The sequence below is a fragment of the Variovorax sp. AB1(2024) genome (assembly GCF_037482385.2).
In the GTDB taxonomy this organism is placed as follows: domain Bacteria; phylum Pseudomonadota; class Gammaproteobacteria; order Burkholderiales; family Burkholderiaceae_C; genus Variovorax.
Genome location: NZ_JBBHKP020000002.1, coordinates 681889 through 794038, shown reverse-complemented (window position 1 = coordinate 794038; position 112150 = coordinate 681889). Strand labels below are relative to the sequence as shown.

Sequence of the window (112150 nt, the reverse complement as noted above, 5' to 3'; positions counted from 1 at the left end):
GCTCGACGAGCCGAGCCTGGGGCTCGCGCCGCTGGTGGTGCGTGACATCTTCGCGACCGTGCGGCGGCTCCAGGCGCAGGGCGTGGCGATTTTGCTGGTCGAGCAGAACGCGCGCGCCGCCTTCGAGGTGGCCGACCATGCTTACGTGCTCGAGATGGGCCGCGTGAGCCTGCAGGGGCCGGCCACCGATGTCGCGCGCGATGCGCGAGTCGTCGACAGCTACTTGGGGCGCGCCGCAGCGGCGTCGGCTCCCATCGAATTGATACCGCCCGTCGTGCTGGCGGCCTGAAGGACATACGCATGAATGAGAAATCCCTTGCGCTGCACGAGCGCCCAGTAGCCGCGGTGATTCGGCAATTGCGCGAATGTTTTGGCGATCGCTGCACGACCGGCCAGGCGGTGCGCGACCAGCACGGCAAGGACGTGTCCTTCCATCCGCTGCATGCCCCAGACGCGGTGGTGTTCGCCGAATCGACTGAGGAAGTGGCCACGGTCGCGCGGCTTTGCCACGCGGCCTCGGTGCCGATGATCCCCTTCGGCACCGGAACCTCGTGCGAAGGCGGCGTCGCGGCGCTGCACGGTGGCATCTGCATCGACCTTTCGCGCATGAATGCCGTGCTCGAGATCCACGAGGCTGACTTCGACTGCCGCGTGCAAGCCGGCGTGACGCGCAAGCAGCTCAACGCGGCGCTGCACGGCAGCGGTCTGCATTTCCCGATTGACCCCGGCGCCGATGCCTCGATCGGAGGCATGGTGTCGACGCGCGCCTCGGGCACCAACGCCGTCCGCTACGGGACCATGCGCGAGAGCGTGATGTCGCTCGAGGTGGTGCTGCCCGATGGAGAGGTGGTGCGCACCGGGGGGCGCGCCCGGAAGTCGGCCGCGGGTTACGACCTCACGCACCTGTTCACCGGCGCGGAGGGCACGCTAGGCATCGTCACCGAGGTGGGCCTGCGATTGCATCCGCTGCCCGAGCAGATCGCGGCCGCGCGTTGCGCTTTTCCTCATTTGCGCGCGGCCATCGACGCGGTCACTGCGATCATGCAGACCGGTGTGCCGGTGGGGCGCATCGAGTTCCTCGATGCGCAGCAGATCGAGGCCTGCAACCGCTACGCGAAACTCGGGCTGCCGGTCATGCCCACGCTGTTCCTCGAATTCCACGGTGCGCCCGAAAGCGTGGCACAGCAGGTGCGCGTGGCCGAGGAACTCGCAGGCGAGAATGGCGGCGTTGGCTTCGCGTGGGCCGACACGCCCGAGGAGCGCAGCCGCCTCTGGCAGGCACGCCACGACGTGTGGTGGGCAGCGCTAGCACTGCGCCCCGGCTGCCAGGGCATGCCCACCGATGCCTGCGTGCCGATCTCGCGCTTGAGCGAAGCGGTGCTGGCAGCGCGCGCCGACGTCGAAGAACTGGGGCTCACCGCCCCCATGTGCGGTCACGTGGGCGACGGCAACTTCCACCTGTGCGTGGTGGTTGACCCCGCGGATGCCGACGAGATGGCGCGTGCCGAGACGCTGAACGCGCGCTTGATGCGCCGCGCCATCGCGATGGGCGGCACCTGCACCGGCGAGCACGGCATCGGCTACGGCAAGCTCGACTTCCTCGAACTCGAGCGCGGCGCCTCGATGCGCGTGATGGCGGCGATCAAGCAGGCGCTCGATCCACGCGGAGTGATGAACCCGGGTAAGGTGCTGCGGCAACCCAGCGTGTGAACCGCTCCGTCAGAACGACACCCGCGTCAGGTCGAGCCGGGTGTCGTTCTTAACCTCGCGCAGCGCGACTGAGGTCTTGATCTGCCGGATGCCCTCGAGCTTCAGCATGAAGCGGTGAAGGAAGCGGTCGAAGGCCAGCGCGTCAGGTACCACGATCTTGAGGATGTAGTCGCTGTCGCCGGTGGTGACCCAGCACTCGAGGATTTCGGGCGTGGCCTGCACCGCGCGCTCGAAGGCCGCCACCACCGTTTCCGAATGCCGCTCCAGGCTGATCTGCGTGAACATGCAGCCATGCAGGCCGACCTTGTTGCGATCGACCAGTGCGACGAAGCGGCGGATGATGCCGCTGTCCTCGAGGTCGCGAAGCCGGCGCCAGCAGGGCGCTGAAGACAGGCCCACCTCGTCGGCCAGTGCCTGCACCGTCATGCGGCCGTCGGCCTGGAGCAGGTCGAGGATGCGGCGAGTAGGTGCGTCGGACAGCGGCGTCGAATCAGTCTTTCCCATGGTGGCAATCTCCGGAATGAAACATGCCGGGTTGTCACCAACACCGCACGGATCACAATTATATATGCTGTCCAGACGGATTAATATTTGATCTTCCCCCGATGGACGGATCCACACCATGCAGACACAAGAAGCAGCGCTCGCGCTGGAGACAGGCTACCGGCTCGAAGACAACCGCACCGCGCGCGCAGGCCGCGTGTTCCTTACCGGCACGCAAGCACTGGTGCGGCTGTTGTTCCGCCAGCAGCAAGAGGACAAGGCCCGCGGCTGGAACACCGCCGGCTATGTGAGCGGATACCGTGGCTCCCCGCTCGCGGGCGTTGACACTGAGTTGTGGCGAGCCAAGTCAGATCTGGCCGAACACGGCATCCGCTTTCTGCCGGCCATCAACGAGGACCTTGCCGCCACTGCGGTGATGGGCACGCAGCAGGTTGGCCTGGACCCCGAGCGCGAGGTCGACGGCGTGTTCGCCATGTGGTACGGCAAGGGGCCGGGCGTGGACCGCGCGGGCGATGCGATCCGCCACGGCAACGCGGCCGGCACGTCACGCCGCGGCGGCGTGCTGATGGTGGTGGGCGACGACCATGCCGCCACGTCTTCGTCGATCCCTAACGCCAGCGACCTGTCGCTGATGGGCTGGGGAATTCCGATCGTGCATCCGGCCTCGGTCGACGAGTACGAAGCCTTCGGCCTCTGGGGCTGGGCCGCGTCGCGCCATGCCAGCACCTGGGTCGCGTTCAAGGCGATCTCGGAGACGGTCGAGAGCGCGCGCTCGGTCGATGCTTCTATCGATGCGGCGTTCGCATTGCCCGAGCCCTCCGAATTGGCCGATACCTCAGCGCTCGAATACCGCACGAGCGACTTCCTCACGGCGGCCGTCGAAATACGGCTGGCCGCCAAGCTCGAAGCCTTCAGCGCTTTCGCGCGCGGCAACCCGCTCGACCGCCTGGTGGTGGCCGCGCCCGAGGCCACGACCGGCATCGTGGCGGTCGGCAAGTCCTTCCACGACCTGATGGAAGTGCTGCAGCGCTGCGGCTTCGGCGCCGACGACCTGCCGGCGCTCGGGCTGCGGCTTTACAAGCCCGGCCTGGTGTTCCCGCTCGATAACGAGGGCGCCGACCGCTTCTGCGAGGGGTTGTCTCATGTGCTGGTGATCGAGGAGAAGGCATCGGTGGTTGAGCAGCAACTCAAGGACCGCGTGTTCAACCGCGCGCGCCGGCCCACGGTCTGTGGCAAGCAGGACCTTGAAGGCCATCCGCTGCTGGCCTGGACCGGCCAGCTCTCGCCAGCGAGCATCGCTGCCGCGCTGCTGACGTGGCTGCGCGCCATCGGGCATCCGCTGGCTGCGCGCATCGACACCGCGCGTTTCGCCCCGCGCGCAGCGCTGTCGAACGAGGCCGACGGCATGCGGCGGCTACCGTACTTCTGCTCGGGCTGCCCGCACAACAGCTCGACCAAGGTGCCCGAGGGCAGCCAGGCACAAGCCGGCGTGGGCTGCCACTACATGGCGAGCTGGATGGACCGCGACACGGGCGGCCTCACGCAGATGGGCGGCGAGGGCGCCGACTGGCTCGGGCGCGGCGCCTTCACGCGCGTGCCGCACGTCTTCCAGAACATGGGGGAGGGCACCTACTTCCACTCGGGCTACCTCGCCATCCGTCAGGCGGTCGCAGGCGGCGCCAACATCACCTACAAGATCCTGTTCAACGACGCGGTGGCCATGACCGGCGGCCAACCCGTCGACGGCCAGACCAGCGTGCCGCAGATATGCACCCAGGTCGCAAGCGAGGGCGCGCGCAAGGTGGTCGTCGTGACCGACGAGCCACAGCGCTACCAGGGCGTGACCTTGGCCGCGGGCGTGCAGGTGCGGCATCGCCGCGAGCTCGACCTGGTGCAGCGCGAGTTGCGCGAGATCTCCGGCGTCACGGTTCTTGTCTACGACCAGACCTGCGCGGCCGAGAAGCGCCGCCGTCGCAAGCGCAAGAGCTATCCCGATCCGGCGCGGCGGGTACTTATCAACTCCGAGGTCTGCGAAGGCTGCGGCGACTGCGGCACGCAGTCGAACTGCCTGTCGGTCGCGCCGCTGGAGACCTCGTTCGGCCGCAAACGCCAGATCGACCAGTCGAGCTGCAACAAGGACTTTTCGTGTGCTGAAGGCTTCTGCCCCAGCTTCGTGAGCGTGCTCGGCGGCAGCTTGCGCAAGGGCACGGTGGCGGCGCCCGCTCAGGATCCCGAGGCGCTGGCTGCAGCGCTTGCGCTGCCTGCGCTGCCTTCGCTCGCGCACCCCTTCGACCTGATGATCGCGGGCGTCGGCGGTACCGGCGTCATCACGCTCGGCGCGCTGATCGCGATGGCTGCGCACCTCGAGGGCAAGGGCGTCTCGGTGCTCGACTTCACCGCGCTCGCGCAGAAAGGCGGCTCGGTCGTGAGCCACGTGCGCCTGGCCGACACGCCCCATCGCCTGCATGCGGTGCGCCTGCTGCCGGGCACCGCGCGCACCCTGATCGCCGCCGACTTGGTGGTGGGTGTACTGCCCGACGTGCTGGGCGTGATCGGCGAGGGCCGCACGCGCGTGGTGGTCAACACGCATCTGCAGACCCTGGCCGAGTTCACGCGCCAGCCCGACCTGCCCTACCGCGAGGACGCGCTGCTGGCGAAGATCGAGGCCGCCGCGGGTGTCGCGCAGGTCGAGCGCATCGACGCGAACGCCACCGCCAAGGCGCTGCTGGGCGACGCCATCGGCGCCAACATGCTGATGCTCGGCCATGCCTGGCAGCAGGGCGGCGTGCCGGTGAGCCTGGCGGCGCTGATGCGCGCGATCGAGCTCAACGGCGTGGCCGTGGCAGCCAACAAGCGTGCCTTCGCGGCTGGCCGCCTCACCGCCGCCGATCCGCAATGGCGCCAGACCCTGATGGGTGACCGGCGCAGCGTCGTCACACTGAACCTGCCACAGTCTTTCGAGAAGCTGCTTGAGGAACGCGTGCGCTTCCTCACCGACTATCAAAACGCGCGCTATGCGCGTCGCTACCTCGACACCGTGCGCCGCGTGGAGGCCGCTGAGCGAGGCATCGCACCTGGAGCGCGGCGGCCGCGGCTGGCGGACGCGGTGGCACGTTCGCTGTTCAGGCTGATGGCCTACAAAGACGAGTACGAGGTCGCGCGGCTGCATGCGCGGCCCGAGTTCCTTCAGAACCTGCGCAGTCAATTCGAGGGCAACTTCAAACTGCAATTCCACTTGGCGCCGCCGATCTTCGAGAAACGCGGCGCTGACGGCAAGGTGCTCAAGCGCAGCTTTGGCGCTTGGATGTTGCCGGTGTTCCGCGGGCTCGCGGCGATGCGCGGCCTGCGCGGCACGCCGATCGATCCCTTCGGCTGGCTGGCCGAGCGGCGCGAGGAACGCGCGCTGCTGGTCGAATACGAAGGGCTCGTCGAGCGCCTGCTTGACGGACTGACCAACGAGCGCATCGGAAGCGCGGTAGCGGTTGCCGCGCTGCCCGAGAAAATCCGTGGCTATGGGCATGTGAAGGCGCGCGCCATCGCTGAGTACCGCCGCAATCTGGCCACGCTGCTGGCTGCGCACGACGCACCTCCGCCTGCCGTGCAGTCGCCCGCGCTGAAGACTGCCTGATCGAGGAACGCCGCCATGCCCATCGCCCTCGATTGCCGTTACCGCCCCGGTGGCGCGCAGGACCGCCTGCCGATCCGCGCGGCCCACCTCGACTACATGATCGCTAACCAGGGGCGCGTGCTGCACGGCGGCCCGTCGCTGGTCGACGGGGAGCTGGTCGGCATGTACCTGCTGCTGGCCACCGACGACCCTGGGCAGGCTGACGACTTCCTGGCCGGCGAGCCCTATGCGCGAGCCGGGCTCTTCGCCGAAGTGCAGCGGACGCTCTTCACGGGCTACCTGCCCGAACCGCGACAGGGCTTCCTGGCGGAACTGCGGCGCGATGCATCGCGCTGCGTCGCGGCCGCGGACTGAGCAAGCGCGGCACCCACGGGGGCCTGCGCACAAAGTCCTCGGCCATGTCGTCCCAGGAAGACTGCCTCTTGACGCCAAGGGTGTCTATGAATATGCCGTCTAGACGGCTCAATATGTTATCGAACATGTCCCACTATCTAGACGCGCACTGCATTGACGACTTTCGCGAACTGCCACGACGCGCGCTGCCGCGCACGGTGTTCGATTTCATTGACGGTGGCGCGGGCTCTGAGTCGAGCGCGCTCGGCAGCAGCTTCGGCATTCCTTCCGTGATGGGAACGGGCGCAAACCTCGATTTCGCGGCGCTGGAGGTGACCGTGGGCGAACAAATTACACGCGTCCTGCGGCGCATCGACGCGCTGCTGGCGCAGGCGGGGTCGGACAAGTCGAGACTGCTGAACGCCACCATCTGGCTCGCCGAGATCGACGACTTTCCCGAGATGAACCGTGTGTGGACCGGCTGGCTCCCGCCGGCGTGCGCACCGGCGCCCGCGACCGTTGGCGCGCTGCTCGCGCTGCCCACGCTCCTGGTCGAGGTGGCCGTGATTGCTGCGACCGGTGCCCACTGACATTCTTGCCTACCTCGACGCTCATGAACCCCACCCCCGCGCACACCGCCATCAGCCGGCGACAGACCATCGTCGCCACGACCATTGGCAACGGCCTCGAGATCTTCGACTTCACCGTCTATGGTTTTCTCGCACTGGTAATCGGCAAGCTGTTCTTTCCAACCTTCAGCGGCTACGGCCAACTGCTGCTCACGGTAGCGACCTTTGGCGTCGGCTTCATCATGCGGCCACTGGGTGGCATTGTGATCGGTGCCTACGCCGACCGCGCGGGTCGCAAGAAGGCCATGACCCTGACCATCTTCTTGATGGCGCTTGGCTGCGCGGTGATCGCATTCACGCCCACCTACGCCACCATCGGCGTCGCGGCGCCGGTGCTGATCGTGCTGGCGCGGTTGATCCAGGGCTTCTCGGCCGGTGGCGAGGTCGGTGCGTCCACCACGCTGCTGGTGGAACATGCCACGCCGCAGAACCGTGGCTACATGGCGAGCTGGCAGTTCGCGAGTCAGGGCCTGGGCGTGATGCTCGGTGCGGTCGTGGTGGGCACGCTGACCTTCACGCTGTCGCCGCAATCCATGGAAAGTTGGGGCTGGCGCGTGCCCTTCTTCATCGGCATGCTGATCGCGCCGGTGGGCATCTACATCCGCCGCCACCTCCACGAGTCGCTGGAAATCACGCCCGATCAAGGCGCGAAGCCGCGCGAAAGCAGCTTGCGGATCGTGTGCACGCAGCATGGCGGCACAGTACTTGCGGCCATCCTCACCATGGTAGGCGGCACCACGGCTGCCTACGTGATCACCTTCTACATGCCGACCTACGCGGTGCGCGAGCTGCGGCTCGCCCCATCGGTCGCGCTGTTCGGCGCGGCGATCACAGGGCTGATCCTGTTTCTGGCTTCGCCGCTGGTCGGTGCATTGTCTGACCGCGTGGGGCGCAAGCCGCTGATCTTCTGGAGTCGCCTCTTCCTCGTGCTGCTGATCTACCCCGGCTTTTTCTGGCTCAATGCCTCGCCCACGCCCGTGGTGCTGTTCGTGGTGCTCGGCGTACTGAGTTTGGGATTGGTGGGTCAGACCGCGCCGAGCATCACAATGCTGCCCGAGATGTTCCCGAAGGCGGTGCGCGCCAGTGGCATGTCACTGGTATACAGCGTGGGCGTCGCGCTGTTCGGCGGCTTCGCGCCCTTCATCAGCACCTGGCTGCTCAATGCCACCGGCAGCAAGCTCGCGCCAGCCTGGTACCTGGTCGCGATGACCGCGGTCTCGTTACTGGGCTTGATCTGGTTGCGCGACCATACAGGCCGCGACATCGACGCGGCGGGTTCGCACGCCTGAAACGCTCGCCTCTACTTCGAAGCTTTCAATGACAACCTCCACCCACAGCAGCGCCGTTACGCGGCATTTCTCGGGCACGTACGCCGAGGCCCGCGCCAAGTTCCTCGAGGCCGCGAGCGGCCGCGGCGCTTTGATCGAGTCCTTCGTCAACAAGGGCCACCGGGGCGCGCTCGGCGAGGAACTCGCGACCGACGTCGCGTTGCTCGGCGCCGTCGATGCGAAGCTGCTGCTGCTCGTGACCTCGGGCACACACGGGCCCGAAGGCTTCTGCGGCTCGGGCGCGCAGGTCGCAACCCTGCATGACGAGGATCTGCTCTCGCGCCTGCAGCAGGCCGGCGTGGCGCTGCTTCTGGTGCATGGCGTCAACCCGTACGGGTTCTCGCATCTGCACCGCACCAACGAGGACAACATCGACCTCAACCGCAACCACATTGACTTTAGCGCTCCGCTGCCGGTGAATGCCGAGTACGCCAATGTCGAGCCGCTGGCGCTGCCCGCGAGTTGGCCGCCGACGCCAGCCGACCAAGCGGCCGCGGATGCTTACATCGAAAAGCATGGCATGCGCGCCTTCCGGACCGCCCTCACAAAAGGCCAGTACGGCTCGCCCGACGGCCTGTTCTACGGTGGCACCGAACCGACGTGGAGCAACAAGACCATCCGCGCCATCCTGCGCAAGTACGCGGCCTCGGCCACTCACCTGGGTTGGATCGACGTGCACACGGGGCTGGGCCCTTATGGACACGGCGAGAAGGTGTACCCGGGCCGCAATACGCCTGAAGATCTCGCGCTCGCCCGAGCTTGGTGGGGTGCCGACGTTTTCGCGCTGTTCAGTCAGGACTCCGTGTCCGCGCATGTGTCGGGGCCGGTTGTCTCGGCCGCCTACGACGAATGCCCGCAAGCACGGATCGCACTGATGGGCCTCGAGTTCGGAACCATTCCCGACCACGAGATGCTGTTTCGTCTGAGCGCCGACACGTGGCTGCGCCGTCATGGCGAGGCGCCCGAGTCGCAGCGAAGAGAGATTCGCCAGCAGTTGCGCGATGCTTTTTACTGTGACAACGACGAGTGGAAGGGCATGGTGCTGGGCCAGACGCGCGTGGTGCTTCTGCAGACGCTGTTGGGCTTGCGCGCGACTTAACGTTGCCACGCAGCTCCAACGGGACTGGTTTCGCTGCGGCTGACATCGGAGGTGAGTTGCTGCGCTGGACCATATGCTTGGTTATCCGACGGCGAAGCGCCGTCTCGATGTTGAAGCGCAGTGAATTGCTCCGGCGTGACGACCAGCCCACTCATCCCGACAGCGGATGAATCGAGAAATGAGCAGCGCAGATGCGCACAGCTATTGCAAGCGTGTGCAAATGGTGTTCCAGGATCCGTTCCGCTCGTTCAATCCGCGCCGCAGGGTGGGCCGCACGTTGGCAGAGGGACTGATGAATTTCGGCGTCATTGCGAGCGAGGTGCATGCCCGGATGCTGAAGATGCGACTGGCTACCAACCTTCGCTACCGGGTTCGCCTTTGAAGGGACCGACCAGATCAGGGGTGATCCAGCCCCCATAGAAGGGGCCCGCCTGTGGCTGGGCCTTCGATCCGCCGACACGGCAGTCAAGATTGTGGGCATAGAAGGCTACACAGCCGGCCAGCGGCTCGGCACCAGACAAGGGATGGGGGTAGCTCCAGGCGACCTGGTCCAAGCGGCGCGCGCCGTCGACCAGATTCCAATAGCGCGCCGGTCCCTTCCACTCACAGAACGAGCCATTGCCAGCTGGCTGCAACAGTCCAGTCCGTACGTCGGCCAGCGGCAGGTAGAAGGTAGGGGGGTGGGCCGTCTCGCGGACTGCCCAGGCGGCTCGGGTGCGCGCTACCTCGAGATTGCCCCAGAGCACGACGATCTCACGGGCTTCGCGTACGAGCTCTGGCGGCCTCGGGAAATCCCAAACCGAAACCTGCCCCGGCGCAGGGACATCGGCGAACGGGGGGCGCTTCTGCCCTCGCCAAAGCCACTGCGCGCGGGCGCTATCAAGCCAGTTGGAATCGCTGCTCATGATGGGCTGGAAGATACACGACGATGCCAAGTGCCGGGCGAATGCCGAGAACCAGGGCGGTTCGCAACAATGAGCTTTCGGCAGAGACCGTGATGCCGATGATGTGCACCTGCGGCCAGAACATTTTCCTTCAGCGCTTGGCCGGATGCCTGCTATTCAGGCGGGCGCAGTGGCGCTGCCGCTGCAAAGCTGACATGTGCTTCCCCGAGCCGTATGACTGCACTGGGTCCAAGGACTACACCGCTCGCGCGGTAGCCCGCCGCAATGGCCGCGGTGCGGATAGGCATTGCGCCCCTGTCTATGTTGAGAACTGAGGCAATCGGCCTCGTTCTTCGACAGGAGCACGATCATGATCCCTTCCACACCGGCGGTTTCACCGCTGCGCCAGCGCTTGCTCGACGACATGCGCATGCGCAAGCTCGGCCCCAAGACGCAATCTGCCTACATCCGTGCCGTGCGCTACCTCGCGAGCTTCCTTCAGCGCTCCCCCGACACAGCTACCGAGGAGGATCTGCGGCGTTTCCAGCTGCACTTGGTCGATCGGGGCGTCTCGCCGATCACGCTCAACGCCACCATCACCGGCCTGAAGTTCTTCTTCGACGTCACGCTCAATCGCGGCGAACTGGTCGAGAGGATGAGCTACGTGCGTGTGCCCCAGAAGCTGCCGGTGGTGCTCAGCCGCGACGAGGCCGCACGCCTGATCGCAGCAGCCACCAACCTCAAGTACCACACGGCACTGTCCATCGCCTACGGCACCGGCCTGCGGGTCAGTGAGATCGTTGCGCTGAAGGTCGGCGACATCGACAGCGAGCGCATGACCCTGCGCGTCGAGCAGGGCAAGGGTCGCAAGGATCGCTATGCGATGCTCTCGCCGGTTCTGCTGGAGCGGCTGCGGGCCTGGTGGCGATATGCAAATGCGATGGGCAAGATGCTGCCCAACGGTTGGCTGTTTCCCGGGCAGAACTCGGTCGATCCCTTGACCGCGCGCCAGCTCAACCGGGCAGTCCATGACGCTGCCGAAGCGGCCAAGATCGACAAGCGCGTCACCATGCATACGCTGCGCCACAGCTTCGCCACGCACCTGCTGGAGCAGAAGGTGGACATCCGCGTGATCCAGGTGATGCTCGGCCACAAGAAGCTGGAGACCACGTCGGTCTACACGCACGTGGCTACCGAAGTCCTGCGCGACGTCGTCAGCCCGCTGGAGAAGCTGTCTGCGTAGATCGTCTTCATGGCGCACTGCGCCCTGGAAGTCGCCGACATCTTCCGCACCCACGGTCCTGGCTGGCGCAACGCACAGCGTGGTCACCTGAGCCTGGGTCAACTCAAGGTCATGTCGGCCATCGAGCAGTGCCGCAGCGCGGCGCTGGGGGGCCACGTGTTGCGTTGCGAAGGCTGCGGGCAGGATCAGAGCGCCATGACGACGCAGCTGCTCAGCCAACCTTCGACCCTTCTTGCTATCGGGCCGATGAGAGGAAGTCTGGTCTTCGAGCCCGGTGATGCCCTTCGTCGACCGTCCTGGCGTCGAGCAATGCGAACGATGGCCTGGATTTACTGCGCTTCGGCAACGCCATCGGAGCCGTCTCTCGGGCTCTGCGTCGGAGCCAACTTGGGCCACGCGTTCCGAATCCCCATAGGCCCGTAGCCTTCCCCGTCCCCAGCAGAGCATTCCGCGGTTTCCTCCTTAGAGGCTTGTCCAACACCTGCCCTCAAGCCGTTGTCCTGCTCGGGCTTGTGGTGTTGCACGGGCAGGTATCGGACAACCCTTAACCGAAGCGGAAACTCCAGAATCAGCTTTGAACAAACAGCCCTTCGCAGCGGTTCATCTGCCGCGACAGCACCGCGGCCCACCTCCAGGAGGAATGGCTCCGACACAGAGTCGCCTAGCTTCAAGCAGCACTCGATTTCTAACGCTCTGTCAGGGACGCGGCACCGCCCGGAGCGCCGCCTCTCCCAAGAACAACTACAGAGTCAGACCTCCGTCGATGGTCAGGCTCGCGCCCGTCATGTACCCTGACTCTTCGCGCGCGAGGTAGGAGACCAGGGCCCCGATCTCCTGGGGCTTGCCGACGCGCTTCAAGGGGCTTCGCTGCGCCAGTGCTTCGGTCCAGTCCGCGGTCAGGTCGGTCTCGACCGGGCCCGGCTGGATGTTGTTGACCGTGATGCCTCGCGGCGCCAGGTCCAGCGCCGCGCCCTTGACCAGGCCGGCGACCGCGGTCTTCGTGAGCTGGTAGACGCTGGAGCCGGCCTGGCCGGTGCGCAGCGCCACGTTGCTGCCGATGGTGATGATTCGCCCGCCATCCAGCACATGCGGCACGCTCGCCTGCACTGCCAGGAACACGCCACGCACGTTGATCGCCAGCATCTGGTCCAGGTCGGCCAGCGGCACCGCGTCGATGCTGCCCGCCTTGTAGATGCCGGCATTGACGACCACGACCTGCAGGGCGCCGAAGCGCTCCACGGCCAGGGCGACTGCGCTGCGAATGGCCTGGGCATCGGCGCTGTCGGCCGCGATGGCGTGGGCACGGCCGCCGGCCTGCGCGATCTGCGCGACCAGTGCCTGTGCGCTGTCGGGCCGCGACACGTAGGTGAACGCGACGGCGTAACCGTCGGCCGCCAGTCGCCGCACGGCGGCGGCGCCGATGCCGCGTGATCCGCCGAACACCAAGGCGGCGCCGCGGGGCGTTGTTGCGTCTTTTCTCACTTCATTTTCCTTTCCGGGCGCCATGGTCCGTCACTCACCGAACACCTGCACGCAGGCAGGACCAGAAATCAGGGGGCGCGTGCTGCGGCATCAGCCGAACGTGAATGCGTAGCCGCGCGCCCCGGAATCAAGAAAGCGGATTTCCACTGTGCGGGCCTTCACCGCGCCGCTCTGGCGCACGAGCTGGTACAGGCGGGTGGCGTCCACCACGCCGTTGCCATCGGCATCCACGTCCGTGCCGTGGTGCCGCCCGGGGGGCTGGCCGTCCAGCGTCAGTCGAAAGCGCACCGGGCCGCTGGCGCCCGCGCCGAGCACCAGGTTGGCGTCGCGGGCCTCGAAGCGCATCGCAAGGCCGCCACCCGCATCGGCCCCTTCCACGAACTCGGGCTTCAGCGTCCAGGTGCCGGACAGCGACCAGCTGTTGGACTGCAGCGCGGCGGGCGTGTAGTACGCCGGCTTGTCGGGCACGACCTTGCCGGCGACGCGTGGGCTGCTCCCCTTCTCGTAGCCAAGATAGGTCTCCGGGCTGCGCAGGGTGTCGGCGTCGGCGGCCAGGCCGGGGCCGCGCAGGTCCGGCGCCACGTTCGGCGCCGGCACAGGCTGCGCATCTCCGGTGCCGGGCGCGCCGGCCTCACGCAGCAGCTCCTCGATCACGCGCTCGGAGGCCGCGTACCCGCCCTCGCCGAACTGGTGGTGCCGCACGCGGCCCTGTGCATCGACGAAGTACAGGGCCGGCCAGTAATGGTTGTCGAACCCGCGCCAGATGCGGAAGTCGTTGTCCTGCACAACCGGGTAGGCGATCTGCAGATCCTGCAATGCGCGCCTGACATTGCCGGGGTCTTTCTCGAAGGCGAACTCGGGCGTGTGCACGCCCACCACCACGAGACCACGGTTGGCGTATTTCTGCGCCCAGGCTTTCACATAGGGCAATGTGCGCAGGCAGTTGATGCAGGAATAGGTCCAGAAGTTGACCAGCACGACCTTCCCTTGCAATGCGGCGATCGACTGCGGAGCGGCGTTGAGCCACTGCGTGCCGCCTTCCAGGCTGGCCCGCGCTGATTCCACCGGCAGCCGGGCGGGCTGCGGTGAGGCAGCAAGCGCGGCGGGAATCAGGCGTTGCAGCAGGCCGGCTTCGAGCCCGCTGTCGCCCAGGCCGCCGAACCGGGCCAGCAGGCGCGTGTCGATGCCGGTGCCCACGGCCACCACGCCGGCCAGCATGGCGACGCCCGCGATGCGGCAGCCAGCGATGCCGGGCAGCAGCCTGGCCTTCAAGGCGGCCAGCGGCCCGGCGCCGACCCGCAGCGCCACCCACAGCGCCACGCCGGCACCGGCGCCGTACGACAGCAGCAACAGCAAGGTATGGGCACCCGGCCCCGTCAGCGCGGCCGTGGCGAGCACCAGGCCCAGCACCGGGCCTGCGCACGGTGTCCAGATCAGCCCCGTGGCCGCGCCCAGCAGCGCGGCGCTGCGCCAGCCGCCGCGCTGCTGCTTGTGCGCCAGGCGCTCACCGGCCCGCACCAGCGGGGCACTCCACCACGCGGCCAGGCGCGGCGACAGCAGCGATGCCCCGAACAGGGCCAGCGCCGCCAATGCGGCCCAGCGGCCGATCTGGTTCAGCTGCACGGCCCATGCGCCCGCCACGGCGCCGAGGGAGGCCACGGCCGCGAAACCAGCGACCATGCCGGCGAGCAGCGGCAGGTTGCCCTGCGCGAAGGGCCGGTCATGGCGCGCGAAAACGAAGGGCAGCACCGGCAGGATGCAAGGGCTGAGCACGGTCAGCATGCCGGCGACAAAAGCGGCGATGGCAAGGGTCATGGCGGATCCGAAGCGGTGGTGCGACTCAGAGCCGCGTGACGTCGATCACCGCCTGTGCGAACGCGGCGGGCGCCTCCTGCGGAAGGTTGTGGCCGATTCCGCCGTCCAGCTGGCGGTGCTGGTATTTGCCGCTGAACTTCTTCGCATAAGCGGCCGGATCGGGATGCGGCGCGCCGTTGGCATCGCCTTCCATCGTGATCGAGGGCACGGCGATGACGGGGGCCGTGGCCAGCCGTTGCTCCAGCGCGTCGAAGCGCGGCTCGCCGGCCGCCAGGCCGATGCGCCAGCGGTAGTTGTGGACCACGATGGCCACGTGGTCCGGGTTGTCGAAGGACTGCGCGCTGCGCTGGTAGGTGGCCTCGTCGAAGCGCCAGCGCGGCGAAGCCTGCTGCCAGATGAAGCGGTTGAATGCCGCCGGGTTGGCGGCATACCCGTCGCGGCCACGGTCGGTCGCGAAGTACGACTGGTACCACCAGGCGAACTCCGCGGCCGGCGGCAGCGGCTTGGCGTTGGCTTGCGGGTTGCCGATCAGGTAGCCGCTCACCGACACCAGCCCGGCCACGCGCTCGGGCCAGATCGCGGCCAGGATGCAGGCCGTGCGCGCGCCCCAGTCGAAGGCGCCCAGCACGGCCTGGCGGATGCCCAGCGCGTCCATCAGCGCCACGATGTCCTGCGCCACCGCGCCCTGCTGGCCGTTGCGGGGCGTGGCGTCGGACAGGAAGCGCGTGTCGCCGTAGCCGCGCAGGGAAGGCACGATCACGCGATAACCCGCCGCCGCCAGACGCGGCGCCACGTCGACGAAGGCATGGATGTCATACGGCCAGCCGTGCAGCAGGATGGCCACGGGGCCATCGGCCGGGCCGGCCTCGGCATAGGCCACGCGCAGGTCGCCGGCGGCGATGGTCTTGAGCGATGCGAAGCCGGTGGCGCCCGTGCCCGTGGCGGCCCGCGCCGGTGAGGCGAGCAGGTTGGCGATGGGCGCGGCGGCGAGGCCCAGGGCCGCGCTGGCGAGGAAGTCGCGGCGGCGGGTGGTCGTTGCGGTTGTCGTGTGGGCGGTGTGCATGGAATGGCCTTTGGCTGCGGTTGGGACGGTGCCGGCGCGGTCTGCGTCGGCTGGCCCCTAGTACATCGCCCAGATGTATGTGGCATGTGTCGTGGGCACTCCCCGATTGCATGGCCATGTCGCGGCAGCGGGGCCGGATACACAGCCATACAAACTCGCCATCGACTGGCGCATCGCGGATGGGGTGCCCTGAAACGACACCGCCACCCGGAGGTGGCGGCTGGAGGCAAACGGGTGGAGGCAGGCCTGCGCTCAGGAACGCCGCCGCCGCAGCGGCGGTGCAGCGCTGGCCGAAGGCATGGCACACGGCCGCCCCGCAGACTGGCTGATTTCGGACGCGAAACCGCCGAAGAGGAAGAACAGCGAGAACAGCAGCTTGCGCATGTCTCTATGCGTCTTGCGCTTCGACCTGCGCGGCGAACACGTAGCCCTCGCTACGCACGGTCTTGATGTAGCGCGGCTCGCGGGCGTCGTCGCCCAGGCACTTGCGCAGTCGGCTGATCATCAGGTCGATGGAGCGCTCGAACAGCTCGGCCTCGCGGCCCTGCGTGATCGAAAGGATCTGGTCGCGCGTGAGCACTTTCTGCGGATGGTCCACCAGCACGCGCAGGAGCCGGTATTCCGCGCCGCTGAGCGACACCACCGTGCCTTCGTGGTCCAGCAGCATGCGCTCCACCGTGTCCAGCCGCCAGTCGCCGAAGGCCAGGTAGCGCGCCTCGTCGGTGCTGCGCATGTTGGGCGGCAGCATGCGCGTGCGGCGCAGTACCGACTTGATGCGGGCCAGCAGCTCGCGCGCGGCGAAGGGCTTGGCGAGGTAATCGTCGGCGCCCATCTCAAGGCCCAGTATGCGGTCGGCCTCGTCGCCGCGCGCGGTGAGCATGAGGATGGGCAGCGCCTTGTGCTTGCCGCCGCGCAGGTCGCGGCACAGCGTCAGGCCGTCCTCGCCGGGCAGCATCAGGTCGAGGATCACGAGGTCGAAGGGTCCGGCGGTCTCCAGGGTCTGGCGCATGTGGCGGCCGGTGGGCGCGGTGGTCACGCGCAGACCGTTCTTCTGCAGGTAGGCGCCGACAAGCTCGCGGATCTCGCGGTCGTCGTCGACCAGAAGGATGTGGTCGGCGGCAGGCGTGGTGGTGTTCATCGGATGTCCTGATTCGTGGCGGCGGGCAGGCGCAGGCTCGCGCACAGGCCGCCTTCGGGCCGGTTGTGCAGGGCCAGCTCGCCACCGAGCGACAGTGCCAGCTGGTGCGCGATGGCCAGGCCCAGCCCAGTGCCGCCGGTCTCGCGGTTGCGTGAGCTTTCCAGCCGGTAGAAGGGCTGCAGCACGGCGGCGAGCTGGTCCTCGGGAATGCCGGGGCCATGGTCGCAGACCTCGACCAGCACGGCACCGTCCTGAAGCCGCACGCCGACCTCGGCGCGCTCGCCGTATTTGAGCGCGTTGTCGACGAGGTTGGTGAGGATGCGGCGCAACGCGTGCGGCCGGGTGCTGAGCGACACGTCGGCCTCGTGCACGAGCGTGACCGGGCGACCGGTGTCGGCGTAGTCGTTGACGATGCTGTGCACCAACGCGTCCAGCTTCACGCGGCGCGGCGTCTCGTCGGAGCCCTGCAAGGTCTTGGCGTAGCCCACGCCCTCGTGCACCAGCGTGCGCATGGATTCGAGGTCCTGGCGGAACTTGTCGGCCTCGGGCATGTTGTCCGCCAGGTCCACGCGCAGGCGCATTCGCGTGATGGGCGTCTGCAGGTCGTGCGAGATGGCGGCGAGGATCTGCATGCGCTCCTGCACGGTGCCTGCAATGCGCCGCTGCATCGCGTTGAAGGCGCGCGCGGCCTGCGCCACCTCGGCCGGCCCGCCCTCGGCCACGGGCGCGGGCCGCAGGTCGGGGCCGAGCCGGTCGGCGGCCCGGGCCAGCTGCGCCAGCGGCCGTGTGACCAGCCGCATGCCGGCCCAGGCGCAGGCCGCGAGCACCAGCAGCTGCGCGAGCAACAGCCAGGTCACCCAGTCGGCCACCGGCATCGGCACGCGGCGCGCCAGCACATACAGCGAGGAGCCGTCGTTCAGCCGCACCTGCATGCACGCCGTCTCGGGCTGCTGCGGAAGCTGGCCCACAGCGACCACGGGAAAGGGCCGCAGCGCGTTGGTCACGATATCGGCGAAGCGCGCCAGGGCGGGCGAGGAGGGCGGCGCCATGTCCCCCACGCCCTCCAGGGAGAAGCGGTAGTTGGGCCGCTCCAGGCGCTGGAACCATCCGGCGCGCTCGGCGGCGGGCAGGCGGTCGAGGATGGCCACGGAACTCGCGATGTCGCGCTCCACGCCGCTGACCATCAGGTTCATCAGCGTCTGCCCGCGTTCGTAGCGGATCGCCGTGTAGGTCAGCACCTGGGCCAGCGCCATACCCACCACCACCAGCAGCGTGACGCGCGCCAGCAGGGTGCTTGGCCACAGCCTTCGGAGGAATGCGGGCATGGGTGGGGGCCGGTGCGTGGGTCAGGCCACCGACAGCGCGACCTCGATGTTGCCGCGCGTGGCCTTGGAATAAGGGCACAGCTGGTGCGCGCCTTCGACGATGGCCAGGGCGGTGTCGTGCGGCACGCCGGGCACGAGGACCTGCAGCCGCGCCGCCAGCCTGAAGCCGTCGGCACCTTCGACCAGGTCGACCTCGGCATTGACGGCCAGCCCTTCCGGCAGGCGCACGCCCTGGGCCTGGGCCGCGCGGGCCATGGCGCCCATGAAGCAAGCCGACCATCCGGCTGCGAACAGCTGTTCGGGGTTGGTGCCAGGACCCACGGTACCGAAGCGCGTGAGCGTGACGTCGAGCCGGCCGTCGTCGCTGCGCGCGGCGCCGCCGCGTCCGCCGGTGGTCTGGGTACGGCCGGTGTAGAGAACCTTGTCTTGGGTGGTGGTGTTCATGGTCGTTGTCCGTCAGAGGGAGTTGTGGAAATGGAGGCGCGATTGTTAGGGCGCGCAGCGCTTTCTCCGAGGGTGTTCTTGACCTTGTGTAGGAGCCGCTCATGCGGGCTACAAAACTATACAAAAGTCGCCCATCCAGCAGCGCGAGGCGACTCCGCCGCCGTGCTTCATGGAAAGCCCGCCCGCTTGCTGGCTGTCCCGATTCGTGGCAAAAGCTGGCGTGTTCCCATCCTTATGAGGTAAATCAACCGTGTGTGATCTGAACGACCAGGAAGAACTCAAGAAGTACACCCGCCGCGACTTCGCTACGTGGGCCGCATCCGCCGGTGTACTGACGGCGTTGCCCAGCGTGGCCAACGCCGTCGCCGTTGCCGAGCGCGAGGTGACCATCGCCACTGCGGATGGCAACTGCGACGCTTACTTTGTCGCACCGACCTCGGGGCCTGCACCCGGCGTGCTGGTGTGGCCCGACGTGTTCGGTCTTCGCCCGGCCTTCAGGCAAATGGGTCGGCGGCTGGCCGAGTCGGGCTACAGCGTGCTGGTGGTGAATCCCTTCTACCGGCAGAAGAAGGCTCCCACTGCCGCGCAGGGCGGCCAGACGCCGATCGCCGAAGTGATGCCGCTGATGCAGGCGCTGACGCCGGCCATGCATCTGAGCGACGGCAAGGCCTTCGTGGCGTGGCTCGATGCCCAACGCGAGGTGGACAAGGCGCGCAAGCTGGGCACCACCGGCTATTGCATGGGCGGCCCGATCGCGGTGCGCACTGCCACCGTGGCCCCCGGCCGCGTAGGTGCTGTCGGAACCTTCCATGGCGCCGCCATGGTGACCGCGGCGCCCGACAGCCCCCATCGCCTGGTGGCCCAGACGCAGGCGCGCTACCTGATTGCAGTGGCCCAGAACGACGACGCCAAAGATCCCGAAGCCAAGGTCACGCTGCGCACTGCGCTCGAAAGCGCGAAGCTGCCAGCCGAGGTGGAGGTGTACCCGGCGGCCCACGGCTGGTGCCCGCCCGACACCCAGGTCTATGACGCCGCCCAGTCCGAGCGCGCCTGGACGCGCCTGCTGGCCACGTTCAGCACGGCACTGGCCTGATCATTTCGGCGTGAGCCGATACAGGCCGCCCTCGCGGTCGTCCTCGATCAGCCACAGCGCGCCATCGGGCGCCTGCTCGACGGCGCGGACGCGAAAGCCGACGGTCCAGTGCTCCGCCGGTTTCGCGATCGCGCCGTTGACCTCGATCCGGTGCAGGGCACGGCTGACGAGGCCGGGCGCGAACGCCGAGCCCTTCCATTTCGGAAACATCGCGCCGCTGTAGAACATCAGGTTGCCGGGCGCCAGCACAGGCGTCCAGTAGATCGCGGGCTTGGCGAGGTCGGCGCGCGTGTCGGGGCTGGCAATGGGCACGCCGTCGTAGTTCACCGCATAGGAAACGAGCGGCCAACCGTAGTTCTTGCCCGGTTCGATGAGGTTGAGTTCGTCGCCGCCGCGCGGGCCGTGCTCGAGCTCCCAAAGGCGGCCATCCGGCGCGAATGCGAGGCCGTAGGGCGTGCGATGCCCCGAACTCCATGTCTCGGACGGCGTCAGATTGGGGCCGTCGAAGACATGGGTGCGCACGACCGGCGCGGTCTTCGCGGCCTCCGTGTCTCTCGGCGGATCGATCACCGGGACCGACTGCGCACCCGTCTTGCCTTCCATGGGGTTGCCGGGTGCGGGCTTGCCGTCCAGGGTCAGTCGCAGGATCTTGCCGGCCGGTTGGTTCGGGTCTTGCGCAGGGGTGAAGCGCTGCCGATCGCCGACCGTGAGAAAGAGAAACTTCTGGTCCGGCGAAAAGGCCACGGCGGCGCCGACCTGGCCTCCCTTGCCCTTGATCGGGTCACGCCAGACGACCTTCAGGTCCTCCAGCGAGGCGGTGCCGGTGCCGATCCTGAGCGTCGCGCGGGCGAGCGCCAGGCTCGAGGTACCCGTGACTTGTCCGGGCTCCGAATAGGTCAGGTAGATCGCCGCATCGCTCGCAAAGGATGGGGCCAGGTACACGCCGAGCAGGCCGTTCTGGCTTTGGTAGAGCACTGGCGGCACGCCGGTGACTTCGAGCTTCTGCCCGGACTGGGTCGTGAGGTAGAGCTTGCCGATCTTCTCGGTGACCAGCATGCGCCCGTCCGGCAGGAAGGCGATGCGCCATGGCAGGTCGAACTGCGCGACCTTCGTGAGCTTGAACGGGGGCGACGGGGTGGGGGGCAGGGTGCCGGCGTTGATCTGCGCGAACACGGGCGTTGCACCGAAGAGCAACAAGGATAGGCTTAAGGACTTCATGGATGGCATGTCCCGCGTCAGGGCGCATTGCGGCGCAGGAACACATGCGTGGCGCGCTCGCCTGCCACCTGCCGCTCGCAGCTGTAGCCCAGGGCCGGCAGGTCCAGGCCGGCGAAAAGCGCCTCGCCCTTGCCCAGCAGCACCGGCCGCACGGCCAGGTGCAGTTCGTCGATCAGCCCGGCCTTCAGGTATTCGCGCACGGTGGCCACGCCGCCACCCACGCGCACGTCGCGCGTGCCTGCGGCCGCCCGTGCCAATGCCAGAGCCTCATGGATGCCGCCGGTGACGAAGTGGAAGGTGGTGCCGCCTTGCATCGTCAGTGGCGCGCGGGCATGGTGGGTCAGCACGAAGACCGGCACATGGTAGGGCGGCTCGTCGCCCCACCAGCCTTTCCAGCTCTCGTCGGGCCACGGACCGCGCACCGGTCCGAACATGTTTCGCCCCAGGATCCACGCGCCCATCTCGGCGAAGCCCTGCTCGGCGATCTCGTTGTCGATGCCGGTTTCGCCGTTGGCCTCGCCCGTGCTGTGCATCTGCTGCCAGACGCGCGTGGGAAAGAACCAGTTCATGAGTTCAGGGCCGCGAACGCCCAGCGGATGCTCCAGGCTCTGGTCCGGGCCGGCAGCGAAGCCGTCGAGCGAAACGCCGAAACTGCGTACTAGCAATCGGGTCATGGCGGTGTCTCCTGGAAGAACGAAGCGGCAGTCTAGCGTGGGCGGTGCCTCGCGGAGGTCCCGCTTCGGCCAGATGTTTCACTCTTGAAACGCATGCGCCCCGCCATCCGCCGCCGGGGCGTTTAAAGTTCGGTCCCCGGTAGCGCTTTCTCGCTACCGTTTTTTTCCAACCGCTTGATTGAAGAAAGAGCATCCCGTTTTGAACAAGACCGAACTCATCGCCGCCATCGCCACGGACACGAACCTCAGCAAGGCCGATGCCGGCCGCGCGCTCGACGCCGCGATCGAAAACCTGTCGCGCGCGCTGGCCGCCGGCGACACGGTGCAACTGATCGGCTTCGGCACCTTCGCCGTGGCAAGCCGCCCTGAGCGCACGGGCCGCAACCCGTCGACCGGCGAGCCGATGACCATCAAGGCCAGCAAGGCGCCCAAGTTCACCGCCGGCAAGGCGCTGAAGGACGCGGTCAACGCCGTCGTCGCCAAGTAAGCGGCACGCCTCGCGTCATTTTCTTTTCGCATCTTCTCCCTCCGCGGCGCCGGCGCAGCAGCGCAGACCCCGGAGGGCGTGGCCTCTTCTTCAGGAAGCGGACGCGTTCCGCGCTAGAGTGCGTGCACGTTCACAAGCTCAGCCATCCGACATGTCCGACGCACCTGTGTCAACGCCACGTTCCCGCATGCCCGCGCCACCGCGGCTGCTTCAGATTCTCGTCATCGCCGCCTGCCTCCTGATGGCGGGCTGCGCAAGCCCTCCGGGCCCGCGCCAGGGACGAGGCCCCGCACCGTCGATCACCAGCACGCCGCTCACGGACGAGCAGTCGAACAGCATCGCCATTCACGCGCTGGGGCTGGTCGGCACGCCATACCGCTATGGCGGCAACACGCCGGACGGCGGCTTCGACTGCAGCGGGCTCATCGGCTACGTCTATATCAACAGCGTGGGGCAATCGCCGCCGCGCACGGTGGCGCGCATGTCGGACTTCGGTCAAGCCGTGGCGATGTCGCAGCTTCGCACGGGCGACCTGGTGCTCTTCGGTTCGTCCACGCCCACGCATGCCGGCATCTATGTGGGCGGCGGCCGCTTCGTGCATGCGCCGTCCACGGGCGGCGAGGTGCGGCTCGACCGGCTCGACGGCGTGTACTGGTCGCGCCAGCCGACGCAGGCACGGCGGCCCTGAGCATCAGGCCCGGGGCGCATCGACCGGTCAGTCTTCCGCGTCGCGCTGTTTTCTTCGTCGCCAGCCGGCCCGCTCGTCCATGCGTGCCCAGGCGTTGAGCAGTGCGGCGCGCGTGATGTCGCCGGCCATGCGGATGGCGATGGCGTCGTCGGCGTTCAGCGGGCGCCAGTCGGTCGGATCTTCCGCGCGCGAGATGCTCATCCACCGGGCGCCGCAATGGCTGCACGATGCCACGAGGACGTTGCCCGTCTCGACGTGGCCGAGCATGGTCTGTTCGTCGAGTGCCGGCGTGCCGCAGCATGACCAGTAGAGCGTCATGTCGGGCCGTGCCTGTGCCTGCCGGGCCCAGGCGGCCGCGTGATACCAGAGCGTCGCGTGCAGTGCCATGTCACGCCCTCTCAGGCGGCAGGCGCGGCCTGCGCGGCTTGTCGAGCCGATAAAGCCTCACCAGCGTCTCTGCCGAGACGACCCACACGGCCGCGACGGCGGCCAACCAGACGATTTCCATTGCTCACTCTTGTTCGGGAGTGGATGGAGTATCGAAAGGCGCGCATAAAAACGGCATCGAATGCCGGTGGCCGCGCGTAAAAATTTCATAAAGACCGGTGCGGCGAGGTCACATGTTCCGGCCGCACGCCCAGTCCCACCGCCCGTGCCGGCAGCCTGCGAAGCACGGGCCAGCGCGAGAGCAGCCGCAGCGGCCACGGCACGTGGCCCGCCACCGCCGTCATCTTGCCGCCGAGCACCGGCACCAGCACGCGGTCTTGCACCATGCGCTGCGCCGCCTGCGTCACGCGCACCGGCCATTCCCTTCGCCGCTGCAGCTGCGGCAATATGTCGTCGATCTGCTTGTCGGTGGCCGTGCCGGCCAGCATCGGGGCCAGCAGGTTGGCCGCGGCCACCGCGTCCTGCACGGCCAGATTGATGCCGACGCCGCCCACAGGCGACATGGCATGCGCCGCATCGCCAATGCACAGCATGCCCTTGCACGACCACGACTCGAGCCGGTCGACCGTCACCTCGAGCAGCTTCACCGCGTTCCAGTCGGGCAGTGCCGTCGCGAGCCGGTCGGCGAAGAAGGGCGCGATCTTGCCGATCTCGGCGTGGAAGGCGTCGATGCCCCGGGCCTGCAGCGCGGCGTGCCCGCCCTTGGGAATCACGAATGCGCACTGCCAGTAGTCGCCGCGGTTCAGCGTCACCAGCAAGTGCCCGGCGGCGATGTGGCCCGCGGTGGCCTCCGGGTCGCCGCTTTCCCTGGGAATGCGCATCCACAGCACGTCGATCGGTGCGCCGTAGCTGATGTGCGGCAGTGCGGCGGCATCGCGCAGCGCCGAGTGGCGGCCGTCGCTCGCGACCACCAGCGAGGCGTGCAGCTCCACGTCCTGCGGCTTGCCGGCCCGGCGCCCGCGCCGCACCTTCACGCCGTTGACGCGCCCCTTGTCCTGCAGCAGGCCGACGGCCTCGGCGTCGGTCCACAGCTCGAAGCCCGGATAGCGCCGCGCCTCGTCGCACATGAAGTCCAGGAACTCCCACTGCGGCATCAGCACCAGGAACTTGCTGTGCGAAGGCAGGTGGGTGAAGTCGGCCACGGGAAAGTTCCGGCCCTCGAAGCTGGCGCACAGCTGCTCGATGCGGTCGTGCGGGCGCTGCAGGAAAGCCTCGAGCAGGCCCAGTTCGTGAAGTACCTCCAGCGTCGACGGGTGCACGGTGTCGCCGCGGAAGTCGCGCAGGAAGTCAACGTGCTTTTCCAGCACCACGACGGGGACGCCGGCCCGCGCGAGCAGCAATCCGAGCACCATGCCGGCGGGGCCGCCGCCCGCGATGCAGCAGCGCACCTGCGCCTGGCTTGCCTGGGTCGCCTGGGTTGAAGTAGGGGGAGCGGTGTCGGTCAATCGGCTGGCTCGCTTGTTGAAGACAGACCCCTATTGTTCCGGCTTGGTCCGGTTCGTGCGTGTAGGCCCGCAGGCATTGAACTGCGGGCCTCGGGCATGGGCATGCGGGTTTTCCATTACGCAAAGCCACGCGCCCGGCCCGCGCGGTCCGACGGATGCGCCGCGGCGCCCGCGCGGCAAAACTCCCGGGGTTCAATCCTGGAGACATCCCAATGCAAAGCATCCGACGCCACCTGGTGTGGCTGGTCGTGGCCGTGGCCGGCGCGTTTTCGCTCGCCACCGTGGCCCTGACCCGAGGTGAGAGCGTCAACGCCCTCTGGGTGGTGGCCGCCGCGATCTGCACCTACCTGATCGCCTACCGCTACTACAGCCTCTTCATCGCTGACAAGGTGCTGGGCCTGGACGGCAGCCGCAAGACGCCCGCGCACCGCCACAACGACGGCCTGGACTACGTGCCGACCGACAAGAACGTGCTGTTCGGCCACCACTTCGCGGCCATTGCCGGCGCGGGCCCGCTGGTGGGCCCGGTGCTCGCGGCGCAGATGGGCTACCTGCCCGGCCTGCTGTGGGTGCTGGCCGGCGTGGTGTTCGCCGGCGCGGTGCAGGACTTCATCATTCTCTTCATCTCCACGCGGCGCGACGGCCGCTCGCTGGGCGACCTCGTGAAGCAGGAGATGGGCGTGGTGCCCGGCATGATCGCCCTGTTCGGCACCTTCATGATCATGATCATCATCCTGGCGGTGCTGGCGCTGATCGTGGTGAAGGCGCTGGCCGAGTCGCCGTGGGGCACCTTCACGGTGGCGGCCACGGTGCCGGTGGCGCTCTTCATGGGCGTGTACCTGCGCTACCTGCGCCCGGGCCGCATCGGCGAGGTGTCGCTGATCGGCTTCGTGCTGCTGATGCTGGCCATCTTCGGCGGCCAGGCCGTGAGCCAGAGCCCCGAATGGGCGCCGCTCTTCACCTTCGACGGCAAGGCGCTCACCTGGATGCTGGTGGGCTACGGCTTCGTCGCCGCGAGCCTGCCGGTGTGGCTGCTGCTGGCGCCGCGCGACTACCTGTCGACCTTCCTGAAGATCGGCACCATCATCGCGCTGGCCATCGGCATCGTGTTCGTGATGCCCACGCTGCAGATGCCGGCCGTCACGCAGTTCGCGCAGGGCAACGGCCCGGTGTGGTCTGGCAGCCTGTTCCCGTTCCTGTTCATCACCATCGCCTGCGGGGCCGTCTCGGGCTTCCATGCGCTCATCTCCTCGGGCACCACGCCCAAGATGCTCGACAACGAGCGCCATGCGCGCTTCATCGGCTATGGCGGCATGCTGGCCGAATCCTTCGTCGCCGTGATGGCGCTGGTGGCGGCCTCGTGCATCGAGCCGGGCATCTACTTCGCGATGAACAGCCCGGCCGCGCTGGTGGGCAGCACCGCGCAGCAGGCGGCGCAGACCATCTCGAGCTGGGGCTTCGTGATCACGCCCGAGATGCTGGTGCAGACCGCCAGGGACGTGGGCGAGACCACCATCCTGGGCCGCGCAGGCGGCGCGCCGACGCTGGCGGTGGGCATGGCCCACATCCTGCACCAGGTGATCGGCGGCCAGGCCATGATGGCTTTCTGGTACCACTTCGCGATTCTGTTCGAGGCGCTTTTCATCCTCACGGCGGTGGACGCCGGCACCCGCGCCGGCCGCTTCATGCTGCAGGACCTGCTGGGCAGCTTCGTGCCGGCGCTCAAGCGCACCGACTCGCTGCCGGCCAACCTCGTGGCCACGGCACTGTGCGTGGCGGCCTGGGGCTACTTCCTGTACCAGGGCGTGGTCGATCCGCTGGGCGGCATCAACACGCTGTGGCCGCTGTTCGGCATCTCCAACCAGATGCTGGCCGCCGTGGCGCTGATGCTTGGCGTGGTGGTGCTGTTCCGCATGAAGCGCGAGCGCTACGCCTGGGTGGCCGCCGCGCCGGCCGCATGGCTGCTGGCCTGCACGCTCACCGCGGGCTGGCAGAAGATCTTCTCGGCCGACCCGAAGATCGGCTTCCTGTCGCATGCCGCCAGGTACACCGAGGGCATCGCCAACGGCGTGCTCGTGGCGCCGGCCAAGACGCCCGAGGCCATGTCGCGCATCGTCTTCAACGACCGGCTGGATGCGGCGCTGTGCGCGCTTTTCATGTTCGTGGTGCTCAGCGTGCTGGTCTACAGCATCAAGGCCTGCCTGGCGGCACGCGCGGCCAACCGGCCGACCACGCAGGAGACGCCGTTCGAGCCGCTGGCCGCATCGGCCGCGCGCTGAAGCCATGGGCCTCGCATTGCCCGAAGCCGGGCGCTACTTCGCGCGCTCGCTCAAGCAGTCGCTGCGGCTCATGGTCGGCATGCCCGACTACGACGCCTACCTGACCCACATGGCAGCCACCCACCCGGACCGCCCGCCCATGAGCTACGAAGCCTTCTTCCGCGAACGGCTGGAGGCGCGCTACGGAGCAGGCAAGGGGCGCTGCTGCTAGCCAGCGCTTCGTTAGCCGTTGTTCGTGTTCGCTTGACCCGCGCAGAATGCGGGTGATAGCCTGCCCTCGCCTCGCGAGGGGCAGGCTTTTCTTCGTCGAACACCAGCGAACAACACAACGCAACCCATGATTTCTTCCAAGCGCTCATCCCCCACCAAGCTCACCAACAAACCGGCGCCGCTGCGCTCCGTCTGCCACGGGGTGGTGCTTGCATGCGCGCTGCTGGCCGGCGGCAACGCCCTGGCCCAGAAGCCGCACCAGGGCGCGCTCGATGCGGCCACGCAATACAAGGACGAGGCGCTCCAGATGCTCGAGCGCATGGTCAACATCGACTCGGGGTCGGCCAACACCGAAGGGCTCGACAAGGTGCGCGAGATGGCCGTGGGCGAACTGCGCAAGCTCGGCGCGCGCATCGAGACCTTCCCCGCCGACCCGCACCCCGGCACCAACGTGGTGGCCACCTTCACGGGGCAGGGCAAGAAGAAGATCCTGATCCTCGCCCACATGGACACCGTGTTCAAGGACGGCACGGCCGCCGCCAAGCCCTTCTACGTCAAGGACGGCCGCGCTTACGGCCCCGGCGTGATGGACGACAAGGGCGGCGTGGTCGCGGGCCTCTATGCGCTGAAGATCCTGCAGCAGATCGGCTTCAAGGACTATGGGCAGATCACCTTCCTGCTCGACACCAACGAGGAGACGGGCTCCGTCGGCACCAGCGCGCTGATCGAGCGCGTGGCCAAGGAGCATGACGTGGCGCTGAACCTGGAGCCGGGCCGCCCGGCCGATGGCCTCGTGGTCGAGCGCAAGGGCTCGGCCACCGCGCTGGTCGAGGTGAAGGGCGTGGCCGCGCACGCGGGCGTGGCGCCCGAGGCCGGCCGCAATGCCGCGATGGAAGTCGCGCACCAGGTGCTGCAGCTGTCGAAGACGGCCGACCCGGCGAAGAAGACCACGGTCAACTTCACCGTGCTCACCGCCAACGGCCCGACCAACGTGATTCCCGCCACCGCGAGCGCCAAGGGCGACGTGCGCGCGGCCACGCCGGAAGAGTTCGACCGTGTCGAGAAAGACCTGGTGCGCATCGCGCAGAACAAGCTGATTCCCGAGACCGAGGTGCGCGTGCGCCTGGTGCGCGGCCTGCCGCCGATGCCGCGCCTGCCCGCATCGGAGAAGCTGGTGAAGATGGCCGAGGGCATCTACGCCGAGATCGGCAAGAAGCTCACCATCGAGAGCAGCGGCGGCGCGGCCGACGCGAGCCTGGTGGCGGGCGTGGGCGTGCCGGTGCTCGACGGCTTCGGCATCGTGGGTGGCGGCATCCACACGCCGGAGGAATACGCCGAGGTCGAGAGCGTGGTGCCGCGCCTCTACCTGCTGTCGCGCATGCTGATGGACCTGAGCGCGAACAACTGACCCGGTGCGGGCTGCCTTCCTCGCGGCGTTGGCGAGCTCGCGGCGTTGCGAGGCCGCAGGCTCAGGCGAAGGCTGAGGCCGCCTGAGCCAATTCCAGCTTTTCCCGTCGGCGCCGCGACGAGACGATGCATGCCATCTCATTCGCGGAGCTTGCCGATGTCGTCCGAACTCAACCAGATCGCCAGCTGGTCCTTGCGCTGGCGCGTTGCCTTGTCGGGCGCACTGTGCGTCGCGGCCGCGTTGTGCGCCGCGCAGCCGACCGACGCCAGCGCCCAGCTGCATGCCGAGCAGCGCTTCCAGCTGGCCCTCGAAGCGCAGTCGGACCGCGACTACGCCACCATGCTCGACATGCTGCGGCAGGCCGCCGACGAAGGCCATGCCCAAGCGCAGGAGATGCTAGGCATGGTGCTGCTGACCGGCCCGACGCTCTATGGCGCCGCCGTGAAGGCCGACCGCTGCGAGGCGCGCGCATGGATGCGTCGCGCGGCGGCGCAGGGCAGCGAGAGCGCGCGGGCGCAGCTGGTGTTCCTGAACCGGCTGCGCGGCTCGCCCGCAGGGCGCGGCGCCTGCGGCTGAAGCCCGCGCCGCGGGCGGCTGGCCTTCAGGTCAGAATCGGGAGTTGATGGAACTCCGATCCCTGCGCTACTTCATCGCCGTGCTCGAGGCGGGCAGTCTCTCGCGCGCCGCCGTGGCGCTTTATGTTGCGCAGCCCGCGCTGACGGCGCAGATCAAGAAGCTGGAGCTCGAACTCGGCACGCAGCTGTTCGAACGCTCGCACGCGGGCGTCACGCCCACGGCCGCCGGCCTGCAGCTCTACCAGGATGCGCGCAAGCTGCTGTCGGATGCGAGCGCGATGCGCGATCGCCTGCAGCGTCCGCCCGAGGGGCCGGAGGGCTCGGTCACGGTCGCGGTGCCGTTCCTGCTGTCGTCGCTGCTGCTCGGCCCCGTGCTGGCGCGGCTCAAGCGCACGCATCCGCGCATCCGCGTGTTCGTCATCGACGACCTGAGCCTGATGGTGCGCAAGGCCATGGTCGACCGTCGCGCGGACATCGGCCTGCTGGTCGATACCGAGTACCTCAACGGGCTGGACGTGACACCCTTCGTGCGCGAGCCGATGTTCATCTGCGGCTACGACCCCGGCGGCGAAGTGGCCGCGATGACGCTGCCCTCACCGGGCGGGAAGAAGCAGGGGCGGGGCAAGGCCGCCACGTCGCGGCGCCCCATGCTGCCGTTCGCGCGCGCTGCCGGGCTGCCGCTCGTGCTGCAGTCGCGCCGCTTCAGCATCCGCGCGAGCGTGGAGGCGGCGGCGAACGACCTGGGGCTGGAACTCAACATCGCGCACGAGCACGATTCGGCCCGCGTCATCCGCTCGCTGTACCTCGCGGGCGCGGGCTTCACCTTCTCGCCGGCCTGCGCGATGGCCGATGCGCCGCCTGCCGGCGGCGGCTGGCTCGCCGCGCGCGTGGTGCAGCCGGATCTGGCGCGCACCTACTACCTCGCGACCTCCTCGGCGCGCGAGCCCGACCCCGCGACGCGCGCCGTGATGCAGGTGCTGGTCGACGAGACCCGCGCGCTGATCGACGCCGGCCGCTGGGAGGCCGAGTTCCTGCCAGGCCGGCGCGGCAAGACGGCCGGGCCATAGCCGCGAGCGCGGGGGCTCGGGCTGGCCATCATCTTTTTTGATGGCCGCGCATCAGCAATCGGTATTTGTTGTCCAGCGCCGTCTGCGGCGAAAGTCGCCCGTACCGCGTGCTTGTGGCACGCGCATGAAGGAGACAACCTTGCTGCCCCCAGCCGCCCATGAGATCGCCAATGTCGGCGCGCTCGTATCCCGCGCCGCGCGCATCCACGCCCGGCGCCTTGCCGTCACGAGCGCGTCGCGCGCCGTCACCTACCAACAGCTCGAGCAGCGCTCCAACCGGCTGGCCAACGCGCTGTGCGGCCTGGGCCTGCAGCGCGGCGATCGCGTGGGTGTCTACCTGCCCAACTGCATCGAGATCGTCGAGCTGGAGCTGGCCTGTTACAAGGCGGCGCTGGTGAAGGCGCCGATGAATGCACGCCTCGCGCCCGTCGAGGTGGCCGAGGTCATCGCCAACAGCGAGGCTGCGCTGGTCGTCACCACCGCCGAGCGGGCAGAGAGCTTCCTGCCGCACCTCAAGGGCGCCGCGCCGCGCCTGCTGCTGCTCGACGCCGGCCAGGACACGCCCGCTTCCTACGAGGGCCGCATGGCGGTGGCCAGCGACAGCTTCGCCGCCGCGCGCGTGCATGCGGACGAACTCGCGGTGCTGCACTACACCTCGGGCTCCAGCGGCGTGCTCAAGGCGGCCATGCAGACCTTCGGCAACCGGCTCGCGCAATTGCGCAAGTTCTTGATGCGCGCCGACAACCCACGTCCCGGCGATCTGCTGGGGCTGGTCGGGCCGATCACGCATGCGTCGGGCATGCAGCTGGTGCCGGCCCTGTGCAGCGGCGCGACGATCCGCCTGTTCGCCGGCTTCGAGCCCGCGCGCTTCATCGCCGAGATGAAGCGCGAGCGCGTGACCCACACCTTCATGGTGCCCACCATGATCAACATGCTGCTGGCCGAAGTGCAGGGCCAGTACCGTCCGCTGCCCGACCTGCACCGGCTGGGCTACGGCGCGGCGCCCATGGCGCCGGCGCGCATCATGCAGGCGATGGACGTGTTCGGCCCGGTGCTCTCGCAGGGCTACGGCGCGGGCGAGACCACCTCCGGCGTGTGCGGCCTGAGCGTGGACGACCACCTGTTCGCGCGCGCCGCGATGCCCGAGCGGCTGGCCTCGTGCGGGCGCCCCTTCCTGGAATCGCAGGTCGACATCTGCGACGACGAAGGCCGGCCCGTGGCGGCGGGCGAGATCGGCGAGATCGTGGTGGGCGGGGCCGACGTGTTCGCGGGGTACTGGCGCGCGCCCGAACTCACGGCCGAGGTGCTCAAGAACGGCCGCTACCACACCGGCGACCTCGCGCGCGCCGACGACGAGGGCTACATCTACATCGTCGACCGCAAGAAGGACATGGTGATCAGCGGCGGCTTCAACGTCTACCCGTCGGAGGTCGAGGCCGTGCTCTACCAGCATGCGGCGGTCGACGAGGCCTGCGTTTTCAGCGTGCCCGACGACAAATGGGGCGAGGCCGTGGCGGCGCATATCGTGCGCAAGCCCGGCGCCGTGCTCGACGCCGCCGCGCTCGATGCCTTCTGCGCCGAACGGCTCGCCGGCTTCAAGCGGCCCCGGCGCATCGAGTTCGTCGACGCGCTGCAGAAGAACGCCAACGGAAAGATCGCGCGCAAGGCCATCCAGACGCCGTACTGGGCCGGGCACGACCGCCGCGTGAACTGAGGAGCAGCGAGAACACCATGAATGCCGAAACCATGACCCCCGGGCCCACCTTGGCGGCCGACGTGCGCGCGCCGCTCTTCGACGGCCCCTTCGAAGGCTCGCCGCGCGCGGCCGAACTGATCGCCCGCATCGGCGACTTCCTGAACGGCGAGCTTGCCGCGCTGGTGCATGAGAAGGGCATCGACCACGAGCACAGCCCCGACAAGGCGACGCTGCAGCGCGTATGGCGCCGCTCGCACGAACTCGGCTTCTACGGCATGACGCTGCCCGCGCAGATGGGCGGGCTCGGGCTCTCGCTGCTCGACCATGTGCTGATCAAGGAGTCGATCTATTCGAGCGGCTCACCGCTCGCGCCCCATGTGTTCGGCGAGCTCAGCGGGCCGCCGCGCGTGGGTGCGCTCGCGCGCTTCGCCTCGCCCATGCAGCTCGCGAAGTTCATCCTTCCCGTGGCGCAGGCCGAAAAGGCCATCTGCTTCGCGCTGACCGAAGCCGAGGCCGGCTCCGACGCCGGCGCCGTGCAGACGCAGGCGCGGCGCGAGGGCGACGTCTTCGTGCTCAACGGCCGCAAGCGCTTCATCTCGGGTTCGCCCTTCGCGGACTACGCGGTGCTGATGGCCTCCACCTCCGACAGCCCGGAGCGCCGCGAGGTCTCGGCGTTCTTCGTCGACCTGGGCCAGCCCGGCGTGGAGGTGCAGTCGGGTTACAAGACGATGGCCGGCCAGTCGACCACCGGCGACATCGTGCTGACCGATTGCCGCGTGCCGGCCACCCACCTCATCGGCGAGACCGGCCGGGGGCTTGCGCTGGCACTGGGCCGCATTGCCGTCAACCGGCTGCTGCATTGCCCCGGCATGGTGGGCCTTGCCACCGTGGCGCTGAAGGACGCGCGCGACTACGCCCGCACGCGCCGCCAGTTCGGCCGCCCGATCGCGGAGTTCCAGGCCATCCAGCATTCGCTGGCCGACATGGCCACGCAGCTGGCCGCGGCACGCGCGCTGATGATCTCGACCGCGCGCCAGCTCGACGCCGGCGGCGACGCGCGTGCCGATGCCTCGATGGCCAAGCTGTTCTGCTCCGAAGCCGCGTTCCGCATTGCCGATGCGGCGGTGCAGATCCACGGTGGCGAAGGCATCGTGCAGGGGCGCCGCGTGGAGTTCCTGTTTCGCATGCTGCGCATGTACCGGGTGCTGACCGGCACCAGCGAGATCCAGAAGAACATCATCGCGCGCGAACTCATCGGCGAGGCGAAGTAGCCGCCGCACAAAAAAATCCCAGGAGACAAAAGACCGTGCAAACCCATCTCACGCGGCGCGCGCTGTGCCGCGCGCTTGCGACCTCGCCCTTCATTCCCCTGCTGCCGCTGGCCGCAACGGCCGCGAACGCGGCCGACCACTGGCCGAGCCGGCCCATCAAGTGGGTCGTGCCCTACCTGGCCGGCACCGGCCCCGACATCGGCGCGCGCATCCTGGCGGAGGCGGCCGGGCCGTTGCTGGGCCAGCCGATCATCATCGAGAACAAGGGCGGCGCAGCCGGCAACATCGGCGCGCGGCAGGTAGCGCGCGCCGCGCCCGACGGCTACACCTGGATCTACTCGGCCGGGCCCATGGCCGCCAACGTCCGGATGTACAAGAGCCCGGGCTACGACGTGATGAAGGACTTTCGCCACGTCATGCGCATCACCACGTCCGACGTGCTGCTGGTCGTGGGCGAGTCGTCGGGCATCGGGTCGGTGCAGGAGCTGATCGACAAGGCGCGCGCCAACCCCGGCAAGCTCGACTACGCTTCGGGCGGCGTGGGTACGCCCTCGCACCTGGGCGTGGAGCTCTTTCTGCATGCGGCGGGCATCACCGCCACGCATGTGCCGTACAAGGGCGCGTCGGAACTGGTGAACGCGGTGCTGGGCAACCAGGTGAGCTTCGGCATGCCCATCTTCGCGGTGGCGTATCCGCACGTCAAAGGCGGCAAGCTCAAGGCGCTGGGCGTGGCGGGCGCGAAGCGCAACCCCGCGCTGCCCGAGGTGCGCACGCTCGCCGAGCAGGGACTGCAGGGCGTCGAGCTCACGTCGTGGGGCGGCCTCTCGCTGCCGGCCGGCACGCCCGACGCGATCGCGAACCGCATCTACGAAGTGTTCAGCGGCCTGCTCAGGGAGCCGAAGGTGATCGCCGCGCTGACGGAGCTGGGCAGCCAGGTCATGCCGTCGACGCCGCAGGACTACCTGCAGGTGATCCGCAGCGAGATCGACCTGACGGGGCGGATGATGAAGAGTGCGGGGATTTCGCCGCTGTAGCACGCTTGTCTCCTGTGCGTACGCACAGGCGGGTTTCAACGGAGGCCAGTGGCGCAAGGGCGGTGAGAGCATGGCGCGACAACACAGGAGCCCAAACCGATGAACGTCGCCATTCCACGTGTCGCAGCGCTGCTCGCGGCCCTCGTGCTCGCCGCGTGCGCGCAAACCCCGCAGACCTATGCCGACAAGGCCACCGCGCAGGCCGCCGCCAACGCCCAGCCCGGTGCGCGGCGCTCGCCGGCGCAGGTCAGCCCGGTGCCGGTCAACGAGGTCAGCCCGCAGATGCAGGCGCTGATCGCGGGTCCGTATCCGTCGCACTTCAATGCGGCGCCGCGCAACGCGGCCGAGTGGAAGGAGCTGGTCAACCGCCGTGCCGCGCCGGTGATCGCCGCGATTCCGGCTTTGAAGGAAAAGCTCGGCGTGTCCGTGCAGTCCGTGAAGATCGCGGGCGTGAACGCCTTCGTCGTCACGCCCAACAGGATCGCGCCGGGCAACGAGAAGCGGCTGCTGATGCATGTGCATGGCGGCGGCTATGTGTTCGGCCCCGGCGAATCCGCGCTGCCCGAGGCCATGCTGCTGGCCGGCTTCGGCGGCTACAAGGTGGTCTCGGTCGACTACCGCATGCCGCCGGACCATCCCTACCCCGCGGCCATGGACGACGCCATGGCCGTCTGGAAGGAGCTGCTCAAGACCAACAAGCCGCAGAACATGGCGGTGTTCGGCACGTCCACCGGCGGCGCGATGACGCTCGCGCTGGTGCTGCGCGCCAAGGCCGAGCGCGTGCCGCTGCCCGGCGCCATCGCGCCGGGCACGCCGTGGTCCGACATCGCGAAGATCGGGGACACCTACCAGACCAACGAATGGATCGACAACATCCTCGTCACCTGGGACGGCTGGCTCGGCCGGGCCGCGCTGCTCTACGCCAACGGCCGCGACCTCAAGGACCCGCAGCTTTCGCCCATCTACGGCGACTTCAAGGGCTTTCCGCCCGCGATCCTGACCACCGGCACGCGCGACCTGTTCCTGTCGAACACCGTGCGCACGCACCGCAAGCTGCGGCGCGCCGGTGTCGAGGCCGAGCTCAACGTGTACGAAGGGCAGTCGCACGCGCAATACGGCATCGATGCGAACGCGCCGGAAACGCGCGAGGCGTTCGGCGACATCGCACGCTTCTTCGACAGGCACCTGGGGCGCTAAGTAGGCAGGTCAGGCAAGGCGCCGTCCGACGCGAGATGCCCCGCGGGGCCGGTACGCTTCGCGCTCCGATTCCCCCCTGTGGAGGCACGATGAAGCGATCCCTGCGAACTTTCCTGGCCAGCCCGCCCGTTCTCATCGCCGCGGGCGCGGCGGTGGCCTTGCTCATTGCGGGCTGCGCGGTCTCGCCGCCCACGATCCCGCCGGTCAAGCAGGTCGACCTGCAGCGTTTCATGGGCGACTGGTACGTGATCGGCAACATCCCGACGCGGCCGGAGCGCAATGCCTTCAACGCGGTGGAGTCGTACACGCTGCAGCCGGACGGGCGCATCGACACGCGTTTTCGCTACCGCGAAGGCGCGTTCGACGGCCCGCTGAAGACGATGAACCCGGTCGGCAGCGTGGTGCCGGGCACCGGCAACGCGGTGTGGGGCATGCAGTTCATCTGGCCGGTGAAGGCCGAGTACGTGATCGTCGATGTCGACAGGGACTACCAGCTCACGATCATCGGCAGGAGCGATCGCGACTACGCCTGGATCATGGCGCGCACGCCGACCATTCCCGAGCCGGTGTACGAGGCGGCGGTCTCGCGGCTGAAGACGCTGGGCTATTCGACGGACAACCTGCGCCGGGTGCCGCAGCGCTGGCCCGAAGGCGCCGCGGCGGCTGCGAAGTAGCCGCGCAACGGGCGATCAGCCGGGGGCTTGCGCGTTCAGCGCCGCGAAGCCGCGCGCCAGGTCGGCCGTGAGGTCGGCCGGCGACTCCAGCCCGATGTGCAGCCGCACGACCGCGCCGCGCCCGCTCCAGTCGGTCACGCTGCGTGCCGCGCGCATGTTGGTCCAGGCCACGAGGCTCTCGTAGCCGCCCCATGAAGAGCCGCGCCCGAAGAGCGTGAGCGCATCGACGAAGCGCTCGACCGCCGCGTTGCCGATGCCCGGCTGCAGTTCGATCGACAGCAGCCCGTTGGTGCCCTTGCAGTCGCGCTTCCAGAGGTGGTGCCCCGGGTGCTGCGGCAGCGCGGGGCAGAACACCGTCGCCACCTCGGGCCTGGCCTCGAGCCAGTGCGCCACGTCGAGCGCATGGCGCTCGTGCACCTGCAGCCGCGCCGACAGCGTGCGCATGCCGCGCAGCACCAGCCATGCGTCGTCGGGGCTCACGGTCATGCCGAAGGCGTCGCAGCGCTCGTTGAGCGGGCGCCATGCGGCCTCGGTGGTCGCGACCGTGCCCATCATCACGTCGGAGTGGCCGCCGAGGTACTTGGTCGCGGCCATCGTCGAGATGTCCGCGCCCAGCGCGAGCGGGCGGTACTGCAGGCCCGACCCCCAGGTGTTGTCCGCCGCCAGCAGCGCGCCGCGCGCATGGGCCAGCGCCGCGAGCCGGGGCAGGTCGCACATCTCGTAGACCAGCGAGCCGGGGCATTCGGCGTACACCAGCCGGGTATCGGCTTCGAACAGTTCCTCGATGCCGCTGCCGTCCGCCGCGAAGAAGCTGCTGCGGATGCCGTAGGGCGCGAGGAACAAAGTCACGAGGTTGCGCGTGGGCTCGTACACGCTGTCCGACATGAGCACGTGGTCGCCCGGCTTCAGGTACGACAGCAGCACCATGCCGATGGCGGCAAGGCCCGTGGGAAAGAGCCGCGTGCGGTAGGCGCCTTCGAGTTCGCTCACCGCGTCTTCGAGCGCGAAGGTGGTGGGGGTGCCGCGCGCGCCGTAGCTGAAGACGCGTTCCTCGTCGCGCCGCGCGCGGGCGTCGCGCATCGCGCCCACGCTGTCGAACAGCACGGTGCTGGCGCGCACCAGCGGCGTGTTGACGGGGGCGCCGCCGGCATACGAAGGCGTCTTGCCGGTGCGCGTGAGCCGGGTGTCGAGGGACTGGCCGGCGGGGTCGTCGTGGTGCGATGCGGACATGGTTCGATGAAGGGCGAAAGTGGGCGGCAGGCCGCTATGTTGCGTCAATCCGCTTTGGCACCGGAAAGCTTGACGATGCGCGACCAGCGTTCGATGTCCTGGCGCAGCTGCGCCGCGAAGGCTTCGGGCGTGCTGGCCACCACCTCGCTGCCGCCGTCGGTGACGAGCTTGGCCACTTCGGGCAGGTGCAGGGTGCGCACGATGGCTTCGTTCAGGTAGGCCACGCGTTCGGGCGGCGTGCCGGCCGGGGCGAAGAAGCCGTACCAGTCCTCGAAGCGCGCGCCGGCGTAGCCCAGTTCTTCCAGCGTTGGCGCCTTGGCGAACACGCCGATGCGGCGCGGGCTGGTGACGGCCAGCACGCGCAGCTTGCCGTTCTGCACCATCCCCGCCACCGACGAGGTGGAGGTGACCAGGATGTCGACCTGTCCGCCGAGCAGGTCGGTCAGGGCCGGGCCGGCGCCCTTGTAGGGCACGTGGGTCATGGCGATGCCGTTGTCCTTCGACAGCACCACGCCGACGAGGTGCGACAGGGTGCCGTTGCCGGGCGTGGCGTAGGTCACCTTGCCGGGGCTGGCCTTGGCCTTGGCGGCGAGGTCGGCAAAGCTCTTGAGCGGCGAGTTGGCGTCCACCACGAGCGCGAGCGGCGCGGCGTTGATCTGCGTGATCGGGATGAAATTCTTGATCGGGTCGAAACCGGGCGATGCGTAGAGCGAGGGGTTCACCGCCATGATCGACACCTGCGAGGTGAGCACGGTGTAGCCGTCGGGCCTGGCCTCGGCGACGGCCTTGGCGCCGATGTTGCCGCCCGCGCCGCCGCGGTTGTCGACCACCGCGGCCTGGCCCATGACTTCCGGCAGGCGCGTGGTCACCAGGCGCGCCGTCGCGTCGTTGCCGCCGCCGGGCGGGAACGGCGAGACGAAGCGGATCGTCTGCGACGGAAACCCGTTGCGCGGCGCCAGCGTTTCGGCTGCAGCGGCAGCGGGCTGCAGGGCGGATGCCGCGAGCCAGGCGGCAAGCGCCGTGATACCGGCGAGACGGACAAGATGCGGGATGCGGCTGGCGAACGACATGACAGGACTCCTGGAATAGGAACGGACAAGGACGAACAGAAAGGGCGGCGGGGAAAGGCGGGCGTCAGCCCTGGGCGTGCGGCGCGGCGGCGGGTGGCAGCCGGAAGGCGGCGCGCTCCTGCGCATCGAGCTGCGCGACGAGGCCGGTCTCCCATGCGAGGTAGCGGCGCGCGGCTTCCTTGTTGCCGTCGTGGCGGTCGTGCACGAAGAACAGGTAGTCGATGCAGTCCGCGTCTGCGGGCAGCGCGGGCGTGGCCTCGACCGGCAGGCCGGCGGCGCGCCATGCGGCCATGCCGCCTGCGAGCAGCAGCGGCGCGGGAGCGCGGCCCGCGAGTTCGGATGCGGCGGCCCAGGCCGCGAGCGATGCGTCGTCGGCCACCAGCACGATCTGGCGCGGCTCGTGCTGGAGGTCGCGGGCCAGGCGCGGGCGGATCGACCAGCGCGCCTGCGGGATGTGGCCGGCGCGAAACTGCATGCTGCCGCGCAGGTCGACCAGCGCGACGTCGTCTTGCTCGAGCCGCGCGGCGAGCGTCCGCGCGTCGATGGTGGCCAGCGCAGGCGCGGCCGGCGCGTCGGCGGGTGCCAGCGACAGTCCGCTTGCCAGCCCGCCTTCGAGCACGCTCGCGTCATGCCCCATCTGGCGCAGCCAGCTCGCGACGGTCGGTGCGCGCACGCCGTCGTCGTCGAACAGCACGAGGCGCGCGTGGCGCACGCCGAAATACTGGTCGCCGGCCTGCATCAGCTGGCCGCCGGGCGTGTGCTGCGCGCCGGGCAGGCTGCCGGCCGCGAATTCCTCGGGCGTGCGCACGTCGCACAGGAACAGGCTGCGCTGCGCATCGCCGGCCCACTCGCGCACGGTCTGCGCATTCACGCTGGGCACGCCGAAGCGGGCGGCCAGCGCCTGGGCCGCGGGGCGCAGGTCGGTGTTGCCGCTGTCGTCGGCATAGCGGCGCGTGCCGCCGTGCTCCAGCACATGGTCGCCGAGGTACCAGCCCTGCGTGCCGTTCTCCAGCGCGTAGACCGGGTTCGGCAGGCCCAGGTTGATGAGCGTCTGCGCGCCGATGATGCTGCGGGTGCGGCCCGCGCAGTTGATGACGATGGGCGTGGTGGTGTCGGGCACCAGCTGGCGCACGCGGTAGGCCAGCTCGCCGTTGGGGCAGCAGGTGGCGCCGGGGATGTTCATCTTGTGGAACTCGCTGACGGGGCGGCCGTCGAGTACCACCACCTTGTCCTTGCGCGCCAGCATCTCGGCGAGCTGGCCGGCGCTGATGCGCGGCGTGTGATAGGCCTCCTCTGCAAGCTCGCCGAAGGTCTTGGAGGGCAGGTTGACGCCCGCGAAGAGCACATGGCCCGCGGCCTTCCAGGCACGGGCGCCACCCTGCAGCACATGCACGGCGCCGTAGCCCAGCGCGGCCAGTCGTGCGGCGGCGCGCTCGGCCACGTCGGTGTCGCCTTCGTCGTAGACCACCACGCGGACGCCGCGGCGCGGCACCAGGCGCGGCGCGTCGACCTCCAGCCGGCTGAAGGGCAGGGGAATGCCGTAGAACAGGTGCGCCTCGCCGTACTGGCCGTGCTCGCGCACGTCGAGCAGCGCGATCTCGCGGCCGTCGTGCAGCCAGGTCTTGAGGGTCTTCGGGTCGATGAAGGAGGTCATGGGGGCAAGTCGTTGGGACGAACGAGGTCCTGCGGGGGCGTTGTGCGCGGCCCGCATGAAGAAAAAAGAAGGTTGGAGGGGGCGCCTCAGCGGCGCGTCTGCACGCCGATGCCCATGGTCTGGTACGTGCCCGCCGCCAGGTCGTAGGCGGTGCGGCTGTTCAGCGTTTCCAGTGCGCGGCCGTACATGTGCAGGTGGCGGATCACCTGCTCGCCCTGGATCTCCACCGAATGGATGTCCTCGGGCATCAGCGCGATGCCCCGGCCCGGCGCCACCACCACGAGCGCGGTTTCCTCGAGCTTGCCCACGCCGGGCACGCTGCCGTCGTCGGTGCGCGCGTACACGCGGTTGTGCTCGGTGCCTTCCACGGCCGCGATGCAGGCCCAGGTGGTGTGGTTGTGCGGCACGATCTTCTTGCCCGGGCGCATGACGTTCAGGTAGAGCGCATAGCTCTGGTCCGGGTCCTCGGCAATGAGGTAGCGCGCCTGGTGCTCGCCGGCCTCGGGCGCCGGAAAGTCGGCGGCGCCCCAGTACTCGGCGTGCGCGGCCAGGTCCTGCAGGGAGGCAAGGACCGTGTCGAGCGTTTCCCGGGTCGCTTCAGCGCCGCCGATGGCTTTCTTCATGGTGGCGATGGACGCGGCGACGGCCTTCTTGCGTTGCTCGGACGGGGTGCTCATTCGGTTTCTCCAGTGGGGTTGCCTGTTTGGTGTGCATTCACTGTAGTGACGGCGGCGTGACGCAACAATCCAGGCGGCGCAAGAAACACATTAATAAAATTGATGCATGCCCACGCTCGACCTTGAACTCCTGCGCTCCTTCGCCGCCGTGGTCAGCCACCACAGCTTCGCGGCGGCGGCCGTCCACCTGGAGCGCACGCAGTCGGCCGTGACGCAGCAGATGCAGCGGCTCGAAGAGCAGATCGGCCATCCGCTGTTCGTGAAGCAGGGGCGCCAGAAGCGGCTGACGGAGCACGGCGAGCGGCTGCTCACCTACGCGCACCACATGCTGGCGCTGAACGACGAAGCGCTGCGCAGCCTGCGCCAGGGCCAGCTGGAAGGCAACCTGCGCATCGGCGCGCCGCACGACGTGGCCGAGACCATGCTGCCGCTGCTGCTGACCGAGGTGGCGCGCACCTCGCCGCTGCTGCAGCTGGACATCCACATCGGCCGCAGCCCCTACCTCATGACCTCGCTCAAGAGCGGCGAGGTGGACATGATCATCTCCAACCGCGCGGACGAGCAGTCGCAGTTCGAAGGCGTGGTGCTGCGCAACTCGCCCACCGTGTGGCTGTGCGCCGCGAGCTATGTGCACGACCCGGCCAAGCCGGTGCCGCTCATCATGGCCGACGGACCGAGCATCTTCCGGCGCATCGGCCATGAGGCGCTCGACGCGGCAGGCGTGGCCTGGACGCCGCGCTACACCTCGTCGAGCCTGATCGGCATCAAGGCCGCGCTGCGCGCGGGGCTGGGGGTGACGGCACGCGGCGTGGAGCAGCTCGACGCGGGCCTGCGCGTGCTGGGCGCGGGCGACGGCATGCCGCGCCTGCCCGACCTGGCCTACCACCTTTACGTGCGCAGCCACGTCGTGAACCCGGTCACGCGGCAGGTGTTCGAGACGCTGAAGAAACACCTGCGGCTGCCGCCCGCCGACGAATCCAGCAAGGGTTTCGCCGCGTAACCGATGTGCTTGCGTGCAACAACATCGGTCGGAGACAAGGGCATTCATGAACTTCTCATCTCGCGCGGCTTCGCGCCTCCCGCGGCCGTGGCTGCTCGGCGCGCTGTTCGGCAGCGCGGCGGCCTGCGCGCAACAGCAGAGCCATCTGCCGGAAATCCAGATCGTCGGCCCGCGCGATGCAGCCATCGGCACGGCCGACAGTGCGAGCGAGGGCGCGGTGGAGCGCGAGTCGTTCCAGTCCAGGCCCAAGCTGCGGCCCGGCGACATCGTCGAGGCGGTGCCCGGCGTGGTCGCCACGCAGCATTCAGGTGACGGCAAGGCCAACCAGTACTTCCTGCGCGGCTTCAACCTCGACCACGGCACCGACTTCGCGGTGACGGTCGACGGCATGCCGGTCAACATGCCCACGCACGGCCATGGCCAGGGGTATGCCGACCTCAACTTCCTGATTCCCGAGCTGGTGTCGGGCGTGCGCTACCGCAAGGGACCCTACTTCGCGCAGAGCGGCGACTTCTCGCTCGCGGGCAGCGCGTCGCTCGACTATTTCAGCGCGCTCGAATCGCCCTTTGCCGAAGTGACCGTGGGCTCGCACGACTTTCGCCGCCTGCTGGCCGCGGGCTCGCGCACCGTGCAGGACCAGACCTGGCTCGGCGCCATCGAACTCGAAGGCAACAACGGCCCCTGGAACGTGCCCGAGAACCTCAGGAAGACCAACGCCGTGCTGCGCTATTCGCAGGGCTCGCAGACGCGCGGCTTCAGCGTCACCGCCATGGCCTACAAGAGCCAATGGACCTCGACCGACCAGGTGCCCGAGCGGCTGATCGACAGCGGCGAGCTGCCGCGCTTCGGCAGCCTGAACCCGACCGACGGCGGCAAGACCCAGCGCTTCAGCCTGTCGGGTAAGTGGTTCGACAAGGGCCCGGGCGGCGACACCGAGTTCAGCGCCTACGCCATCGACTACCGCTTCGACCTGTTCTCCGATTTCACCTACTTCCTCAACAACCCGGTCAACGGCGACCAGTTCGAGCAGACCGACCGCCGCCGCATCTTCGGCGCGCAGGGCTCGCACGCGATGGTCAACAAGATCGCGGGGCTCGACGGACTGCTGAGCTTCGGCGCGCAGTGGCGCGGCGACCGCATCGGCGAGGTCGGCCTCTACGACACCGAGGCGCGCCAGCGCCTGGGCACCGTGCGCAACGACAAGGTCTCGCAGGACCTGTTCTCCGTGTATGGGCAGCAGCTCGTCAACTTCAGCGACCGGTGGCGCGGCTACGTGGGCCTGCGCGGCGACGCGCTGCGCTACAACGTGCAGGGCCGAGAGCCGGTGTATGGCCCGCTCAACAGCGGCAAGGGCCACGATTCGCAGCTGAGCCCCAAGTTCGGCCTGGCCTTCTCTCCCACGCCGGCGCACGAGTTCTATCTGAACGCGGGCGTGGGCTTCCACAGCAACGACGTGCGCGGCGCCGTCATCGCCGCCGACCCGCGCAGCGGCCTGCCGGCCGACCGCGTGCCTGCGCTGGTGAAGGGCCGCGGGGCGGAGATCGGCTGGCGCTTCCAGCCCGACGAAGACCTTACCGCCACGGTGGCGCTCTGGAAGCTCGGCCTGGCTTCGGAGCTGGTCTATGTCGGCGACGCGGGCACCACCGAGCCGGGGCGCGCGAGCACGCGGCGCGGGCTCGAGGCCACGCTGCGCTGGAAGTTCGACCGCGCCTGGCGCCTGGAGGTGGACGCCGCCGTGTCGCGCGCCCGCTTCAAGGGCGCGGCGCCCGAAGGCGAGGGCAACTACATCGACAACGCCGTCGAGCGCGTGCTGGCGGCCGGCATCACCTACGCCGAAGGCCCCTGGACCGCATCGCTGCGGCTGCGCTACATGGGCCCGCGCGCGCTCGACACGCTGAACAGCGTGCGCTCGCGCGCGGCCACGCTGCTGAACTTCGGCGCGCGCTATGCGGTCGACAAGCGCCTGACGCTGGGGCTCGACGTGTTCAACCTGGCGGGCCGCAAGGGCAACGACATCGAGTACTACTACGCCTCGTGCACCGCGGGCGAGGTGGCGGGCGGCACCTGCGGCGGCGGCGTCAACGACCGGCACATCCACCCGATGGAGCCGCGCAGCGTGCGGGTCAGCGCGCGCTACACGTTCTGAGCGGCCGCGACACAGTGGCCGCGCCCGTTCTGCTTGGCCCGGTACATCGCCTTGTCGGCGGTGGACAGCAGGTCCTGCGGGGTTTCACCGCCGCTGCCCAGGGCGATGCCGACCGACGCGCCGATCACGATCGGTGACCGCGCCAACTGCAGCGGCCGGGCGATCGCCTCGACGCATCGCCGCGCCAGCGCCAGGGCGTTCTGGTCCGCGGGCCCTTCGATGTCGGCGGCCAGCAGCACGAATTCGTCGCCGCCGATGCGCGCCACCGTGTCGGTCTGGCGCACCAGCGCCTGCAGCCGGCGCGCGATTTCCCGGAGGGCCTGGTCGCCCGCCTCGTGGCCGAGGGTGTCGTTGAGCATCTTGAAGCCGTCGAGATCGAGATAGAGCACGGCCACCCGGTGCGAATGCCGCCTGGCGCGCGCCAGCGCCTGCAGGAGCCGGTCGTCCAGCAGCTTGCGGTTGGGCAGGCCGGTCAGCGTGTCGTGATGGGCCAGGCGGGCCAGCGCCTCCTGGTTGTCCTGCAGCTTGGCCAGCAGCCGGTTGAATGCCTGGGTCAGGTGGCCGATCTCGTCGTTGCGCACCACCCGCAGCGGTGCGAGCGCGAGTTCGCCGCGCGTCATCCGGTCGGCCTGGTCGGCGGCGCGCAGCAGCGGGCGCAGCAGCCAGGCCATGATCAGGCCGATCACGACCAGCACCGCCGCCACCGCGGGCGCGCGCTGCTGCAGGATGAAGGTCTGCATGCGCCCCACCGGCGCCAATGCCTGCGCCACCGGCAGCCGCGCCACCACGAACCAGCCGCTGGTCGGCACCGACGCGATGGCGGAGATTTCCTCGATGCCCCTGGCGTTGCGGGTCGTTCCGCTGCCGCGGTAGCCGGCCATGGCCCGGTCGTGCAGGGGATTCACGCCCTCGGGCGGGGTGGGCGTGAGCGACATGCCGACGTCCGTGGAGGCCACGAAGATCCGGTCGCGCGGCGACACCACCAGGATGCCCCCGTCCTGGCCCACGCGCCCGCGCTGCAGGTGGTCGAGCAGGCCGTCGGCCGAAAGGTCCGCGGTGCCCAGCAGCACGGCGCTCACCCGGCCGGCGGCGTCACGCAGCGGCACGGCCATGGGCAGCACCGAGTGCCCGGAGGCGGCTGCCCGGGCACGGCCCAGCGCCGGCTGCCCTTGGCGCGCGGCCTCGAATTCCGGATCGTCCGTTGTGAGTTGGCCCGCGCCGTCGAGACGCCTGCCGGTGGCGTCGGCAACCTTCAGGCCGACCGGGAAGAGGGCGCTGAGGGTGCTGCGTTCTTCCAGCCAGGCCCGCAGCCGCTCGGGCCGGGCCAGGAGCTCGGGCGGCAGCGTGGCCGCCAGGCGCTCGAGGAACGAGAGGCGCTCGCCCAGGTAGTTGTCGACATCGCGCGCCACGTAGTCGGCCAGGGCCGTCTGCTGCACCGCCACCGACCGGGTCAGGTCTTCCCGCAGGAAGCGGGTGAGCTGGGTGTAACTGGCGGCGGTCCCCAGCATGGCCATCAGCAGACCCATCACGAGCAGGCGAACAACCAGACTGTTGGCAGATTTTCTGAGGTTCACTCGGGCGGTGGCGTCGTGGAGCGGATGTTGCGGACTGTAAACGAATTACTTCATCTTTTGCCCGAACCTTCTGCGCCGCCGCGACCGATCGGCCCGGGCTCCTGCCCGGCGGGGCGTGTCACTCCACGCGCACACCGTTGCGCAATACGCCGATCGCGTCGACCTCCACCTCGACACTGTCTCCCGCCTTCATCCACACGGGTGGCGTGCGCTTGGCGCCCACGCCGCCGGGCGTGCCGGTGACGATCACGTCGCCCGCGGCCAGCGGCATGAAGGCGGAGATGTGCGCAATCTGCCGGGGAATGCCGTGGATCAGCTTGTCGGTGGTGGTGCGTTGCATCTCCTGGCCGTTGAGCCGCGTGACCAGCGTCATGACCTGGCCGTCGGCGATCTCGTCGCGCGTGACCATCCACGGACCGAAACCACCGGTGCGCCAGAAGTTCTTGCCGGCCGTCCACTGCGGGGTCGCGGTCTGCCAGTCGCGGATGCTGCCGTCGTTGTAGCAGGCGTAGCCGGCGATGTGGTTCCACGCATCGGCCTCGGCGATGCGCCGTCCGCCCCGGCCGATGACGATGGCGATCTCGCCCTCGTAGTCGAGCTTGCTCGATTCGGGCGGCAGCACGATATCTTCGCCGTGCGCCACCTGCGACTCGGCCACGCGCAGGAAGAGCGTGGGCTTCTCGGTGATCTCGCGGCCGGTCTCGCGCACGTGCTCGCCGTAGTTGAGTCCCACGCAAACGATCTTGCCGGGGTTGGGGATCACGGGCAGCAGCTGCACTTCGCCCAGCGGGAGCGTGGCGTCGGCCTTGGCGATGGCGGCGGCGGCTTCGTCCAGCAGGCCGGCGGCAATCAGCGCCTTCAGGTCCGTCGCGCGGCTGCCGAAGATGCCGCGCAGGTCGGCAACGCGGTCCGCGCGCTCCCCTGTCACCGCACCGTAGCTGTCGATGCCGTTGTGTTGGTAGCTGATGAGTTTCATGGTCTGTCCGTGAGGCCCGCGAGGGCACGTGGTGGTTGTGGAAACGGGTTTACGCCAGGCGACCTCCAATGCGCGAAGCGCCCTCGGTGATCAGGTGAACCATCTTGTCGAGATCGACGATCGACAGGCGCGAGGTGTCGAAGACCAGCGAGATGGCGCCCCATGCGCCTCCATCGGCCTTCAGGATCGGCGCGGCGACGGCCGCGAGCTGCGGCTCGAGCTCGCCGATCGAGATGTAGTGGCCCGCCTTGCGGATCGCCGCGTAGTAGCGGCGGAACTCGCTCCACTCGGCGGGCAGCCCGCAGCGCACCAGCTCGTCGTGGCGGGCGTCGAAGACCTTGCGCAACTGCGCCGGCGCGAACGTGGCCAGCAGCACCTTGGGCGCGCCGCCCTGGAACAGCGGACGCGGCCTGCCGCGTCCGTAGGCCAGCGCGGGCGGCGCACCGCCCATCTCGCGGTGCGTGTCGAGCACCTGCATGCCGAACAGGCCCGAAGCGACGCAGTCGAAGCCGGTGGCCGCCACCAGCTCGCGCATCACCGGAATGCCTTCGCGCAGCACCGGGTCCGCCTTGCGGATGTAGTGGTCGAGCAGGATGATGCGCGGCCCCAGCGCGTAGTGCGAATCCTCCACGCGCTGCAGCAGGCCGGCCTCCAGCAGCAGCCGCACGTAGCGGTAGCCCGTGGGCAGCGACACGTCGAGCGCGGCCGAGATGTCGTCCGCCGTGCGTGTCAGGTGCGTGTCGTCGAACAGGTCGAGAACGCCTAGCATGCGGCCCAGGCTGGACAGGGATTTTTCCGGCACGCGATTTCCTCCAGGATGTCATGGCGCGACGGGGAGGTGTTGCGAGATGCGATCCAGATCGAGCCCCGTGCGCGCGACGCCGACGATATATCGGTCGGGCCGCAGTATCACCGCTTGCGCTTCCTGCGCGTCGAGCCAGTCGCGCAGCGGCGCGTCGGGCTGGTCGATGACCATCGCGTCGGCGCGTCGCCAACGCTCGACGGTGGCGGGAGCGGCGGCCGCGAGCGCGGCGGGTTGGCCGATGACCGCGCTGCGGCGACCCAGCAGGTCGTCGAGCAGCCGTCCGTCGCAAAGGCGCGGCTGCGGAAACGGCCGGCCCGCGGGCGAGCCGGGCTGCGCGTCGAAGGCGCCTTCGCCCAGCACCTGTGGCGGCAGCTCGAAGATCTCCGGGCGGCCTGCGCGGAACTTCGCGTCGCGCTCGGCGGCCAGCGCCGGGTCGGTGGTCTGGATGATGTTGCCCAGCCGCACCGCCAGATCGATGAGCGCGCGCACATGCGGTGCGCGTTCCGACTCGTACGTGTCGAGCAGCGCATCGGGGGCCTGACGCGCCAGCACCGCTTCGAGTTTCCATGCGAGGTTGGCCGCGTCGCGGATGCCCGCGCACATGCCCTGGCCGAGGAAGGGCGGCGTCTGGTGGCAGGCGTCGCCCGCCAGCAGCAGCCGGCCGTGGCGCCAGCCCTGCGCAATGACGGAATGGAAGGTGTAGATGGCCGCGCGTTCCAGCCGCGCCTGGTCGGGCCGCACCCAAGGCGCAACCAGCCGCCACAACGATGCGGGCTGCACCAGCGCTTCGCGGTCGTCGCCGGGCAGCACCATGATCTCCCAGCGCCGACGGTCGCCGACCACGTTGCAATAGGTCATGGGTCGTGCCGGGTCGCAGTGCTGCACCGTGTGCGTGGGCAGGTCGACCGGCTGGGTGAGCACCACGTCGAACACCAGCCACGGCTGGCGCAGCCCGAGGTCGAGCATCGCGCTGCCCATGTGCCGTCGCACCGGCGAGCGCGCGCCGTCGCAGCCGATGACGTAGCGCGCGCGCACGGCGGACGCCCGGCCGCTGCCGGTTTCGCGCACGGCCAGGGTGGCGCCGTCCGCGTCCTGCGAGACGCCGGTCACCTCGCTGCGCAGCCGCACCTGCACATTGCGAAAGCGCGCCAGGCCTTCGCGCAACACGGCCTCGAGCTCGGGTTGGTGAAAGTAGTAGTTGTTGGCGCAGCCGTGCGGCCCGAGCGCGGCGCTGCCGCCGCGTATCAGCATGGTCTCGCCCGCGCCGTTGACGAAGTGCATGCCCTGCTCGCCGGGGCGCGCGATGGCCAGGGCCTGCTCGCGCAGTCCCGCGCCCTGCAGGATGCGCAGCACCTCGCCGTCGAAGTGGATCGCGCGCGGCAGCGGGAACACGCCGGCTTCCCGCTCGAGCACCACCACCGACAGCCCCGCCGCGCCCAGCAGGTTGGCCAGCGTGGCGCCGGTGGGGCCGAGTCCGACGATCGCGACGTCGTGCATGTGCCGCGGCTCAGCCACGCTGGTCTTCTTCCATGCGGCGCGCCACCTCGGCCTGCCATTCGGCGCGGCTCATGAACTTCGGAAACCGCCTGGCGATGGCTTCCGCACGCCCAAGGATGACCTCGTCGGGCTGGGACAGGTCGACCGGTTCGCGCAGCGGCTGCTCGCAGTACCAGGGCGTGTCCATGAAGAGCTCGAGCCGGTTGCCCTCGGGATCGCGGCAATACACCGACACCGCGTTGCCGTGCGTCACCGGGTGCATGTCGCTCGCGCCCTCGGCCAGCAGCCGGTCGTGGAACTGGCGCAGCGTGGCGATGTCGGGCACCCGGAAGGAGATCTGGTTGACCACGTTGAAGCCCGCATCGGCCGGCCGGCCGGTGGCGAGCACCAACTGGTGGTGCTCACGCGGGTCCCGGCTCAGGAACACCAGCTGCACCGCACCCAGGTCGCCCGCGTCGGTCTGCGTGAAGCGCAGGGCCTGGCGGTAGAAGCGCGCCATGCGCGGGAGGTCGCTCACGTACAGGCCGATGTGGCTGAACTGCAGGTTCGATGGGCTGCTTTCGGTCAATTCAATGTCTCCTGGCGATAAAGCGGTCCGGTATCCGGCTCTGCATTGAAGAAATGATATGGCGATTATCGTATTTTGACAATACAACGCATTTATCTATCATTCGACCTCGTGCAAACGGCACGCAAGATCAACAGGAGACAAACCGATGAGAGTTCTGAAGATGACGGTCCGCCGCTGGATGGCCCTCGGCGTGATGGCCTCGGCCGGCGCAGTGGCCGGCGGCGCGGCGGCGCAGGCGGATTACCCGAGCAAGGCGGTGCGCATCATTGCCCCCTTTCCCGCGGGCAGCGGGCCCGACGCGAATGCGCGCGAGATCGCCGCCGAGCTCACGAAGATCCTGGGCCAGACCTTCTTCGTGGAAAACCGGCCTGGTGCCTCGAACATCATCGGCACCGAGGTGGCCGCCAAGGCGCCGGCCGATGGCTACTCGCTGTACATCGGCACGACCAGTTCGCTGTCGGTGGTGCCGCACCTGTACGCGAAGCTGCCGTTCAACGCCGAGAAGGATTTCGCGCCCGTCAGCCTGCTGGGCGTGCTGAACACCGGGCTCATCGCCACGCCCGGCGTCGAGGCGAAGGATGCGCGCGCGCTCATTGCGGCACTCAAGGCCAGGCCCGATTCAGTGGCGGTCGCGACGGCGGGCATCGGCAGCTATTCGCACCTGTCGGCCGTGTGGTTCAACAACGTCGCGGGCGTGAAGACCAACCTCGTGCCTTACAACAGCACCAGCCCCTACACCGATCTGATCGCCGGACAGGTGCAGGCCATGTTCGACGGCCTGCCCGCTGCGGCCGGAAGCATCCGCGCCGGCCGGCTGAAGCTGCTGGCCATCACAGGCAGCAAGCGGCATCCGAGCTTCCCCGAAGTGCCGACCTTCGCCGAGGCGGGCCTGCCGGACTACGCGCCCATCGCCTGGCAGGGCATCCTCGCGCCGGCCGGCACGCCCAAGCCCATCCTGGAGAAGCTCAGCGCCGCCATGCAGAAGGCCTGTCAGTCCGAAGAACTGGCGAAGAAGTGGCGCGACTACGGCGGTGAGCTGCGCTGCAACTCACCAGCGGAGTTCGCCGCCTTCATCCATGACGATCGCCAGATGTGGGGCCAGGTGATCAGGCAGGCCAACGTCAAGCTCGACTGACGCGCGGCCGGCCATCGAACGAGGAGGCACCTCCGGGTGCCCTCTTCGCGGCTATACGTTCTGCGCCGCCAGCGCATCGCTCGCCGGCCCCAGTCGGCGCGACCAGACGGTGATGCCGGCCATGGCCAGCACCAGGAAGCCGCCGAACCCCGCCAGCGTGGGCAGCAGCGGCGCATCGAAGTAGAGCAGCGCGCCGTACACCCCCAGCATGGCCAGGGAGGCCAGGCTTTCGTTGAAGTTCTGCACCGCGATCGACTGGCCCGGGTTCATGCGCAGCAGGCCGCGGCTTTGCAGCAGCGCATTCATCGGCACCAGCAGCAGGCCCGCGAGCGCGCCGATCGCCACCAGCAGCACGGCCGCGACGATGGGTTGCGTGACCAGGGTCATCAGCAGCACCGCGGCACCGAGCACCACGCCCAGCGGCAACGCGCGCCGGGCGCGCGGCAGCGGAAACCAGCGCGATGCGCCCAGCGCACCCAGTGCCATGCCGATGGCTACCGCGATCTGCAGCAGCGCCCCTTGCGACAGCTTCAGCCCCAGCCGTTCGGCGGCGAAGCGCAGCACCATGAACTGCAGCGTGGCGGAGGCGGCCCAGAACAGGCTGGTGACTGCCAGCGAGATGCGTGCGTCGGGGTCGCGCCACAGCAGCCCCAGCGAATGCCTGAAGTCCCGCAGCAGAAGGCCCGGATGCGCCAGCGCCGCGCGATCGCGTGCCGGGGTGTGCGGAATCGCCAGCGTGCACGCCGCGGCCAGCAGGTACACCGCGCCAATGGCCACCAGCGCCTGGCTGCTGCCGACCAGCGAGCTGCCGAGCGCCACGCCGAACAGGATCGACAGCACCGTGGTCGCCTCGATCCAGCCGTTGGCGCCCACCAGCGCGTCCTGCGGCAGCAGCTCCGGCAGGATGCCGTACTTGGCCGGCGAATAGGCGGCCGCGCCCAGGCCGACCAGCGCATAGGCCACCAGCGGCTGCACGTGCCAAAGCAGCAGGCCGCAGCCGCCGAGCTTGACGAGGTTGGTGGCCATCAGCACCCGGTCCTTGGGCGCGGCATCGGCCACCGCGCCCGCGAAGGCGGCCAGCAGCACGTAAGAGACGTAGAAGAACACCCGCAGCGCCGGCGTCATCCAGCCCGGCGTGTGCTGCTGCATGAGCAGGTCGATGGCGACGATCAGCAGTGCGTTGTCGGCCAGCGAGCTCAGGAACTGCGCCCCCACCACGGAGGCCAGCGCGCGCCGCGGGCGTGCGGCCATCCTCACGTGGACACGCCGCAAGGCACGCCGGAAGTCATGCCGGAAGTCACGCCAAAGAAGTGCTGGCGGTAGCGCGGCGCGACGTCGTCCAGCCGCAGCATCAGCGGGAGGTCGGCGGTGTTGAAGGCCGCGTCGAGCGCGGGCGGCCCGAGCAGGCGGGCACCGCAGCGCAGGTAGCCCTTGATGAGCGGCGGCGCGGCGGGCGCGGCGGCGTCGCTGCCGGCATCGGCCTCCAGGTCGGTGTCCAGCGGCAGCGCGATGCGCGGCTCGACACGCCAGCGCTGTTCGACCAGGTGCGTGCGGCACAGCCGGTGCCACAGCCGCGCGGCGGCCAGGCCGTGGTCTTCCATGCCGATGCTGGCGCAGCCGATCATGGTGTCGAGCCGGTGCTCGACCATGTACTGCCCGAGTGCCGTCCACAGCGCCATGATGACGCTGCCCGAGCGCCACCCGGCATCCACGCACGAGCGGCCCAGCTCCAGCGCGCGGCCGCGCAACGGCATGAGCGGGGTCAGGTCGAACTCGGTGTCGGTGTAGAAGCCGCCCGCGCGCCGCGCCGCATCGGGCGTCAGCACGCGGTAGGTGCCGATGAGCGGGCCGGGGCCGTGCTCAGGGTCGAGGGCGCGCACCAGCAGGTGGTCGCAGAAGGGATCGAAGCGGTCGGCGTCCAGCCCGGGGGGCGTGCCTTCGGGCGGTGCCAGGTGCGCGCCCATTTCCTGCGCGAACACGCGAAAGCGAAGCCGCTGGGCGTCGTGCAGGTCTTCCTCGCAGTCGGCCCAGCGCGTCTCCATCACCGGTGCGTGCGCGGCGTGCCGGTGGATCGGAAAAGCGTGCGGGGCGATGGTTTCCGTCTGCATGCTGATCTCTCAGTTGGAAGGCGGGTACCGCTCGACCAGGCGGTTCTGCCGCCGGTTGAGCCGTGCCAGCGCCAGCAGCCCGATGGGCCGCACGCCCCTCCTGCGCTGTGCGGCGCCGATGGCGAACAGCAGCCGCTGCTTCGCGAAGACCATGCGAAAGCCCTGCAGCACGCCGATGTCGGGGTCCCAGGCCTCGATGGCTTCGGAGCCCGCGCCGTTGATCTCCATGATGGTGAAGCCGCGACCGGCGGCCAGCTCGCGCAGGCTGTCGAAGCGCACGTCGAAGCGGCCGAAGTGAAATGCGGGCATGTCGCGCGCGATGGCATCGACGGCGCGCGCGAGCTCCGGCGTGGCCAGCGCCGCGCCGTTGCGGTAAAGCCCGCCGACGCGGGTCGAGCCGATGGTGGCCAGCCGCACGTGCTGCCCGGCGGCGGGCACGCTCGCAAGCGGCACGCGGCATTCGTGGCGCGGCGAACGCGCGATGCGGCGCGCGCGCGTGTCGGCCGCGATGAGCTCGCCCACGGTGCTGCGGCCGTCGCCGGTCACGCGCGGGAAGTAGCGCAGCGCCAGGCCGATGATGCGGCCCTCTTCCGTCACCGGATCGCGCGCGTAGAAGATGCCGGCTTCGCCCTCCTGCGGCAGGTAGCGCTGCAGTACCACCGTCTCGTCGCGCGGGAACACCGCGAGGTAGGCCCGCAGCGCGGCCATGTCGTGCAGCAGGCGCACGCCGTAGCCGCACAGGCCGAGGTTGGGCTTGACGACCACCGGGAAACCGAAGCCGGCGCGTTCCATGGCCTGGCGCAGCGCGGGCTCGGTGGCGGTGTCGTCGTTGCGCACGGCGCAGTGGTCGGCGGTGAAGGAGCGCGCGAGCGGGCCCATGCCGTCGAAGTACTCGAGCTTGCCTTCGCCCACCAGGCCGCCCGACGTGAGATGGGGGTTGGCCGCCGACGGCACGGTGACGCCGCCGTGGCGCACCGACAGCCACAGCCACTGCACGACCAGCGGCACGCAGATGAGCCACTTGGGCATGCGTTCGAGCAAACTGCATTCGCGCACCTGCGACAGGCGGCGCGCGTCGGGGCCGATGTCGAGTTCGGCGGCCACTACCCGTCTCCCAGCGGACGGCGGGCGACGAGGCCGACCGCGGCGATGCGGTCGATGTGCGCGTACACCGGCCGCTCCAGTTCCTCTCCGAACACGTCGGGGTCGATCTCCGCATACGACCACTCGAAGCCCGAGGCCGCGAGCAGCGGTTGCAGCTCGCGCAGGAAGGGATCTTCGCCGTCCACCATGGCCACGCCGGTGTACAGCAGCAGCCGGCCGCCCGGCGCAAGACGCTTCAGCGACTCTGCCGCGATGCGCACGCCCAGGGCTCGCCCGAGCCGCGCGCCGCCGTGCCGGTAGGCACGCTGCGCGGCGTCGTCGAGGTAGGGCGGGTTGGAGATGATGAGGTCGAACGTGCCCTGCACCGCCGAGAGTGCATCGCCCTGCGCCAGCGCCACGGGAATGCCGGCCACCTCCGCGTTGACGGCGGTGTATTGAAGCGCAAGCGGGTTGATGTCGTTCATGACCACCGTCGCCGCCGCGCCGGCTTCGGCCAGCGCGCGCGCCGCGACGATGCCGCCCGCACCGCTGCCGCAGCCGATGTCCAGCACGCGCAGCGGGACTGCGCCCCGGGGCTTGAGCGCTTGCAGGGCATGGCCGATGAAGCGCGCGAAGCGGCTGGTGTCGGGGCCGAAGAACACGGCGTTCTCTTCGACCGTGGGGTATGCCGAGTGGAAGAACAGGTCGTCGCCGAGGCTGGCGATTCGCACGGTGCTGCGCAGCAGCGAACCGTCGCGCCGCACGATGCCGGCCTGCTCCATGCCGGCCAGCAGCGCGGGCGGCAACGCACCCGCTTCGAACGGGAGGTTCCAGCCAAAGACGTCGCGCAACGTCGAACCCGGCTCACGACCGCGTCGCGCGAGCACGCGCTGGTGGGTGAGGGGGGTGACGGTGGTGAAGCGATAGCCCGTGGCCGCCACCTGGCGCAGTACGCCGGCGGCGTTCAGCATGCGGCGGCCTCCTCGATCTGCAGTTCCGCCGCATAGCGCGCGAAGCAACGCGCCCCGCAGGCCAGCCGCATCAGCGCGCCCTCGGCGATGAACTGCCCGCAGGCCGGGTCGTCCTCGACCAGCGGGCGGATCACTTCGCGCAGCCAAGCGCGTGCATGCGACACGTCGAGCGCCGCATGCAGGTCGAAATAGGCGCGCGCGCGGCCGCTCAGGCCCAGGCGGCGCATGCCGGTCGCCACCTTCTTCACGCGGCCCGGCGCGGTGAGCTCGATCACGCCGAGCGCGCCCACGGCGTGGTACGCATAGCGCCGCGAGGTCGCAAGACCCACCATGGTGTTGGCCAGCGCGAGCGACTCCCACGCCGTGGTGTCGATGGCCGGATGCAGGTCGAGTTCGCGCACCATCTGATCGAGCATCTGGCCGTGCATGGCGCCTTGCTTGCCGTGGCCCATCTCGTCCCAGAAGTTGCGCGCGCACTCGAGCTTGGGCTGCGGCGGCAGCTTGACCTGGGTGAAGGCCAGCAGGTCTTCGAAGCCCGCCTCGCCCGCAGCCTCCTGCGTGAGGAACCAGCGCATCTGCGCCAGCGTGGCTTCTTCCGCCAGCCAGTCGAACAGCGGGTGGTGCTGGCCGGGGCCGGTGCGCTCCAGCGTCTCGAACCAGCTCGCGAAGTGGTCCGCATTGCCGGCCGCGGCGGACGCCGCCACCTGTACCTGGCTGCGCAGGGCTTCGAGGAAGTCGCCTTCCAGCAGCCGGTGTTCGTACTCGCGCGCGAGGTCTTCGCGCCACTGCGGGGAAGGAGTGCCCGGCTTCAGCCGGGCGGCGTTGAAACGGGCGAGGCGCCGGTGCAGCAGCCGTTGCGCGGCCGGGTCCGTGATGTCGTCTGCGGACATGGGCGATCCTTCTCGGGCGATAGAGGAAAAGGGCCAGCGTGCGCTCTTGCAGGGCGGCTGTCCGTCAGACGGGGTCTACACATGCGTTCCCGCGAAGGGGCATGCGGATGGGTTCGCTATGAAAAAGGAAGCACCTTGACGTCGAACACGCGCTCGCCGAGCCAGATGGCCGCCACCAGCACCGCCAGCGCCGAGCCGCCGCGCAGCACCAGCGGCGGATAGCGCTGCCAGTTGCGCAGCGCCAGCAATGCGACGAGCACCACGGCCACCACCATCAGCTGTCCGGCCTCCACGCCCAGGTTGAACTGCAGCAGTGCGATCACGAAGTCGCGCAGCGGCAGGTCGAGCTCGGCCAGCGCGCCCGCGAAGCCGAAGCCGTGGATCAGCCCGAACAGGAAGCTGAAGAGCTTGCGGCGCCCGCGCAGCACCGGGTAGATGTTGTCGATGGCCGCCAGCATGATGGTGATGGCGATGCCGGGCTCGATGATGCGCGGCGAGATGGTCACGATCTTCAGCCCCGCGAGCGCCAGCGTGATCGAGTGCGCGATGGTGAACATGGTGACGATGCCCAGCATCGGCCACACCGCTTCGCGCCACGCGAGCACCGGCTCCCAGCCGTCCGCACGCCGGCGCAGCACGGCGGGCAGCAGCAGGCAGATCAGAAACAGGATGTGGTCGTAGCCGATGAGGATGTGGTGGATGCCGTCGCGAAAGAAACCGCCGTCGGCCTGCGCCGCCGCATCGGTGCCCGCCGCGCCGGCCTCACCGGCATTCCCGGGCCACGGCAGCGAAACCGGCCCGGCCGACGGGTCGAGCGAGCGCACCGTGGGCTGTGCGCTGGCGGCGTCTTCCGCTTCCATGCGCAACAGGCCGCGGTGCGTGGGATCGACCTCGCGGAACAGGCGGTAGTCGATGTCGAGCGCGGCGCCCGCCTTGCATGGCGCCTGCAGCCGCAGCACGAGGTAGGCGCCGTCGATGCGGTCTTCGACGGCCGGCGGCTGCGCTTCGGCCAGCACGCATTGGCCCTGCTGCAGGCGCAGGCGCGCCAGCGCATAGGCGCGGATGTCCGCAAGGCGCGTGCGCACCTCGCCCCAGCTGAGCTTGCGGTCGGCGTTGGTGTCCAGGTCGAGCATCGCGTCGAGGTCGCGCAGCGCGATGTCCCAGCGCAGGTCGATCGTGTCGCCCTTGCGCTGCAACTGCAGGTAGGCATCGCTCGCCTTGTGCGCGTGGGCCGGCGCCGCGCCGAGGAGCAGACCGACCAGCATCAGCATGGCGAGCACGGCCAGCCCGGCGCGTTCAAGGCGTTGCATCGACACGCGCATCCTTCAGTCCGATCTGTTGCATCAGCGCCTTCACTTCGTCGCGCGCGGTGGTGTCGTTGGCGGCCGAGGCGGCTCGCGCGAACACCAGGAAGTCGATGGGCTCGCGCTGCAGCCTGAGGTTCAGGCGCGCGAGTTCGAGCGCGCGCTTCGGGTCGTTCTGCACGTCGAGCGCGAACATGGCTTCCTCGCGTGCATGCAGCGCGGTGGTACCGGGGCGAAGCGCTGCTGCCTCGAAGCGCTGGCGCAGTTCGTCGGCTTCGGCCTGGGCGCGCTTGTCGCGTGCCGCGGCGCCGGCAATGGCCAGCCGCAGCAGCACCGCGTCGCTGCGCGCCTCGTTGGCCAGCAGCCTCGGGATTTCGGCATGGCGCCCGGCGCGCTGCAGATAGTCGCTGTAGGCCAGCAGCAGGTAGCCCGAGCGTTGCGCCGCCACGGCCTTGCGATAGGCGGCGTCGGCTTCGGCCTGGCGGCCCGCCAGTTCCTCCACCTCGGCGACGCTGGTCAGCAGCCACTGCCGCGTGCCGGCCTTGTCTGCGTCGCGCAGCGCGGGGTCTGCCAGCAGGGCCTGCAATGCTTGGCGGGCGTCAGCGTGGTTGCCGCGCAGCCCGGCGTTTTCCGCGAGGCAGGCCACGCCGTAGAAGGCGGGGCCCGATCGTCCGAGCGAGCGGCAGGCGGCGTCCGATTCGTTGTAGCGCCCGCGCACGCGAAGAATGGTGGCCAGCGTGATCCACGCCTGCGCATCGTTGGGGCGTCTGGCGAGCGCCATCCGCAGGGTGGCTTCGGCACCGTCGAAGTCATGCAGGAACTGCGCGACCGTGGCGCGCATGACCAGCACCGCGGGTGGGATCCGGGCCGGCGGCGTGGCTTCCCAGGCCTGCAGCGCGCCCATGGCGTAGCCGGCGTAGCGCGCGTCGCCCTGTTCGCGGGCCAGGTCGAGGTAGGTGGAGGCCGCCGCGATGGCCGTGGCCTCGTCGTTCGGCCGCTGCGCCAGTTCACGGCGCAGCCGGCGTTGTTCGCCCGACCAGCCGGCGACGACGGGCAGTGTCTCCACCACTTCGTCGTCGCCGGTGGGCACGCGCGGCACCGCGTGCGTTGCAAAGGCGGCCAGCGCAAGCGCGGCGCCTGCCACCCATGCTGTCGCGGATGCGGTGCGGCGCATGTCGGCTACTGCGTGGCGACCGGCTCTTTGGTCTCCGACGTCGGCGGCGGGTCGAAGACCGCCACGTTCGCCGGTTCGCTCGTGTCGAGCATGGTGGCGACCATCGCCTGCACATAGGCGATGAACTGGTCGTAGGGATCGGCCTGTGCGGGCGGCGGATTCTGCGGCGGGTTGTTTCCGCCGATCGGGAACGGGTAGAACCCGCCCCCGCCGCCACCTCCGCCTCCGCCGCAGCCGGCAAGGGCTGCGGCCAGCAGCAGGGCGGCGCCGATGCGATGGATGTTCCGGTTCATGCGGTGCTCCCGTTCATGGTGCCGCTGCGGCGTTGACGGCGCCGGGCAGCGGGGTGTTCAGGTAGGGGAACGCAGCCGGGAACTGCGACGGGCTCTGCAGCGCGCCGTCGGTGATGGCCGCGCCGCCGGCCGGCGCATCGGAGGGCTTGCACCCGACCTTGAGCGCGTCGTTGGCACCCGTCAGCACGCACAGGGCGCCCATGGCCACGCGCAGCTCGATGTCCACCACGTCGTCGCCCGGGCGTCGCCCGTTCGGGAAGCCCGCGTTGTCGCCGCCGGCCACGCCGAGGTTGCTCTGGCTCGCCATCGCCGTGGGCGCGATGCTGGTGTTCAGGCGCAGCATTTCCGAGGCCTTGACGTTGGCGGGCTTGTTCAGGCCGTCGATGCCCGTCAGGAAGGCCGCGACGAGGTCGGTGCGCGGGAAGTTCGTGGGCGCCGGTGCGCTGGGGTACAGCGACTGGATCAGCGCGGGCAGCGTCGGGTTGGTCACGTAGGTGGCGAACTGGCCGTCGTCCATCGGCTTGGAGCTGTTGAACGCGTCCTTGTCCTTCAGGCCGATGACCACTTCGTTGACCAGCGGCATGCCCAGGCGCGAGACCTGCGCCCATGCGCCGCCGTTGAGCGTCGTGGTGCCGTGGCCGCTCTTGGGCGGGCTGGCGATCAGGCGGCCCTGGCGCGCGCTGGCCGTGGTCCAGCCGCCGATGATCGGGCCGGTGCCGCCCGCGGTGAGGCAGGAGATCGGCACCTCGAGCGCCAGCGTGCTGACGTTGCGCGTGGCCAGCGTGCCCGCGCCGTAGGCGCTGGTCGAGCCGAGCGGGTTGAGATTGATCAGGTCGAACACCTGGCCCAGCGCGACCGCGAACGGGTCCTGGCGCTGGCCCGCGAACACGCGGCCCCCCGCGGCGCAGCCGGGGATGTTGATGTTGTAGATCTGCTGGGCCGCATAGGCGGCATAGCCGCTCGGGCCGCCGAAGGTCTTTTCGCCGATGTTGTCGGTCGGCCGGTCGAACACGGTGTTGCCGTTGGCGGCATTGGTGACGGCGGCGGCCTGGCCCTTGCGGCGGTCGCCGCGCACGACGGTGAGCGTGAACGTCTCGCGCAGGTTGCTCGTGGCCTGGTTGGGCGCCGAGATCTGGCCGGCCTGCACCAGCGGAATCGAGACCTGCTTGCCCGAGATCGGCAGCTGGATGTCGCGCAGCGTGTTGGTGAAGCGGAACTGGAAGGTCAGCGCTTCCATCGCGCTGCCGGTGTTGTCGATGTGGATCTCGTACAGCCCGTTCGGATCCATCGAGTAGTAGTTGGGGCCGCCGTACGCGCCCTGGTCGGGCTGGTAGTTGGCGATCAGTGTCACGTAGTCCTGGCGGTTGGGCTCGTAGCTGCGGAACATGTAGAAGTCTGTGCCGTCGAGCTTGGGCATCCCCGCGATCGAGGGCGCCTCGCGGTGGCTGGAGGCGAATGCGCTCACGGCGGCGAGCGCACTGAGCGCGAGAACACAGGCCTGGACAGGCGTTTTGGACAATCTCATCGACGTCACCTCGGTAGTGAAAGTGTTGGAATGGGCACGGACGACTTGCGCGGCCGCGGGCCGGCGCTGTCTGAGTACGGCCAACAAGTTCAGCTGGATGCGTCGAAGCGGCTAGGTGCTTGCTCGCTTGCCAAGCCCGCCGTTGTGGTGCAGACGCACGCGGGCGCGGTCAGGAAGTAGCGCGGTCAGGTGCGCCGTCGGCGCTCAGGTCGCCCAGATGCGCGGCGTGGCGCGCGGCAACTGCCACAGTTCGCCGCGCCATGCCTGCCACACCTGGCGCAGCAGCTGCATCGCGGGTTCGACCACCGGCGCCAGCACCCGCAGCACGACCACCTCGGCATGCGGGCTGGTGGCGCCGGCGCTGCCGTGCAGCGGGCCGGCTTCCAGCAGGCCGCGCGCATGCGCCAGCAGCGCGTCGCGGCGCGCGCGCGCCAGCGGTGAACCTGCCACGAAGAACAGCGAGGCCATGCAGCGGTGGCCGCCCAGGCCCAGCGGGCTTTGCAGCAGCCGATGGTCGGCCGCGTCGATGCGGCCACGCTCCAGCCACAGGCCCGGCACTTCGATGTGCTGCAGGTAGGTGCCGCGCTCGAAGGGCTGGCCGGCGTTGGGCAGGCCGAGCGCGGTGACGTCCCAGCCGATCAGCTCGGCGCCGGGCGCCGCTTCGATGCTCAGGCGGTTCTCGGCCCGGCAGCCGCTGTAGCAGATGGCTTCGAGCGGCAGCCATTCGAGCCGCGCACCGGCCGCCAGGCGAATGCGGGTGCGCTGCAGCGCCAGTTCGCCTTCGGAGCGGTAGAACCGCGAGGCACCGGGCGTGGTGATCAGGCCGTGGCTGCCGTCGGCAGCCTCGATGTCGATGTCGAGCGTGTCGCCGCCCACCAGCCCGCCCGGCGGGTGCACCAGCACGTTGTGGCAGACGGCGTCGCCCTCGGGGTAGAGGCTTTGCAGGATGCGCAGCGGACCGTCATGGCGAAAGCGGGCGACGGTGCGGGCGGCTTCTTGTGTGTAGGCGAGATGGAGACGGGCGTGCCAGGGCATGCGGCGAGTCTAGTGCGCCCGCTTTCAGGTCTTCCAGGCGCCGTCGTGCGCGGCGCTGGCTTCGTCGATCAGCGCGGGGCCGATGCACTCGATCCGATGCGGCGAGGCGCGGAACACGTCGCGGCACGACAGCTCGGCGTCGCGCTGGTCTTGCCGCTCGCCGCGGAACACGCGCAGGCGCTCGGCGTCGATGCCGAACACCACCCGGCCGATGTTCGACCAGAAGATCGCGCCCGCGCACATCACGCAGGGCTCGCCCGAGGCGTAGAGCGTGGCACCTGCCAGCTCTTCGCGCGAGATGTTGCGCCCTGCCAGCGCGCGCAATGCGTTGACCTCCGCATGGGCGGTGCAGTCACCGGTCTCGGTGTTGCTGTTGCCGGCTTCGGCCAGTACCTCGCCGGCGGCCGAGACGATGACCGAGCCGAAGGGGCGGTTGCCCCGTCGACGCGCCGCGTGCGACCACACGATGGCCTTGCGCAGGTAGCGGCCGTCGCGCTCGTCGAGCGTCGTTTCGGCGGGGTAGGCGGTGTTGTTGTTGCTGCTGAGGATGTTCATGCCTTGGGGAGGGAGCGTTCGCTGCGCGATGGGAGCATTGAAGTGTTGAAGATGGCGTCGGACGCGGGCTTGACCTTGAGGCCGAAGACATCGGCCACTTCGTCGACCTGCTGCTCGAGCGTGAGTTTCTTTATATCGCCAAGCCCGTGGCCGCGCGTGTCCGCCGCGCCCACGTACTGCGCCGTGATGCCCCAGCGCTCGAGCTCGATCTTCTCGTCGAGGATGGGTTCGCGCTGGCGCATGGCCGCGATGCTCGGCGCCGGGTTGGCGAAGGTCTCGACGATGGCGCGGTTGCTCGCGCGCAGGAAGGCGGCCACCACCTTCGGGTTCTGCGCCACGAGGTTGCTGCTGGCGAGGATCGCGTTGCCGTACAGGTTGACGCCGGCGTCCGCATACTTGAGCACCGACAGCTCCTCCGGCTTCATGCGTGCGAACAGCGACACGGCCGAGTCGTGGAAATAGGTGGCGGCATCGACGTCGCCGCGCACCATCACGTTGTCGCGCGCGCTGAAGTCGGTGGTCTGCCACTGGAAGGCATCGGCACGCATGCCCTGCTTGCGCGCCACCATCGGCCAGGCGCGCCGTGTCGATTCGACGGCCGCGGCGGCCACCTTCTTGCCCGCGAGGCTCCTGAAGTCTGCGCTGACGCCACGGTCCTTGCGGCCGATGATCACGAATGGTGCGCGGTTGTAGTACTGGTAGACGGCCTGCACCATCGGTGTGCCCGGGTTCTGCGCGTTGAACTCGACCAGCGAGCTGATGTCGCCCAGGCCCAGCTGGTACACGCCGCTGGCAATGCGCGTGATCGAGGCGACCGAGCCCGCGCCGGTGTCGATGCTCACATCGAGTCCCTCGTCCCTGTAGTAGCCCTTGGCCAGTGCAAGGAAGAAGGGCGCGGTCTGCCCGTTGATGCGGAAGTCGAGCGTGAACTTGAGCGGGGTGAGCTTGCCGGTGCTGCCCTGGGCGAACACGGACGGCGCGGCGATGGGGGCAAGGGCGGCGGTGCCGGCCGCAAGAAAGAATCGACGTTGCATGTGGGGCCTCGGAGTCTTCGGGTCTTGAATCCCTCCGCCGCAAGGCAGAAGGCGTTTCAAGAGCAATTTCCGGGCGGGCGCACGTGGATGGTGCGTGCGCTGCTGAACGCTTCTACTCTTGCACCGGTCGATGCACGAGGCATGCCAAGGCTTTTGCTCGGGCATTGCGAAGGAATGCGTGCATTGCGGAAAAAGCGGAGCCACAATCCGGGCGCGCAATTTGCAAGGCAGCTTGCGCAGAGTAGAAGCGTTCAGCCACGTTGCGGGCATCGTCCGTCCCTGGCAGGAAATTGCTCTTTCAGTTCGTCCCCACACGACCACAGAAGGAGTCCGCGCATGCTCGTTACCCAACAACCCGTCTTCCGCAAGTTCTGGCATGCCGTCATGCCGCTCACCGAACTCGCCAACGGCCCGAAGCCTTTCAAGCTGCTGGGCGAGGACATCGTTCTCTTCATCGATTCGCTCGGCCAGCCTGCCGCGCTGCGCGACCGCTGCTGCCACCGCACCGCGAAGCTGTCAAAAGGCTGGTGCGTGGACAGCGAAGGCCAGGCCTGCGGCACCGGTGCCATCCAGTGCGGCTACCACGGCTGGACCTACGACCGCAGCGGCCAGGTGGTGCGCATTCCGCAGTACGACGCCGACCGCAAGATCTCGCCCGAGTACCGCACCACGGCCTACCACTGCACCGCGCGCTACGGCTATGCCTGGGTGGCGCTGGAAGATCCGATCGCCGACATCCCCGTCATTCCCGAGTTCGACGACCCGGGCTACCGCACCATCTTCCAGTTCTACGAGGAGTGGCAGACCAGCCCGATGCGCGCGCTGGAGAACTCGTTCGACAACTCGCACTTCAGCTTCGTGCATCGCGCCACCTTCGGCGTGGCCGCGAGCCCGAAGCCGAGCAAGTACGAACTGGTGGAAAACGAAACGGGTTTCTATGCCGAGACGGTCATCGAGGCCACCAACCCGGTGAAGTTCCACGCGATCAGCGGCGTGACCGACCCGATCACCACGCGCCACATGCGCAACGCATACTTCCTGCCGTTCTCGCGGCGGCTCGACATCGAGTATCCGAGCGGTGTGCGCCACATCATCATCAACTGCTTCACCCCCATCGACGACGGGCGCATGCAGCTGTGCCAATGGCTGTTCCGCAACGACACCGAGGCCGACTGCGCGGCGCAGATGCTGATCGACTTCGACGATGCGGTGACGCGCGAGGACAAGGACATCCTCGAGTCGACCGACCCCGATGCGCTGGTCGACACGCGCCGGCGCGGTGTGGAGTATTCGATGGAGTCGGACAAGCCGGGCATGCTGATCCGCAAGCACCTGATGCAGTTGCTGGCGAAGCATGGCGAAGCCGAGGTCCACCGCAGCATGGGCGCCGTCATTCCTGTTGCGAAGGCCGCGTAAGGGTCTGGGCCTGGGTCTGGGACGGCTGCATCTGGCGAGGCTGGGGAAACGCGGGCATCGGCAGGCACTCGAAGCCCGGCTTCGCGAAGAGGTAGCCCTGGAACAGGTGCACGCCTTCGTCTTCCAGCCAGCGCAGCTGGTCCGTCGACTCGATGCCTTCGGCGATCACGTCGATGCACAGCTCGCGGCACAGGCCGACGATCGCCCGCACGATCGACTGGCGCGGCCCGTTGACCTGAATCTGGCGCACCAGGGCGATATCCACCTTGATCTGGTCGGGCTGGAATTCGGCGAGCAGATTCAGCCCCGAGTAACCGGCCCCGAAGTCGTCGATGGCCACCTTCAACCCCTGGCGCCGGTACACGTCGATCGACTCCGAGAAGCCGCGATGGTCCTGGATGGCCTCGGTCTCCGTGATCTCGATGACGATGCGGTCGAGCCCGATACCGCATCGCCGGGCCGCGGCCACGGTGCTGTCCAGAACGCGCGGTGACGCGACGGCGCTCTGCGGCATGAAGTTCAGGTTCAGGTCGCAGGCGATCCCCAGGCGCGCCGCTTGAGCGATGGCTTCGGTTCGGCCTTCGGCGTCGAAGCCGTGGAGCTGCGCGGCAGGCACCGCCCCCAGCACCTGGAAGGCCGATTCGCCGCGGGCTCCGCGAACGAGGGCCTCATAGGACACGACCTTCAGTGCCGCCGTGTCGACGATCGGCTGATAGGCATAGCTGCGGCCGTACGCCGACGCCCAGGCCGCCGATGCGGGCGCGGTCAAGTCCGGCGCGTCGGTGGCCGCGCCGGGGACGGTCGCCCTTCCTTGCGATGCGCGCCCGACGATGTTCTGCCGCCAGCGTCCGTCGGCAAAGGCGGCAATCACCCGGCGCGCCTGTGCCGGATTCAACTGCGTGAACGTGGCGTCTGCGTCGAAGACGTCTTGCAGCCCGTCGATCGCGCGGAGTTCGCCCGGCGCCATGGCCATGAACGACATGGACCATTCGTCGAACTGGCGCGCGGGAAGGGGCTCGTTCAGGATGCGGACGATCTCGCCATGCCGCGCGTCGGCGACGATCTTCTGGAAGGTCTCTTCGACAACGGCCGGCGGACCTTCCAGCAACTGAAAGAAATGGCGGTTGTCGTAGAGCAGAAAGCCCGTGAGTCCGCGGCGTTCATTGGCGCTGCTTGCGCTCTGCATCAGCTGCGCCAGGGCGCCGGGGTCGAAGGCTTGTGTCGCTTTGCTCGCGTAGGCGATGTGAATGAGGGGTTGCATGAGTTGGATCCGTCCCCTCGAGGGTAGCGGCGGAAACCAACCGTGCAACCGCGACGTCGCGGCGATCCTGTAGGCCAATGTGCCGTGACGGCGTGGCCCAAGCCTTCGTCAGGTGCGTCAGGCGGGTGCGGCAGCGGTGCTGGGGCGCGTTGCGCGCGGCGCGCCCTGTTCGTAGCGGTCCATCGCGAGGCCGTCGGTACGGATCTCGGGGCGCTGGCCCATCACCATGTCGGAGATGAGCTTGCCCGAGCCGCAGGCCATGGTCCAGCCCAGCGTGCCGTGGCCAGTGTTGAGGAACAGGTTGGCGTAGCGCGTGCCGCCGACGATGGGCGTGCTGTCGGGCGTCATCGGGCGCAGGCCGGTCCAGAACGTGGCGCGCGGCACGTCGCCGCCGGGGAACAGGTCGGTCACCACCTTTTCGAGCGTGGCGCGGCGCGCCGGGTTCAGGCGCAGGTCGAAGCCGCCCAGCTCGGCCATGCCGCCCACGCGGATGCGGTTGTCGAAGCGGGTGACGGCCACCTTGTAGGTCTCGTCGAGCACCGTCGATTGCGGGGCCAGCGATTCGTCCAGCAGCGGCACGGTCAGCGAATAGCCCTTGACCGGGTAGATCGGGATGTCCAGGCCCAGCGAGGCGATGGCCGCGCGCGAATAGCTCCCGAAGGCCATCACGTAGCGGTCGGCGGTGAGGATCTTGCCGGTGGTGGTGCGCACGCCGGTGATGCGGCTGCCGTCGGTTTCCAGGCCGGCGATGGTCTGGCCGAAGCGGAAGTCCACGCCCAGTCCGCGCGCGATTTCCGCGAGGCCGCGGGTGAAGAGGTGGCAGTCGCCGGTTTCGTCGTTGGGCAGGCGCAGGCCGCCGGTGAGGCGGTCGCGTGCGCCGGCCAGCGCGGGCTCCACGCTCGCCAGCGAATCGCGGTCGAGCAGTTCGTACGGCACGCCGCACTCTTTGAGCACCGCGATGTCGCGCTGCACCGCGTCGAGCTGGGCCTGCGTGCGGAACAGCTGCAGGGTGCCGCCGGTGCGCTGCTCGTACTGCAGGCCGGTGTCGGCACGCAGCTGCTGCAGGCAGCCGCGGCTGTATTCGGCCACGCGCATCATGCGCTCCTTGTTCACGGCGTACGCCTCGGGCGAGCAGTTGCGCAGCATGGCGGCCATCCAGCGCAGCTGGAACATCGTGCCGTCGGGGCGGATCGACAGCGGCGCATGCTTTTTGAACATCCACTTGATGGCCTTCAGCGGAATGCCCGGCGCTGCCCACGGCGTGGAGTAGCCGGGCGACACCTGGCCGGCGTTGCCGAAGCTGGTTTCCTCGGCTGGACCGTCCTGCCGGTCGAGCAGGGTGACCTCCGCGCCGGAGCGCGCGAGGTAGTAGGCCGTGGTGGTACCGATCACGCCGCCGCCGAGAACAATGACTTTCATGGTGTATCCGCCGATTCGAATGGAATGAAAGGAATTTAAGATGCACAATCCAGTGGATTCCATTGTTTTTTGAGATTCGGCAGTGAAATCCGCTGCTGGAAATCGCCCAAGGCCGCCTGCGAAGTGAAATGCCCGAACTCGACCGAATCGACCGCCGGATCCTCGATGCCTTGCAGCGCCAGGGCCGCATTTCCATGACCGAACTGGCCGAGCACATCGGCCTGTCGGCGTCGCCCTGCGCGGAGCGGGTGAAGCGCATGGAGCGCGACGGCGTCATCACCGGCTATCACGCGCGGGTGTCCCCCGAGGCACTGGGCAAGACGCTGCTGGTGTTCGTCGAGATCAAGCTGTCGGCCAAGTCAGGCGACGTGTTCGACAAGGTCAAGCAGGAGCTGCTGCACATGCCCGAGGTGCTCGAATGCCACCTGGTGTCGGGCAGCTTCGACTACCTGGTGAAGGCGCGGCTCAGCGGCATGAGCGAATACCGCCACCTGCTGGGCGACATCCTCAAGAAGCTGCCGGTGGCGGCCGAGTCGCACAGCTACGTGGTGATGGAGGAAATCAAGGAAACCCTGACGCTGGCCGTGGACCGCTGAACAGACCGCTGGACACAACGATGAGCACGGACCGCGACATTCCCGGCATCACCATCCGCCCCTGGCGGCTGGACGACTTCGACGCCGTCAAGGCCATCCTCGACGACACCTTCGCGAGCACCTGGCTGCCGCAACTCAGCCCGGAGGCGTTGCGCACCTACCGCGAGAGTGGCGAGCCCGTGGGCTACATCGACGAGATGGGTCCGGCCTTCTTCGTTGCCGAGATCGAAGGCGAGGTGGTCGGCATGGTCCATTGGGAGCATGACTTCGTGCATGCGCTGCACGTGCCGGCCGTGCAGCAGCGCCGCGGTATCGCACGCGCGTTGATGGCCTTCGCGGAAGACGGCATGCGCGCCAGCGGCGTGACGCTCGCGCGGCTGGAGACCGACACCTTCAACACGCAGAGCCAGGGCTTCTACCTCGCGCTCGGCTACCGCGAAGCCGACCGCTACCCCGATCTCGAATGGCACAGCGGCTTCACGACCATCCTGTACGTGAAGCCGCTTGCATCCTGAACAGCAACCTCCCACCAAGGACATCCGCATGACCATCTCGATCCGCCGCGACGGCACCACCGGCACGCGCCACATCCTGAAGATCCGCAACCACGAGATCCCGGTCGATGCCTCGCCGGCCGGCGGCGGCAGCGACGCCGGCCCCGAGCCGCACGACCTGTACGACGCGTCGCTCGCGGCCTGCAAGGCGCTCACCGTGCTGATCTATGCGCGCCGCAAGGGCATTCCGGTGGAAGACATCGAGGTGGTGGTCGACCGCGACGACAGCGAGGAGCGCAAGGGCGTCTACCGCCTGAAGTCCGGCCTGCGCGTGAGCGGCGACCTGAGCGAGGCGCAGCGCGACGAACTGCTGCGCGTGGCGGGCAAGTGCCCGGTGCACAAGCTCATGACCGACGTGAAGACCGAGATCGAGACCGGCTGGGCCGACTGAGCCAGCGCGGCATCCGTTCGCGCTCAGTTCAGCACGCGGTACGCCCGCAAGGCGCGCAGCAGCGCCCAGAGGCCGGCCTCGGCCGGCACGCTTTTCTCGTTGAAGGACACGGCGATGTACACGTCGTCGGCCGGCACATAGGCCACGACGCTGGTGAAGCCCTCGATGCCTCCGCTGTGGCCCAGCATCAGGCCGGGGCCGTCGGGCACGTCGTAGAGCTGCACGCCCATGCCGTAGAACGAATTGCTCCCTGCGTAGGGCCCGAGCATGGCGGGCATCGCGGTGAACATGCGGTGCACCGAGGCCTCTGGCAAGACCCGGCCGGCCAGCAGCGCGTGCCAGAAGCGCACCAGGTCGCCGCCCGTGGAGGCCAGCGCGCCGGCCGCATAGGGCGTGGCGTACTGGTCGGGTGCATCGACCGGCCGGCCGGCCGCGTGCCCGGTGGCCACGGGCAGCTCGACACCCGGCCTGCGCATGACCGTGTGCGTGAGCGACAGCGGCCGGATGAGCCGCTTCGCGAGCGCGTCCGCCAGCGGCGCGCCTTCGACCTTCTCGACGATCACGCCGAGCATCGCGTAGCCGGTGTTGGTGTAGCTCCAGTTGGTCCCGGGGCAGAACTGCGGCTTCTGCGCGGTGCCGAGCGCGATGATCTCCGCCGGCGTCCGATAGGCCGTGCCGAACGTGGGCAGCGCGTTGAAGCTCACGATGCCGCTGGTGTGGCGCAGCAGCTGCTCGATGGTGATGAGCCCTGCGTTGGGCGCATCGGGAAACCACCTGTCGATGGTGTCGCCGAGCGCGAGCTTGCGCTCTTCCACCAGCTGCAGCACGACCGCGGCCGTGAGCGTCTTGGCGGTGCTCGCCACCTGGAAGGGCTGCTCGGGTGCCACGGGTTGCGGCGGCTCCTTGCGCGCCAGCCCGCGCGTGGCCGACCAGGTGCCTTCGCCCGGAATCGCGACCGCCACGCTGGCGGCGGGCACGTGCTGCAGCATCTTGTCGAGCGCATTGCCGAGCGAGGCCTGCAGCCCGGCGGGAAGCTCCCCGTCGATGGAGCGCCTGAAGTCTTTCTGCCAGACCGCATCGGGCGCCGAACGCATCGGCGGCCCGGCGTAGACGGGCGACGGCGCACACGCCGGCTGCGCTTGCGCCAGGCCCCATGACATAGAGGTGGCGAGCAGCACCGCCGACGAGATTTTCAGCAACGACATTCGGGATTCCGGTTCACGAGGCTACGGCTGCCTGGCCGCCTGCGCCTTGGCGCGCGCGCCCTGCACGCGCTTGGCGTTGCGGTCGCCCCAATCCGCCAGCGGGCCGAGTGCCTCGTTGAGCGATGCGCCCAGCTTGGTCGCGGAGTATTCCACGCGCGGCGGCACTTCATGGAACACCTCGCGGTGGACGATGCCGTCGGCTTCGAGCTCGCGCAGCTGCTGGATCAGCATCTTCTCGCTGATGCCGGGCAGCTGCCGCTTGAGTTCGCCGAATCGGAAGGTCTGCGCGTCGAGTTCGCGCAGGATCACGGCCTTCCATTTGCCGCCGATGACGTCGAACGCGGCGGCGATGCCGGCGATGCCGGGTTTCCTTGATTTCATTGTGGGTCTGGAGGATTGCACCGTCGGGCTCACGCCCATGTCATGAACTGGATCGCGCGCAGCACTTCGGCTTCGCGCTCCATGAAGAAGTCGGTGTGGTTGCTGTTGTCTAGGGTCAGGCGATTGGGCGTGTCGAGCGCTTCCACCAGGCGGTTGGAGTCCGCGATGCGTGCGCGCCGGAAGATGCGCAGCATGTCTGCTGCGTCCTTTTCAGTCCTGGCGTCCAACGGCTGTTCGAGCCACGGGAACAGGTCGCGGTTGTCGGCTGGCAGGGCCGTGACCACCAGCGACGGCACGCGCACGGCCTTGTAGTCGGGCGAGAAGTTGTGCGCGGCGGTGTCCATGGCGGTCTCCACGTCGTCGGGCGTGTTCATGCGCACGCTGCCGTCGGTGCCCACCTCGACGGCGTCGCGCAGGTTGGCCTCCAGGGCTGGCCACCAGTTTTTGGTCTTGCGCCGGTTGAAGGCGATGGCGGCCTGCAACGAGCGGTGGTCCGCGGCCGTCGCCCGGGGCTCGTCGAGCCTGCTGTTCATCGGCAGTTCTTCGCCGCCGCGTTCACCGTCCTTCGTGTAGTCGAAGGTGGTGTCGAGGTAGATGAGCCCGCGCAGGCGCTCGGGGTGGCGGCCGGCGAAGTGGGTGAGCTCGTTGCCGGCGATCGAATGGCCGCCAAGCACCACGCGCAGCAGGCCCAGGTCGTCGAGCACGGCTTTCAGGTCGCTGCCGAGGGTCTCCACCTCGTAGTGCTGGGTGGCGCTCTTCACCGGCAGAGGCTTGTCGGACAGGCCATAGCCGCGCCGGCTGATCGCCACCACGCGCGAGCGGGCGGCAAGCGCGGGCGCGAGGCTGTCGAAGCAGCGCGCATTGCCGCCCAGCCCGGCCAGCAGCACGATGGTTGGACCGGTGGTGCCGGCGCGCTGCCAGTCGCGCACCTGCAGCGAAACCTGCGGCGCGGTCGAGACCTTCACGCGGCGGTCGATGACGCGGACCGGACCGGTGCCGCTCGCCGAGCCCGTACCTGTTGCCGCGGCGCTCCCCGCGCGCGCGCCGCCGCCTCCGCCGCAGGCCGCGAGCCCGGCGGCGCCGGTGAGGGCCAGGGCGCGCAGAAGGCCGCGGCGCTGGGGTTGGAAGCGGTTCGGTGGGACAGGTGATGAATTCACGTCGATGTTCCGTTTGCAAGGGGTCGCTCGAGTGTGGTTTTCGTACCTGAAGGCCCGCTTGGGCGTTCATGAAGATTTCCTGAAGTACCCCGCAGCCGCTTGTCTGATACTGCGGCCTCGTTCCCGCCACCGGGCGGGGTTCGTTCGCATGGAGGCCCATGAATCTTTTGCTTGTTGAGGACGACCTTGATCTGGGCAACGGCGTGCGCATCGCGCTGGCCAATCAGGGCATGGATGTGGTGTGGGTCCGCAGACTCGACGACGCCCTGCGCACCCTCGACGGCGGCACATTCGACATGGTGTTGCTCGACCTCGGCCTGCCGGACGGCGACGGGCTCGACCTGCTGTTCCGCCTGCGCCGCGACCGCCAGATATTGCCGGTGCTGGTGCTGAGCGCGCGCGACGCGCTCAACGACCGGCTGCGCAGCCTGGACGACGGTGCCGACGACTACCTGGTCAAGCCTTTTGCGCTGGCCGAGCTGCTGTCGCGGGTGCGTGCGCTCGCGCGCCGCAGCTACGGCTTCAACGACGAGACCATCCGCATGCGCGGACTGGCGCTGCACGAACCCACGCGGGGCGTGCTCGTCGACGGCGAGCCGGTCGAGCTGTCGCGCTGCGAGTTCGACCTGCTGGCGCTGCTGCTCAAGCGCACCGGCCGCGTGGTCACGCGCCGCGTGATGGAAGAGCAGGTGCTGCCCGGCGGACAGGCCAACGGCAGCAACTCGCTCGAGGTGCATATCTCCAACCTGCGCCGCAAGATCGGCCAGGGCTACATCCGCACGGTGCGCGGCATCGGCTACGTGATCGACGTGCAATCGCTGGTGCGGAGCACGACGAAATGATGCAGGCGCTGGCGCAGCGCTGGAAGAACTGGAAACAACCTTCCCTCATGCGGCGCCTGCTGCTGGCGCAGATGGGCGTGGTGGCCTTGCTATGGACCATGGCCGTCGCGCTGCTGCTGTACGACTCGTACGAAGACCCGGAGCTGCTGAAATACGACAAGATCTTCCAGACCGTGCTGGCGATCTCGCAGAACACGGCCGACCATCCCGACAAGCAGCAGGAAACGCTGGCAGCCTTCGACGCGGCGCTGCTCGAGACGGTGGGCGACGGCGACGCCGCGTCCGATTCCGCCCCGGTCATGCAGGTGTGGCAGGGCGACAGGCTGATCTACAGGTCGACCGCGGCGGTGCCCGTGATCCTCAACTCGGTGCCGAACCGCATCGAGACAGTGAAGGCCGGCAACCGCGAATGGCGCGCGCGCACGCTGGTGTCGCCCACCACGGACACCCGCGTCATGCTGGCCGAACCCAGCGTGTGGCGCCTGACCGTGACCGTGATGTACCGGGGCTACTACCTGCTGCCGCTGGTTATCAGCCTGCCGTTCCTGGTGTTCCCGGCGTGGCTGTCGGTGCGGCTTGCGCTGAGGCCCTGGCGCCAGGTGAGCAAGGAAACCGCCGAGCGGGGTCCCGCCGACCTCACGCCGCTGTCGTACACGCCGCCGCACAAGGAGCTGCAGCCGCTGGTGCAGAGCATCAACAGCCTGCTGCAGCGGGTGCGCGACAGCACCTCGCGCGAGCGCAGCCTGATCGCCGATGCGGCGCACGAACTGCGAACGCCTCTGGCCGCCATGCGCGTGAACGTCGAGGCCCTGAAGGAGCAGAGCACCGACGAGGGCCAGCGCGAGCTCATGGGCAACCTGTTGCGCAGCAACGACCGCGCGGCCCGGCTGGTGGGGCAGCTGCTGCAGCTCATGCGCAGCGATGCGGTCCCGGACAACGCGCTGCCGGTGATGCTGTCGCTCGACGCGCTGGTGCAGGACCGCCTCGCCATGATTGAGGGCCTGGCCAGCGCCCGGGGCATCGAGCTGGAGCTGGTGTGCGAAGACAACGTGCCGGTGCTGGGCGAACGTGAGAGCCTGGTCTCGATGATCGACAACCTCGTCAACAACGCCATCAAGTACAGCCCCGCGGGCGGCACGGTGATGGTCCACGTGGCGCACGAGGGCCCGCATGCGCTGCTGACGGTGTCCGACCAGGGACCGGGCATTCCGGCGGCGCTGCGCGAGCGGGTGTTCGACCGCTTCTTCCGCAACCCCGACCAGACCCAGAGCGGCAGCGGGCTGGGCCTGGCCATCGTGAAGTCGGTGGTCGACCGGCACGGCGGCGAGGTGACGCTCGGCGAAACCGCCGAAGGCGGCCTGCTGGCGACGGTGCGGCTGCCGCTGGCGATGGCCGAGGCGCCGCAGCCCATGCTCTGCAGCTGACACCGCCCCCGGGGCGGCCCAAAGGGCAATCGGCCCGAGTCAGGTCCTTTTCGGGGCGACGATTTACACTACCCGGCGCCGTTTACAGGACACTTTCCAATGAAGTGGGTCATTCTTGCCATCTTCGCGCTCAGCGCGCTCTACGTTCATTTCCGCGGCCAGGTACGGCATCGTTTCTTCAGACAGCTCTCTGATCACTCGACCTTCCTCGCCCCGCTGAACGTCTTCATGTACCTTTTCTCGAAGGTACCCGGTACGCCGTACCTGTCGCCCGCGCAGTTCCCCGAGATGCGCATCCTCGAGGAGAACTGGGAAGTCATCCGCGAGGAAGCCCTGGCCATGCGCAACGGCGGCAGCATCAAGGCCTCGAGCCAGTTCAACGACGTGGGCTTCAACTCGTTCTTCAAGAGCGGCTGGAAGCGCTTCTACCTCAAGTGGTACGACGAGGCGCATCCCTCGGCCGCCGTGTTGTGCCCGCGCACGACCGAGCTGCTCAAGGGCATCGGCACCATCAAGGCCGCGATGTTCGCGGAGCTGCCCCCGGGCAGCCGCCTGGTGCGCCACCGCGATCCGTTCGCGGGCTCGCTGCGCTACCACCTGGGCCTGTGGACGCCGGGCGTCGAGGGCTGCTACATCGACGTGGACGGCCAGCGCTACCACTGGCGCGACGGCGAGGCGGTGGTGTTCGACGAGACCTTCATCCACTACGCCGAGAACACGACCGACCACGATCGCGTGATCCTGTTCTGCGACATCGAGCGCCCGTTGAAGTACCGCTGGGCCAGTGCGGTGAACCGCTGGTTCGCCAAGAACCTGCTTGCCGCGGCCAGTTCGCCCAACGACGCGGGCGACAAGACCGGCGGCATCAACCGCGCATTCAAGTACATCTACCAGATCCGCGTGGTCGGCAAGCGCCTGAAGGCATGGGACAAGCGGGTGTACTACCTCGTGAAGTGGGCCATCTTCGGCGGCCTGGCCCTCTGGATCTTCTGGTAAGCCTTCAGGTCCCGGCCGGCACCAGCTCGCCGCGCGGGCTGCCTGCCCGGCACACGACGGCGGCAAGCAGCGTGCCGCCCAGCACGTCGAGCAGCACATGCTGCCGCGTCGCCAGCGTCGAGTAGACGATGCCGAGCGCCCACAGCATGTTCAGCGCCTGCACCCACGCCGGTGCCTGCACGCTGCGCAGCTGACGCCGCAGCAGCACCGCGGTGAACACCGCGAACGCGACATGCAGCGACGGGAACGCATTGCCGCCCACGTCGGTGGCCTTCAGGAACTGCAGCGCCGGATACTGCGACCAGTCGACCGGGAACACCGGTACTGTCGTGGGAAAGAACCAGAACACCATGAGGCCGATGGCCGCCATGATGGCGGCGTCGCGCGCGCAGGCTTGGAGCTGCGCCTTGTCCTTCGCGAAGGCTGGCGCCAGCGAGATGTAGAACCACAGCGAGCCGTAGAGCACCATCGCATCGCCGCTCACGCCCACCCAGTGGTCGAGCCGCGTGAGCGGCATCACCGTCGGCGCCGAAGGCGGGTTGTGCATCACCCAGAAGTACACGACGAAGAAGCCCGAGATGCCGACGGTGGTGCCGATCATCTTCACCAGCCAGAGCGTGGCGATGCGATGGCCCAACGCCAGGTACCAGGGCCGCGAAGGCAGAGGGGAGGAAGTCGCCGGGCGGGAGGTCATGGAGCGCCTCAGCTTATGCCGCTGCATTGCGTGAACATTGCGTCGCGTCAAAAGCCCTCTCCTAGAATGGCCCGCCTCTTTTCCCGCATCCAGCCCCTGCCGCATCCCTCATGAGAATCCTGCTCGTCGAAGACGAAGTCGACCTGGCGCAAGCCCTGGCCTCGGCCCTGCGGCAGAACCAGGCGGTGGTCGACGTGGCGGGCTCGCTGCGCGAGGCCGAGGAAGCGGTGCTGAGCGCGCCGCACGACGTGATCGTGCTCGACCGGGGCCTGCCCGACGGCGACGGACTGTCGCTGGTGCGCTTCCTGCGGCACAACGAGATTCCCACCGCCGTGCTGGTGCTCACGGCCATGACCGATGTCGCCGAGCGGGTGCTGAGCCTCGACGGCGGCGCCGACGACTACCTGGCCAAGCCCTTTTCGATGGACGAGCTGATGGCCCGCGTGCGCGCGCTGGCCAGGCGCCCCGCGGTGCGCGCCAACTTCACCATGACGCTGGGGCAGCTGAGCTTCGACCACCACATGCGGCAGGCCCACGTCGGTGACCTGAACCTCACGCTGCCGCGCCGCGAACTGCTGGTGCTCGAGACGCTGCTCGAGCACCGCGGCCGCACCGTGCTGCGCGAGACCATGCAGGACCGCGTCTACGGCGACAAGGACGAGATCCAGTCGAATGCGCTCGACACCCACGTGTCGCGGCTGCGCTCCAAGCTCGACAAGGCCGGCGCGCAGGTCGAGATCCATGCGATACGCGGCGTGGGCTACCTGATCTGCGCGGCCACGCCGCCGAACAACGGATGAGCCTGAGCCTGCTCTCGCTGCGCTGGCGGCTGATCTGGAGCCTGATCCTGCTGCAGGTGGTGGTGGGTTCGCTGGTGCTGGGCGGCTTCATCGGCCTGGCGTGGGTGGCCGGCCGCATCGTCGACGAGACCGGGCAGGAGACCATCGCGGTGATTCAGCGCGCGCTGACGCGCGACGCCGAAGGCCGGCTCGCCGTTGCGCCGACCCCCGAAATCCGGCGCCTGGACGAGGCCGACTCTTCGTTCTGGTTCATCGCGCGCGACGCCGCGGGCTCCGAAGTGCGCCACGGCGATGTACCCGCGAAGTACGCCGGCCTGGCGACCACGCTCGACGGCATGGAGCGCCTGACCATCGACCCGTCGAAGGACAACACGCAGCCCAAGGCCCGCTTCGAACGCGTGGAAACCGACGCGACGGGCCCCGTCAACGTCGTGGCCCAGACCGGCGCGCCGCTCACCGTCAAGACCACGCTCAAGGGCACGGGCCTGGTGTTTCTCTTTCTGGTGGCGCCGATGGCGCTGGTGACCTGCCTTGGCGTGATCCTGGCCACGCCCTTCGTGGTCAAGCGCGGGCTCAAGGGCGTGGTGGCCACCGCCGAGCATGCGGAGAGCATCGACGTGCACGAGCGCACCACGCGGCTGCCGCTGGCCAACGTGGCAAGCGAGATCCGCCCGCTGGTCAACGCCGTGAACCGGGCCTTCGACCGGCTCAACGAAGGCTACGACCGGCAGGAGCGCTTCCTGGCCGATGCCGCGCACGAGCTGCGCACCCCCATCACCACCCTGCAGATCCACCTGGAGCGGCTGCCCCACGATCCGCTCAAGGTGAAGCTCAAGCAGGCCTCCGCGCGGCTGGCCACGCTGGCCGAGCAACTGCTCGATTTGCAGCGGCTGGACCGCATCGCCTCGCACGACGCGCAGGTCGACCTGAAGCCGCTGTGCGAGCGCGTGGCGGCCGACATCGCGCCGCTGGCGATCATGAACCGCTGCACGCTGTCGGTCGACGCGCCCCGGGCGCTGCTGGTGCGCGGCGACGCGCCCTCGCTCGAACGCGCGCTCACCAACCTGATCCAGAACGCCATCGAGCACGGCGGGCAGGGCTGCGACATCCAGGTGCGGCTGTGGGAGCCGTCAGGCTTCGAGGTGCTCGACTCCGGGCCGGGCATTCCGGAGGCCGACCGCGAGCGCGTGGTGGCGCCGTTCCACCGGCTCGTGCCGCGCGGGCGCGGTGCAGGGCTCGGCCTGCACCTGGTGGCCGAGGTCGCGCGGCTGCACGGCGGCCAGCTCACGATCGGCTCGAGCGAATCGGGCGGGGCGAGGATGCGGCTGGAACTGAACCTGGCGGCCTAAGGACCTTGATCCCATGAACCCCATCGACCGGCTGCCGGAACCCACCAACCTCGCCGAAGCGCAAGCGCTGATCGTGCGCGTGCAGGCGCTGCTCGACGCGCAGGGCGTCGCCCTGCGCCCACCGCCGCCCGAGCCCACCACCTGCTGCGGGCGGGGCTGCAACGGCTGCGTGTGGGAGGGCTGGCTCGCGGCGGTGAACTACTGGCGGGACGAGGCTTCGCTGTTGCTGGGGTGAGTGGGGGCCGGGGCCGGCAACCGACCTGCCAGCTTCGCGGGCTGCAGCCTACTGATTCTGCGAGCCGCGGTGCGCCCACCCCGTGGTGTGCTTCTCGATCACGCTGAAGAGTTCGTACATCAGCATCGCCATCGCACCCACCACCATCAGGCCCGCGAAGGCCAGGCCCATCTGCATGGCGGAGCCGGCGGAGATCAGCAGGTAGCCGATGCCTTCGTTGGCCGCCGTCATCTCGCTCACCGTGGTGCCGACGAAGGCCAGCGTGATCGCGACCTTCAGCGAGCCGAAGAAGTAGGGCATGGAGCGCGGCAGGCCGATTTTCATGAGCACGTCCCAGCGCTTGGCGCCGAGCACGCGCAGCACGTCTTCGAGTTCGGGCTCCAGCGTCGCGAGGCCGGTCGCGATGTTGACCATGATCGGGAAGAAGCTGATCAGGAAGGCCGTGAGGATCGCCGGGCCCACGCCGATGCCGAACCACACCACCAGGATCGGCACGAAGGCCGCCTTGGGCAGTGCGTTGAAGGCCGTCATGAGCGGGTAGATCGCCGCATACGCGACGCGCGAGCTGCCGATGACGAAGCCCATCAGCACGCCCACCACGATCGCCAGGCCGAAACCCGCCATCGTGACCCAGAAGGTGCGCCACGCGTGGCCCGCGATGATTTCCTTGAACTCCCAGAACTGGTTCCAGATGCGCAGGGGGCTCGGGAAGATGAAGTCGGAGACCTCGAAGCCCGCGCAGATGACCTGCCACAGCAGGAGCACCGCCACGAGCAGCAGCCACGGCGACCAGCGTTCGATTTGCTTGGTGTTCTTCATGGTGATGCGCGGCTCAGTGGGACACGGCGGCGGCGGTCTGCGCCGCGCTGATGCCGGTGTTGCGGATGGCGCCGATGTGCCCGCGCAGTTCCAGCACGATGTCGGTGAACTCCTTGGTGTAGGTGAGCTCCAGCTCGCGCGGGCGCGGCAGCTCGATCTCTCGCTTGACCACGAAGCGCCCCGGGCTCTTGCTCATCACGTACACCGTGTCGGCCAGGAACACCGATTCGCGCAGGTCGTGCGTGACCAGGATCACGTTGAACTGCTGCTCGGTCCACAGGTCGCGCAGGATGCACCACAGCTCTTCGCGCGTGAAGGCGTCGAGCGCGCCGAAGGGCTCGTCGAGCAACAGCATCTTGGGCTCGTGGATGAGCGCGCGGCAGATGCTCGCGCGCTGCTGCATGCCGCCCGAGAGCTGCCACGGGAACTTGTCCTCATAGCCGCCGAGGCCCACCTTCTGCAGCAGCCGGCGGGCACGCTCCTCGTATTCCTTGCGTTTCGACTTGAAGTTGGAGCGGTAGGGCTCGACGATCTCCAGCGGCAGCAGCACGTTGTCGACGGTGGTGCGCCACGGCAGCAGCGACGGCGCCTGGAAGGCCATGCCAGAGATCTTGAGCGGCCCGGTCACGGGCTGGCCGTCGATGCGGATCTTGCCCATCGACGGCATCTTCAGCCCGGTGGTGAGCTTCATGAAGGTCGACTTGCCGCAGCCCGAGGGGCCGACGATGGCGATGAACTCGCCGCGCCTGACCTTCAGGTCGATGGCCTCGACCGCGAAGTGGTTGGCGCGAAGCAGCTCCTCGTTGTAGGCGAGCCAGACGTCCTGGAAGTCGACGAAGGGGGCGGCCGTGTCTGTTGCGAGCGATGCGTCCGCCATCACTTCTTCGTCAGGACGTTGAGTTCGGCCGCCGGCGGCAGCATGGCCGAGGTCCACACGGCGTCGGGGTTCACGCGCGTCTTGGTGGCGAAGGCGTCGGACACCTGCGAGGCCATGAGCGACATGCGGCCCGAGTTCACCGCGCCGAAGCCCTCGGCGCGCGCATCGGCGCTGTTGATGACGGTGTCGATCGCCAGCTGCAGCCGGCGGGTTTCGAGCTTGCTGTCGATGATGCCGTCGCGCGCCTTCACCGACTCGATGGCCACGGCCGGGTTGGCGATGACTTCCTTCGCGCCCTTGGCAAAGGCCGAGAGGAATTTCTTCACCGCCGCCGGGTTCTCCTTGATGAGCTTGGGCGAGGCGATGATGACGTTGCCGTACAGCTTCACGCCGTAGTCGGGGTAGGGCAGGATCACCACGTCGGCCGCCTTGGCGCCGCGCGCCTCGAGGTTGAGCAGCGAGGTGAAGGTGAAGCCGGTGATGGCGTCGATGTCGCCGCGCATCAGCATGGTCTCGCGCAGCGTCGGGTCCATCGCGGTCCAGTTGACGGCGCCGATGTTGTTGGCCTTGGCGAAGATGGGGAACGCGCGGCGGCCCGCGTCGAACACCGGCGCGCCCAGCTTCTTGCCGGTGAGGTCGCCCGGCTTGGTGATGCCGCTCTTCTTGAGCGCCATGACCGAGGCCGGCGTGTTGTTGTAGACCATCATCACCGCGACCGGCTTGTTGGGGCTGTCGGGGTTGTTGGCGTGGAACTCCATCAGCGCCGCGAGGTCGGCGAAGCCCATGTCGTAGGCGCCCGAGGCCACGCGCGTGACGGTGCCGCCCGAGCCGTTGCCTGCGTCGATGGTCACGTCGAGGCCGGCGGCCTTGAAGTAGCCCTTGGCGGCGGGATGCAGGAACAACGCGGCCGGCCCCTCGAAGCGCCAGTCGAGCTGGAACTTGATCGGCGTCGAGGTCTGCGCGAAGGCCGGGACGAGGCCGAAGCTGAGCGCCGAGGCGGCGAGGAAGGACTGGAGCAGGTGGCGCTTGTTCATGCGGGATCGTTCCGTGAAAGGTGAATGCAAGGTGTTGCCGGCATTCAAGCAAAAACGGTGCCCGCACGTGATTGGTGCGAACCCTCCCCGTGGATCAGAGTGGTGCGTAGCCCCTGGAATCTGCACCTTCGACGGGAAATCCCTTCGATTTCAGGGGGCGCTTGCACCGAATGCGAGCCAACATGGGTCGCCCACGCCCGGTCGGGGCCAAGAAAAACGCCCCGCTGCGAGTGCCGCAGCGGGGCGTTTTCAAGGGTGGGAAAACCGTCTTACTTCAGCGCGGTCGTTGCGTTCGCCACGGCCAGCGCCGTCATGTTGACGATGCGCCGCACGGTCGACGTGGGCGTCAGCACATGCGCCGAACCCGCCGCGCCCAGCAGGATCGGGCCCACCGTGATGCCGTTGGCGCCCGTCATCTTCAGCACGTTGTAGAGGATGTGCGCCGAGTCCAGGTTCGGGCACACCAGCAGGTTGGCTTCGCCGGTGAGCGTGGTCTCGGGCAGGGCGGTGCGGCGGATTTCTTCCGACAGCGCCGAGTCGCCGTGCATCTCGCCGTCGCACTCGATGTCGGGCGCCATCTGCGCGAACAGGTCGCGCGCCAGGCGCATCTTGCGTGCCGAGCCGCGGCTGGAGGTGCCGTAGTTCGAGTGCGAGAGGAAGGCCACCTTCGGCGGCAGGCCGAAGCGGCGCACTTCCTCGGCGGCCATCATGGCGATGCTGGCCAGCAGCTCGGCGCTCGGGTCTTCGTTCACGTTGGTGTCGGTGATGAAGACGGTGCGCTTTTCCAGCGTGAGCGCGTTCAGCGTCGCGAAGCCGGGCGCGCCGCGCTTCAGGCCGATCAGGTTGCGGATGTGCTCCAGATGCACGTCGAAGCGCCCGACGAGGCCGCAGATCATGGCGTCGGCGTCGCCCAGGTGCAGCATCAGCGCGGCGATGATGGTGTTGGAGCGGCGCACCATGGTCTTGGCGGCCTCGGGCGTGACGCCGCGGCGGCCCATGAGCTTGTGGAAGCTCTCCCAGTAGATGCGAAAGCGCGGATCGTCCTCGGGGTCGACGACTTCCACGTCCGTGCCCACGCGGATGTGCAGGCCGGCCTTCTTGATGCGCGCCTCGATCACGGCGGGCCGGCCGACCAGGATCGGCTGTGCCAGGCCTTCGTCGACGGCCAGCTGGGCGGCGCGCAGCACGCGCTCGTCCTCGCCCTCGGCGTACGCCACGCGCTTGGCGGCGGCGATCTTGGCGGCGCTGAACACCGGGCGCATGAACATGCCGGTCTGGTAGACGAAGCGCGTCAGGTGCTGGCGGTAGGCCTCCATGTCCTCGATCGGTCGCGAGGCCACGCCCGAAGCCGCCGCCGCCTTCGCCACCGCCGGTGCGATGCGCAGGATCAGGCGCGAGTCGAAGGGCTTGGGAATGATGTAGTCGGGGCCGAAGGCCAGCTCCTGGCCGGCGTAGGCGGTGGCCACCTCTTCGCTGATGTCGGCCTTGGTGAGGTCGGCGATCTCGCGCACGCAGGCCAGCTTCATTTCTTCCGTGATCTTGCTGGCGCCGCAATCGAGCGCGCCGCGGAAGATGTAGGGGAAGCACAGCACGTTGTTGACCTGGTTCGGATAGTCCGAACGGCCGGTGGCGATGATGCAGTCCGGCCGCACGGCCTTGGCCAGTTCGGGGCGAATTTCAGGCTCGGGGTTGGCCAGCGCCAGGATGATGGGTTGCGTGCCCATGGTCTTGACCATCTCTGCCGTCATCACGCCCGGGGCCGAGCAGCCCAGGAACACATCGGCGTCCTTCACCACGTCGGCAAGGGTGCGGGCGCCGGTGTCTTTCTGGGCGTAGCGTGCCTTGGATTCGTCGAAACCGCCCGCGCGGCCCATGTAGATCAGGCCCTTGGAGTCGCAGGCGTAGATGTTGGCGGGCTTGGCGCCCAGGCCGACCATCACGTCGAGGCAGGCGATGGCGGCGGCGCCGGCGCCGGAGACCGCGATCTTCACTTCCTCGATCTTCTTGCCGACCAGTTCCAGGCCGTTGAGGAGGGCCGCGGCCGAGATGATGGCCGTGCCGTGCTGGTCGTCATGGAACACCGGGATGTTCATGCGCTCGCGCAGCTTCTTCTCGATGTAGAAGCACTCGGGCGCCTTGATGTCTTCCAGGTTGATGCCGCCCAGCGTGGGCTCCAGCGCCGCGATGATGTCGACCAGCTTGTCGGGGTCGTTCTCGGCCAGCTCGATGTCGAACACGTCGATGCCGGCGAATTTCTTGAACAGGCAGCCCTTGCCTTCCATCACCGGCTTGGACGCCAGCGGGCCGATGTTGCCCAGGCCCAGCACGGCCGTGCCGTTGGTGATGACACCCACCAGGTTGCCACGGGCGGTGAATTCGGCCGCCAGCGACGGGTCGGCCGCGATGTCGAGACAGGGATAGGCCACGCCCGGCGAATACGCCAGCGACAGGTCGCGCTGGTTCAGCAGGGGCTTGGTCGGGGTGATCGAGATCTTGCCCTTGACGGGTGAGCGGTGGTACTCGCGCGCTGCCTCGCGAAGTGCTTCTTCTGCAGGGGAAAGGGGTGCAGCCATGAAAGTCTCCTTGTTTCTGACGGGCAACGAGGCTACCGCAAAAGGGCGGCTTGTTCTTACAGGGGGAATGCCGAAAACGCCTGGATCCATATCTTCTGGCGGATAAGGCGGGGTGATCGCTTCGCTAAACTGCGCAACTGTTAATTAGCGTTAACCAGCAGCACAACCACAACGAGGGACAAGAGCGTATGACACCCGGACCTTTCACAAGCACCGACCCTGACGTCGTCGTCATCGGCGGCGGCCCTTCGGGTTCGACCGTGGCGGCCCTGCTGGCCGACAAGGGCCACGACGTGGTGCTGATCGAGAAAGCCCAGCACCCGCGCTTTCACATCGGCGAGTCGCTGCTGCCGATGAACATGCCGCTGTTCGACCGCCTGGGGGTGCGCACCGAGGTCGAGGCCATCGGCCTGCGCAAGCACGGCGCCGAGTTCGTCTCGCCCTGGCACGACCACAGCAGCCATTTCGACTTCGGACAGGCGATGGACAAGAGTTTTCCCTACGCCGTGCACGTGCGCCGTTCGGAATTCGACGAGCTGCTGTTCCGCCATGCCGGCAAACGGGGCGCGCGCACCTTCGAGGGGCAGCGCGTCATGGGCGTGGACATGGACGCGGGCAAGGGCACGCCCGACAACCGGCCGCTGGTGAAGGTCAAGGCCGACGACGGCGCCGAGACCAGCTGGCGCCCGCGCTTCGTGATCGATGCGAGCGGGCGCGACACACTGCTGTCGAACCAGTTCGACGCCAAGCAGCGCAACCGAAAGCATGCGAGCGCCGCGCTCTACGGGCACTTTGCCAACGCCGAGCGCCGGCCCGGCCGCTTCGAGGGCAACATCTCGCTGTTCTGGTTCGACCATGGCTGGTTCTGGTACATCCCGCTGAAGGACGGCACGGTGAGCGTGGGCGCGGTGGCGTCGCCGGCCTACTTCAAGCGCCGCAAGGGTTCGCTCGAGGAGTTCCTGATGGAGACCATCGCGCTGGCGCCCAAGCTGGCGGCGCGGCTGAAGAACGCCACGCTGATGGAAGGCGCCACCTCCACCGGCAACTACGCCTACGACTCGAAGTTCTGCCGCGGCGACCGCTTCATGATGGTCGGCGACGCCTATGCCTTCGTCGATCCGATGTTCTCGTCGGGCGTGTACCTGGCGATGAACAGCGGCTTCGAGGCCGCCACCGCGGCCGACCACTGGCTCAAGGGCGAGGCGAGGGAAGCCGAGCGCGCCTTCCGCCACTACGAGAAGGTCATGAAGCGCGGGCCGAAGATGTTCTCGTGGTTCATCTACCGCATCACCTCGCCGGCCATCCGCCGCCTGTTCATGGCGCCGCGCAACATCTGGCGCATGCAGGAGGCGTTGCTGTCCATCCTGGCGGGCGACCTGTTCCGCGACACGCCCATCGGGCCGCGCTTCTGGGGCTTCAAGGTGACGTACTACGCGTCATGCCTCGGCATCCTGCCGCAGGCCGTGAAGACCTGGGCGTGGCGCCGGCGCAATCTGAAAGAGTCTCTCGACGCGGTGAAGACCTGATCTCTTTTCAGGCACTGCGGGGGTATTAGGGGCTCGCTCACGACGACGGGGTACCTTGCTCCGCGAATGACCCCTCGGGATCCCGGCAGCCCCTCAGTCCGGCGAAACAGTGTGCTGGGCAAGCGCCTCGAGCGCCTTGACCAGCGCCGAGTGGTCCAGCTGGCCATAGCCCAGCGCCGCGCATGCGTTCATGAGCTGTGCCGCATTGGCCGTCTGCGGCAGCGACACGCCCAGCGTGCGCGCGCTCTGCATCGCCAGGTTCAGGTCCTTCTGGTGCAGCGAGATGCGGAACCCCGGCGCGAAGGTGCGCTTGATCATCCGCTCGCCGTGCACTTCGAGAATGCGCGAGCTGGCAAAGCCGCCCATCAGCGCCTGCCGCACCTTGGCGGGATCGGCGCCGGCCTTCGAGGCGAACACCAGCGCTTCGCTGACCGCTGCGATGTTCAGCGCCACGATGATCTGGTTGGCCACCTTGCAGACCTGGCCGTCTCCCGCGCCGCCCACCAGCGTCACGTTCTTGCCCATGCTGTCGAGCAGCGGCTTCACGCGGCCGAAGGTGCCTTCGTCGCCGCCGCACATGATGGTGAGGCTCGCGGCCTTGGCGCCCACTTCGCCGCCGGAGACCGGCGCGTCGATGTAGCCGGCGCCCATCGCCGTGATGCGGCGCGCGAAGTCTTTCGTCGCGATCGGGTCGATGGAGCTGCAGTCCACCACGATCTTGCCGTGCGAGTCCTTCAGGCCGGCGGCCACGCCTTCCTTGCCGGGTTCGCCGAACAGCACCTTCTCCACGTCGGGCGTGTCCGGAACCATGATGAAGATGATGTCGGCCTGCCGCGCCACCTCGGCGCCCGAGGCGCAGATGGTGGCCTTCGACACGAAGGGCTCCGGCGTGTTGCCGTGCGTGTTCACGAACAGCTGGTGGCCGGCGTCGAGCAGGTGGCCCGCCATGGGCGCGCCCATGATGCCGAGACCGATGAATCCGATTTTTTGATGGGTTGCCATGTCTGTGTTTCCTTGTCTGTCCGGTGCTTATTGCTGTTGCGTGAGTGAGTCGCGCCAGCCGAGGCCGTTGACGGTGTCGGTGCGCGGCTTGTATTCGCAGCCGATCCAGCCGTCGTAGCCGAGCGAATCGATGTGCCCGAACAGCCACGGATAGTTGATCTCGCCCGTACCCGGCTCGCCGCGCCCGGGGTTGTCGGCCAGCTGGATGTGGCCGATCTGCGTCAGGTGCTTCGAGAGCGTGTTGCCGAGCTCGCCCTCCATGCGCTGCGCGTGATAGATGTCGTACTGCACCCGCAGGTTGGACGAGCCGACCGCCTCGATCAGCGCCAGCGCCTGGTCGGTACGCGTGAGGAAGAAGCCCGGAATGTCGAAGCTGTTGATCGGCTCGATCAGCAGGCGCAGGCCCGCGGCCTCCAACTCGCGCGCGGCCAGGCGCAGGTTGTCGATCACCGTGCGGTTGACGGCGTTGATGTCCGCGCCCGGCGGCACCTTGCCGATCAGGCAGTTGACCTGCGGGCAGTCGAGTGCGCTCGCATAGTCGATGGCCATCGCGATGCCTTCGGCAAACTCGCCGGTGCGCTCCGGATGGCAGGCGATGCCGCGCTCGCCCTTGTCCCAGTCGCCGGCCGGCAGGTTGTGCAGCACCTGCCGCAGGCCGTTGGCGCGCAAGGCGGCGGCCAGCTCCTTCTTCTCGAAGGCATAGGGGAACAGGTACTCCACGCCCTTGAAGCCCGCCTTGGCGGCGGCTTCGAAGCGTTGCATGAAGGGCAGCTCGGTGAAGAGCATCGTGAGATTGGCTGCGAATTTGGGCATGTGCAAGGTCTCCTCAATCCAGCATTGCCACGGCAAGGGCCGTGGGTGCGTCGGCCGTGGTCTCGGCCAGCGGTTCGAATTCATTGATGGCGTCGATCTCGGTGCCCATCGCGATGTTGGTCACGCGCTCCAGCATCACCTCGATCACCACGGGCACCCTGAACTCCGCCATGAGCGCTTCGGCGCGCTCGATGGCGGGTGCCATCTCTTCCTGTTTGCGCACGCGGATCGCCTTGCATCCCAGGCCCTCGACCACCTTCATGTGGTCCACGCCGTAGCCGCGCTCGATGCCGCTGTCGGCTGATGCGTTGATGTTGTCGAACGCGAGCTGCACGCAGTAGTCCATCTCGAAGCCGCGCTGCGCCTGGCGGATCAGCCCGAGGTAGGAGTTGTTGACCACGATGTGCAGGTAGGGCAGCTTGAATTGCGCCCCCACGGCCAGCTCTTCGATCATGAACTGGAAGTCGTAGTCGCCCGAGAGCGCGACGATCTTGCGCGTGGGGTCGGCGGCGCGCACGCCCAGCGCGGCGGGAATGGTCCAGCCCAGCGGACCGGCCTGGCCGCAGTTGATCCAGTGGCGCGGGTTGTACACGTGCAGGAACTGCGCGGCCGCGATCTGCGACAGGCCGATGGTGCTCACGTAGCAGGTGTCGCGGTCCAGGTGGTTGTTCATGCACTGGTACACGCGCTGCGGCTTCATCGGCACGTCGTCGAAATTGGTCTTGCGCAGCATCGTCCTCTTGCGCTCGCGGCATTCGCCGGCCCAGGTGACGCGGCTCGGCAGCTTGCCCGCGGCCTTCATCTCCTCGGCCACCTGCACGAACAGCTCGAGCGCCGTCTTGGCGTCCGACACGATGCCGAAGTCGGGCGTGAACACACGGCCGATCTGCGTGGGCTCGATGTCCACGTGCACGAAGGTGCGGCCCCTGGTGTAGACGTCGACCGAGCCGGTGTGCCGGTTGGCCCAGCGGTTGCCGATGCCCAGCACGAAGTCGCTGGCGAGCATGGTCGCGTTGCCGTAGCGGTGGCTGGTCTGCAGGCCGCACATGCCGGCCATCAGCGGATGGTCGTCGGCGATGGCGCCCCATGCCATCAGCGTGGGAATCACCGGCACGCCGGTGGCCTCGGCAAAGCGCACCAGCAGGTCGGCCGCATCGGCATTGATGACGCCGCCGCCGGCCACGATCAGCGGGCGCTCGGCCGCGTTCAGCATGCCGATGGCCTTCTCGATCTGCGCGCGCGTGGCGGCGGGCTTGTACGGTGTGAGCGGCTGGTAGGCGTCGATGTCGAATTCGATCTGCGCCATCTGCACGTCGAACGGCAAGTCGATCAGCACCGGCCCGGGGCGGCCCGAGCGCATCAGATGGAAGGCCTGCTGGAAGACCTGCGGCACCTGGCCGGGCTCGCGCACCGTGACCGACCACTTGGTGACGGGCTTGGAGATCGACTCGATGTCCACCGCCTGGAAGTCCTCCTTGTAGAGCCGCGCGCGCGGCGCCTGGCCGGTGATGCAAAGAATGGGAATGGAGTCGGCCCACGCCGAGTACAGGCCCGTGATCATGTCGGTGCCCGCCGGGCCCGAAGTGCCGATGCACACGCCGATGTTGCCGGCCACCGCGCGGGTGTAGCCCTCGGCCATGTGCGAGGCGCCCTCCACGTGGCGCGCCAGGATGTGCGCGATGCTGCCGCGCTGGCGCAGCGCCGAGTACAGCGGGTTGATTGCCGCGCCCGGCACGCCGAAGGCCTGCGTCACGCCTTCCTTTTCCATCACCAGAACCGCGGCCTGGACCGCTGTCATCTTTGCCATTTGCATGTCTCCTTGAGGTGGTCCCACTTTAGGAAGCGGGACGCATTCGAAGAAGACGGCTGGGGGCCATAAAACCTATTCCGCCATGGAATAAGTGGCTACCATCCGGCCATGGACAGATTGCTGGCAATGGAAATGTTCGTGCGCGTGGTCGAGACCGGCAGCTTCTCGAAGGCGGCGCGCGAGTTCAACACGACGCAGCCCACCGTGACCAAGCAGGTCGCGGCCACCGAGGCGCGGCTGAAGGTGCGGCTGCTCAACCGCAACACGCGTGGCGTGAGCCTCACCGAGCCCGGTGCGCTGTATTACGAGAAGTGCAAGACCATCGTGCGCGAGGCGGAGGAGGCCGAGAGCATCGTGCAGCTGCGGCAGAACCAGGCGCAGGGGCTTCTGCGGGTGGGCACTTCGGTGGCCTTCGGGCGGCGGGTGGTGGTGCCGCTGGCGCTCGAATACATGCGCCGCCATCCGCAGGTGCAGCTCGACCTGAGCTTCGAGGACCGCTACGTGGACCTGATCGCGCAGGGCATCGACGTGGCCATCCGCATGGGCAAGCTGGCCGACTCGTCGCTGGGTGCGCGCTACCTCGGCGCCAACCCCTGGGTCATGGTCGCGTCACCGGCCTACCTGAAGAAGCATGGCACGCCGAAGCGTGCACAGGACCTGAGTGGGCATGTGGCGCTGATCTACAGCAGCGTGGTGGGAGACGAGTTCTGGCGCATGCACACGCCCAGGGGCGAGCCGGTCACGGTGCCGGTGTCGGGGCGCTTTCGCTCGAACAACCTGTCGGCCGTGCTGGCCGCCGCGAGAGACGGGCTCGGCATCGCGCTGATGCCGCGCTATGTGGCGAGCGAGTCGCTGGCCACCGGCAAGGTGCGCGAGGTGCTCGGCGACCATGCCTTGCCCGAGCAGGAGATACATGCCGTGTTTCCTTCGCCTAAGCTGGTGCCGGGCAAGGTGTCGGGCTTCGTGGCGTTCCTCCAGGGGCGTTTTGACGAAGGCTGGTGGGCGGGGTGAGAGGTTATCCGGGGCGTGTGCACAGGCCACCGGGTACTCCCCTGCGCGAATGTCCCCCGTCGGCGCGAGCGAGCCCTGAACAGTTGTGCCCTCTTCAAGCCTGCAAGAAGACCCCGTGAAGGCCCAGCGGAAGCGCATAAGGCAGCGTCGCCTGCGCCACCGGACCCGCCGCCAGGTGATCGGCCGCGAAGCACGACAGCACCGTCTTGCGCCGACCGAAGTCGAGCACCGTGCCCAGCACCCAGCCCGGCTTCGAGCCATCCGGTACGAAGACATGTTCTTCCACCATGGCTTGCGCGCCGTAGTTGAAGCGCTGGCTGCGGCCGGTCTCGACGTTGGTGCGTGCGACTGCGCCGAAGCCCGGCAGATCGGGCCGGATCTGCGTGGCGTGCACCACCTGGCGGTGGCGCAGGCCGACGCGGCGCGGGTCGATGCGTGGGAACTCGGCCTCCTGCGCCAGCGCCGACTGCGTGGCCTTGCCGGTGCCCAGGTTCAGGGTGGCCACGGTCAGGTGCGGATCGGGGCCTCGCACGCGGCGAGCGCGCATCACTTCGCGGTTGGTGGTGAACACCGAGTCGGCATTGTCCGAGCGCACGTAATCGACGTGGATCAGCGTGCCGCGCGGCGTGTCTTCCTCCCAGGCATTGCCCACGTGGAAGAGGAAGCCGGCCGGCAGCTCGAGCATCTGCCGCCGTTCCCAGTCCTGCTTGTCGACGACCAGCGCGCGCATGCCCAGTTCGGGGCGCCAGACGTGGGCATCGAGAAAGGTCGCGCCGGCATCCTTGCGCTTGCCGTCGTACACCAGCGGCGGCAACAGGAACACGAGATGCCGCTCGGTCACCGCGAAGTCGTGGACCATCGGCATGTCGGCGACCGGCACCACGGCAGCGCGGCGGAGCGAGCCTTCGGGCGCGATCTCGTACAGCGCCAGCAGGCCCTGGCCGGAGCTGACGCCGAAGTTCCACACCGTGCCGTCCGGGTCCACCTTGGGATGCGCCGAGAACGGCATGCCCGCGAGGTCGGCGCGCCAGGTCTTCACGCCCAGCGTGTCCAGCGTGCGCGCGTCGATGCGCGTGGCCGAGCCGCCCTCCCACAGCGCCAGCACTTCGCCCTGCAGCGGCAGCACGCTGGTGTTGGCGACGTTGATGCTGTCGGGCGACGTCGGCGGCTCCCCGCCCGGCGGCATGGTGCCGAAGGCCTCGTACAGGCGACGGCCGGCCCGCGCCTCGGCGACGCGCTTGGGCGTGGCAACGTAGCGGCCCTGGTGGCGCACGTCGGTCCCATCGATCACGAAACGATGCACCATGCCGTCGCCGTCGAACCAGTGGTGATAGCGCTCGCCGCCCATGTCGTGGCCGGCCGGGCCGATGCGAAACAGCGTGCCCGCAACCGCATCGGGAAAGCGCCCGCGCACCGTGGCGCGGGTGAGCGGCAGGTCGTCCGGGGGCGTGGCAAAGCCGACCTTCCAGGGCGCCCCGGCGGCCTCGAACTGGGCTTGCCAGCTGTCGGTGCCGGCGGCGCGCGCCAATGGCGCGAGGAGGGGCAGGGCGCCGGCCGATGCCAGCAGGCGCAGGAGTTCGCGTCGTTCCATGGCGGGCACCTCAGCGCAGATGAATGGCGGTCTGCAGGTCGGCGTCGACGCGGATCGCTGCCGCCTCGAAGTCGGGTGCCGCGCGGTTGCCCTTGGCGTCGTTCGAGAAGCCGTATCGTTCCGTCGGCATGCCCATGAGGTTGGTGTCGAGCTTGCCGTTGCCGTTCTCGTCGGCAAATGCGCGCAGCGCGTAGCGCCCCGGGGCGAGGCCCGGGAACACGAGCCGGGCCTTGCCCTCGCGCATCGGCGTGGTCTGCGAAGCCATCGGCTTGCTGTCGGCGTAGCCGGCGGCGTCGCTGTACAGCGCGACGTAGAGCGTGGCGTCGGCCGCCGGGCCGTCGGCGACGCTCAGGCTGAGGTCGGCGGCCAGTGCGCCGGCGGGCGCGAGGATGGCGGCGGCGCAAAGTGCGCGCACGATCGGGCGGGACAGGAGGGCGGGAAGTTGCATGAGGGGCCTCGTCGGAAGTTGAGGCCCCGACGATCTCTCAGGCCCCGCGCGGTGCCCAGTGCCATGCGACGGAATGCCGAACAGCGTGCGCGAAATGCGCGCGGCGCGGCATGGAGCGGGTGAGCCCGCGTCTCAGCTCCGCTTCTTGTGTTCGGTGTCTTGGGTGGTTTGGATGGCCTTTGTGCCTTCGGCCGGCTCGTCGTGCCCCGTTCCCACATGCCCCGAGTCCGCGAACAGGCTCCACGCCGCCATGAACAGCGCCGCGATCACCGGCCCGATCACGAAGCCGTTGATGCCGAAGAGCGCCATGCCGCCGATGGTCGACATCAACACGATGTAGTCGGGCATCTGCGTGTCCTTGCCCACCAGCAGCGGGCGCAGGATGTTGTCGACCAGGCCGATCACGAACACGCCCACGAAGATCAGCACGCCGCCCTGCCAGAAATGCCCAGTGGCCAGGAAGTAGATGGCCACCGGGCCCCAGATCAGCGCGGCGCCCACCGCCGGCAGCAGCGACAGGAAGGCCATCAGCACAGCCCACAGCAGCGCGCCCTGCACGCCGAGGAACCAGAAAGCCAGCCCGCCGAGCGTGCCCTGCGCGATGGCCACGGCCACGTTGCCCTTGACGGTCGCGCGGATGACGGTGGTGAACTTGTTCAGCAGGTAGTGCGTGTGCGGCTTGGCCAGCGGCACGGCGTCGCGCATGCGCTTGGACAGTGCCGCGCCGTCGCGCAGCAGGAAGTACAGCAGGTACAGCATGACGAAGAAGCTGACCACGAAGTCGAAGGTGTTCTGGCCGATGGCCAGCGCCTGGCTCGCGATGATCTGGCTCGCCTGGCCGGCGGCGGCCGAGATGCGCGCCTGCCACGCCGCCATGTCGCCGAGGTTGAAGCGTTCGACCAGGTTCAGCAGCCACTGCGGCGAGGCGTCCAGGATCTGCTGGAAGTAGGCCGCGAAGTTGATCTGCCCCGAGCGGATGTTCTGCGTGACCAGCGCCACTTCCTGCACCAGCGACACGCCGACCATGGCCAGCGGAAGAATCACGATGAACAGGCAGATGGCCAGCGTCAGCAAGGCGGCGGCGTTGAGCTTGCCTGGCATCTTCCTGAGCAGCCAGCGGAACAGCGGCGTGAACAGGATCGCCAGTGCCACGCCCCAGAGCACCGCGCCGAAGAACGGCAGCAGCACCCAGATGAAGGCAGCGGTGACAGCGGCGAGAAGGGCGAGGAACACGCCGCGCTGGAGTTGGGGTGAGTTCATAAGTGTCTCGGACTGTAGCCGAGCCCGGAGGGGGCAGGAACCGTTCGCCGGCTTTGTCTTACTCGATCGATTTTGTGGAGGCGGCCCTTGTTGCGTCGCGCATATCGAGAAAAAGTCACGCATCAGGAGCCGATCGTTTATTCAGGCACCCGGATTTGCGACGGATCGCTTTCTAGAATGATTTGAGGGAAGTGAAAAGAAGAGTTGGGCATGAATATCAATTTGCAATTGATATTCGTGTAGCGCGAATTGCTGTCACACGGCCAAGCCTCGTCTTTTCAATTGATTTCATGAAAAGAAAAGACGCAGTCAGGGAGACTGGACAATGGCATCAGGCGCGCCGCAGCAGCCACCATCGAGCACACAGCAAAACCAGCCTCAGCCTGCACCGACATCCGCCGCCGAGCGCGAGCCTCAGACGGCCGTTGCTCCGCTGAACACCATCGCCAAGGAAGACATCGCCGCCGCCAGCAAGGTGGTCGACGACTGGCTACGTTCGTTCACCGGCGGCTACGTCACGCTCGATCGGCTGACCATGGTGCTGGGCAGCATCCCCGTGGTGGGCAACATCATGGCGCTGGTCGATGTGTTCCTCGATATCGTCACCATTCTCGAGAAGAAGTCGACCGATGCCGTCACCAGGTTCCTGAACTGGGCCAGCCTCGGCATCAATCTCATCGGCCTGATTCCTGCGCCGCCCACCATGGCCGCAGCGCGCATGAGCCTGCGGCCCACGCTGCATCTGGTGAAGCAAGAGCTCTTGCATGGCGCCAGGAATCTTGGCGGGACGATCGTCACCACGCTGGTGGGACATCTCAATGCTTCCATCGTCGGTGAACTCGAGACCTTCATCGATGGAGCCATCGCCAGGCTGTCGGGCATTCTGGAGGCCTGCGCAGGGCTCTCCGACAGCATCCTGGACAACCTGATCGGCATTCTCCAGCGCGTGCTTGGCGGGCAAGATCTGTTCGCCGTCGCCAAGCCGGGTGCCGCGGAGGCCAGCGACTACGACCCCAAGACCCAAAGCACATGGAGCGGCATGTGGCGCCGGGCGGTGAAGTATTCCGAGGCCTCGGCCAAGCGAGCCGCCAACTACGCAGCCAGGAAGGCGGCCGGCTACCTGCCTGAAAGCGTCAGGAGCCGGGTCAACGAGGTGATCGTGAGCCTGGTCGCCTTGAAGGCGGACTTCCACAAGCAACTGACCGACCTCGCAAGCCCGGAACTGGAGGGCAGCATCATGTGGTTGCTGCGCAACCTGCTGGCCGCCGCTGCGCAGCGGAAGATTCCCCGCGCGGCAATCGTGCCGCCGGGTGCGGGTGCCGAAGCAAGAACGAACAGGCCGGACACGCGGGTCGAACACCTGCGCGTGCAGGCCCCGGTCAAGGGTGACCCCGGCTGCAAGAACTGTCCGGTTTCAGGCGCCCCGGTGCCCTCGGCAAGCAAGTTCGCCATCAGCCTTGCGACCGGCTGCGAGAGCTTGACGCATGTCGACTTCACGCTGGTTGCGCCGCTGCCCATCACCTGGGCGCGCACCTACCGAAGCAACCTTGGCGCTTTCGATGACGGCAGCCTCGGCGCGAGATGGCTCACGCCCTACTGCACTCGCGTGGACATTGCCACGCCGACTCAAGGTCCGAGGGCCGGCCAACCCAGCCTGATCCATCACGTCACAGACGGCCGCAGTCATGCCTACCCGCTGGTGGCTGTGGGTCAGAGCCACCGCGATGCCATTGAAGAAGTGACGCTCACGCGTTTGAGCGAGACGCTGTTGGCCGTGGATTTCGGCAAGCCCGCATCGGCTGGCGAGACCAGCGATTGGCGCGAGGTCTACGAACTCGTGAAGACCGTGGACCACAAGGTTTCCACGCAGGGCGCGCAGCACTTTCGTCTCGTCGCGCTGCATGCCGGCAAGGAATCCGTCATCGGCTTGCGCTACGACCACGTGATCGCAGCCACGGGTGAAGAGGTGCTGAGCGACATCATCAGCAAGCAAGGTGGGCTCACGATTGCCCATGTCGGCACGCGCCCCGATGCGCGAAGCGGATTGATCACCAGCCTTTGGGAGATCAAGGGCGGCCAGGTCGTGCGCCAGCTCGCGGCCTATGTTCACGATGCCGAAGGCGACCTCGTTTCGGCCCAGGACGAGAACAGCGAGACCTGGAACTACAGCTACCACCATCACCTCGTGACCCGATACACCGACCGCACGGGCCGCGGCATGAACCTCGAATACGACGGCACTGGCGTCGATGCCAAGGCGGTGCGCGAGTGGAGCGATGACGGAAGCTTTGCCCTCAAGCTGGAGTGGGACAGGAAAATCCGGTTGACCTATGTGACCGACGCGCTGGGCGGCGAGACCTGGTACTACTACGACATCCTCGGCTACACCTACCGGATCATCCATCCCGACAAGCGCCAGGAGTGGTTCTTTCGGGATGAAGCAAAGAACATCATCCGCCACGTGCACACCGACGGCAGCACGGACGACTTCAGCTACGACGCCGACGGCAACCTGCGGACCCACACCCGGGCCGACGGCAGCCAGGTGCACTATGCGCACGACCAGCGCGGACGCATGACGGGCTTGCGTGACGCCGAGGGCGGCGTCTGGAAACGCGACTACGACACCGATGGCAACCTCGTCGAAGAGATCGACCCGCTGGCGCACAAGACCGAATATGCCTATGACAAGGCTGGCCGGCCCGTGCGAGTTACCGATGCGAAGGGTGGCGTCAGGACACTGACCTACAACTGGGCTGGCCAGCTTGCCAGCCACACCGATTGCTCGGGCAAGACCACTCGATGGGAATACGACGGGCAGGGGCGGCTGGTCAAAGCGATCGATGCAATGGGCCAGAGCACGCGGTATCGCTATGGCGGCGCGAACGGACAGCGGCAGACCACGGCCGCAGCGAACGCCAGCCGTCCAGGCCAGCTCGAGCAGATCACCCTGCCTGATAACACCAGCGAGTATTTCGTGCACGACGCTGAGGGGCGCCTGCTCGCGCACACCGATGCACTGGGGCGCAGGACGAGCTACGACTACACACGCGCAGGTCTCGTGTCCAAGCGTACCGACGCGGCTGGCCACACGCTGAAGTACCGCTGGGATCTGCTTGGGCGTCTGAGCGAACTGCACAACGAGAACGGCAGCCGCTATGGCTTCCGCTATGACCCGGTGGGGCGGCTGCTGGAAGAAGTCGGCTTCGACCGGAGGACCACACGGTACTGCTATGAAGAGTCCACGGGCGTTCTGTCGGAAGTGGTCGAGGGCAGTCACACCACGCGACTGCAATTCGACCTGATCGGCCGCTTGATCGAGCGCGCCGCCGGTGGCGTTGCCGAGAGCTTTGCCTACGATCGGAACGGCCGGTTGGTCGAAGCCAGCAACAGCGATGCGAGGCTGCAATGGTTCTACGATCCCACGGGCAACCTCACGCGCGAGCACCAACACTACCTGGACGGTGCCTGCACCGCGGTCTGGCAGCACGTCTATGACGAGCTCAACCAGCGCGTCGCGACCATTCGCCCGGACGGTCACGTGACGCAATGGCTCACCTATGGCTCCGGCCACGCGCACGGATTGCTCATCGACGGACAAGACATCCTGGATTTCGAGCGCGACGACCTGCACCGCGAGATTGCGCGCGAGCAGGCCAACGGGCTCGTGCAGAAACAGCGCTACGACCCGGTCGGCCGATTGCTGGAGCAGCAGATATCCCAGACCAGGCATGGCGCGTTGGAGCCCGTCGGCATTCGTCGCAACTACCAATACGACGCGGCCGGCCAACTGGTCGCCATCGGCGACAGCAGACGCGGTAACCTGAGCTACCGCTATGACCCCGTCGGGCGCCTGCTCGAAGCCAACAGCCGGCTCGGACGCGAGACCTTCGCGTTCGATCCGGCGGGGAACATCGGCGACCTGTCTTCAGACCCGGATGACGCGGCGCAGCCGGTTCACCGCGGGGTGGCCGGCAAGCTGATGGACAACCTGCTGAAAGACTATGCCGGCACCCATTACAAGTGGGACGAGCGCGGCAACCTCATCGAGCGCAGCCGCAACGGCGAAAAGACGGTGTTCACCTGGGACGGCTACAACCGCATGCGAAGCGCCGAAACCTTCGGCGAAATCACGAGCTTCAGCTACGACCCGCTGGGCCGCCGCATCGCCAAGCGCGCCCGGCATGCGTGCACCTTGTTCGGCTGGGACGGCGACACGTTGGCTTTCGAGAGCACCCAGAGCATGGAAGGCTGGCAGGCGCATGCCTGGCAAGGAGACAGCGTCCACTACATCCATGCACCCGGCTCGTTCGTGCCGCTGGTACAGATCCGGCAGGCGCGCGCGGTTGCGTTGAGCCGGACGACGGATGTGAAGGCGCTGATGGCGGAGAACGGCGGGCGTTACGACATCGAACAAGACCCGCTGTGGAATGGCGAACAAAGTCGAACGCCTGCGCCGTTCGTCAAGGAAGAGATCGGTTTCTACCAGTGCGACCAACTGGGCACGCCGCAGGAGCTGACGGATCATGAGGGACGCGTGGCGTGGTCGGCGAGCTACAAGGCGTGGGGGGAGGCCAGGCAGGCGATCAGTGAGGCGGGGAGGAAAGCGGGGTTTCGGAATCCGATTCGGTTCCAGGGGCAGTATTGGGATGAAGAGACGGGGCTGCATTACAACCGGTATCGGTATTACGACCCGGTGAGCGGCCGCTATGTCAGCCATGATCCCATTCGGCTGGCTGGTGGGATCAATCTGCAAGAGTACGCATTCAATCCTCTGGAATGGATTGACCCGCTGGGTTTAGCGAAGACTGGAAAAGCCGGACGGTATCACGGACCAAAGCCCAAATATACGAACCCAGGACACCATGACACGACCTCGCCCGATTTTCGCGGTGGTAGAAAAACATCTCACCTGCCTTGTCACCATGAAGCATTGGCATCTCGTGCTGTCCCCGATGCTGAAGGACGGCATTGGTACGCCGTCGATGAAACGGGGGTTCTCCATCGCTTTGGAAACAGCAATGATGGAACCATGCATTGGAATGGTGATTCGACTCAAAATGGTGGCTTTCCTGTGCCGCCTGCAGTACAAAAAAGGCTAGAAGGCATCTTGAAAGATGGGAAATCGGTCAAATTAAGTTGCGACAGATCATGAAAAATTCAATTGAGATTTGCACAAGAAAATCTAATGACGGGCAGCGAGTTTTTGTGGATCGAATGTTGGTGTCTATAGATGATTTGACCTTTGGAAGTCCTGATGCAACTTCTCTCTCGGGTTTGATGGTGGGTGCAATAGATTGCCTGACCTTGAATATAGAAAAACAAAAGTCAAATACTGATTTTGTTCAAGAGATCCTTGATAAAAAAATAACTCCAGAATATTTTTTTCAACTGTTGCACGATGCTTGCTGGATAACAGGTGATTGGCCGGAAAATTGTAGCGATAGTCTAGTGGCGCCTTCCGTATATTTCGGTCTTCCATTCGGCACCGAGATATTTGATGCCGATGAGGCTTATTTTGTCGTTGTTAGCTCGATGGAGGGGGTGCTGCTCGCCCGCAAGAAAAACAATAATGAATATGTCATGTTGAAAATTTGCGTGAATGACTATGTTTCTATTTGGGAGCATGCCAAGGCCGAAATTATTTCATCCGCGATCTGAAAAGCTCCAAATCCCAGGTGCAGTTCAACTTGATGATGTCCACGCAAGTCAGGCTATTTGCTTGCGTTCTACGAGAAATCGGCGTGGTGTGAGCTATAGACTTCGACTCGGATATGCAGTGATCGATGTTGTCAGACCGCACAGCATTGACGTCAAGCAACAAAAATCCAAATCTGCAGGTTCAGTAGCGCGAACTCCTACACCGACGGCATAGTGCTTGGTGCGCCCTTCAGCGCCGCGCCCGCGGCAGCGCCACCGGCGCCAGCGTAGCCTTCAGCCTGCTCGTTGCATCCGGCTCCGCCGCAGCGTCGACTTCCAGCGCCCGCTCGACATTGCCGATGTGGTCCAGCATCAAGCGGCGCGCCTGGTCCGTATCGCCCGCTTCGAGCGCGGCGACGATCGCGCCATGCTCCGCGCACGACTGCCCCGCCTCGTGCTTCGACTGGTAGAGCGTGGCCGCGAGCGTGGTACGCGCCGTGAGGTCGCGCAGCACGTCGACCAGCAACTGATGCCCCATCTGCTCGGCCAGGCACACGTGGAAGTCGGCCAGCAGGAAGGCGCGGGTGGCGGCGTCGGCGCCTTCGATGGCGCGCTGCTCGTCGGCGATGTGGTCGCGCAGTTTGCGGATCACCTTGCCCAGCGGGCGGCCCTCGCTCGCGGCCAGGATGCCGGCCTCGACGATGCGGCGTGCCGAGAAGGCGTCGCGCGCCTCTTCGGCCGAAGGCTCCACCACATACCAGCCGCGGCGCGACTGCACCTCGACGAAGCCGCGCGCCTGCAGCTGCATCAGCGCCTCGCGCACCATGGTGCGGCTCACCGAGAAGTTCTCCGCAAGCGCCTGCTCGCCCAGCCGCTCGCCCGGCGCAAGCTTCTGCGCGAGGATGGCCTCGACCACGCGCTCGGCGATGGCGGTGGGGCTGACGTCGGTGGGCATGTGGCTCACTCAGTGTGCGGGGGTGGTGGTGGCGGTGCCTGTGTTTGCCACGGGCGCGGCCGCTGCCGGCGGCTCGCCATCCAGGGCTTCGGGGGCGTAGTTGCCGTCGAGCACCGCGTGCGCGCGTTCGCGGTCGATGTCGCCTTCCCAGGCCGCGATGGCCACAGTTGCCACGCAGTTGCCGATCAGGTTGCCCAGCGCGCGGGCAATGCCCATGAACCAGTCCACCGACAGCACCAGCACCAGCCCGATGGCGGGAATGGCCGGAATCGCATGCAGCGTGGCGGCCAGCACCACGATGGCAGAGCCCGGCACGCCGTGCGCGCCCTTCGACGTAACCAGTGCGATTGCCAGGATCGTCATCAGGTCGGCCATCGAGATCGGCGTGTTGGTGGCCTGCGCGATGAACACCGCGGCCAGCGTGATGTAGATCGAGAAGGCATCGAGGTTGAACGAATAGCCGGTGGGAATCACCAGCCCGACCGTCGAATCGCGGATGCCCATGCGGCGCAGCTTGGCCATGACCTGCGGCAGCACGCTGTCCGACGAGGTGGTGGCGAACACGATGGTGAGCTCTTCGCGCAGGTAGCGCAGCAGCTTGATCAGGCTGAAGCCAGACATGCGCATCACCAGCCCGAGCACCACGAACACGAAGACCAGCACCGCGCCGTAGAAAAGAGCCACCAGCATGCCGAGCTGCTTGAGCGAGCCGATGCCGTACTGTCCCACCGTGAACGCGATGGCACCCAGCACGCCCAGCGGCGCCAGCTTGATGATGATTCCCATGATCTTGAACAGCACCAGCGAGAGCGCATCGACCACCACCGCCACCGGCTTGCCGCGATCGCCCAGCAGCGTGAGCGCGCAGCCGAACAGCACCGCGAACAGCAGCACCTGCAGCACGTCGCCGGTGGCGAAGGCGTTGACCACCGTGGTCGGAATGAGCTTCATCAGGAACTCGACCGTGCCGCCGCTCGTGAGCTTGTCGGCGTTCGAGGCGTAGGCGCTCATGGCGGCCGGGTCGAGTTTCGACGGGTCGACGTTCATGCCGGCGCCGGGCTGGAACACGAAAGCCAGCACCAGGCCCATCGCCAGCGCGATGGTGGTCAGCACTTCGAAGTAGATGAGCGACTTCACGCCCACCCGGCCCACGCGCTTGAGGTCTCCCGCGCCGGCAATGCCATGCACCACCACGCAGAACACCAGCACCGGGATGATCATCTTGATCAGCTTGATGAACCCGTCACCCAGCGGCTTGAGCTTGACGGCGTACTCCGGGGCAAGGAGCCCCGCAAGCACGCCAAGAACCAGCGCGATGACCACCTGACCGAAAAGCGATTTGGCGAAGCGAGGCATGGAGTCTCCTGTCTGTCTTGTCGAGGTTTTGCATGCAAGCAATGCCTTTTCTTGCATACAAGAAATGTAGGCAAGAAGACTTTAGGAGGGTCAGAGGGTTATCCCGGGAGGGGAGAACCGAAGGCGGCGCCAGTGGCGCCGCGTCGTCGCGCGCCTACTGCGCCGCCACCTTCACGAACACCGGGTTCGAGTAGAACCACAGATCCGCGTAGTTGCGCGCATTGATGGCGTTGAAGCGCGCGACGTTGTCGGTCACCACCACCTTGGCGTCGGGCAGCGGTTCGCCTGCGGCCGTCTCGCCCGGCACGTCGGTGCCCAGGTTGGTGCCGCGCAGGCGGAAGTACTGGTTGTTGCCGGCCTTCACGGTGTAGCTCACGGCGAAATAGCCGTCGGCGTCCAGCTTCCAGTCGTTGCGGGTGAAGCGCTTGAGCACGCGGGTCGACGTGTTGGTGTCGCGCGAGTAGCCCGGCGTGCCCGGCTTCTCGAGCCCGGTCACGTCGCCGGCGATCAGGTCGATGTGGTCGACCGCCGGCTTCACGTTGGCGAAGACGCCGCTGCCGAGCTGGTATTCGAAGTTGTTGCGCTCGGGGCTCTTGAAGCGGATGGTGATCTTCAAATCTTCGCCGGCCTTGGCCGCCACTTCGGAGCCCATCTCGCCCGCGCCCTTGGCGCTTTGCACCTTGAAGTCGAGTGCGTTGATGAGGTCACCGTTCACCGCGAAGAGCTTGCCCGAGCGCATGGCCGCGAGCAGCGACTTCGGGTCCTTGATGTCGCCCCACAGGTGGTTCTTGGCGTATTCGCCCGGTGCGTAGCCGCTGCTGTACTGGCCCTGGGAGATGGTGAAGTGGTAGTCGGAGTCCGCCACGTTCCAGATGTGGCGGCCTTCGGACAGCAGCGCGTCCCAGGTGCCGCCGAGCTTGGCGACGAGGTAGTCGACACCGCCGTAGACGCGCGATGGCAGATTGGCCGGAATGTAGTCGCTGGTGTAGCCGCCGCGGTCGGGCTCCATCTGGTTGCCGACCATGCCTTCGAGCGAGAACACGATGTTCGGCGCGAGGTCGTTCATTTCACGAAGCTGCGCGATCGTGTATTTGCCGGGATTGCGCGACGGATGGTTGATCTGCAGGTAGCTGGTGTCGGGGTAGTTGCTCTTCAGCCACGAGATGGCGGCCAGCGTCTCCGCGTGGGTGTTGTAGCCGGTGCCGGCCTTCGGACCCCAGGCCGCCACGTCTTCCGGCGCGAAGGCCGAGGCGGGGCGGTTGGTGAAGAGGTACTCGAACTGGTTCGCGGCCTTCAGTGCGGTGGCCGACATCGGGTTGTCCGTCAGCAGCCCGACGTTGCCGTGGTCGTGGGAGGGCATGTCCCACTCGAAGGACGCGAAGATCGTCTTGTCCGCGTACTTGCCTGCGGCCTGCAATGCCTTGATGCGCGGCACCTGGTACTTGGCCATGCCCTCCGAGAACGGGATCGCCGTCGCCAGCTTGTTGCCGTCGTTGTCGTAGGAAGACATGCGCAAGTGGTCGGACAGCGCAGCCCAGTCGAGCCCGAAGCGGTCGAATGCCTGGGCGAGCACCTGGTCGAGCTTGTTGACCTGCTGTGCGTCGTCCGACTGCATCGTGTGGATGTGCAGGTCGCCGATGGTCCAGCGGCCTGTGGGTCCGGCTGCCGGGGCTGGGGCCGGTGCAGGGGCGGGGGCGGGCGCCGGAGCCGGCGCGGTGGCCGTCGGCAGCGGCACGAAACCCGGAGCATCGGAGCCGCCGCCGCAGCCGGCCAGCATCAGCGTGCCAATGGCGAGGGTGGAAAAGAGCGTGCGCCGGAAGGGGGGAGCAATCGAAAAACGGTAGGACATGGCGTTCTGAAAAGATGACAGGCGTGTTGAACACGTTGACCCAAAAGGGCTACGGAGTCTCGGAGCCAGCCATGACGCCTCGATGAAAGAGAAACGAAAGTTCGTTGTTCCCGCACCCCAAATTCGCGAGAACAAGGCCTTCGCTGGCCGCACGGTCGTTCGCGCTCTATAAACTCGACCCCTTCCATGAATCTCAGCGCGCCTCTCCCCACGCTCACCGCTTCCGTCGATGCTGAGTTGCTCTCGCGCATGGTGCGGGCCGACCAGCTGGTGATGGTGCGCCGCAGCGTGCTCGCCGCGATTCCGATCAACATCGTGCTGAGCTTCACCGCGACCCTGGTGGCACTCAACTCCGGCCGCGCGTTCGAGGGGCTGTGCTGGCTGATGCTGTCGCTCGCGGTGAACGGGCTGCGCAGCTATGTCAGCCGCTGGCCGTTCGCGCCGTCGCGCGGCGTGCTGCTGGACGGCAGCGTGGCAACCTCGCCCAAGGGGCGGCCTGTCGAATGGCACCTGCGGCTGGCCGCGGTGCTGGCCGGGGTCTCGGGCCTGGTCTGGGCGCTCATTCCGCTGCTGTGCAACGGCTACTCATCGCCGCAGGCGGTGTTCTATCTGACGGTGGTGTGCGGCATCTGCGCGGGCTCCGTGACCTACGGCACGGCCTTCGCGTTCGTGCCGATCAGCTTCATCACGCCGGCGTTGCTGTCGGTGGCGGGGTGCCTGGTGTACTGGGGCGGCTTCGACAACTTGAGCCTGGCTGCGATGGTGCTGCTGTACCTCGGGGCGCTGGTGCGCAGCGCGGTGCACAGCGAGCGCACCTTCCGCGAGGGCAGCCGGCTGCGCAACGAGGCCACCGCGATGGCGGAGCAGCTGCGCCAGGTGCACGCGCTGTCGATGGACGCGACGCAGCAGCTCTCGTTCCGCGCCTCGCACGACTCGCTGACCGGGCTGCTCAACCGCGAAGGCTTCACCGAGGCGGCGACGCTGCACATCGTCTCGTCCCGCGGCCAGCAGCACTGCCTGTTGCTGCTCGACCTGGACGGCTTCAAGGCGGTCAACGACGCCTTCGGCCACAAGGTCGGCGACCGCGTGCTGCAGGACGTGGCCGGCTGGCTGCAGCGCGAGCTCACCGACCTGCGCGCGGTGCTGAGCCGCTGGGGCGGCGACGAGTTCGCGGTGCTCTACAGCCTCCAGGGCACCCGCCAGGCGCCCGCGGCCATCGCGCAGGCGCTGATCCGCTCGATATCGTTCGCCACCGCGCACTACGGCGGCCACCTGGGCGTGAGCATCGGCATCTCGGTGTCGGGCGACGCCGAAATCGCCGACATGATCAGCTTTGCCGACGAGGCGCTCTACGAGGCCAAGCGCACCGGGCGCAACCGCTACCAGTTCTTCGACGCCCCCCTCAACCTGCGGCTGGGCACGCGCAGGGACGTGGAGCGCGACCTGCTCAACGCCATCGAAGCGCGCGCCATCGGCGTCTGGTACCAGCCGATCATGGGCTGCGACGGCAAGCACATCCACAGCCTGGAGGCGCTGATGCGCTGGCACCATCCGCGCCACGGCCACATCGCGCCGGAGGAAGTGATCTTCGCTGCCGCCAACACCGGCGTCGCGGAGCCGCTGCTGCGCCACCTGGTCGACGAGGTCTGCCGGGCGATGCGCCAGCTCGAGGCCTCGGGCTCGGTGCTGGCGAACGTGCCGATCGCCATCAACGTGTCGCCGCGCGAGATGGCGCAGCTCGCGGTCGACGACATCGTGCTCGGCATGCTGAAGACGCGCGGCATCGCGCCGACCCGGCTGCAGATCGAGATCACCGAAGAGGTGGCGCTCGACACCCACGCGACGCGCAGCCGCCTCAGCGCCCTGTCGGCCGCCGGCGTGGCGATCGTGGTGGACGACTTCGGCGTGGGCTATTCATCGCTGGCGTCGCTGCGCAGCGAATACGTGCGGCAGGTCAAGATCGACCGCAGCTTCATCCTGGGGCTGGCGGCGTCGCCGGGCAACGTGGTGCTGGTCGATTCCATCGTGCAGCTGGGCCGCTCGCTGAACATCCAGGTCGTGGCCGAGGGCGTGGAAACGCAGGAAGAACTCGATGTCCTGCGCACGCTGGGCTGCACGCTGGTGCAGGGCTACCACCTGGCACGGCCGGCGCCCCTGCCCAACATGACGGCGTGGGCCGAGGCCCGGACCGGGGCGGCCGCGGTGATCTCCCCCATGTCGGGCGCCAGGCCGGCCTGAGCAGGCAGGCCGCGCGCCCGGAGCGCTCAGGCCAGCAGGTCGCTGAGCGTGCGCGCGATCACCTTGGTGGCGCGGCGCAGGTCTTCGAGCACCACGCGCTCGTCGCTGCGCTTGGCGTGCGACTCGAGCACGGTGCGCGGCCCGGCCCCGTAGATCACGCCCGGAATGCCGGCCTCGACGTACAGGCGCACGTCGGTGTACAGCGGCGTACCCATGGCCTTGATCGGCTCGCCGAACACGTCCTGGCCGTGCTTCTGGATCGCGTCGACCAGCGGCTTGTTGCCGGCCAGCGGCTTCATCGAGTTGGCCAGCAGCAGGCGCTTGATCTCGACCGTGATGCCGGCGCTCTCGGCCGCGGCATCGGCGATCACCTTGCGGATGGTGGCTTCGACCTCGGCCGGGTTCTCCTCGGGGATCATGCGGCGGTCGAGCTTGAACACCACCTTGCCGGGAACGACGTTGGTGTTGGTGCCGCCTTCGATGCGGCCCACGTTCAGGTACGGGTGCGTGATGCCCTCGACCTTCGACGTGACCTGCTGGTAGAGCGTGTTCTGCGCATACAGCGCGTTGAGGATCTTCACCGCGCCCTGCAGCGCGTCGATGCCGGTGGCCGGCACGGCGGCGTGGGCCATCTTGCCGTGCACCGTCACTTCCATCTGCAGGCAGCCGTTGTGGGCGGTGACCACCTCGTAGCTGAAGCCGGCCGCGATCATCAGGTCGGGCTTGGTCAGGCCCTTGTCGAGCAGCCAGCCCGGGCCGAGGATGCCGCCGAATTCCTCGTCGTAGGTGAAGTGCAGCTCGACGCTGCCCTTGGCGGGCCTGGCGACGGCTTCGAGCGCGCGCAGCGCGAAGGTGAAGCTCGCGAAATCGCTCTTGCTGACGGCGGCGGCGCGGCCGTAGAGGCTGCCGTCGACGATCTCGCCGCCGTACGGGTCGTGCGTCCAGCCTTCGCCCGGGGGCACCACGTCGCCGTGGGCATTGAGCGCGACCGTCAGGCCGTCGTTGCCGTACTTGCGGCGCACGATCAGGTTGGTGATCGATTCGAGGCCGTAGTCCTTCACGTCCTGCGCGGGCACGGCGTGCTTCTCGGCGTCGAGGCCGAAGTCCTTCAGCAGCTCGGCGGTGCGGTCGGCGTGCGGCGCGTTGTTGCCCGGCGGCGTGTCGGTGGGCACCTGCACCAGTTGCTGCAGGAACTTCACTTCCTCGTCGAAGTGGGCGTCGATCCAGGCGTCGAGCTTTGCGTAGTCGGTCATGGTTGTTCTTCTGTGAATCAGTGGGCTTGTTCGGCGGCCAGGTTGTCCAGCAGCAGCTGGAAGGCCTGCACCGCGAGCTGGATGTCGTCGTTGGTGCTCGATTCGAGCGGGTTGTGGCTGATGCCCGAGTTGATGCCGCGCACGAAGAGCATGGCCTGCGGCATCACCTCGTGCAGCTTCATGGCGTCGTGGCCGGCGCCGCTGGGCATGCGAAAGAGCGGAATGCCGAGTGCGTCGACCGCCTTTTCCCAACGCTGCTGCCAGGCCGGCGCGCTGGGGGCGGCGGCGGCGCGCATCGTCTCTTCGAGCTCGAAGCGCACGCCGCGTCGCTCGCAGATGTCTTTCAGCGCGTTGACCACGTCGGTGGCCAATGCATCGCGCTGTTCGTTGTTGGGCGCGCGCAGGTCGAGGCTGAACTTGCAGCGGCCCGGCACCACGTTGATGGAGCCGCTCGGCACTTCGAGCATGCCGACGGTGCCGACCGAGTCGCCGTCTCTGGCGGCGCGCTGCTCTGTGTAGAGGATCAGCTCGGCAACGGCGGCCGCGGCGTCTCGGCGGCGGTCCATGGGCGTGGTGCCGGCGTGGCTGGCCATGCCGATGACCTCGCCCACGTAGCGCACGCTGCCGTTGATGGAGGTGACGATGCCCAGCGGCAGGTCGAGCTCGGTGAGCACCGGGCCCTGTTCGATGTGCACCTCGACGAAGCCGAGGTAGCGCGCCGGGTCGCGCTGGATCTTCGGGATGTCTTCCTGCTTCAGGCCCGCGTGCTGCATGGCTTCGCGCATGGTGACGCCGTCGGCGTCCTTCTGGTCGAGCCAGCGCGGGTCGAAGTGGCCGATGAGCGCGCCCGAGCCCAGGAAGGTCGCCTTGTAGCGCTGGCCTTCCTCTTCGGCGAAGCCCACCACCTCGAAGGCGAAGGGCAGGCGCTTGTTCTGCCGCTTGAGTTCGCGAACGCAGGCGATCGGCACGAAGATGCCGAGGCGGCCGTCGTACTTGCCGCCGTTGCGCACGGTGTCGTAGTGCGAGCCGGTGAGCAGCGTCTTTGCGTCGGGCGTCGTACCTTCATAGCGGCCCACCACGTTGCCCACGGCATCGATGTGCACCGAATCGAAACCCACGTCGCGCATCAGCGCGCTGATCTGCGCGGCGCAGGCGCGGTGCGCGTCGGTCAGGTAGGTGACGGTGAGCTGGCCCTTCTCGGCGTAGCCGGGGTCGGTGTGCACCGAGAGCTGCTCCTGCCAGTCCCACACATCGTTGCCGAGCGTGATGTCGGCGGCGAACTTGTCGTTCAGCCGGATCTCGGCGATGCGGTGGATGTTGCGCAGTGCCTCGCCCAGTTCGAACGACGGGTGGTTGTGCAGCCGGCGCTCGAAGGTCTCGATGATCTCGCGCTTGGCCAGCCCGGTGCCGCGCGGTCCGCGCACGGCCAGGATGAACGGGAAGCCGAACTTGGCGTTGTAGTCGGCGTTGAGCTGCTGGATCTTCGCGAACTCCTCGGGCGTGCAGTCGGTCAGGCCGGCCTTGCTCTGCTCGTTGGTCGACTCGGCCGTCAGCGTCTTGCTGACCATGGCCTTGCCCGCCAGCTCCGGGTGGGCGCGGATCAGGCCGATCTGTTCGTCGGCCGACGATTCGGCCAGCGCGCGCACCAGCGCATGCTTGAGGTGCGCGAGCGAGCGGAACGGGCGGGCGGCCAGCGCGCGCTGCGCGATCCAGGGCGAATGCTCGTAGATGCCGTCGAGCAGCGCGACGGCTGCGGCCGGCACCGCGGCATTGAGTTGGGCGATGGTGAGGCTCACGATGCGGCTCCTGCTTCGAAGGGCTGCGCCTGCTTCCAGTGGCGCGCGATGTCGACGCGGCGGCAGACCCACACCTTGTCGTGCCGTGCGATGTGGTCCAGGAAGCGCTGCAGCGCGGTGATGCGCCCGGGCCGACCGAGCAGGCGGCAGTGCATGCCGATGCTCATCATCTTCGGGCTGTTGTCGCCGGCGGGGTCGCCCTCGGCGTAGAGCGCGTCGAAGGTGTCCTTCATGTACTTGAAGAACGGATCGGCATGCGAGTAGCCCTGCGGCAGCGCGAAGCGCATGTCGTTGCAGTCGAGCGTGTAGGGCACGATGAGCTGCGGCACCACCGTGCCGTCGGTCTTGCGCACTTTCATCCAGAAGGGCAGGTCGTCGCCGTAGTAGTCGCTGTCGTACTCGAAGCCGCCGTAGTCGGCCACGAGGCGGCGCGTGCGCGGGCTGTCGCGGCCGGTGTACCAGCCCAGGGCGCGTTCGCCGGTGAGCTTCTCGATGGCTTCCATGCCCAGGCGCATGTGTTCGCGCTCGGTGGCTTCGTCGAGGTTCTGGTAGTGGATCCAGCGCCAGCCGTGGCAGGCGATTTCATGGCCCAGTTCCTTGAAGGCGGCCGTCAGCTCCGGGTAGCGCTCGAGCGCCATGCCCACGCCGAACACGGTGAGCGGCAGGCCGCGTTTCTCGAACTCGCGCAGGATGCGCCAGACGCCGGCGCGCGAGCCGTATTCGTAGATGCCCTCCATGCTGATGTGCCGGTCGGGAAAGCTCGCCGGGTTGAACATCTCGGAGAGGAACTGCTCGGAGCCCGCGTCGCCGTGCAGCGTGGCGTTCTCGCCGCCTTCTTCGTAGTTCAGCACGAACTGCACCGCGACGCGCGCGCCGCCGGGCCACTGCGCGTGGGGCGGGTTGCGGCCGTAGCCGACGAGGTCGCGGGGGTAGGGCAGGGTGGAGTCGTAGACGGTCATAGGCTTTTCAGGACAGCGCCAGCGAGATGTCGTTGGTCGGGACCTTGCGGTCGAAGGTCAGGTTGGCCTCGACGTGCTCGAGGTGTTCGGTCATGAGGCGCACGGCGCGTTCTTCATCGCGCGCGGCCAGTGCCTTCACGATGTCGGCGTGCTCGTCGTTGGAGTGCTCGGCCGCGCTGGTGCTCTGGTACATCAGCGTGATGAGGGCGCAGCGCGAGATCAGCTCGCCGAGGATCTGCGCCAGCACCTGGTTGCCCATGAGCTCGGCCATGCGCACGTGGAAGTCGCCGAGCAGCTCGGTGCGCCCGGAGATGTCTTCGCCCGATACCGCGGATTTCTCGAGCGCCACATGCTCCTTCAGCGCCTTGATCTTGGCGGGCGTGACGGTGCGCACGAACTCGCGCGTCATCTCGGCCTCGAGCATGCGGCGCACGGCGAACACCTGCTTGGCTTCGTCGACGGCGGGCGCGGCCACGAAGGCGCCCCGCGCGGGCTCCAGGCGGATGAGCTTGTTCTGCGACAGCTGGAACAGGGCCTGCCGCACCAGCGTGCGCGACACGCCGAAGTGATCGGCCAGCTTCTGCTCGGCCAGCTTGGTGCCGGGCTGAAGCCGGTGCTCGACGATGGCCTTGGTGAGCGCATCGACGATCGAACGGGTGGTGGAGGACTCCATGTTTTTCATGATAGACCCAAAGCCGCGAACTGTATACACTTTTGTCCACCGGAATATCCCGCACCCACCGATCCAACCTTCGGACTTTCAAGGAGCGCCCCATGGGCCTGAGCACTCACGTACTGGACACGATGCATGGCGGCCCCGCCGCGGGCATGGAGGTGGCGCTGTACACCACCGACGGCGACGCCGCCACGCTGGTCAAGCGCTTCACGCTGAATTCGGACGGCCGCAGCGACGGGCCGCTGTACGACAACAACTCGTTGAAGGCCGGCACCTACCGGCTGGTGTTCGACGTGGCGGGCTACTTCAAGGCCCGCGGCGTCAAGCTGCCGGAGCCCAATTTCCTGAACAAGGTGTCGCTGGACTTCGGCGTGGCGCACACCGACCAGCACTACCACGTGCCCCTGCTGGTAAGCCCGTGGAGCTACTCCACGTACCGCGGCTCCTGAGGTCAGTCCCCTTGCTGCTGGCCTTCCGTCAGGGTGTCGAGTTGAAAGCGGCCGCTTTCGTCCCACAGCCAGGTGTCCGTCCAGGTCACGGCGCCCAGGCGGGTGGCCGGCGGGAAGGGCGAGGCCTTCAGCACCGTGCGCTCGATCTCGGCGATCACCTCGGGTGCGTGCTTGGGCGCGCGCAGCCAGCGCATCGAACGCACCTTGCCGCCCGTGTCGAGGTTCACTTCCAGCGTGCCCACGGCATAGAGCACCGGCGGCAGCTGGCCCTTGTAGATGCGCGAGCGGTTGGCGTCGTAGATGTGGCGGGCGGCGTCGCGGCGGTAGTCGCGCGCGCTGGCCGCGTTCGATGCGCGCGGCACCGGGCCGGAACCCACGTCGCCGCTGGCGCCGCTCAACTGGCCGGGCACCGACCCGGTGGAGCCGCAGCCGGCGAGCCAGAGGGCCGGAAGAAGGGAGGCTGCGAGCGCGAGGCGTCGGGGCGTAAGCTGGCGATTCATCGCCGGGTTTATACCGTGACTCTCCACGGGCCGGGCAACCGGAGGTATCCATCACCATGAGCGGTGCGGTCGACCAATTGCTGGCGCGTCTTCGCCAGGAAGACGGCGTGCTGGTGCGCGTCGAGTCCACGCAGGGCTCGGCGCCGCGCGAGGCCGGCACCTGGATGGCGGTGTGGGCCGACGGGCTCACGGCCACCATCGGCGGCGGCCAGCTCGAATTCCAGGCCACGAAAGAAGCGCGCGAGTTGCTCGCGGGCCTGCGCGCGCCGTTCGACGGCATCCAGCGCTACCCGCTGGGTCCCAGCCTGGGGCAGTGCTGCGGCGGCGTGATGTTCCTGTCGTACCGGCGAATCACCGCGGCCGATGCGCCCGTGCTGCAGCGCGAACTGGTCGCGCAGCTCAAGCCCGTGGCGCTGTTCGGCGGCGGGCACGTCGGCGCCGCCCTGGCGCGCCTGCTGGCCGCACTGCCGTTTTCGGTGCGCTGGATCGACAGCCGCGACGGCGTGTTCCCGGACGAACTCCCCGCGCAGATCGACACCGAGCATTCCGAGCCGGTGCAGGACGCCGTGGCAGCGCTCGCGCCTGGCAGCCGCGTGCTGATCATGAGCTTCAGCCATGCCGAAGACCTCGACATCGTCATCGCCTGCCTCAGGCGCCTGCGCGAGCGCGACGACCTGCCTTACATCGGCCTGATCGGCAGCAAGACCAAGTGGGCCACCTTCAGCCACCGGCTCGAAGCGCGCGGCTTCACGGCGCAAGAGCTGGCCCGCATCACCTGCCCCATCGGCGTGCCCGGCATCACCGGCAAGGAGCCCGAGGTGATCGCCGTGGCAGTGGCGGCACAGTTGTTGCAATCGCTGGACTGAACAGGGTTTTCCCGGCGGTGGCGCCCCAAAAAAAGCATCCCGCCCTTTGCCAAAACTGTATACACTTTCGGTCGACAACAAGCCGCAGCGGAGCGAGGCCCATTCCATGGAGCCTGCGTTCGCGGCACTTTCTCTGCTTACAGCGCCCGCGGTGGTGAGCAGGCTGAAACCCCTTTGCGGCGTCCCTACGCGCGCACAGGGTTGAGAGAGAGCACATGGAAAGCTACTACCTCGACTGGGCCAACCTGCTGCTGCGCTGGGTCCACGTCATCACCGCCATCGCCTGGATCGGCGCCTCCTTCTACTTCGTGATGCTGGACAACAGCCTCGAGAAGCCGCAAGACCAGGAATCGCTCGACAAGGGCGTGGGCGGTGAACAGTGGGCGGTGCACGGCGGCGGCTTCTACAACATGCAGAAGTACGCGCTGGCGCCCAAGAAGCTGCCGGACCACCTGCACTGGTCGTACTGGGAGAGCTATTCGACCTGGATCACGGGTTTCTCGCTGTTCACCATGTCGTACCTGTGGAACGCGAGCACCTATCTCATCGACAAGTCGAAGATGGACTGGCAGCCCGGCGCCGCCATTGCCGTGGCGCTGGCCTTCTTCGTCGTGTTCTGGATGGTCTACGACGGCATCTGCCAGATCTTCGGGCGCCGCAAGCACGGCGACACCATCGTCGGCGTGCTGATCGCCATCTTCATCGCCTTCGCGACCTGGCTGGCGTGCCACTGGTTTGCGGGCCGCGCGGCCTTCCTGCTGGTGGGCGCCATGATGGCGACGACCATGAGCGGCAACGTGTTCTTCTGGATCATTCCCGGCCAGCGCAAGAACGTGGCGGCACTGCGCGAAGGCAAGCCGGTGGACCCGGTGCACGGCCAGCGCGGCAAGCAGCGCAGCGTGCACAACACCTACTTCACGCTGCCGGTGCTGTTCGCGATGCTGAGCAACCACTACAGCTTCACCTACACGCACAAGTACAACTGGATCGTGCTGCTGCTCATCATGCTGGGCGGCGCGGCGATTCGCCAGTTCTTCGTGGTGCGTCACCGCTTCAAGCTGGGCAATGCGGGCAACCCGCTGCCCTATGCGATGGTCGGCATCGTGGTGCTGGGCCTGACCATCGTCTGGATGAAGCCGGAGCCGGTGGCTGCGCCGGTCGTCTCCGCCGCGGCGCCCGCCGTGCCTTTCTCCGACGTGCAGAAGGTGCTGGAGCAGCGCTGCTTCATGTGCCACGGCCCCGCCGTGCAGATGAAGAACGTGCGGGTCGACTCCCCCGAGCAGGTGGCGGCGCACGCGCAGGCCATCTACCAGCAGGTGGTGGTGACCAAGATCATGCCGATGAACAACGCGACCGGCATCACCGACGAGGAACGCGCGCTCATCAGCCGGTGGTTCCAGGCCGGCGCGAAGACGACCAACTAGGCATCCCGAAAAAACTGACCGGCAGGGGCGGGGCCTGGTCCGCAGCACAATTGCCGGTCTGGAGACAAACCGCAATGACCGCTTCGAATCCGTCCTTGGCCCCCGCCCCCGATCCACGCAAAGACCCGCGCGCCTTCCTCGAACATCTCTACCGCGTGGCGGTGGACCGCGCGCTGCCGTTGTCCACGCTCGGCCCCCATCTGCCGCCGCCGCCCAAGGGCCGCACGCTGGTGCTGGGCTGCGGCAAGGCGGGCGGCTCGATGGTGCAGGCGCTCGAAGCCCTGTGGCCGGCCGACGCGCCGCTGTCGGG

The 112150-nt window shown here is 68.1% G+C and carries 102 protein-coding genes and 1 pseudogene (2 of these 103 running past the window's edge); 45 read left to right on the top strand and 58 right to left on the bottom strand.

Features of this window, described 5'->3' with window-relative positions; genetic code table 11:
• Both WIX39_RS30570 and WIX39_RS30565 read left to right on the top strand, forming a co-directional pair.
• A protein-coding gene (locus WIX39_RS30570) for an ABC transporter ATP-binding protein (RefSeq protein WP_409196831.1) crosses the window boundary here: on the top strand, positions 1-289 show its end. 476 nt of this gene lie to the left of the window's left edge; the window shows 289 of its 765 coding nt (coding positions 477-765); the start codon falls outside the window, past its left edge; it ends in the stop codon at positions 287-289.
• Between the two features lie 11 nt (positions 290-300).
• Positions 301-1710 (top strand): FAD-binding oxidoreductase, encoded by a 1410-nt coding sequence (locus WIX39_RS30565; RefSeq protein WP_409196830.1) that lies wholly within the window; start codon positions 301-303, stop codon positions 1708-1710.
• 9 nt (positions 1711-1719) lie between these two features.
• On the opposite strand, the gene WIX39_RS30560 is transcribed toward WIX39_RS30565, so the two are convergent.
• On the bottom strand, positions 1720-2214 hold the full coding sequence (locus WIX39_RS30560) for an Lrp/AsnC family transcriptional regulator (RefSeq protein WP_106938030.1): 495 nt from the start codon (positions 2212-2214) through the stop codon (positions 1720-1722).
• A gap of 118 nt (positions 2215-2332) precedes the next feature.
• Between WIX39_RS30560 and WIX39_RS30555 the strand changes: the two genes are divergently transcribed.
• The 6 genes from WIX39_RS30555 to WIX39_RS30530 all read left to right on the top strand — a co-directional run bounded on the left by WIX39_RS30555 (position 2333) and on the right by WIX39_RS30530 (position 9613).
• Positions 2333-5842: an indolepyruvate ferredoxin oxidoreductase family protein gene (locus WIX39_RS30555; protein ID WP_409196829.1), complete on the top strand. Its 3510-nt coding sequence runs from the start codon at positions 2333-2335 to the stop codon at positions 5840-5842.
• A gap of 15 nt (positions 5843-5857) precedes the next feature.
• On the top strand, positions 5858-6196 hold the full coding sequence (locus WIX39_RS30550) for a YciI family protein (RefSeq protein WP_409196828.1): 339 nt from the start codon (positions 5858-5860) through the stop codon (positions 6194-6196).
• Positions 6197-6321: 125 nt separating this feature from the next.
• Entirely contained in the window at positions 6322-6765 is a 444-nt protein-coding gene (locus tag WIX39_RS30545; protein WP_409196827.1) for a Rid family hydrolase, read from the top strand.
• Between the two features lie 23 nt (positions 6766-6788).
• On the top strand, positions 6789-8093 hold the full coding sequence (locus tag WIX39_RS30540) for an MFS transporter (RefSeq protein ID WP_409196826.1): 1305 nt from the start codon (positions 6789-6791) through the stop codon (positions 8091-8093).
• A 28-nt stretch (positions 8094-8121) separates the two neighbouring features.
• Positions 8122-9231 (top strand): M14 family metallopeptidase, encoded by a 1110-nt coding sequence (locus WIX39_RS30535; RefSeq protein ID WP_409196825.1) that lies wholly within the window; start codon positions 8122-8124, stop codon positions 9229-9231.
• A gap of 178 nt (positions 9232-9409) precedes the next feature.
• Positions 9410-9613, top strand: coding sequence for a hypothetical protein (locus tag WIX39_RS30530; protein WP_409196824.1), 204 nt, complete (start codon positions 9410-9412; stop codon positions 9611-9613).
• Here WIX39_RS30530 and WIX39_RS30525 read toward each other — a convergent pair.
• Positions 9582-10136 carry a DUF427 domain-containing protein gene (locus WIX39_RS30525; protein WP_409196823.1) on the bottom strand — a complete coding sequence of 185 codons (555 nt, stop codon included), beginning with the start codon at positions 10134-10136 and terminating at the stop codon, positions 9582-9584. The two genes, WIX39_RS30530 and WIX39_RS30525, sit on opposite strands and share 32 nt — an antisense overlap.
• 349 nt (positions 10137-10485) lie before the next feature.
• Here WIX39_RS30525 and WIX39_RS30520 point away from each other — a divergent pair, with 349 nt between their 5' ends.
• Together WIX39_RS30520 and WIX39_RS30515 are read left to right on the top strand one after the other, a co-directional pair.
• Positions 10486-11358, top strand: coding sequence for a tyrosine-type recombinase/integrase (locus tag WIX39_RS30520; protein ID WP_409196822.1), 873 nt, complete (start codon positions 10486-10488; stop codon positions 11356-11358).
• A gap of 9 nt (positions 11359-11367) precedes the next feature.
• Positions 11368-11547 (top strand): annotated as a pseudogene (locus WIX39_RS30515) (transposase zinc-binding domain-containing protein); the annotation flags it as partial.
• A 552-nt stretch (positions 11548-12099) separates the two neighbouring features.
• On the opposite strand, the gene WIX39_RS30510 reads toward WIX39_RS30515, so the two are convergent.
• From WIX39_RS30510 to WIX39_RS30480, 7 genes are all read right to left on the bottom strand, one after another.
• On the bottom strand, positions 12100-12864 hold the full coding sequence (locus WIX39_RS30510; RefSeq protein ID WP_409196821.1) for an SDR family oxidoreductase: 765 nt from the start codon (positions 12862-12864) through the stop codon (positions 12100-12102).
• A 66-nt stretch (positions 12865-12930) separates the two neighbouring features.
• Positions 12931-14655 (bottom strand): cytochrome c biogenesis protein DipZ, encoded by a 1725-nt coding sequence (locus WIX39_RS30505; protein ID WP_409196820.1) that lies wholly within the window; start codon positions 14653-14655, stop codon positions 12931-12933.
• A gap of 25 nt (positions 14656-14680) precedes the next feature.
• Entirely contained in the window at positions 14681-15718 is a 1038-nt protein-coding gene (locus WIX39_RS30500) for an alpha/beta fold hydrolase (RefSeq protein ID WP_409196819.1), read from the bottom strand.
• A gap of 252 nt (positions 15719-15970) precedes the next feature.
• A complete protein-coding gene (locus WIX39_RS30495) occupies positions 15971-16102 on the bottom strand; it encodes a hypothetical protein (protein ID WP_285413721.1) in 132 nt (43 codons plus the stop codon).
• A gap of 4 nt (positions 16103-16106) precedes the next feature.
• Complete coding sequence (locus WIX39_RS30490; RefSeq protein ID WP_409196818.1) at positions 16107-16856, bottom strand: response regulator; 750 nt, start codon at positions 16854-16856, stop codon at positions 16107-16109.
• Positions 16853-18181, bottom strand: coding sequence for a sensor histidine kinase (locus tag WIX39_RS30485; protein WP_409196817.1), 1329 nt, complete (start codon positions 18179-18181; stop codon positions 16853-16855). Before WIX39_RS30485 ends, WIX39_RS30490 begins: the two co-directional genes overlap by 4 nt.
• 21 nt (positions 18182-18202) lie before the next feature.
• Positions 18203-18625, bottom strand: coding sequence for an organic hydroperoxide resistance protein (locus WIX39_RS30480; RefSeq protein ID WP_106938057.1), 423 nt, complete (start codon positions 18623-18625; stop codon positions 18203-18205).
• A gap of 250 nt (positions 18626-18875) precedes the next feature.
• Here WIX39_RS30480 and WIX39_RS30475 point away from each other — a divergent pair, with 250 nt between their 5' ends.
• Positions 18876-19718 carry a dienelactone hydrolase family protein gene (locus WIX39_RS30475; protein ID WP_106938058.1) on the top strand — a complete coding sequence of 281 codons (843 nt, stop codon included), beginning with the start codon at positions 18876-18878 and terminating at the stop codon, positions 19716-19718.
• Here the strand turns inward: WIX39_RS30475 and WIX39_RS30470 are convergent, their stop codons facing one another.
• The gene (locus tag WIX39_RS30470; RefSeq protein WP_409196816.1) at positions 19719-20945 is read right to left on the bottom strand and encodes a PQQ-dependent sugar dehydrogenase; all 1227 of its coding nucleotides are present in this window, start codon (positions 20943-20945) and stop codon (positions 19719-19721) included.
• 8 nt (positions 20946-20953) lie between these two features.
• Positions 20954-21610, bottom strand: coding sequence for a dihydrofolate reductase family protein (locus WIX39_RS30465; protein ID WP_409196815.1), 657 nt, complete (start codon positions 21608-21610; stop codon positions 20954-20956).
• Between the two features lie 199 nt (positions 21611-21809).
• On the opposite strand from WIX39_RS30465, the gene WIX39_RS30460 reads away from it, so the two are divergent.
• Both WIX39_RS30460 and WIX39_RS30455 read left to right on the top strand, forming a co-directional pair.
• On the top strand, positions 21810-22097 hold the full coding sequence (locus WIX39_RS30460; protein WP_285413714.1) for an HU family DNA-binding protein: 288 nt from the start codon (positions 21810-21812) through the stop codon (positions 22095-22097).
• Between the two features lie 187 nt (positions 22098-22284).
• Positions 22285-22785, top strand: coding sequence for a C40 family peptidase (locus WIX39_RS30455; RefSeq protein ID WP_409196814.1), 501 nt, complete (start codon positions 22285-22287; stop codon positions 22783-22785).
• Positions 22786-22812: 27 nt separating this feature from the next.
• Here WIX39_RS30455 and WIX39_RS30450 read toward each other — a convergent pair whose 3' ends face one another.
• Together WIX39_RS30450 and WIX39_RS30445 are read right to left on the bottom strand one after the other, a co-directional pair.
• A complete protein-coding gene (locus tag WIX39_RS30450) occupies positions 22813-23172 on the bottom strand; it encodes a hypothetical protein (RefSeq protein ID WP_409196813.1) in 360 nt (119 codons plus the stop codon).
• A gap of 206 nt (positions 23173-23378) precedes the next feature.
• A complete protein-coding gene (locus WIX39_RS30445) occupies positions 23379-24677 on the bottom strand; it encodes an FAD-dependent oxidoreductase (protein WP_409196812.1) in 1299 nt (432 codons plus the stop codon).
• Positions 24678-24889: 212 nt separating this feature from the next.
• Between WIX39_RS30445 and WIX39_RS30440 the strand changes: the two genes are divergently transcribed.
• The 10 genes from WIX39_RS30440 to WIX39_RS30395 all read left to right on the top strand — a co-directional run bounded on the left by WIX39_RS30440 (position 24890) and on the right by WIX39_RS30395 (position 36088).
• Positions 24890-26956: a carbon starvation CstA family protein gene (locus tag WIX39_RS30440; protein WP_081269275.1), complete on the top strand. Its 2067-nt coding sequence runs from the start codon at positions 24890-24892 to the stop codon at positions 26954-26956.
• A gap of 4 nt (positions 26957-26960) precedes the next feature.
• Positions 26961-27167 (top strand): YbdD/YjiX family protein, encoded by a 207-nt coding sequence (locus WIX39_RS30435; protein ID WP_081269276.1) that lies wholly within the window; start codon positions 26961-26963, stop codon positions 27165-27167.
• Positions 27168-27293: 126 nt separating this feature from the next.
• Entirely contained in the window at positions 27294-28574 is a 1281-nt protein-coding gene (locus WIX39_RS30430; protein ID WP_253819923.1) for a M20/M25/M40 family metallo-hydrolase, read from the top strand.
• Between the two features lie 156 nt (positions 28575-28730).
• On the top strand, positions 28731-29150 hold the full coding sequence (locus WIX39_RS30425; RefSeq protein ID WP_409196811.1) for a sel1 repeat family protein: 420 nt from the start codon (positions 28731-28733) through the stop codon (positions 29148-29150).
• 46 nt (positions 29151-29196) lie between these two features.
• Positions 29197-30216: a LysR family transcriptional regulator gene (locus WIX39_RS30420; protein ID WP_081269278.1), complete on the top strand. Its 1020-nt coding sequence runs from the start codon at positions 29197-29199 to the stop codon at positions 30214-30216.
• Between the two features lie 124 nt (positions 30217-30340).
• Positions 30341-31930 carry an AMP-binding protein gene (locus WIX39_RS30415; protein ID WP_409196810.1) on the top strand — a complete coding sequence of 530 codons (1590 nt, stop codon included), beginning with the start codon at positions 30341-30343 and terminating at the stop codon, positions 31928-31930.
• Positions 31931-31947: 17 nt separating this feature from the next.
• Entirely contained in the window at positions 31948-33183 is a 1236-nt protein-coding gene (locus WIX39_RS30410; protein WP_081269280.1) for an acyl-CoA dehydrogenase family protein, read from the top strand.
• Positions 33184-33218: 35 nt separating this feature from the next.
• Positions 33219-34217 (top strand): Bug family tripartite tricarboxylate transporter substrate binding protein, encoded by a 999-nt coding sequence (locus WIX39_RS30405; RefSeq protein ID WP_409196809.1) that lies wholly within the window; start codon positions 33219-33221, stop codon positions 34215-34217.
• Between the two features lie 99 nt (positions 34218-34316).
• Positions 34317-35414 (top strand): alpha/beta hydrolase, encoded by a 1098-nt coding sequence (locus WIX39_RS30400; protein ID WP_285413705.1) that lies wholly within the window; start codon positions 34317-34319, stop codon positions 35412-35414.
• A gap of 89 nt (positions 35415-35503) precedes the next feature.
• Positions 35504-36088, top strand: a complete 585-nt coding sequence (locus WIX39_RS30395; protein WP_409196808.1) for a lipocalin family protein — start codon at positions 35504-35506, stop codon at positions 36086-36088.
• A 15-nt stretch (positions 36089-36103) separates the two neighbouring features.
• Here the strand turns inward: WIX39_RS30395 and metC are convergent, their stop codons facing one another.
• From metC to WIX39_RS30375, 4 genes are all read right to left on the bottom strand, one after another.
• Complete coding sequence (gene metC / locus WIX39_RS30390) at positions 36104-37318, bottom strand: cystathionine beta-lyase (RefSeq protein ID WP_409196807.1); 1215 nt, start codon at positions 37316-37318, stop codon at positions 36104-36106.
• A gap of 44 nt (positions 37319-37362) precedes the next feature.
• Entirely contained in the window at positions 37363-38388 is a 1026-nt protein-coding gene (locus WIX39_RS30385) for a Bug family tripartite tricarboxylate transporter substrate binding protein (protein ID WP_409196806.1), read from the bottom strand.
• 64 nt (positions 38389-38452) lie between these two features.
• Positions 38453-40042, bottom strand: coding sequence for a rhodanese-like domain-containing protein (locus WIX39_RS30380; protein WP_409196805.1), 1590 nt, complete (start codon positions 40040-40042; stop codon positions 38453-38455).
• Between the two features lie 86 nt (positions 40043-40128).
• The gene (locus WIX39_RS30375; RefSeq protein WP_409196804.1) at positions 40129-40719 is read right to left on the bottom strand and encodes a hypothetical protein; all 591 of its coding nucleotides are present in this window, start codon (positions 40717-40719) and stop codon (positions 40129-40131) included.
• 106 nt (positions 40720-40825) lie between these two features.
• On the opposite strand from WIX39_RS30375, the gene WIX39_RS30370 reads away from it, so the two are divergent.
• On the top strand, positions 40826-41719 hold the full coding sequence (locus WIX39_RS30370; protein WP_285413701.1) for a LysR substrate-binding domain-containing protein: 894 nt from the start codon (positions 40826-40828) through the stop codon (positions 41717-41719).
• A gap of 46 nt (positions 41720-41765) precedes the next feature.
• Complete coding sequence (locus tag WIX39_RS30365; RefSeq protein WP_409196803.1) at positions 41766-43865, top strand: TonB-dependent receptor; 2100 nt, start codon at positions 41766-41768, stop codon at positions 43863-43865.
• Here WIX39_RS30365 and WIX39_RS30360 read toward each other — a convergent pair.
• The 5 genes from WIX39_RS30360 to WIX39_RS30340 form a co-directional block, all read right to left on the bottom strand.
• Entirely contained in the window at positions 43853-45439 is a 1587-nt protein-coding gene (locus WIX39_RS30360) for a diguanylate cyclase domain-containing protein (RefSeq protein WP_409196802.1), read from the bottom strand. The two genes, WIX39_RS30365 and WIX39_RS30360, sit on opposite strands and share 13 nt — an antisense overlap.
• Positions 45440-45557: 118 nt before the next feature.
• Positions 45558-46415, bottom strand: coding sequence for a fumarylacetoacetate hydrolase family protein (locus WIX39_RS30355; protein ID WP_409196801.1), 858 nt, complete (start codon positions 46413-46415; stop codon positions 45558-45560).
• A gap of 49 nt (positions 46416-46464) precedes the next feature.
• Positions 46465-47217, bottom strand: a complete 753-nt coding sequence (locus WIX39_RS30350; protein ID WP_234383163.1) for an IclR family transcriptional regulator — start codon at positions 47215-47217, stop codon at positions 46465-46467.
• An 18-nt stretch (positions 47218-47235) separates the two neighbouring features.
• Positions 47236-48717: a bifunctional 3-(3-hydroxy-phenyl)propionate/3-hydroxycinnamic acid hydroxylase gene (locus WIX39_RS30345; protein ID WP_409196800.1), complete on the bottom strand. Its 1482-nt coding sequence runs from the start codon at positions 48715-48717 to the stop codon at positions 47236-47238.
• Between the two features lie 10 nt (positions 48718-48727).
• Positions 48728-49285 carry a VOC family protein gene (locus tag WIX39_RS30340; RefSeq protein WP_285413695.1) on the bottom strand — a complete coding sequence of 186 codons (558 nt, stop codon included), beginning with the start codon at positions 49283-49285 and terminating at the stop codon, positions 48728-48730.
• 148 nt (positions 49286-49433) lie between these two features.
• Between WIX39_RS30340 and WIX39_RS30335 the strand changes: the two genes are divergently transcribed.
• The gene (locus WIX39_RS30335; RefSeq protein ID WP_285413694.1) at positions 49434-50423 is read left to right on the top strand and encodes a Bug family tripartite tricarboxylate transporter substrate binding protein; all 990 of its coding nucleotides are present in this window, start codon (positions 49434-49436) and stop codon (positions 50421-50423) included.
• Positions 50424-50474: 51 nt separating this feature from the next.
• Here WIX39_RS30335 and lplT read toward each other — a convergent pair whose 3' ends face one another.
• From lplT to WIX39_RS30275, 12 genes are all read right to left on the bottom strand, one after another.
• Entirely contained in the window at positions 50475-51674 is a 1200-nt protein-coding gene (lplT, locus tag WIX39_RS30330; RefSeq protein ID WP_409196799.1) for a lysophospholipid transporter LplT, read from the bottom strand.
• A gap of 2 nt (positions 51675-51676) precedes the next feature.
• Positions 51677-52531 carry a GNAT family N-acetyltransferase gene (locus WIX39_RS30325; RefSeq protein ID WP_409196798.1) on the bottom strand — a complete coding sequence of 285 codons (855 nt, stop codon included), beginning with the start codon at positions 52529-52531 and terminating at the stop codon, positions 51677-51679.
• Between the two features lie 9 nt (positions 52532-52540).
• Entirely contained in the window at positions 52541-53635 is a 1095-nt protein-coding gene (locus WIX39_RS30320; RefSeq protein WP_409196797.1) for a hypothetical protein, read from the bottom strand.
• Positions 53635-54585: a methyltransferase gene (locus tag WIX39_RS30315; protein ID WP_106938081.1), complete on the bottom strand. Its 951-nt coding sequence runs from the start codon at positions 54583-54585 to the stop codon at positions 53635-53637. Before WIX39_RS30315 ends, WIX39_RS30320 begins: the two co-directional genes overlap by 1 nt.
• Complete coding sequence (locus WIX39_RS30310; RefSeq protein ID WP_409196796.1) at positions 54579-55475, bottom strand: iron-containing redox enzyme family protein; 897 nt, start codon at positions 55473-55475, stop codon at positions 54579-54581. The genes WIX39_RS30315 and WIX39_RS30310 overlap by 7 nt, the downstream gene beginning before the upstream one ends.
• A 116-nt stretch (positions 55476-55591) precedes the next feature.
• The gene (locus tag WIX39_RS30305; protein ID WP_409196795.1) at positions 55592-56785 is read right to left on the bottom strand and encodes a HupE/UreJ family protein; all 1194 of its coding nucleotides are present in this window, start codon (positions 56783-56785) and stop codon (positions 55592-55594) included.
• Positions 56772-57953 carry a hypothetical protein gene (locus tag WIX39_RS30300; RefSeq protein WP_409196794.1) on the bottom strand — a complete coding sequence of 394 codons (1182 nt, stop codon included), beginning with the start codon at positions 57951-57953 and terminating at the stop codon, positions 56772-56774. The genes WIX39_RS30305 and WIX39_RS30300 overlap by 14 nt, the downstream gene beginning before the upstream one ends.
• Positions 57954-57958: 5 nt before the next feature.
• Complete coding sequence (locus WIX39_RS30295; RefSeq protein WP_285413686.1) at positions 57959-58246, bottom strand: hypothetical protein; 288 nt, start codon at positions 58244-58246, stop codon at positions 57959-57961.
• Between the two features lie 13 nt (positions 58247-58259).
• Entirely contained in the window at positions 58260-59771 is a 1512-nt protein-coding gene (locus WIX39_RS30290) for a DUF4331 domain-containing protein (RefSeq protein WP_409196793.1), read from the bottom strand.
• Positions 59772-59975: 204 nt separating this feature from the next.
• A complete protein-coding gene (locus WIX39_RS30285; protein ID WP_409196792.1) occupies positions 59976-60806 on the bottom strand; it encodes an urease accessory protein UreD in 831 nt (276 codons plus the stop codon).
• A 24-nt stretch (positions 60807-60830) separates the two neighbouring features.
• On the bottom strand, positions 60831-61361 hold the full coding sequence (locus WIX39_RS30280; RefSeq protein ID WP_409196791.1) for a nucleoside deaminase: 531 nt from the start codon (positions 61359-61361) through the stop codon (positions 60831-60833).
• On the bottom strand, positions 61358-62395 hold the full coding sequence (locus WIX39_RS30275) for an ABC transporter substrate-binding protein (RefSeq protein ID WP_106938087.1): 1038 nt from the start codon (positions 62393-62395) through the stop codon (positions 61358-61360). Before WIX39_RS30275 ends, WIX39_RS30280 begins: the two co-directional genes overlap by 4 nt.
• Positions 62396-62731: 336 nt before the next feature.
• Between WIX39_RS30275 and WIX39_RS30270 the strand changes: the two genes are divergently transcribed.
• Positions 62732-63811, top strand: coding sequence for a Rieske 2Fe-2S domain-containing protein (locus WIX39_RS30270; RefSeq protein WP_409196790.1), 1080 nt, complete (start codon positions 62732-62734; stop codon positions 63809-63811).
• Here WIX39_RS30270 and WIX39_RS30265 read toward each other — a convergent pair.
• Positions 63786-65072, bottom strand: coding sequence for a diguanylate phosphodiesterase (locus tag WIX39_RS30265; RefSeq protein ID WP_409196789.1), 1287 nt, complete (start codon positions 65070-65072; stop codon positions 63786-63788). The genes WIX39_RS30270 and WIX39_RS30265 overlap by 26 nt on opposite strands.
• A 117-nt stretch (positions 65073-65189) precedes the next feature.
• Positions 65190-66491 (bottom strand): D-amino acid dehydrogenase, encoded by a 1302-nt coding sequence (locus WIX39_RS30260; RefSeq protein ID WP_409196788.1) that lies wholly within the window; start codon positions 66489-66491, stop codon positions 65190-65192.
• A 128-nt stretch (positions 66492-66619) separates the two neighbouring features.
• Here WIX39_RS30260 and WIX39_RS30255 point away from each other — a divergent pair, with 128 nt between their 5' ends.
• From WIX39_RS30255 to WIX39_RS30245, 3 genes are read left to right on the top strand one after another with little or no spacing between them, the layout of a single operon-like run.
• Positions 66620-67087, top strand: coding sequence for a winged helix-turn-helix transcriptional regulator (locus WIX39_RS30255; protein WP_081269309.1), 468 nt, complete (start codon positions 66620-66622; stop codon positions 67085-67087).
• Between the two features lie 20 nt (positions 67088-67107).
• A complete protein-coding gene (locus WIX39_RS30250; protein WP_409196787.1) occupies positions 67108-67602 on the top strand; it encodes a GNAT family N-acetyltransferase in 495 nt (164 codons plus the stop codon).
• Positions 67603-67630: 28 nt separating this feature from the next.
• A complete protein-coding gene (locus WIX39_RS30245) occupies positions 67631-68032 on the top strand; it encodes an OsmC family protein (protein ID WP_409196786.1) in 402 nt (133 codons plus the stop codon).
• A 23-nt stretch (positions 68033-68055) separates the two neighbouring features.
• Here the strand turns inward: WIX39_RS30245 and WIX39_RS30240 are convergent, their stop codons facing one another.
• From WIX39_RS30240 to WIX39_RS30230, 3 genes are read right to left on the bottom strand one after another with little or no spacing between them, the layout of a single operon-like run.
• Positions 68056-69237, bottom strand: a complete 1182-nt coding sequence (locus WIX39_RS30240; RefSeq protein WP_409196785.1) for a serine hydrolase domain-containing protein — start codon at positions 69235-69237, stop codon at positions 68056-68058.
• 21 nt (positions 69238-69258) lie between these two features.
• On the bottom strand, positions 69259-69618 hold the full coding sequence (locus tag WIX39_RS30235) for a winged helix-turn-helix transcriptional regulator (RefSeq protein WP_409196784.1): 360 nt from the start codon (positions 69616-69618) through the stop codon (positions 69259-69261).
• A 29-nt stretch (positions 69619-69647) separates the two neighbouring features.
• A complete protein-coding gene (locus WIX39_RS30230; RefSeq protein ID WP_409196783.1) occupies positions 69648-70775 on the bottom strand; it encodes an alpha/beta hydrolase in 1128 nt (375 codons plus the stop codon).
• Positions 70776-70933: 158 nt separating this feature from the next.
• Between WIX39_RS30230 and WIX39_RS30225 the strand changes: the two genes are divergently transcribed.
• From WIX39_RS30225 to lpxO, 3 genes are all read left to right on the top strand, one after another.
• A complete protein-coding gene (locus tag WIX39_RS30225; protein WP_081269315.1) occupies positions 70934-71617 on the top strand; it encodes a response regulator in 684 nt (227 codons plus the stop codon).
• Entirely contained in the window at positions 71614-73041 is a 1428-nt protein-coding gene (locus WIX39_RS30220) for a sensor histidine kinase (RefSeq protein ID WP_081269316.1), read from the top strand. The genes WIX39_RS30225 and WIX39_RS30220 overlap by 4 nt, the downstream gene beginning before the upstream one ends.
• Positions 73042-73140: 99 nt before the next feature.
• Complete coding sequence (gene lpxO, locus WIX39_RS30215; protein WP_081269317.1) at positions 73141-74037, top strand: lipid A hydroxylase LpxO; 897 nt, start codon at positions 73141-73143, stop codon at positions 74035-74037.
• 4 nt (positions 74038-74041) lie between these two features.
• On the opposite strand, the gene WIX39_RS30210 is transcribed toward lpxO, so the two are convergent.
• Positions 74042-74731: a phosphatase PAP2 family protein gene (locus WIX39_RS30210; RefSeq protein WP_409196782.1), complete on the bottom strand. Its 690-nt coding sequence runs from the start codon at positions 74729-74731 to the stop codon at positions 74042-74044.
• Between the two features lie 110 nt (positions 74732-74841).
• On the opposite strand from WIX39_RS30210, the gene WIX39_RS30205 reads away from it, so the two are divergent.
• Genes WIX39_RS30205 through WIX39_RS30195 form a run of 3 tightly spaced genes read left to right on the top strand, consistent with a single transcriptional unit; the run spans position 74842 to position 77115 of the window.
• Complete coding sequence (locus WIX39_RS30205; protein ID WP_409196781.1) at positions 74842-75531, top strand: response regulator transcription factor; 690 nt, start codon at positions 74842-74844, stop codon at positions 75529-75531.
• A complete protein-coding gene (locus tag WIX39_RS30200; RefSeq protein WP_409196780.1) occupies positions 75528-76880 on the top strand; it encodes a sensor histidine kinase in 1353 nt (450 codons plus the stop codon). The genes WIX39_RS30205 and WIX39_RS30200 overlap by 4 nt, the downstream gene beginning before the upstream one ends.
• A 13-nt stretch (positions 76881-76893) precedes the next feature.
• Positions 76894-77115: an oxidoreductase-like domain-containing protein gene (locus WIX39_RS30195; protein WP_409196779.1), complete on the top strand. Its 222-nt coding sequence runs from the start codon at positions 76894-76896 to the stop codon at positions 77113-77115.
• 48 nt (positions 77116-77163) lie between these two features.
• Here WIX39_RS30195 and WIX39_RS30190 read toward each other — a convergent pair whose 3' ends face one another.
• The 4 genes from WIX39_RS30190 to WIX39_RS30175 all read right to left on the bottom strand — a co-directional run bounded on the left by WIX39_RS30190 (position 77164) and on the right by WIX39_RS30175 (position 82418).
• Positions 77164-77934, bottom strand: coding sequence for an ABC transporter permease (locus WIX39_RS30190; RefSeq protein WP_409196778.1), 771 nt, complete (start codon positions 77932-77934; stop codon positions 77164-77166).
• Between the two features lie 13 nt (positions 77935-77947).
• A complete protein-coding gene (locus tag WIX39_RS30185; RefSeq protein WP_409196777.1) occupies positions 77948-78811 on the bottom strand; it encodes an ABC transporter ATP-binding protein in 864 nt (287 codons plus the stop codon).
• On the bottom strand, positions 78811-79845 hold the full coding sequence (locus WIX39_RS30180) for an ABC transporter substrate-binding protein (protein WP_409196776.1): 1035 nt from the start codon (positions 79843-79845) through the stop codon (positions 78811-78813). Before WIX39_RS30180 ends, WIX39_RS30185 begins: the two co-directional genes overlap by 1 nt.
• 269 nt (positions 79846-80114) lie before the next feature.
• Positions 80115-82418, bottom strand: a complete 2304-nt coding sequence (locus WIX39_RS30175; protein ID WP_106938095.1) for an NADP-dependent malic enzyme — start codon at positions 82416-82418, stop codon at positions 80115-80117.
• Between the two features lie 188 nt (positions 82419-82606).
• Here WIX39_RS30175 and WIX39_RS30170 point away from each other — a divergent pair, with 188 nt between their 5' ends.
• Positions 82607-83944: an NAD(P)/FAD-dependent oxidoreductase gene (locus WIX39_RS30170; RefSeq protein WP_106938096.1), complete on the top strand. Its 1338-nt coding sequence runs from the start codon at positions 82607-82609 to the stop codon at positions 83942-83944.
• A 93-nt stretch (positions 83945-84037) separates the two neighbouring features.
• Here WIX39_RS30170 and WIX39_RS30165 read toward each other — a convergent pair whose 3' ends face one another.
• Genes WIX39_RS30165 through gcl form a run of 3 tightly spaced genes read right to left on the bottom strand, consistent with a single transcriptional unit; the run spans position 84038 to position 87566 of the window.
• The gene (locus WIX39_RS30165; protein WP_409196775.1) at positions 84038-84946 is read right to left on the bottom strand and encodes a 2-hydroxy-3-oxopropionate reductase; all 909 of its coding nucleotides are present in this window, start codon (positions 84944-84946) and stop codon (positions 84038-84040) included.
• A 27-nt stretch (positions 84947-84973) separates the two neighbouring features.
• Positions 84974-85759 (bottom strand): hydroxypyruvate isomerase, encoded by a 786-nt coding sequence (gene hyi, locus WIX39_RS30160; protein ID WP_409196774.1) that lies wholly within the window; start codon positions 85757-85759, stop codon positions 84974-84976.
• Between the two features lie 13 nt (positions 85760-85772).
• Positions 85773-87566, bottom strand: a complete 1794-nt coding sequence (gene gcl / locus WIX39_RS30155) for a glyoxylate carboligase (RefSeq protein WP_081269328.1) — start codon at positions 87564-87566, stop codon at positions 85773-85775.
• 111 nt (positions 87567-87677) lie between these two features.
• On the opposite strand from gcl, the gene WIX39_RS30150 reads away from it, so the two are divergent.
• Positions 87678-88580, top strand: coding sequence for a LysR family transcriptional regulator (locus WIX39_RS30150; RefSeq protein ID WP_081269329.1), 903 nt, complete (start codon positions 87678-87680; stop codon positions 88578-88580).
• 94 nt (positions 88581-88674) lie between these two features.
• On the opposite strand, the gene WIX39_RS30145 is transcribed toward WIX39_RS30150, so the two are convergent.
• The 3 genes from WIX39_RS30145 to WIX39_RS30135 all read right to left on the bottom strand — a co-directional run bounded on the left by WIX39_RS30145 (position 88675) and on the right by WIX39_RS30135 (position 91879).
• Positions 88675-90171 (bottom strand): carotenoid oxygenase family protein, encoded by a 1497-nt coding sequence (locus WIX39_RS30145; protein WP_409196773.1) that lies wholly within the window; start codon positions 90169-90171, stop codon positions 88675-88677.
• A gap of 10 nt (positions 90172-90181) precedes the next feature.
• Positions 90182-90619: a DUF2141 domain-containing protein gene (locus tag WIX39_RS30140; protein ID WP_409196772.1), complete on the bottom strand. Its 438-nt coding sequence runs from the start codon at positions 90617-90619 to the stop codon at positions 90182-90184.
• Between the two features lie 132 nt (positions 90620-90751).
• The gene (locus WIX39_RS30135; protein WP_409196771.1) at positions 90752-91879 is read right to left on the bottom strand and encodes an AI-2E family transporter; all 1128 of its coding nucleotides are present in this window, start codon (positions 91877-91879) and stop codon (positions 90752-90754) included.
• Between the two features lie 325 nt (positions 91880-92204).
• On the opposite strand from WIX39_RS30135, the gene WIX39_RS30130 reads away from it, so the two are divergent.
• The gene (locus WIX39_RS30130) at positions 92205-97034 is read left to right on the top strand and encodes an RHS repeat-associated core domain-containing protein (protein ID WP_409196770.1); all 4830 of its coding nucleotides are present in this window, start codon (positions 92205-92207) and stop codon (positions 97032-97034) included.
• Positions 97031-97540: a hypothetical protein gene (locus WIX39_RS30125; protein ID WP_409196769.1), complete on the top strand. Its 510-nt coding sequence runs from the start codon at positions 97031-97033 to the stop codon at positions 97538-97540. Before WIX39_RS30130 ends, WIX39_RS30125 begins: the two co-directional genes overlap by 4 nt.
• A 229-nt stretch (positions 97541-97769) precedes the next feature.
• On the opposite strand, the gene WIX39_RS30120 is transcribed toward WIX39_RS30125, so the two are convergent.
• The 3 genes from WIX39_RS30120 to WIX39_RS30110 all read right to left on the bottom strand — a co-directional run bounded on the left by WIX39_RS30120 (position 97770) and on the right by WIX39_RS30110 (position 101679).
• Positions 97770-98474, bottom strand: a complete 705-nt coding sequence (locus WIX39_RS30120) for a GntR family transcriptional regulator (RefSeq protein ID WP_106938513.1) — start codon at positions 98472-98474, stop codon at positions 97770-97772.
• 9 nt (positions 98475-98483) lie between these two features.
• Positions 98484-99830, bottom strand: a complete 1347-nt coding sequence (locus tag WIX39_RS30115; RefSeq protein ID WP_409196768.1) for a C4-dicarboxylate transporter DctA — start codon at positions 99828-99830, stop codon at positions 98484-98486.
• Between the two features lie 154 nt (positions 99831-99984).
• The gene (locus WIX39_RS30110; RefSeq protein WP_409196767.1) at positions 99985-101679 is read right to left on the bottom strand and encodes an S-layer protein; all 1695 of its coding nucleotides are present in this window, start codon (positions 101677-101679) and stop codon (positions 99985-99987) included.
• 186 nt (positions 101680-101865) lie between these two features.
• On the opposite strand from WIX39_RS30110, the gene WIX39_RS30105 reads away from it, so the two are divergent.
• Entirely contained in the window at positions 101866-103917 is a 2052-nt protein-coding gene (locus tag WIX39_RS30105) for a putative bifunctional diguanylate cyclase/phosphodiesterase (RefSeq protein WP_409196766.1), read from the top strand.
• 26 nt (positions 103918-103943) lie between these two features.
• Here the strand turns inward: WIX39_RS30105 and WIX39_RS30100 are convergent, their stop codons facing one another.
• From WIX39_RS30100 to WIX39_RS30085, 4 genes are read right to left on the bottom strand one after another with little or no spacing between them, the layout of a single operon-like run.
• The gene (locus tag WIX39_RS30100) at positions 103944-105170 is read right to left on the bottom strand and encodes a M20 family metallopeptidase (RefSeq protein ID WP_106938106.1); all 1227 of its coding nucleotides are present in this window, start codon (positions 105168-105170) and stop codon (positions 103944-103946) included.
• 17 nt (positions 105171-105187) lie between these two features.
• Entirely contained in the window at positions 105188-106966 is a 1779-nt protein-coding gene (gene uraD / locus WIX39_RS30095; RefSeq protein ID WP_409196765.1) for a 2-oxo-4-hydroxy-4-carboxy-5-ureidoimidazoline decarboxylase, read from the bottom strand.
• A complete protein-coding gene (gene puuE, locus WIX39_RS30090) occupies positions 106963-107925 on the bottom strand; it encodes an allantoinase PuuE (protein ID WP_409196764.1) in 963 nt (320 codons plus the stop codon). The genes uraD and puuE overlap by 4 nt, the downstream gene beginning before the upstream one ends.
• A 7-nt stretch (positions 107926-107932) precedes the next feature.
• A complete protein-coding gene (locus WIX39_RS30085; RefSeq protein WP_240651253.1) occupies positions 107933-108598 on the bottom strand; it encodes a GntR family transcriptional regulator in 666 nt (221 codons plus the stop codon).
• A 101-nt stretch (positions 108599-108699) separates the two neighbouring features.
• On the opposite strand from WIX39_RS30085, the gene uraH reads away from it, so the two are divergent.
• A complete protein-coding gene (uraH, locus tag WIX39_RS30080) occupies positions 108700-109050 on the top strand; it encodes a hydroxyisourate hydrolase (protein ID WP_007838349.1) in 351 nt (116 codons plus the stop codon).
• Positions 109051-109052: 2 nt separating this feature from the next.
• On the opposite strand, the gene WIX39_RS30075 is transcribed toward uraH, so the two are convergent.
• Positions 109053-109550 (bottom strand): hypothetical protein, encoded by a 498-nt coding sequence (locus tag WIX39_RS30075; RefSeq protein ID WP_409196763.1) that lies wholly within the window; start codon positions 109548-109550, stop codon positions 109053-109055.
• A gap of 56 nt (positions 109551-109606) precedes the next feature.
• On the opposite strand from WIX39_RS30075, the gene xdhC reads away from it, so the two are divergent.
• The 3 genes from xdhC to WIX39_RS30060 all read left to right on the top strand — a co-directional run.
• Complete coding sequence (gene xdhC, locus WIX39_RS30070; RefSeq protein ID WP_409196762.1) at positions 109607-110416, top strand: xanthine dehydrogenase accessory protein XdhC; 810 nt, start codon at positions 109607-109609, stop codon at positions 110414-110416.
• A 215-nt stretch (positions 110417-110631) separates the two neighbouring features.
• Complete coding sequence (locus WIX39_RS30065) at positions 110632-111840, top strand: urate hydroxylase PuuD (protein ID WP_081269343.1); 1209 nt, start codon at positions 110632-110634, stop codon at positions 111838-111840.
• A 74-nt stretch (positions 111841-111914) separates the two neighbouring features.
• Positions 111915-112150, top strand: the 5' end (the start) of a protein-coding gene (locus WIX39_RS30060) for a glycerate kinase type-2 family protein (protein WP_409196761.1). The gene runs 1105 nt beyond the window's last position; only the first 236 of its 1341 coding nucleotides appear in the window; its start codon is at positions 111915-111917; the stop codon falls past the right edge of the window.

Excerpts from the sequence above, each read along its gene's own strand:
- WIX39_RS30465 (WP_409196815.1), bottom strand. The coding sequence starts at position 21,610 with ATGACCCGATTGCTAGTACGCAGTTTCGGCGTTTCGCTCGACGGCTTC.
- metC (WP_409196807.1), bottom strand. The coding sequence starts at position 37,318 with ATGTCCGCATCGCACCACGACGACCCCGCCGGCCAGTCCCTCGACACC.
- WIX39_RS30085 (WP_240651253.1), bottom strand. The coding sequence starts at position 108,598 with ATGGAGTCCTCCACCACCCGTTCGATCGTCGATGCGCTCACCAAGGCC.
- WIX39_RS30505 (WP_409196820.1), bottom strand. The coding sequence starts at position 14,655 with ATGACCCTTGCCATCGCCGCTTTTGTCGCCGGCATGCTGACCGTGCTC.
- WIX39_RS30200 (WP_409196780.1), top strand. The coding sequence starts at position 75,528 with ATGAGCCTGAGCCTGCTCTCGCTGCGCTGGCGGCTGATCTGGAGCCTG.
- WIX39_RS30385 (WP_409196806.1), bottom strand. The coding sequence starts at position 38,388 with ATGTCGTTCGCCAGCCGCATCCCGCATCTTGTCCGTCTCGCCGGTATC.
- WIX39_RS30545 (WP_409196827.1), top strand. The coding sequence starts at position 6,322 with ATGTCCCACTATCTAGACGCGCACTGCATTGACGACTTTCGCGAACTG.
- WIX39_RS30105 (WP_409196766.1), top strand. The coding sequence starts at position 101,866 with ATGAATCTCAGCGCGCCTCTCCCCACGCTCACCGCTTCCGTCGATGCT.
- gcl (WP_081269328.1), bottom strand. The coding sequence starts at position 87,566 with ATGGCAAAGATGACAGCGGTCCAGGCCGCGGTTCTGGTGATGGAAAAG.
- WIX39_RS30430 (WP_253819923.1), top strand. The coding sequence starts at position 27,294 with ATGATTTCTTCCAAGCGCTCATCCCCCACCAAGCTCACCAACAAACCG.
- WIX39_RS30260 (WP_409196788.1), bottom strand. The coding sequence starts at position 66,491 with ATGAAAGTCATTGTTCTCGGCGGCGGCGTGATCGGTACCACCACGGCC.
- WIX39_RS30120 (WP_106938513.1), bottom strand. The coding sequence starts at position 98,474 with ATGCCCACCGACGTCAGCCCCACCGCCATCGCCGAGCGCGTGGTCGAG.
- WIX39_RS30420 (WP_081269278.1), top strand. The coding sequence starts at position 29,197 with ATGGAACTCCGATCCCTGCGCTACTTCATCGCCGTGCTCGAGGCGGGC.
- WIX39_RS30225 (WP_081269315.1), top strand. The coding sequence starts at position 70,934 with ATGAATCTTTTGCTTGTTGAGGACGACCTTGATCTGGGCAACGGCGTG.
- WIX39_RS30345 (WP_409196800.1), bottom strand. The coding sequence starts at position 48,717 with ATGCACGACGTCGCGATCGTCGGACTCGGCCCCACCGGCGCCACGCTG.
- WIX39_RS30290 (WP_409196793.1), bottom strand. The coding sequence starts at position 59,771 with ATGAGATTGTCCAAAACGCCTGTCCAGGCCTGTGTTCTCGCGCTCAGT.
- WIX39_RS30415 (WP_409196810.1), top strand. The coding sequence starts at position 30,341 with ATGAAGGAGACAACCTTGCTGCCCCCAGCCGCCCATGAGATCGCCAAT.
- WIX39_RS30370 (WP_285413701.1), top strand. The coding sequence starts at position 40,826 with ATGCCCACGCTCGACCTTGAACTCCTGCGCTCCTTCGCCGCCGTGGTC.
- WIX39_RS30375 (WP_409196804.1), bottom strand. The coding sequence starts at position 40,719 with ATGAGCACCCCGTCCGAGCAACGCAAGAAGGCCGTCGCCGCGTCCATC.
- WIX39_RS30235 (WP_409196784.1), bottom strand. The coding sequence starts at position 69,618 with ATGAAATCAAGGAAACCCGGCATCGCCGGCATCGCCGCCGCGTTCGAC.
- WIX39_RS30525 (WP_409196823.1), bottom strand. The coding sequence starts at position 10,136 with ATGAGCAGCGATTCCAACTGGCTTGATAGCGCCCGCGCGCAGTGGCTT.
- WIX39_RS30455 (WP_409196814.1), top strand. The coding sequence starts at position 22,285 with ATGCCCGCGCCACCGCGGCTGCTTCAGATTCTCGTCATCGCCGCCTGC.
- WIX39_RS30255 (WP_081269309.1), top strand. The coding sequence starts at position 66,620 with ATGCCCGAACTCGACCGAATCGACCGCCGGATCCTCGATGCCTTGCAG.
- WIX39_RS30355 (WP_409196801.1), bottom strand. The coding sequence starts at position 46,415 with ATGAAACTCATCAGCTACCAACACAACGGCATCGACAGCTACGGTGCG.
- WIX39_RS30245 (WP_409196786.1), top strand. The coding sequence starts at position 67,631 with ATGACCATCTCGATCCGCCGCGACGGCACCACCGGCACGCGCCACATC.
- WIX39_RS30295 (WP_285413686.1), bottom strand. The coding sequence starts at position 58,246 with ATGAACCGGAACATCCATCGCATCGGCGCCGCCCTGCTGCTGGCCGCA.
- WIX39_RS30540 (WP_409196826.1), top strand. The coding sequence starts at position 6,789 with ATGAACCCCACCCCCGCGCACACCGCCATCAGCCGGCGACAGACCATC.
- WIX39_RS30400 (WP_285413705.1), top strand. The coding sequence starts at position 34,317 with ATGAACGTCGCCATTCCACGTGTCGCAGCGCTGCTCGCGGCCCTCGTG.
- WIX39_RS30190 (WP_409196778.1), bottom strand. The coding sequence starts at position 77,934 with ATGAAGAACACCAAGCAAATCGAACGCTGGTCGCCGTGGCTGCTGCTC.
- WIX39_RS30380 (WP_409196805.1), bottom strand. The coding sequence starts at position 40,042 with ATGACCTCCTTCATCGACCCGAAGACCCTCAAGACCTGGCTGCACGAC.
- WIX39_RS30100 (WP_106938106.1), bottom strand. The coding sequence starts at position 105,170 with ATGACCGACTACGCAAAGCTCGACGCCTGGATCGACGCCCACTTCGAC.
- WIX39_RS30180 (WP_409196776.1), bottom strand. The coding sequence starts at position 79,845 with ATGAACAAGCGCCACCTGCTCCAGTCCTTCCTCGCCGCCTCGGCGCTC.
- WIX39_RS30335 (WP_285413694.1), top strand. The coding sequence starts at position 49,434 with ATGAGAGTTCTGAAGATGACGGTCCGCCGCTGGATGGCCCTCGGCGTG.
- WIX39_RS30065 (WP_081269343.1), top strand. The coding sequence starts at position 110,632 with ATGGAAAGCTACTACCTCGACTGGGCCAACCTGCTGCTGCGCTGGGTC.
- WIX39_RS30530 (WP_409196824.1), top strand. The coding sequence starts at position 9,410 with ATGAGCAGCGCAGATGCGCACAGCTATTGCAAGCGTGTGCAAATGGTG.
- WIX39_RS30110 (WP_409196767.1), bottom strand. The coding sequence starts at position 101,679 with ATGTCCTACCGTTTTTCGATTGCTCCCCCCTTCCGGCGCACGCTCTTT.
- WIX39_RS30280 (WP_409196791.1), bottom strand. The coding sequence starts at position 61,361 with ATGAACATCCTCAGCAGCAACAACAACACCGCCTACCCCGCCGAAACG.
- WIX39_RS30480 (WP_106938057.1), bottom strand. The coding sequence starts at position 18,625 with ATGAACACCACCACCCAAGACAAGGTTCTCTACACCGGCCGTACCCAG.
- WIX39_RS30535 (WP_409196825.1), top strand. The coding sequence starts at position 8,122 with ATGACAACCTCCACCCACAGCAGCGCCGTTACGCGGCATTTCTCGGGC.
- lplT (WP_409196799.1), bottom strand. The coding sequence starts at position 51,674 with ATGGCCGCACGCCCGCGGCGCGCGCTGGCCTCCGTGGTGGGGGCGCAG.
- WIX39_RS30555 (WP_409196829.1), top strand. The coding sequence starts at position 2,333 with ATGCAGACACAAGAAGCAGCGCTCGCGCTGGAGACAGGCTACCGGCTC.
- WIX39_RS30150 (WP_081269329.1), top strand. The coding sequence starts at position 87,678 with ATGGACAGATTGCTGGCAATGGAAATGTTCGTGCGCGTGGTCGAGACC.
- WIX39_RS30315 (WP_106938081.1), bottom strand. The coding sequence starts at position 54,585 with ATGCTGAACGCCGCCGGCGTACTGCGCCAGGTGGCGGCCACGGGCTAT.
- WIX39_RS30205 (WP_409196781.1), top strand. The coding sequence starts at position 74,842 with ATGAGAATCCTGCTCGTCGAAGACGAAGTCGACCTGGCGCAAGCCCTG.
- WIX39_RS30135 (WP_409196771.1), bottom strand. The coding sequence starts at position 91,879 with ATGAACTCACCCCAACTCCAGCGCGGCGTGTTCCTCGCCCTTCTCGCC.
- WIX39_RS30520 (WP_409196822.1), top strand. The coding sequence starts at position 10,486 with ATGATCCCTTCCACACCGGCGGTTTCACCGCTGCGCCAGCGCTTGCTC.
- WIX39_RS30145 (WP_409196773.1), bottom strand. The coding sequence starts at position 90,171 with ATGGAACGACGCGAACTCCTGCGCCTGCTGGCATCGGCCGGCGCCCTG.
- WIX39_RS30495 (WP_285413721.1), bottom strand. The coding sequence starts at position 16,102 with ATGCGCAAGCTGCTGTTCTCGCTGTTCTTCCTCTTCGGCGGTTTCGCG.
- puuE (WP_409196764.1), bottom strand. The coding sequence starts at position 107,925 with ATGACCGTCTACGACTCCACCCTGCCCTACCCCCGCGACCTCGTCGGC.
- uraH (WP_007838349.1), top strand. The coding sequence starts at position 108,700 with ATGGGCCTGAGCACTCACGTACTGGACACGATGCATGGCGGCCCCGCC.
- lpxO (WP_081269317.1), top strand. The coding sequence starts at position 73,141 with ATGAAGTGGGTCATTCTTGCCATCTTCGCGCTCAGCGCGCTCTACGTT.
- WIX39_RS30195 (WP_409196779.1), top strand. The coding sequence starts at position 76,894 with ATGAACCCCATCGACCGGCTGCCGGAACCCACCAACCTCGCCGAAGCG.
- WIX39_RS30450 (WP_409196813.1), bottom strand. The coding sequence starts at position 23,172 with ATGGCACTGCACGCGACGCTCTGGTATCACGCGGCCGCCTGGGCCCGG.
- xdhC (WP_409196762.1), top strand. The coding sequence starts at position 109,607 with ATGAGCGGTGCGGTCGACCAATTGCTGGCGCGTCTTCGCCAGGAAGAC.
- WIX39_RS30425 (WP_409196811.1), top strand. The coding sequence starts at position 28,731 with ATGTCGTCCGAACTCAACCAGATCGCCAGCTGGTCCTTGCGCTGGCGC.
- WIX39_RS30125 (WP_409196769.1), top strand. The coding sequence starts at position 97,031 with ATGAAAAATTCAATTGAGATTTGCACAAGAAAATCTAATGACGGGCAG.
- WIX39_RS30440 (WP_081269275.1), top strand. The coding sequence starts at position 24,890 with ATGCAAAGCATCCGACGCCACCTGGTGTGGCTGGTCGTGGCCGTGGCC.
- WIX39_RS30565 (WP_409196830.1), top strand. The coding sequence starts at position 301 with ATGAATGAGAAATCCCTTGCGCTGCACGAGCGCCCAGTAGCCGCGGTG.
- WIX39_RS30210 (WP_409196782.1), bottom strand. The coding sequence starts at position 74,731 with ATGACCTCCCGCCCGGCGACTTCCTCCCCTCTGCCTTCGCGGCCCTGG.
- WIX39_RS30240 (WP_409196785.1), bottom strand. The coding sequence starts at position 69,237 with ATGTCGTTGCTGAAAATCTCGTCGGCGGTGCTGCTCGCCACCTCTATG.
- WIX39_RS30250 (WP_409196787.1), top strand. The coding sequence starts at position 67,108 with ATGAGCACGGACCGCGACATTCCCGGCATCACCATCCGCCCCTGGCGG.
- WIX39_RS30170 (WP_106938096.1), top strand. The coding sequence starts at position 82,607 with ATGACACCCGGACCTTTCACAAGCACCGACCCTGACGTCGTCGTCATC.
- WIX39_RS30395 (WP_409196808.1), top strand. The coding sequence starts at position 35,504 with ATGAAGCGATCCCTGCGAACTTTCCTGGCCAGCCCGCCCGTTCTCATC.
- WIX39_RS30165 (WP_409196775.1), bottom strand. The coding sequence starts at position 84,946 with ATGGCAACCCATCAAAAAATCGGATTCATCGGTCTCGGCATCATGGGC.
- WIX39_RS30305 (WP_409196795.1), bottom strand. The coding sequence starts at position 56,785 with ATGCAACGCCTTGAACGCGCCGGGCTGGCCGTGCTCGCCATGCTGATG.
- hyi (WP_409196774.1), bottom strand. The coding sequence starts at position 85,759 with ATGCCCAAATTCGCAGCCAATCTCACGATGCTCTTCACCGAGCTGCCC.
- WIX39_RS30490 (WP_409196818.1), bottom strand. The coding sequence starts at position 16,856 with ATGAACACCACCACGCCTGCCGCCGACCACATCCTTCTGGTCGACGAC.
- WIX39_RS30560 (WP_106938030.1), bottom strand. The coding sequence starts at position 2,214 with ATGGGAAAGACTGATTCGACGCCGCTGTCCGACGCACCTACTCGCCGC.
- WIX39_RS30310 (WP_409196796.1), bottom strand. The coding sequence starts at position 55,475 with ATGTCCGCAGACGACATCACGGACCCGGCCGCGCAACGGCTGCTGCAC.
- WIX39_RS30270 (WP_409196790.1), top strand. The coding sequence starts at position 62,732 with ATGCTCGTTACCCAACAACCCGTCTTCCGCAAGTTCTGGCATGCCGTC.
- WIX39_RS30265 (WP_409196789.1), bottom strand. The coding sequence starts at position 65,072 with ATGCAACCCCTCATTCACATCGCCTACGCGAGCAAAGCGACACAAGCC.
- WIX39_RS30410 (WP_081269280.1), top strand. The coding sequence starts at position 31,948 with ATGAATGCCGAAACCATGACCCCCGGGCCCACCTTGGCGGCCGACGTG.
- WIX39_RS30550 (WP_409196828.1), top strand. The coding sequence starts at position 5,858 with ATGCCCATCGCCCTCGATTGCCGTTACCGCCCCGGTGGCGCGCAGGAC.
- WIX39_RS30325 (WP_409196798.1), bottom strand. The coding sequence starts at position 52,531 with ATGCAGACGGAAACCATCGCCCCGCACGCTTTTCCGATCCACCGGCAC.
- WIX39_RS30285 (WP_409196792.1), bottom strand. The coding sequence starts at position 60,806 with ATGCCCTGGCACGCCCGTCTCCATCTCGCCTACACACAAGAAGCCGCC.
- WIX39_RS30510 (WP_409196821.1), bottom strand. The coding sequence starts at position 12,864 with ATGGCGCCCGGAAAGGAAAATGAAGTGAGAAAAGACGCAACAACGCCC.
- WIX39_RS30435 (WP_081269276.1), top strand. The coding sequence starts at position 26,961 with ATGGGCCTCGCATTGCCCGAAGCCGGGCGCTACTTCGCGCGCTCGCTC.
- WIX39_RS30470 (WP_409196816.1), bottom strand. The coding sequence starts at position 20,945 with ATGCCATCCATGAAGTCCTTAAGCCTATCCTTGTTGCTCTTCGGTGCA.
- WIX39_RS30175 (WP_106938095.1), bottom strand. The coding sequence starts at position 82,418 with ATGGCTGCACCCCTTTCCCCTGCAGAAGAAGCACTTCGCGAGGCAGCG.
- WIX39_RS30075 (WP_409196763.1), bottom strand. The coding sequence starts at position 109,550 with ATGAATCGCCAGCTTACGCCCCGACGCCTCGCGCTCGCAGCCTCCCTT.
- WIX39_RS30185 (WP_409196777.1), bottom strand. The coding sequence starts at position 78,811 with ATGGCGGACGCATCGCTCGCAACAGACACGGCCGCCCCCTTCGTCGAC.
- WIX39_RS30140 (WP_409196772.1), bottom strand. The coding sequence starts at position 90,619 with ATGCAACTTCCCGCCCTCCTGTCCCGCCCGATCGTGCGCGCACTTTGC.
- WIX39_RS30275 (WP_106938087.1), bottom strand. The coding sequence starts at position 62,395 with ATGCAACGTCGATTCTTTCTTGCGGCCGGCACCGCCGCCCTTGCCCCC.
- WIX39_RS30130 (WP_409196770.1), top strand. The coding sequence starts at position 92,205 with ATGGCATCAGGCGCGCCGCAGCAGCCACCATCGAGCACACAGCAAAAC.
- WIX39_RS30500 (WP_409196819.1), bottom strand. The coding sequence starts at position 15,718 with ATGCACACCGCCCACACGACAACCGCAACGACCACCCGCCGCCGCGAC.
- WIX39_RS30115 (WP_409196768.1), bottom strand. The coding sequence starts at position 99,830 with ATGCCTCGCTTCGCCAAATCGCTTTTCGGTCAGGTGGTCATCGCGCTG.
- WIX39_RS30365 (WP_409196803.1), top strand. The coding sequence starts at position 41,766 with ATGAACTTCTCATCTCGCGCGGCTTCGCGCCTCCCGCGGCCGTGGCTG.
- WIX39_RS30220 (WP_081269316.1), top strand. The coding sequence starts at position 71,614 with ATGATGCAGGCGCTGGCGCAGCGCTGGAAGAACTGGAAACAACCTTCC.
- WIX39_RS30485 (WP_409196817.1), bottom strand. The coding sequence starts at position 18,181 with ATGCCCGCATTCCTCCGAAGGCTGTGGCCAAGCACCCTGCTGGCGCGC.
- WIX39_RS30300 (WP_409196794.1), bottom strand. The coding sequence starts at position 57,953 with ATGCGCCGCACCGCATCCGCGACAGCATGGGTGGCAGGCGCCGCGCTT.